The 115,343-nt window shown below is 40.8% G+C and carries 100 protein-coding genes and 2 other RNA genes; 52 read left to right on the top strand and 50 right to left on the bottom strand.

Annotation, left to right across the window (positions count from 1 at the left end):
• Nucleotides 1–202 precede the first annotated feature (202 nt).
• A non-coding RNA gene (ssrS, locus tag M9899_00510) (6S RNA) lies at nt 203–386 on the bottom strand.
• Nucleotides 387–512: 126 nt separating this feature from the next.
• On the opposite strand from ssrS, the gene xseA reads away from it, so the two are divergent.
• The 6 genes from xseA to M9899_00480 are packed head-to-tail and all read left to right on the top strand — an operon-like array spanning nt 513 to nt 6,092.
• Nucleotides 513–1,937, top strand: coding sequence for an exodeoxyribonuclease VII large subunit (xseA, locus tag M9899_00505; protein MCO5112634.1), 1,425 nt, complete (start codon nt 513–515; stop codon nt 1,935–1,937).
• Nucleotides 1,901–2,149 carry an exodeoxyribonuclease VII small subunit gene (gene xseB / locus M9899_00500; protein MCO5112633.1) on the top strand — a complete coding sequence of 83 codons (249 nt, stop codon included), beginning with the start codon at nt 1,901–1,903 and terminating at the stop codon, nt 2,147–2,149. The genes xseA and xseB overlap by 37 nt, the downstream gene beginning before the upstream one ends.
• Nucleotides 2,150–2,158: 9 nt before the next feature.
• On the top strand, nt 2,159–2,998 hold the full coding sequence (locus tag M9899_00495; protein ID MCO5112632.1) for a polyprenyl synthetase family protein: 840 nt from the start codon (nt 2,159–2,161) through the stop codon (nt 2,996–2,998).
• 7 nt (nt 2,999–3,005) lie between these two features.
• Nucleotides 3,006–3,773, top strand: coding sequence for a TlyA family RNA methyltransferase (locus tag M9899_00490; protein ID MCO5112631.1), 768 nt, complete (start codon nt 3,006–3,008; stop codon nt 3,771–3,773).
• The gene (locus M9899_00485; GenBank protein MCO5112630.1) at nt 3,730–4,743 is read left to right on the top strand and encodes a hypothetical protein; all 1,014 of its coding nucleotides are present in this window, start codon (nt 3,730–3,732) and stop codon (nt 4,741–4,743) included. Before M9899_00490 ends, M9899_00485 begins: the two co-directional genes overlap by 44 nt.
• 11 nt (nt 4,744–4,754) lie before the next feature.
• Nucleotides 4,755–6,092, top strand: coding sequence for an aminopeptidase P family protein (locus M9899_00480; GenBank protein MCO5112629.1), 1,338 nt, complete (start codon nt 4,755–4,757; stop codon nt 6,090–6,092).
• Between the two features lie 15 nt (nt 6,093–6,107).
• On the opposite strand, the gene M9899_00475 is transcribed toward M9899_00480, so the two are convergent.
• Complete coding sequence (locus M9899_00475) at nt 6,108–6,866, bottom strand: HAD family hydrolase (GenBank protein MCO5112628.1); 759 nt, start codon at nt 6,864–6,866, stop codon at nt 6,108–6,110.
• Between the two features lie 166 nt (nt 6,867–7,032).
• On the opposite strand from M9899_00475, the gene M9899_00470 reads away from it, so the two are divergent.
• The 5 genes from M9899_00470 to M9899_00450 all read left to right on the top strand — a co-directional run bounded on the left by M9899_00470 (nt 7,033) and on the right by M9899_00450 (nt 11,474).
• Nucleotides 7,033–8,697 carry a glycerol-3-phosphate dehydrogenase/oxidase gene (locus M9899_00470; protein ID MCO5112627.1) on the top strand — a complete coding sequence of 555 codons (1,665 nt, stop codon included), beginning with the start codon at nt 7,033–7,035 and terminating at the stop codon, nt 8,695–8,697.
• Between the two features lie 13 nt (nt 8,698–8,710).
• Nucleotides 8,711–9,751 carry a rod shape-determining protein gene (locus M9899_00465; protein MCO5112626.1) on the top strand — a complete coding sequence of 347 codons (1,041 nt, stop codon included), beginning with the start codon at nt 8,711–8,713 and terminating at the stop codon, nt 9,749–9,751.
• An 8-nt stretch (nt 9,752–9,759) separates the two neighbouring features.
• On the top strand, nt 9,760–10,227 hold the full coding sequence (locus M9899_00460; GenBank protein ID MCO5112625.1) for a sigma-70 region 4 domain-containing protein: 468 nt from the start codon (nt 9,760–9,762) through the stop codon (nt 10,225–10,227).
• Entirely contained in the window at nt 10,224–10,625 is a 402-nt protein-coding gene (locus M9899_00455; GenBank protein MCO5112624.1) for a hypothetical protein, read from the top strand. The genes M9899_00460 and M9899_00455 overlap by 4 nt, the downstream gene beginning before the upstream one ends.
• 321 nt (nt 10,626–10,946) lie before the next feature.
• Nucleotides 10,947–11,474 carry a hypothetical protein gene (locus M9899_00450; GenBank protein MCO5112623.1) on the top strand — a complete coding sequence of 176 codons (528 nt, stop codon included), beginning with the start codon at nt 10,947–10,949 and terminating at the stop codon, nt 11,472–11,474.
• Between the two features lie 189 nt (nt 11,475–11,663).
• Here M9899_00450 and M9899_00445 read toward each other — a convergent pair whose 3' ends face one another.
• Nucleotides 11,664–12,029: a JAB domain-containing protein gene (locus M9899_00445; protein MCO5112622.1), complete on the bottom strand. Its 366-nt coding sequence runs from the start codon at nt 12,027–12,029 to the stop codon at nt 11,664–11,666.
• Between the two features lie 96 nt (nt 12,030–12,125).
• Nucleotides 12,126–12,635: a polyhydroxyalkanoate synthesis regulator DNA-binding domain-containing protein gene (locus M9899_00440; GenBank protein ID MCO5112621.1), complete on the bottom strand. Its 510-nt coding sequence runs from the start codon at nt 12,633–12,635 to the stop codon at nt 12,126–12,128.
• A 513-nt stretch (nt 12,636–13,148) separates the two neighbouring features.
• On the opposite strand from M9899_00440, the gene M9899_00435 reads away from it, so the two are divergent.
• From M9899_00435 to M9899_00375, 13 genes are all read left to right on the top strand, one after another.
• Nucleotides 13,149–14,741 carry a tetratricopeptide repeat protein gene (locus M9899_00435; protein ID MCO5112620.1) on the top strand — a complete coding sequence of 531 codons (1,593 nt, stop codon included), beginning with the start codon at nt 13,149–13,151 and terminating at the stop codon, nt 14,739–14,741.
• A gap of 52 nt (nt 14,742–14,793) precedes the next feature.
• Nucleotides 14,794–15,357, top strand: a complete 564-nt coding sequence (locus M9899_00430; protein MCO5112619.1) for a hypothetical protein — start codon at nt 14,794–14,796, stop codon at nt 15,355–15,357.
• 134 nt (nt 15,358–15,491) lie between these two features.
• Complete coding sequence (locus M9899_00425) at nt 15,492–17,570, top strand: serine protein kinase (GenBank protein ID MCO5112618.1); 2,079 nt, start codon at nt 15,492–15,494, stop codon at nt 17,568–17,570.
• Between the two features lie 35 nt (nt 17,571–17,605).
• Entirely contained in the window at nt 17,606–18,712 is a 1,107-nt protein-coding gene (locus tag M9899_00420) for a DUF444 family protein (protein ID MCO5112617.1), read from the top strand.
• Complete coding sequence (locus M9899_00415) at nt 18,713–20,071, top strand: SpoVR family protein (GenBank protein MCO5112616.1); 1,359 nt, start codon at nt 18,713–18,715, stop codon at nt 20,069–20,071. It begins immediately after the preceding gene.
• A gap of 70 nt (nt 20,072–20,141) precedes the next feature.
• Nucleotides 20,142–21,830, top strand: coding sequence for an acyl-CoA dehydrogenase family protein (locus tag M9899_00410; protein MCO5112615.1), 1,689 nt, complete (start codon nt 20,142–20,144; stop codon nt 21,828–21,830).
• Nucleotides 21,831–21,862: 32 nt separating this feature from the next.
• Nucleotides 21,863–22,870, top strand: coding sequence for a hypothetical protein (locus tag M9899_00405; protein ID MCO5112614.1), 1,008 nt, complete (start codon nt 21,863–21,865; stop codon nt 22,868–22,870).
• Nucleotides 22,842–23,909 carry a hypothetical protein gene (locus M9899_00400; GenBank protein MCO5112613.1) on the top strand — a complete coding sequence of 356 codons (1,068 nt, stop codon included), beginning with the start codon at nt 22,842–22,844 and terminating at the stop codon, nt 23,907–23,909. The genes M9899_00405 and M9899_00400 overlap by 29 nt, the downstream gene beginning before the upstream one ends.
• Nucleotides 23,910–24,004: 95 nt before the next feature.
• On the top strand, nt 24,005–25,138 hold the full coding sequence (locus M9899_00395; protein ID MCO5112612.1) for a hypothetical protein: 1,134 nt from the start codon (nt 24,005–24,007) through the stop codon (nt 25,136–25,138).
• A gap of 40 nt (nt 25,139–25,178) precedes the next feature.
• Nucleotides 25,179–28,631 (top strand): transglycosylase domain-containing protein, encoded by a 3,453-nt coding sequence (locus M9899_00390; protein ID MCO5112611.1) that lies wholly within the window; start codon nt 25,179–25,181, stop codon nt 28,629–28,631.
• Nucleotides 28,616–31,372, top strand: coding sequence for a hypothetical protein (locus M9899_00385; protein ID MCO5112610.1), 2,757 nt, complete (start codon nt 28,616–28,618; stop codon nt 31,370–31,372). The genes M9899_00390 and M9899_00385 overlap by 16 nt, the downstream gene beginning before the upstream one ends.
• 2 nt (nt 31,373–31,374) lie before the next feature.
• Nucleotides 31,375–32,436: a hypothetical protein gene (locus tag M9899_00380; protein ID MCO5112609.1), complete on the top strand. Its 1,062-nt coding sequence runs from the start codon at nt 31,375–31,377 to the stop codon at nt 32,434–32,436.
• Nucleotides 32,437–32,856: 420 nt separating this feature from the next.
• The gene (locus M9899_00375) at nt 32,857–34,374 is read left to right on the top strand and encodes a hypothetical protein (protein ID MCO5112608.1); all 1,518 of its coding nucleotides are present in this window, start codon (nt 32,857–32,859) and stop codon (nt 34,372–34,374) included.
• Here M9899_00375 and M9899_00370 read toward each other — a convergent pair.
• The 9 genes from M9899_00370 to M9899_00330 all read right to left on the bottom strand — a co-directional run bounded on the left by M9899_00370 (nt 34,371) and on the right by M9899_00330 (nt 45,007).
• Nucleotides 34,371–36,572, bottom strand: coding sequence for an ATP-binding protein (locus M9899_00370; GenBank protein MCO5112607.1), 2,202 nt, complete (start codon nt 36,570–36,572; stop codon nt 34,371–34,373). The two genes, M9899_00375 and M9899_00370, sit on opposite strands and share 4 nt — an antisense overlap.
• A gap of 95 nt (nt 36,573–36,667) precedes the next feature.
• Nucleotides 36,668–37,177 (bottom strand): hypothetical protein, encoded by a 510-nt coding sequence (locus M9899_00365; protein MCO5112606.1) that lies wholly within the window; start codon nt 37,175–37,177, stop codon nt 36,668–36,670.
• Between the two features lie 109 nt (nt 37,178–37,286).
• Nucleotides 37,287–37,703, bottom strand: coding sequence for a RidA family protein (locus M9899_00360; GenBank protein ID MCO5112605.1), 417 nt, complete (start codon nt 37,701–37,703; stop codon nt 37,287–37,289).
• Nucleotides 37,704–37,847: 144 nt separating this feature from the next.
• Nucleotides 37,848–38,936 carry an asparaginase gene (locus M9899_00355; GenBank protein ID MCO5112604.1) on the bottom strand — a complete coding sequence of 363 codons (1,089 nt, stop codon included), beginning with the start codon at nt 38,934–38,936 and terminating at the stop codon, nt 37,848–37,850.
• Between the two features lie 12 nt (nt 38,937–38,948).
• Complete coding sequence (locus M9899_00350; GenBank protein MCO5112603.1) at nt 38,949–39,938, bottom strand: hypothetical protein; 990 nt, start codon at nt 39,936–39,938, stop codon at nt 38,949–38,951.
• 1 nt (nt 39,939) lies between these two features.
• Nucleotides 39,940–40,815: a tRNA U-34 5-methylaminomethyl-2-thiouridine biosynthesis protein gene (locus M9899_00345; GenBank protein MCO5112602.1), complete on the bottom strand. Its 876-nt coding sequence runs from the start codon at nt 40,813–40,815 to the stop codon at nt 39,940–39,942.
• Nucleotides 40,816–40,836: 21 nt separating this feature from the next.
• On the bottom strand, nt 40,837–42,291 hold the full coding sequence (locus M9899_00340) for an aldehyde dehydrogenase (GenBank protein MCO5112601.1): 1,455 nt from the start codon (nt 42,289–42,291) through the stop codon (nt 40,837–40,839).
• Between the two features lie 14 nt (nt 42,292–42,305).
• Nucleotides 42,306–43,097, bottom strand: a complete 792-nt coding sequence (locus tag M9899_00335; protein ID MCO5112600.1) for an SDR family oxidoreductase — start codon at nt 43,095–43,097, stop codon at nt 42,306–42,308.
• A 146-nt stretch (nt 43,098–43,243) separates the two neighbouring features.
• On the bottom strand, nt 43,244–45,007 hold the full coding sequence (locus M9899_00330; protein ID MCO5112599.1) for a DUF885 domain-containing protein: 1,764 nt from the start codon (nt 45,005–45,007) through the stop codon (nt 43,244–43,246).
• A 165-nt stretch (nt 45,008–45,172) separates the two neighbouring features.
• On the opposite strand from M9899_00330, the gene M9899_00325 reads away from it, so the two are divergent.
• The 6 genes from M9899_00325 (at nt 45,173) to M9899_00300 (ending at nt 53,989) form a co-directional block, all read left to right on the top strand.
• Nucleotides 45,173–46,456, top strand: a complete 1,284-nt coding sequence (locus M9899_00325) for an acetyl-CoA C-acetyltransferase (GenBank protein ID MCO5112598.1) — start codon at nt 45,173–45,175, stop codon at nt 46,454–46,456.
• 75 nt (nt 46,457–46,531) lie between these two features.
• Complete coding sequence (locus tag M9899_00320) at nt 46,532–46,879, top strand: hypothetical protein (GenBank protein MCO5112597.1); 348 nt, start codon at nt 46,532–46,534, stop codon at nt 46,877–46,879.
• A 110-nt stretch (nt 46,880–46,989) separates the two neighbouring features.
• On the top strand, nt 46,990–47,457 hold the full coding sequence (locus tag M9899_00315) for a DUF3015 domain-containing protein (GenBank protein MCO5112596.1): 468 nt from the start codon (nt 46,990–46,992) through the stop codon (nt 47,455–47,457).
• Nucleotides 47,458–47,545: 88 nt separating this feature from the next.
• Nucleotides 47,546–49,543 carry a DUF4105 domain-containing protein gene (locus M9899_00310; GenBank protein MCO5112595.1) on the top strand — a complete coding sequence of 666 codons (1,998 nt, stop codon included), beginning with the start codon at nt 47,546–47,548 and terminating at the stop codon, nt 49,541–49,543.
• A 513-nt stretch (nt 49,544–50,056) separates the two neighbouring features.
• Nucleotides 50,057–52,180: a prolyl oligopeptidase family serine peptidase gene (locus tag M9899_00305; protein ID MCO5112594.1), complete on the top strand. Its 2,124-nt coding sequence runs from the start codon at nt 50,057–50,059 to the stop codon at nt 52,178–52,180.
• A gap of 3 nt (nt 52,181–52,183) precedes the next feature.
• Complete coding sequence (locus tag M9899_00300) at nt 52,184–53,989, top strand: ABC-F family ATP-binding cassette domain-containing protein (protein MCO5112593.1); 1,806 nt, start codon at nt 52,184–52,186, stop codon at nt 53,987–53,989.
• A gap of 87 nt (nt 53,990–54,076) precedes the next feature.
• Here the strand turns inward: M9899_00300 and greB are convergent, their stop codons facing one another.
• From greB to M9899_00260, 8 genes are all read right to left on the bottom strand, one after another.
• Nucleotides 54,077–54,553 carry a transcription elongation factor GreB gene (gene greB, locus M9899_00295; protein ID MCO5112592.1) on the bottom strand — a complete coding sequence of 159 codons (477 nt, stop codon included), beginning with the start codon at nt 54,551–54,553 and terminating at the stop codon, nt 54,077–54,079.
• 75 nt (nt 54,554–54,628) lie between these two features.
• Nucleotides 54,629–57,679, bottom strand: a complete 3,051-nt coding sequence (locus tag M9899_00290; GenBank protein ID MCO5112591.1) for an efflux RND transporter permease subunit — start codon at nt 57,677–57,679, stop codon at nt 54,629–54,631.
• A 37-nt stretch (nt 57,680–57,716) separates the two neighbouring features.
• Nucleotides 57,717–58,403, bottom strand: coding sequence for a hypothetical protein (locus M9899_00285; protein ID MCO5112590.1), 687 nt, complete (start codon nt 58,401–58,403; stop codon nt 57,717–57,719).
• Nucleotides 58,403–59,701 carry a TolC family protein gene (locus M9899_00280; protein MCO5112589.1) on the bottom strand — a complete coding sequence of 433 codons (1,299 nt, stop codon included), beginning with the start codon at nt 59,699–59,701 and terminating at the stop codon, nt 58,403–58,405. The genes M9899_00285 and M9899_00280 overlap by 1 nt, the downstream gene beginning before the upstream one ends.
• Nucleotides 59,698–60,315, bottom strand: coding sequence for a TetR/AcrR family transcriptional regulator (locus tag M9899_00275; protein MCO5112588.1), 618 nt, complete (start codon nt 60,313–60,315; stop codon nt 59,698–59,700). Before M9899_00275 ends, M9899_00280 begins: the two co-directional genes overlap by 4 nt.
• A gap of 210 nt (nt 60,316–60,525) precedes the next feature.
• Nucleotides 60,526–62,907: an RNA-binding transcriptional accessory protein gene (locus tag M9899_00270; GenBank protein ID MCO5112587.1), complete on the bottom strand. Its 2,382-nt coding sequence runs from the start codon at nt 62,905–62,907 to the stop codon at nt 60,526–60,528.
• A gap of 10 nt (nt 62,908–62,917) precedes the next feature.
• Nucleotides 62,918–64,201 (bottom strand): PIF1 family ATP-dependent DNA helicase, encoded by a 1,284-nt coding sequence (locus M9899_00265; protein MCO5112586.1) that lies wholly within the window; start codon nt 64,199–64,201, stop codon nt 62,918–62,920.
• On the bottom strand, nt 64,194–65,216 hold the full coding sequence (locus tag M9899_00260; protein MCO5112585.1) for a rod shape-determining protein: 1,023 nt from the start codon (nt 65,214–65,216) through the stop codon (nt 64,194–64,196). The genes M9899_00265 and M9899_00260 overlap by 8 nt, the downstream gene beginning before the upstream one ends.
• Nucleotides 65,217–65,337: 121 nt before the next feature.
• On the opposite strand from M9899_00260, the gene M9899_00255 reads away from it, so the two are divergent.
• Nucleotides 65,338–66,285: a serine/threonine protein kinase gene (locus tag M9899_00255; GenBank protein ID MCO5112584.1), complete on the top strand. Its 948-nt coding sequence runs from the start codon at nt 65,338–65,340 to the stop codon at nt 66,283–66,285.
• Between the two features lie 80 nt (nt 66,286–66,365).
• Here M9899_00255 and M9899_00250 read toward each other — a convergent pair whose 3' ends face one another.
• From M9899_00250 to M9899_00235, 4 genes are all read right to left on the bottom strand, one after another.
• Nucleotides 66,366–67,748, bottom strand: a complete 1,383-nt coding sequence (locus tag M9899_00250) for an MATE family efflux transporter (GenBank protein MCO5112583.1) — start codon at nt 67,746–67,748, stop codon at nt 66,366–66,368.
• A gap of 58 nt (nt 67,749–67,806) precedes the next feature.
• Entirely contained in the window at nt 67,807–70,878 is a 3,072-nt protein-coding gene (locus M9899_00245; GenBank protein ID MCO5112582.1) for an efflux RND transporter permease subunit, read from the bottom strand.
• 4 nt (nt 70,879–70,882) lie between these two features.
• Nucleotides 70,883–72,268 carry a TolC family protein gene (locus M9899_00240; protein ID MCO5112581.1) on the bottom strand — a complete coding sequence of 462 codons (1,386 nt, stop codon included), beginning with the start codon at nt 72,266–72,268 and terminating at the stop codon, nt 70,883–70,885.
• Between the two features lie 225 nt (nt 72,269–72,493).
• Nucleotides 72,494–73,045, bottom strand: a complete 552-nt coding sequence (locus M9899_00235) for an NAD(P)H-dependent oxidoreductase (GenBank protein MCO5112580.1) — start codon at nt 73,043–73,045, stop codon at nt 72,494–72,496.
• 21 nt (nt 73,046–73,066) lie between these two features.
• On the opposite strand from M9899_00235, the gene M9899_00230 reads away from it, so the two are divergent.
• Together M9899_00230 and M9899_00225 are read left to right on the top strand one after the other, a co-directional pair.
• Nucleotides 73,067–73,204 (top strand): hypothetical protein, encoded by a 138-nt coding sequence (locus tag M9899_00230; GenBank protein MCO5112579.1) that lies wholly within the window; start codon nt 73,067–73,069, stop codon nt 73,202–73,204.
• 22 nt (nt 73,205–73,226) lie between these two features.
• A complete protein-coding gene (locus M9899_00225; protein ID MCO5112578.1) occupies nt 73,227–73,826 on the top strand; it encodes a YceI family protein in 600 nt (199 codons plus the stop codon).
• Between the two features lie 168 nt (nt 73,827–73,994).
• Here M9899_00225 and M9899_00220 read toward each other — a convergent pair whose 3' ends face one another.
• The gene (locus tag M9899_00220; protein ID MCO5112577.1) at nt 73,995–74,504 is read right to left on the bottom strand and encodes a hypothetical protein; all 510 of its coding nucleotides are present in this window, start codon (nt 74,502–74,504) and stop codon (nt 73,995–73,997) included.
• Between the two features lie 186 nt (nt 74,505–74,690).
• Here M9899_00220 and M9899_00215 point away from each other — a divergent pair, with 186 nt between their 5' ends.
• Nucleotides 74,691–76,055 carry a peptidoglycan DD-metalloendopeptidase family protein gene (locus tag M9899_00215; protein MCO5112576.1) on the top strand — a complete coding sequence of 455 codons (1,365 nt, stop codon included), beginning with the start codon at nt 74,691–74,693 and terminating at the stop codon, nt 76,053–76,055.
• Between the two features lie 110 nt (nt 76,056–76,165).
• Here the strand turns inward: M9899_00215 and M9899_00210 are convergent, their stop codons facing one another.
• Entirely contained in the window at nt 76,166–77,146 is a 981-nt protein-coding gene (locus M9899_00210) for an aspartyl/asparaginyl beta-hydroxylase domain-containing protein (protein MCO5112575.1), read from the bottom strand.
• Nucleotides 77,147–77,607: 461 nt separating this feature from the next.
• On the opposite strand from M9899_00210, the gene M9899_00205 reads away from it, so the two are divergent.
• Complete coding sequence (locus tag M9899_00205; protein ID MCO5112574.1) at nt 77,608–78,756, top strand: hypothetical protein; 1,149 nt, start codon at nt 77,608–77,610, stop codon at nt 78,754–78,756.
• 102 nt (nt 78,757–78,858) lie between these two features.
• The gene (locus M9899_00200) at nt 78,859–79,305 is read left to right on the top strand and encodes a hypothetical protein (GenBank protein ID MCO5112573.1); all 447 of its coding nucleotides are present in this window, start codon (nt 78,859–78,861) and stop codon (nt 79,303–79,305) included.
• 82 nt (nt 79,306–79,387) lie between these two features.
• Here the strand turns inward: M9899_00200 and M9899_00195 are convergent, their stop codons facing one another.
• Together M9899_00195 and M9899_00190 are read right to left on the bottom strand one after the other, a co-directional pair.
• A complete protein-coding gene (locus tag M9899_00195; protein MCO5112572.1) occupies nt 79,388–80,605 on the bottom strand; it encodes an OprO/OprP family phosphate-selective porin in 1,218 nt (405 codons plus the stop codon).
• A gap of 12 nt (nt 80,606–80,617) precedes the next feature.
• Nucleotides 80,618–81,586 (bottom strand): D-glycerate dehydrogenase, encoded by a 969-nt coding sequence (locus tag M9899_00190; protein MCO5112571.1) that lies wholly within the window; start codon nt 81,584–81,586, stop codon nt 80,618–80,620.
• A 229-nt stretch (nt 81,587–81,815) separates the two neighbouring features.
• Here M9899_00190 and M9899_00185 point away from each other — a divergent pair, with 229 nt between their 5' ends.
• Nucleotides 81,816–83,129: a putative Na+/H+ antiporter gene (locus M9899_00185; GenBank protein MCO5112570.1), complete on the top strand. Its 1,314-nt coding sequence runs from the start codon at nt 81,816–81,818 to the stop codon at nt 83,127–83,129.
• Between the two features lie 138 nt (nt 83,130–83,267).
• Here the strand turns inward: M9899_00185 and M9899_00180 are convergent, their stop codons facing one another.
• The 10 genes from M9899_00180 to M9899_00135 all read right to left on the bottom strand — a co-directional run bounded on the left by M9899_00180 (nt 83,268) and on the right by M9899_00135 (nt 92,790).
• The gene (locus tag M9899_00180; protein MCO5112569.1) at nt 83,268–85,286 is read right to left on the bottom strand and encodes an ABC transporter permease; all 2,019 of its coding nucleotides are present in this window, start codon (nt 85,284–85,286) and stop codon (nt 83,268–83,270) included.
• A 1-nt stretch (nt 85,287) separates the two neighbouring features.
• On the bottom strand, nt 85,288–86,250 hold the full coding sequence (locus tag M9899_00175; protein ID MCO5112568.1) for an HlyD family efflux transporter periplasmic adaptor subunit: 963 nt from the start codon (nt 86,248–86,250) through the stop codon (nt 85,288–85,290).
• Nucleotides 86,247–87,446 carry a TolC family protein gene (locus tag M9899_00170; GenBank protein ID MCO5112567.1) on the bottom strand — a complete coding sequence of 400 codons (1,200 nt, stop codon included), beginning with the start codon at nt 87,444–87,446 and terminating at the stop codon, nt 86,247–86,249. The genes M9899_00175 and M9899_00170 overlap by 4 nt, the downstream gene beginning before the upstream one ends.
• Nucleotides 87,447–87,792: 346 nt before the next feature.
• Complete coding sequence (locus tag M9899_00165; GenBank protein ID MCO5112566.1) at nt 87,793–88,527, bottom strand: hypothetical protein; 735 nt, start codon at nt 88,525–88,527, stop codon at nt 87,793–87,795.
• Nucleotides 88,528–88,861: 334 nt separating this feature from the next.
• Nucleotides 88,862–88,999, bottom strand: coding sequence for a hypothetical protein (locus M9899_00160; protein MCO5112565.1), 138 nt, complete (start codon nt 88,997–88,999; stop codon nt 88,862–88,864).
• A gap of 14 nt (nt 89,000–89,013) precedes the next feature.
• On the bottom strand, nt 89,014–89,181 hold the full coding sequence (locus tag M9899_00155; protein ID MCO5112564.1) for a hypothetical protein: 168 nt from the start codon (nt 89,179–89,181) through the stop codon (nt 89,014–89,016).
• Nucleotides 89,182–89,380: 199 nt separating this feature from the next.
• A complete protein-coding gene (locus tag M9899_00150; protein ID MCO5112563.1) occupies nt 89,381–89,761 on the bottom strand; it encodes a hypothetical protein in 381 nt (126 codons plus the stop codon).
• Between the two features lie 159 nt (nt 89,762–89,920).
• The gene (locus tag M9899_00145; GenBank protein MCO5112562.1) at nt 89,921–90,166 is read right to left on the bottom strand and encodes a hypothetical protein; all 246 of its coding nucleotides are present in this window, start codon (nt 90,164–90,166) and stop codon (nt 89,921–89,923) included.
• A gap of 422 nt (nt 90,167–90,588) precedes the next feature.
• A complete protein-coding gene (locus M9899_00140; protein MCO5112561.1) occupies nt 90,589–91,506 on the bottom strand; it encodes a hypothetical protein in 918 nt (305 codons plus the stop codon).
• 198 nt (nt 91,507–91,704) lie between these two features.
• Nucleotides 91,705–92,790 (bottom strand): class A beta-lactamase-related serine hydrolase, encoded by a 1,086-nt coding sequence (locus M9899_00135; protein ID MCO5112560.1) that lies wholly within the window; start codon nt 92,788–92,790, stop codon nt 91,705–91,707.
• A gap of 491 nt (nt 92,791–93,281) precedes the next feature.
• On the opposite strand from M9899_00135, the gene M9899_00130 reads away from it, so the two are divergent.
• The 3 genes from M9899_00130 to M9899_00120 are packed head-to-tail and all read left to right on the top strand — an operon-like array spanning nt 93,282 to nt 98,089.
• On the top strand, nt 93,282–95,093 hold the full coding sequence (locus M9899_00130) for a hypothetical protein (protein MCO5112559.1): 1,812 nt from the start codon (nt 93,282–93,284) through the stop codon (nt 95,091–95,093).
• A 1-nt stretch (nt 95,094) separates the two neighbouring features.
• Nucleotides 95,095–96,495, top strand: coding sequence for a hypothetical protein (locus M9899_00125; protein MCO5112558.1), 1,401 nt, complete (start codon nt 95,095–95,097; stop codon nt 96,493–96,495).
• A 28-nt stretch (nt 96,496–96,523) separates the two neighbouring features.
• Nucleotides 96,524–98,089, top strand: a complete 1,566-nt coding sequence (locus tag M9899_00120) for a PEP/pyruvate-binding domain-containing protein (protein MCO5112557.1) — start codon at nt 96,524–96,526, stop codon at nt 98,087–98,089.
• A gap of 140 nt (nt 98,090–98,229) precedes the next feature.
• Here M9899_00120 and M9899_00115 read toward each other — a convergent pair whose 3' ends face one another.
• Nucleotides 98,230–100,107, bottom strand: a complete 1,878-nt coding sequence (locus tag M9899_00115; protein MCO5112556.1) for a hypothetical protein — start codon at nt 100,105–100,107, stop codon at nt 98,230–98,232.
• A gap of 279 nt (nt 100,108–100,386) precedes the next feature.
• Nucleotides 100,387–100,860 carry a hypothetical protein gene (locus M9899_00110; GenBank protein MCO5112555.1) on the bottom strand — a complete coding sequence of 158 codons (474 nt, stop codon included), beginning with the start codon at nt 100,858–100,860 and terminating at the stop codon, nt 100,387–100,389.
• Nucleotides 100,861–101,050: 190 nt separating this feature from the next.
• Between M9899_00110 and arfB the strand changes: the two genes are divergently transcribed.
• On the top strand, nt 101,051–101,455 hold the full coding sequence (gene arfB / locus M9899_00105; protein MCO5112554.1) for an aminoacyl-tRNA hydrolase: 405 nt from the start codon (nt 101,051–101,053) through the stop codon (nt 101,453–101,455).
• On the opposite strand, the gene M9899_00100 is transcribed toward arfB, so the two are convergent.
• A complete protein-coding gene (locus M9899_00100) occupies nt 101,452–102,882 on the bottom strand; it encodes a DKNYY domain-containing protein (protein MCO5112553.1) in 1,431 nt (476 codons plus the stop codon). The two genes, arfB and M9899_00100, sit on opposite strands and share 4 nt — an antisense overlap.
• A 104-nt stretch (nt 102,883–102,986) precedes the next feature.
• On the opposite strand from M9899_00100, the gene arsC reads away from it, so the two are divergent.
• From arsC to M9899_00075, 5 genes are all read left to right on the top strand, one after another.
• Nucleotides 102,987–103,334, top strand: a complete 348-nt coding sequence (arsC, locus tag M9899_00095; protein ID MCO5112552.1) for an arsenate reductase (glutaredoxin) — start codon at nt 102,987–102,989, stop codon at nt 103,332–103,334.
• A 130-nt stretch (nt 103,335–103,464) separates the two neighbouring features.
• Nucleotides 103,465–104,628 (top strand): DUF2157 domain-containing protein, encoded by a 1,164-nt coding sequence (locus M9899_00090; protein MCO5112551.1) that lies wholly within the window; start codon nt 103,465–103,467, stop codon nt 104,626–104,628.
• Complete coding sequence (locus tag M9899_00085; GenBank protein MCO5112550.1) at nt 104,621–105,157, top strand: GDYXXLXY domain-containing protein; 537 nt, start codon at nt 104,621–104,623, stop codon at nt 105,155–105,157. Before M9899_00090 ends, M9899_00085 begins: the two co-directional genes overlap by 8 nt.
• A gap of 174 nt (nt 105,158–105,331) precedes the next feature.
• On the top strand, nt 105,332–105,622 hold the full coding sequence (locus M9899_00080; protein ID MCO5112549.1) for a hypothetical protein: 291 nt from the start codon (nt 105,332–105,334) through the stop codon (nt 105,620–105,622).
• A gap of 5 nt (nt 105,623–105,627) precedes the next feature.
• On the top strand, nt 105,628–106,599 hold the full coding sequence (locus tag M9899_00075; protein ID MCO5112548.1) for a hypothetical protein: 972 nt from the start codon (nt 105,628–105,630) through the stop codon (nt 106,597–106,599).
• An 18-nt stretch (nt 106,600–106,617) separates the two neighbouring features.
• Here the strand turns inward: M9899_00075 and M9899_00070 are convergent, their stop codons facing one another.
• The 3 genes from M9899_00070 to M9899_00060 all read right to left on the bottom strand — a co-directional run bounded on the left by M9899_00070 (nt 106,618) and on the right by M9899_00060 (nt 108,585).
• Nucleotides 106,618–107,034: a GFA family protein gene (locus M9899_00070; GenBank protein ID MCO5112547.1), complete on the bottom strand. Its 417-nt coding sequence runs from the start codon at nt 107,032–107,034 to the stop codon at nt 106,618–106,620.
• Nucleotides 107,035–107,484: 450 nt separating this feature from the next.
• A complete protein-coding gene (locus M9899_00065) occupies nt 107,485–107,994 on the bottom strand; it encodes a TlpA family protein disulfide reductase (protein ID MCO5112546.1) in 510 nt (169 codons plus the stop codon).
• A 21-nt stretch (nt 107,995–108,015) separates the two neighbouring features.
• A complete protein-coding gene (locus M9899_00060) occupies nt 108,016–108,585 on the bottom strand; it encodes a DUF3365 domain-containing protein (GenBank protein ID MCO5112545.1) in 570 nt (189 codons plus the stop codon).
• Between the two features lie 30 nt (nt 108,586–108,615).
• Here M9899_00060 and M9899_00055 point away from each other — a divergent pair, with 30 nt between their 5' ends.
• Nucleotides 108,616–109,017: a thioredoxin domain-containing protein gene (locus M9899_00055; protein ID MCO5112544.1), complete on the top strand. Its 402-nt coding sequence runs from the start codon at nt 108,616–108,618 to the stop codon at nt 109,015–109,017.
• A 134-nt stretch (nt 109,018–109,151) separates the two neighbouring features.
• Here M9899_00055 and M9899_00050 read toward each other — a convergent pair whose 3' ends face one another.
• From M9899_00050 to M9899_00035, 4 genes are all read right to left on the bottom strand, one after another.
• On the bottom strand, nt 109,152–109,526 hold the full coding sequence (locus M9899_00050) for a cytochrome b/b6 domain-containing protein (protein ID MCO5112543.1): 375 nt from the start codon (nt 109,524–109,526) through the stop codon (nt 109,152–109,154).
• A 47-nt stretch (nt 109,527–109,573) separates the two neighbouring features.
• Entirely contained in the window at nt 109,574–109,852 is a 279-nt protein-coding gene (locus M9899_00045) for a PepSY domain-containing protein (protein MCO5112542.1), read from the bottom strand.
• 15 nt (nt 109,853–109,867) lie between these two features.
• Nucleotides 109,868–110,431, bottom strand: coding sequence for a manganese efflux pump MntP family protein (locus M9899_00040; protein MCO5112541.1), 564 nt, complete (start codon nt 110,429–110,431; stop codon nt 109,868–109,870).
• 342 nt (nt 110,432–110,773) lie between these two features.
• Nucleotides 110,774–111,424 (bottom strand): glutathione binding-like protein, encoded by a 651-nt coding sequence (locus M9899_00035; protein ID MCO5112540.1) that lies wholly within the window; start codon nt 111,422–111,424, stop codon nt 110,774–110,776.
• A gap of 185 nt (nt 111,425–111,609) precedes the next feature.
• On the opposite strand from M9899_00035, the gene ssrA reads away from it, so the two are divergent.
• The 5 genes from ssrA (at nt 111,610) to M9899_00010 (ending at nt 114,069) form a co-directional block, all read left to right on the top strand.
• Nucleotides 111,610–111,958: a transfer-messenger RNA gene (gene ssrA, locus M9899_00030) on the top strand.
• Nucleotides 111,959–112,106: 148 nt separating this feature from the next.
• Nucleotides 112,107–112,685: a hypothetical protein gene (locus M9899_00025; GenBank protein ID MCO5112539.1), complete on the top strand. Its 579-nt coding sequence runs from the start codon at nt 112,107–112,109 to the stop codon at nt 112,683–112,685.
• A gap of 66 nt (nt 112,686–112,751) precedes the next feature.
• Nucleotides 112,752–113,090: a DUF4087 domain-containing protein gene (locus tag M9899_00020; GenBank protein ID MCO5112538.1), complete on the top strand. Its 339-nt coding sequence runs from the start codon at nt 112,752–112,754 to the stop codon at nt 113,088–113,090.
• 363 nt (nt 113,091–113,453) lie between these two features.
• Nucleotides 113,454–113,711 carry a hypothetical protein gene (locus M9899_00015; GenBank protein MCO5112537.1) on the top strand — a complete coding sequence of 86 codons (258 nt, stop codon included), beginning with the start codon at nt 113,454–113,456 and terminating at the stop codon, nt 113,709–113,711.
• A gap of 73 nt (nt 113,712–113,784) precedes the next feature.
• Nucleotides 113,785–114,069, top strand: a complete 285-nt coding sequence (locus tag M9899_00010; GenBank protein ID MCO5112536.1) for a hypothetical protein — start codon at nt 113,785–113,787, stop codon at nt 114,067–114,069.
• Nucleotides 114,070–114,186: 117 nt separating this feature from the next.
• Here the strand turns inward: M9899_00010 and M9899_00005 are convergent, their stop codons facing one another.
• Nucleotides 114,187–115,032, bottom strand: coding sequence for a hypothetical protein (locus M9899_00005; protein MCO5112535.1), 846 nt, complete (start codon nt 115,030–115,032; stop codon nt 114,187–114,189).
• Nucleotides 115,033–115,343: the final 311 nt, after the last annotated feature.

Below are 115,343 nucleotides of genomic sequence, written 5' to 3'. Positions count from 1 at the left end.
ATTGTAGACGCAAATTCTTTTAAGAACGCGGGGCGCAGGTATGGCGGGTGGCCAATGTGAACACAAGACTAGGACGAGAGAGTGGCATCTATGCCCAAGCATAGATATGTGGAACTCAATGTGAACACAAAGCTAAGGCTAGCATTGTAATAGGTTTCGAATATTTCTAATGGAACTATAAAGAGTGAGTAGGCTTTAAATAAAAAAATCTGTGGGACTCTAACAAGAAAGTAAACCCAGAATTTAAAGTGGGCACCATGATAATTGCTTTAGGCTTCTCGTTATCTGGCTTTGGGGCCTCCACAAGCTTGCACACCGCAATCAGGGACAGTTCCCGAATCTATTTCTTGTAGGGTTTACTTATTCTTTGAGTCCTACAGAATATAATCACTATACCAAATTCTACGAAAATCGACTAGGTCTAGAGTTCAAAATGTGTTTAATTGGGACGTAGGGCAAGCTAAAATTACCATTGACAGAGCGCTTACGCGAGCGGTTTAGTACAAAGGATTATGTCTAATATAAGCTCGCAAACTGACCTGTTTTCAAAAGAGACGGGTGAAATCCAAGATGAAGAAATTAAGGTATTAAGTGTCTCTGATCTTAATGGCCTGATTAAACAATCTATGGAAAATCAATTTTCCTTGATTTGGTTGCGTGCAGAAATCTCGAACTTCAAGGCCCACACCTCAGGGCATTTTTATTTCAGCCTTAAAGATTCTCGCAGTCAAATTTCAGCGGTGATGTTTCGTGGTTCTAATATGCGCCTGCAATTCAAACCCAAGGACGGAATGGAAGTGATCGTCAGGGGCCGAATCAGTGTCTATGAACCTAGGGGAAATTATCAAATTTTGGTTGAAAAGATGGACGCTGTGGGAGCGGGTTCGTTGCAAAAGGCCTTTGAGGATTTAAAGGCCAAACTGCAAAACGAAGGGCTCTTTGCGCAAGAGCATAAAAAAACTTTACCTAAGCTTCCTAAAAAAATTGCTTTGATCACAAGCCCCACGGGTGCGGCGGTCAAAGATATGGTTCAGGTTTTAGGTCGTAGATACAGATCGGCAGAAATTTTGATTCTTCCTTCATTAACCCAAGGTGAGGGTGCGGCACAGAGCCTTATCGAGTCTGTGCACCTCTTAAAAAAAATCAAAGTGGATGTGGCGATCATTGGACGAGGTGGCGGTTCTATCGAAGATCTTTGGTGTTTTAACGATGAGAATCTGGCAAGAGCCCTCTACGAGTGTGACACTCCGATCGTGTCTGCTGTGGGACATGAAATTGATTTTACGATCTGTGACTTTGTTTGTGATTTGAGGGCTCCTACTCCTTCGGCTGCTGCCGAACTGGTTTCGCAAAACGTAGAAATAGTGAGAGAAGACATTAAAAACAAAGCTAAAAATCTATTACTCCACTTTAAAGGACATATGGCGCGTAAAAAGGCAGATACTCGTTTATTAAGTCAAAAACTGGTGGACCCCAAACGCAAACTGCAAGACATGTTCATGCGATGTGAAGAGCGTCGTCAGCGTTTAGTGAGCGTGGTGCAAAATCAAATCAGAATGCAAAAGATGAGTGCTAAAAATTTGCAAGATCGGTTGCAGATCCGAAGTGGTTTTAGCCAAGTCAAAAAAGAACATCTATTCAGTCTTTCAAGTAGACTTCTGCCTGGACTTACAAACCCCATGAAGATCAAAAAACAGCAATTTATAAGAAGCGTTCAACTGCTGGACTCTTTAAACCCATTAAGCGTACTGCATAGAGGTTTCTCTGTAGTCAGAAAGGAAACCCAGCTGGGGCAAGTTTTAACAGAAGCAAAGGACGTGCAAGTGGGTGAAGCTCTGTGGGTGGGCCTTGCAAATGGGTCAATGAAAACAAAAGTATTAGAAATTGAGGAGAATAAACAATGGCAAGCTCAAATAAAAAGACCGAACAAACAGTAAACTCTTTTGAATCTAAGATTCAAAGGTTAGACGAAATTGTGAAGTCTATGGAAACAGGAGAACTTCCTCTTGAGGAGTCTTTAAAGCTTTTTGAAGAAGGCGTAAAATTATCTCGAGAGTGCCAAGGAGAACTTGAGGCAGCGGAACAAAAAGTCGAAGTGCTGCTCAATGCAGAGACCATGCAGACTCAAAAATTTGAGAGCAAAGACTAGAGTCCCCCTATGTCAGATCTATTCAGCAAGTGGGATGAGTGTAAACCTATTTTTGAAAGTCGTTTGAAGCACCTCTTTGTTTTGGAAGGTTTAGAGGGCGAGCGTCTTTTGGTGGAAGCGATTAACTATGCTTTATTTACTGGGGGAAAAAGATTCCGCCCTATGCTGACTCTCGCAGCAGGTCTGTCTCTGGATAAGCCTTTTGAGGCGGTCTTAGACTGGGCGCTTTCTGTGGAGATGATTCATACTTATTCTTTAATCCACGATGATCTGCCTTGTATGGATAATGATGATTATCGACGAGGACTGCCCACTGTGCATAAAAAATTTGGAGAAACCTGTGCGCTTTTAGCAGGAGACGCTCTGTTGACCGAAGCGTTCACGCATTTGGCCTCAAATGCAGAGTACACCAAAGCTTTACCTAGATTGATCGCGATGTTGGGCAGCCGCGCAGGGTATAAGGGTATGGTGGGAGGACAAGCTAATGATTGCTTGATGACCAGCATGGGGCAAGAAAGTTTTTTAAAGACGCATAAGCAGAAAACCGCCGCTTTGATTCAGGCCGCGGTGATGGGCCCATATATTATTTTTGAAACTCCTGATGCTGTGTACAATAAGATGTCAGACTTTGCCGAGACTATGGGGATTTTATTTCAAATCAAAGATGACATTTTAGATTTTGAGCAAGAAGAGGATGGTCTTTCACAGATCGCAAGCCTTAAAGAAATCCAAGACCTATTTGAAGTTTATCAGAAGCAAGCAGATGCGACCCTAAGCTCCTTAGAACATTCTATTTCAGTGGGGGCGTTTCGCGAATTACTCCACTACAACGCCACCCGTTCCCATTAAGTGCAAGATGAGATTAGACCAGTGGCTTTATGTAAATAAAATGGCGCGTTCAAGAACTCATGCGGAAGACATGATTTCTAGAGGTGATGTGCAAATATTTATTCCAGCCTCACAAGAGTGGCGTAAGATCAGCAAGCCGTCTTATAAGGTAGATGAAAACCTATTACCAGAGCGTGTGCGGATTGAGTCAGAGTTGACCAAGTATGTGTCACGAGGGGGACTTAAGCTGGAAAAGGCTCTTGGGCATCTGGCTTATAGTGTCCAAAACCTTAGGGTTCTTGATGTGGGTCAGTCTACAGGTGGTTTTACGGACTGCCTGTTGCAAAAAGGAGCATCTGTAGTTGTCGGTGTTGAGGTGGGTCATGGGCAGTTAGACCCTAAGTTAAAAGCAGATTCTCGTAACCTCACCTTTGAAGGATTGGATATACGCGAAGCAGAGGGGTGTTCGGATTTTATGGTCTTAACGCCCTTCCCTTTTGTGGTGATTGATGCTTCGTTCATCTCGCTTCGACATATCCTGCCTGCTGTTTATAGCTTACTGGCTGAGGGAGGTCGGGTTTTAGCTTTGGTCAAACCGCAGTTTGAACTCTCAGCACAGGATTTGGATAAAAAGGGCATTGTGCGTTCCTCTGCCAAGCACCAACTTGTGCAAAGTTTAATAACAGATTATGTTAGAGCCTTGCCTCAGCTGCAAATACGAGATTACTTTCAAAGCGAAGAAAAGGGGAAAGATGGAAATGTCGAATTCTTTATCTTTTTGGAAAAGACAGATTAAAATTTGTATGATGTTGGCCGTCGCTTTCGGGATGGTGGGCTGTCAGACTTTTGATGATATTGGTCTTAAAACCCGTGAACAGGTTGAAAAAGAAAAACGAGTCACACAACCTGAAGAAGGGGAGTCAAAGCCTTCGGAAGTGGTCGGTGAAGTCTCTCAGGACGTAGATAAAAAGCTTTTTAATATTCAAGATGAGAATGTGCGCCCAAAACTAGGTTTAATTTTAGGACCTGGGATGGCGTTAAGCCTAGGACATTTAGGGGTGCTTAAAGCTCTTAACGATCAGAAGTTGCCCATCGAAGTGATTGCGGGGGTGGAGTGGTCGAGTTTGATTGCGGCTAACTATGCTCTTAACGGTGCGGCCAATGATATGGCGTGGAAGGCTTCACAAGGACAATTAAATGTGGGTGTTGAAAAAGGTTTTCTTAGAGGTGAAATCAAAGAAACATCAGAAGACGAAGTGGCCAAGCTGATTCAGACTTACACCCGAGGCCGTGCGATCTCTAATGGAAAAATTAAATTTATTTGTCCTGCTTTGGATGTCTCCAATGCTAAAGCTTTGTATTTTAAAAGTGGTTCCTATGGACGCGCGCTACAAAGTTGCATGAAGGCTCCGCCATTAACCCAGTCTGAGCCTCGCGTTTGGGCCAACTTAACGGACATAGAATCTTTGGCCAAAGAGATGCGTCGCATGGGGGCTGAAAAGGTCATTCTGGTGAACGCCTTGCCTTTAGGTGGTGGTCTTAATTGGGGTGAACGCAGTTCGGCTGTGTCTCCCAGAGACAAATACTTTTGGGCCCAAGTGCAAAGATCTATGGTGCAAAAGCCCAATAGTGTAGATCATATTTTGACTCTAAACACGGGTGGGCAAAGTGTCTTAGATTTCAAAGAGAAACGAAATTTAATTCAACAGTCGTCCACAAGGGCAGATCAGTTTTTTAGAGATTTAGCAAGAAAGTATAGCTTTTAAAAGAAGGTGTTATGAAAAAGATTCCAGGTCCATTATACAACGTTGAGTTTTTTAAAGAGCGTCGTCGCCGTCTTGCACAAGTGATGCCCAAGAACAGTGCCTTGATTCTCTTTTCTGCGCCAGAGTTGATCAGGAACAACGACGTTCATCATTACTACAGACAAGACAGTGATTTGTTTTATCTTACAGGTTATGAAGAGGCCGATTCGGTTTTTATTTTTACTCCTGGTCAAGAGATAGAGTCTACATTGTTTGTTTTAGAAAAGGATCCTATCAAAGAAACTTGGGATGGCTTTATGTATGGCACAGAAGGTGCTCGTGAAGCTTTCCAAATGGATCAAGTTTTTGACATCAAGGATTTTCTTGAAAAGACCCCAGCAATACTGAATCATGCGGATCAAATCTTTTATAGAACTTTTTTAAACGTTGAGAATGACGAAAAAATTTCGCAAATTTTAAATAAAATGAAGCGCAATAAGGGAAGAAGCGGTTTGGGACTTACAACGCTTGCTGATCCTCTGTCTCTCTTGGGCGAGCTTCGAGCTAGAAAAACAGAAGAAGAGATTCAGATGCTCAGAAAATCCTGTCAAATTTCTTCTGAAGCCCATGTGCAGCTCATGCGTGCCACTCGGCCAGGAGTTTCTGAGCGCGAGCTTTATGGTCTGTTCTTGTATGAGACCATGCGTAGAGGGGCGCAGCGAGAAGGCTATGCAGCCATTGTGGCTTCTGGCCATCACGCCACGGCTCTTCACTACAAATCTAATGATGACATTTGTCATGATGGCGAACTGCTACTAGTCGATGCGGGGTCTGAGTACAATTATCTTTCTGCGGACATCACCAGAACTTTCCCTGTGAATGGTACATTTTCATCTGTGCAAAAAGCTGTGTATGAAGAAGTACTAAATATTCAAAAGCAAATGGTGGCTGCCGTAAAGCCAGGTATTGGTTTCAAAGAACTGAATGAAAAGTGCATCAATCTGACTTCTGAAAGCCTGATCAAATTAGGACTGCTTAAAAAATCTAAAGATGAAATCATTGAAAAGCGACTTTTTGTAAAATACTACCCTCATGGTTTGGGACATTATCTGGGAATGGATGTGCATGATGTGGGTGCTTACTATAATTCATCTATGACTGAGTCGGTAAAATTTCAACCAGGTTATGTGCTCACCATTGAGCCAGGAATTTATATCCCCAAAGACGATGAATCCGCTCCACCAGAAATGCGCGGGATTGGCATTCGTATCGAGGACGATGTGTTGGTCACTACAGAAGGTTTTGAGGTTTTAACTCACGATTGCCCCAAAGAGGTTGCCGAACTGGAAGACCTTATAGGTAAAGCTTAGCGCGCCTCACTGGTGCTAAACACTTTCTAAATAATCAAAGTGAAACCACTGGCGTTCAAGGGAGATGCGTTTAAGTTGCTGTTCGCTTTCAAATATGGAATCTTTTTGATCCACAGAGTTTACTGACACTCGAAAATCTGTAGCAGATTCTAAGAGGGGCAGATCGCTGATTGTGTTTCCTCCGCAGAGAAAAGGCGCAACTCCGTCTGTGGCATTGAGAAGAGCTTCGGGTTTGCCTTCTCGCCAAGTGATGGGCAAATATCTCTCTAGGGTCAGTCGCTGTTCAAGATCAAGCAAGGTGGTTACGCCTAGGACATGATCTTCGTTAATCCCCAGTTCACGAGCGGCGGGAACTACGGACCATTTTACCGAAGCCGTCACAATAAACACTTCTACCCCTTTAGCCAGCAAGAATCTGATCAGCTGTTGAACAGAGGGAACAATCTGTAAAGGACCTTTCTGGATAAGAGCTTCTTGGGCTTGTCGGATTAAATTTTGGACTGTGGCGCCGTGGTTGATCTCGGCTAACCACCACAGAGATTCGCCTACATCTTTTTTTTCGCGATCTGTATAGTCGCTCCATTGCCAGACATTTTTAAAAATATTTTCACACTGATACAGATAGAAATCTCTACCCACATCGTTAAACCAACAGGTGCCGTCGGCATCAAAGGCGGCTACTTTTTTCCCGCGAGGATTTTTATTTAAAAAGGTCTCAATGTCTTGGATCAACTGGGAGGTCTGGTTTTGCCAAAAGTGTGTCGTATTCATCATTTAACAATGACTATGAAAGCACTGGAGTGACAACTAAAAAGTGGTTTGCGCTGTGCTAAAGAGAAAGTTGAAAAGTCTGGTGTGAATTGAACGCTTGTAAAAAGCTGTTATGATAAGGGCAAGTTTTGGCATCTGCTAACCCAAGTCCGTAATTAAAGGAGCACTCTTGAGTCTGTCATTTAAGGAACAGGACGCCACCTTAAAGTCTGTTTCAGAAAAAACATACGATCTGCTTATCATTGGTGGTGGAATCAATGGTGTGGGCATTGCTCGTGATGCTTCAATGCGTGGCCTATCTGTGCTGTGTGTAGAACAGTCTGACTTGGCGTCGGGAACGAGTTCTCGTTCTTCAAAATTGGTTCATGGTGGACTTCGATATTTAGAAAATTTTGAATTTGGATTGGTATTTGAAGCTCTGAATGAAAGGGCAAAGCTTCTTAAGATGGCTCCCCACTTGGTGCACCCTTTGCGATTTGTGATTCCTCTTTATGCAGGGGATAGGGTGTCGCCGTTTAAGATGAAAATGGGAATGGTGCTTTATGACATCTTGTCTTTGTATAAAGCTCCCAAAGCTCACGAATATTTAACCGCGCCCCAAACTTTTCAAAGGGTCAAAAATATTAGACAGCAGGATCTTAAGGGGGCCTTTGTCTATTCTGATGCCTATATGGATGATGATCGTTTGGTGATTGAAACGGCTCGAAGTGCAAAATCCTATGGGGCAGAATTTCTAACTTTTGTAAAAGCTCAGAAACTCAATCCAGAATCACTCGGTCGCGGAGTCAAAGAGGTCGAGCTTTTAGACACACAAACGGGTGTGATTCATAATGTGCGCGCTCGTCACGTGGTCAGCACAGTGGGACCATGGACAGATCAGGTGGGTGAAACGCTCTTGCCAGATTGGAAGCCGCGTATGCGTCCCACAAAAGGTGTGCATTTGACTTTAAGTCGTATGGACTTCCCTTTAGAAGATGCGGTGGTCATGGCGGCGGACCAACAAAAGCGTATTATTTTTGCGATTCCGCGCCATGAAATGGTGATCATTGGAACGACAGACACCGACTACTCAAGCGATCCAAGCCAAGTCAGAACCACTCAAGATGATGTAGAATATTTGCTTAAAATTGTTGAAGAGTACTTCCCTGAAGCTAAGGTGACCAAAGAGACTTTGGTGAGCACTTATTCGGGGGTACGTCCCTTGGTCAATGATGGGTCAGGTTCGGCAAGTAAGGTCAGTCGAGAGCACACCATCATTTCCGACCCTCGCGGGGTGACCTTTTTGATGGGGGGAAAGTACACCACATATCGCCTTATGGCCCAGCAGACGGTGGACGTTGTGCTCAAGCAGTTTTCCAAAGAAGAGCGACGTAATCTGCGTCGAGCAAGTACGGCGAAACCTCTAAATCCCAAAGTGGACGAAAAGAGTTTCAAAGAGGCGATGTCGCGCATTCACGAACTGGAAAATAAGACAGAGCTCACGCATTTGCAGTGCAAAATGTTAGTCGAGCGTCATGGCCTAGAAGCGTGGGATATTGTAGAGTATGGGCCGTACAAGTATATATGGGAGTACGAAGCCGCTCATGCCGTTCGACACACCTATTGCGCAAGGCTTGTAGATTTTTACACAAGACGAGTCCCGCTTTTTTTAAGCAAAAAAGACCATGGGTTTAAGTTTTTAAATCGTATCGGGAAAGTTTTTAAGGACTACTACGGGTGGGACCAAGAGCGTTTGGAACAAGAGTATAAACTTCTTTTTGATCATTATAGTGCAGAGTCAGAATGGAAAGGTTTGACTGGTGCAATAAGCATGGACAAAATAGAGTATATTTAAGGAAAGAGTAAAGATGGGTTTTTTTGACAAATTATCAGAGTATTTTTCTAATGATATCGCCATTGATTTAGGGACAGCAAACGTCCTTGTCTATTCTAAAGGCAGAGGGATCATCTTGGATGAGCCTTCAGTTGTGGCTGTAAAAAAGGACTATCGGGGTTCAGCCACTAAGGTGATGGCTGTGGGTAAAGAGGCTAAATTGATGCTGGGCCGTACTCCAGGCTCGATTGTGGCTATTCGCCCCATTAAAGATGGTGTGATTGCGGACTTTCAGGTCACGTCTTCAATGCTAAAGTACTTCATCAACAAGAGCGTAGGACAGCAAAGATCCTTTGTGCGCCCTCGTATCGTCATTTGTGTGCCTTATGGAATCACCGAAGTGGAGAAAAGAGCGGTCAAAGAAGCCGCTCAGTCAGCAGGTGCTAGGTCTGTGCATTTGATTGAAGAGCCTATGGCGGCAGCAATTGGCGCAGGGCTTCCAATTACTGAACCTACAGGGAGCATGGTCGTGGACATTGGTGGGGGAACCACAGGTGTAGCCGTGATCTCTTTAGGTGGAATCGTTTATTGTAAGTCTATTAAAGTCGCAGGTGACAAATTTGATGAAGCCATTGTCAACTATGTGCGTCGTCAATTCAATCTTCTGATTGGTGAGAGAACGGCTGAAAATATCAAAATTAAAATTGGAAGTGCTTACGCTATTGATGAAGACCGCTCCATGGAGATCAAGGGCCGCGATTTAGTTGCGGGTGCACCAAAAACGGTGGAAATCACTGCGGCACAAGTGAACGATGCACTTATGGACCCCTTATCTGAAATCGTAGATGCTGTGCGCACAGCACTTGAAAAGACACCGCCTGAGTTAGCGGCAGACATTGTGGATAACGGAATTGTTCTTACTGGCGGTGGAGGTCTGTTGACCAATTTAGATGTATTGATTCGTGAAAGAACAGGGTTACCTGTGGCCGTCGCAGAAGATCCGTTAACTTGTGTAGTGATGGGTTCTGGTAAAACTTTAGACGAGCCAGAATTTTTAAAACTTACAGTCGACTAAGAGAGACAATGTCTGAGTTTGAAATTAAAAAATCGATTTTCCAAAGATCGGCCAAGTTCTATTTCTTTTGCTTTATGAGCGAATCTAAAGCATTGAAATTGGCCAAGTCAGTGGTGGAAGATGTTTTTCGAACTCCAGTAGATGGACAGGATTGGGGCAAAGAGATGGAAGGTCGCTTGCTCAAAGTCATGCACAAAACATACATTTCTAATGAAAAGAAATCCTCTCAGTCGGTGACAGCACCGATGTTGGGACACTTTGAAATCCCTAAAAGTTTGGATTTAGGCGCATGGAGAGAGTTCAAACGTTCAGCTCATGGTAATGAATTTTATACAACATGTTTATTTTATGTAGGTGGATTTGATTTACAAACGATTGCCGAAATCCAGGGTGTGACTGAAGGTACAGTGAAATTTCGTTTAAGTCATGGGGCCAAAAAGTTGGGTTCGATTTTATTAAAGGAATATTTAAATTGAAAGAAAGACTTACCCCCCCTCCCAAAGAGATTTCTGACTTTATGTTTGAGCAAAGGCTCTTTGACTTTGCCAACAAAGATATGTCTTCTTTCACCTATCGCGACATGAAACATCACATGGACAACAACATTGATGCCCGCGAAAAAGTGGGAGCGGTGCTACTAGCCTTTGAATACTTCAACGCCATCTCCGAAATCCAAATCGAATACGATGACTCCATCTTCACGAAAAAAAACAAACAAAGATGGTACAAACTCAAATCCAAGTTCAAGACTATAGTCGGGACCATTTTTTTTATGGCATTATTCTTCGTCCTTTATCTTTGTTACGAAGATCTCACGGAGTACTTCACCCCAAGACTCCAAGAACTCAAATCTTGGCTCTCAGAATTTTTTTAACCCCTCAAACACTCTCATGATGATACTCCGCGCCCCACTTTAGATTGGGTTTATGCTTTAATTTTTTTTGGATAGAGTTGGTCGAAATGCGAGTTCGGCTTGGCATGTCTTTGCGAACGCAAAGTCATGCCAAACGTCATGTCTGAGCATTTTGAGTAACTCTATCCAAAAAAAATTAAAGCATAAACCCAATCTAAAGTGGGCCCCCCAAGGTGTTTCATTCTGAGAATCGTCGACTAAAAAATTATAAAAAAGCCCTTTATGTTTATAGCTTAGAGGTTTCTGTGCCGATAAAAAATCATGGGCTTAGATAAAGACAAAATGACACAGATATTTTTAGGGTCGACCCTATTTGTGATGATATTTTTTGGATTCCTTTTTGTTTTTAGCGAGCTGGGAAAAGAAAAGCCTGCGGATCCTGAAAATTATGTAGATATACGTAGAATAGAAAAGAAGATTGATGATGCCGTCAATCAGCACATGCGTTCCGTAGATATGGAAAAGCGTATGCGTGACCTGATGATCAGTGAACGCAATGTGAAGATGACAGAAAGCTTTAAAAATAAAGCCAAAAATTGGGAACCCGAAAAGCCTTACACGGGAAGTGGAAGCGTGGGCATCTATGATGAAGACCTAGGCGAAACAGGAACTCAAGATTTCTCTTCACTGTCTATTGAAGAAAAACTCAGAGTCGAAATGGCAGACCGCAAACGCGCCGCCGAAGACGCCGCCCGCTCAAAAAGAGAATACATAGAAGCTTATAAAAAGAATGCACTTAAAGATGGCTGGATAGTAGAAATCAACGACAATCTAGAAATCATCTCCGCCAAACGCGCCCAAGAAAATTAAGCGCCGCCTCTCTGCCTCTGTCCGAGAAATATAAGATTTAAAATTTAAATAGAGTTGGTCGAAATGCGAGTTCGGCTTGGCGTGCTTTTGCGAATGCAAAGGCATGCCAAACGTCACTGTCTGAGCATTTTGAGTAACTCTATTTAAATTTTAAATCTTATATTTCTCGGACAGAGGTAGTGAGGCCAGCTAGAGGAGGCCTTTGTCGAAGAAGGAAAAGTAGTCGTGGTTTTTTGAGATGATCAGATGATCTACGATTTTGATGTCTAGCCATTCGCTTTGCATGCGTAAACGTGCCGTAAGTTCTAAATCTTTTTTTGAAGGGGAAATGTCTGTAGTTGTGTGGGTGTGGGCGATGGCGATCTCGTCGGCGTTTTGAAGGAGGGCGTATCTAAAAATCTCTCGTGGATATACAACGCATTTATTCACTGTGCCGCTAAAGAGTTGGCGTGAACAGAATATCTCTTTGCTGGCGTTAAGACCCACAACCCAAAAGACTTCGCGGTCAAAGTCCAATTGAGGTAAAAGATGTTTAAAGATAATAGAACTGTTCATAAAAAAACCCCTTCTTAAAGAAGAGGTTTCAAAAGTCTAACCAAATTGTTTTAAGCTAAGTTCCAAGACGAGGCTTAAAAGTCCGATTTTATAGATTTAGTTTGTGGGTCCTAAGCTCTTATTAGAGTTGGGAAGATCAGGAAGCTTATCCACAAATTCGTCACTTTCATAATCGCTATCTTGAAAAGCGCTTGCGGCAGTAGCCACTCTTTTTTCAAGAGTTTGCTTTAGGTCATCAAAGCTAGGTTTAGTATCGCGAGATGTTTGTGTTTGAGGAATCGCGATAGTTTGTGGTTTTTGGTTTAAATACTGCTCTTTAGGGAATGCGCCAAGTTTTGCAAGATAAGCAGAGATGCTGCCATTTTCATGTTGGATAACGTCGCGAAGTGTTGAAAGTGGTGCGTAATGAGCAGATTTTTTCTCAGCTTCGAAAATGATTTGAGTGAGTGTGGCTGCGGTGATGTCATTTTTAGTTTTGTTATCGATAACAATCACATCTTCGCTAGCACGAATCATTTTGGCAATGTCATCAAGAGTTACATAACAGCTTTGTTGTGTGTCATATAACTTACGGTTCTGATATCTTTTAACGATTTTTGCTCTCATTTTTGAGCTCTCTTGACCTTGGTTCACATTTCCTCCCTTTTTAATACGCAACCCCTTGCAAAATCAGCGGCAAATCCCTTAGCTGCATATATTATGGGCTGCACAATAGCTTTGAGTGTCAAAGGGTGTCAAGCACTACCCACCCCCAAAAACAGAGAAAAACAGCAGGTTTTGCTTAAAATAAAGGCATATTGGGCCTTATTTTCTGAATCACTTTATATGGATTTTCAAATGGATTTGATTCTCTTTCTGCAACACGGGCTAGGGGCTAAAACCTAGACCTAGGGCCTGTTTCAAGAATATCAGCCAGTTTGCCCCTATCAAAAAGAATTTTAGACTTCGTGTTCATATTTCCACATAAAAAACCGATATCCTTTCATGTACGGTGGTCTGGGCCGAGCGGCCCTCTTTCTTATCAGTCTAGGGATAGTAACGGCAGGGTGTACGACTCTCAGCACTTCTCAAAATGACGGTCTAAATCGTTTGCATCTTACCACTCAAGAAGAAGTGGATATGCATGTGATTAAGGCGGATCTTCATGCTTTAAATTCTAATTGGCTGTTATCTCAAGTTGAGCTTGAGAGGGCTTTAGAGCTGCAAGCCGATGACAGTTTGAAATTAAGACGAGCTCTTGTGATTGCTCAGCGTGGTCAATACGCCTTGGCGGAAGAGGAACTTAAAAAGCTCACCTATGCTTCTAAGAGTAATGATGTGGAAGCTTACTTGGCGCTGGGTGAAATCCAAGCTCTTCAAAATAAAGCCGCAGAATCCATTGCTACATATAAACAGGCACTTTCTATTGATCCGAATAATTATAAGGCCTTGATCTTTTTGGGAGCCATTTATTCTCAGTTGGATAATATCCAAACCTCAAACTACTATTTTGGGCGCTTGAAGCGTTTGCCTGAGTATCGTCATTTGGGTTTTTATTATACAGGTCGTCTGCAACAGCAGATTAAAAATTATGCAAAATCGATCCTTGAATTTAAGAAATGCTCTGAAATCAGAGAAGACTTTTTGGACTGCCTCTACTCGTTGGCAGACAGTTATATTTTAAACGCCGACAAGGCCCAAGCTATCAAACTTTTAGAGGCACATAAAGAGCAAAATCCAGACAATGAAAGAACCTACTCAAAACTTTATGATCTCTATACTGAGGCTCAAGATACAGAGAAAGCCTTTGAACAGTTGGCCGCACTAGAAAGGTTTGAACCCCAAAATACCTATATTAAATTGCAAATGGCCATGTACTTTTTGATGCGACAAGAGTTAGCAGAGGCAGAGGTCAAATTACAGGAGATACTTGATATCAGTCCTAAATTTGATCGTGCACATTTTCTTTTAACATCCATCTTCACTCGCGAAAAAGACTTAGAAAAGGTCACTAGATACTATTCCATGATGAATATCGAAAGTCCGTACTTTATTGAAGCCAGTTTGATGGTGGGACGTTTGACAGAGGAGTTGCAGGGGCCAGTAAAAGCTTTGCAACTGATCCAAACCAAAAACAAAAAGCTCCAAGATTCGCGTTTAAATATCTATGCGGCTCTTTTAAATGGGAAGTTAGACAAACCGCAAGAAAGCATAAAGATCCTTGAAAAGGTGGTCAAGAATGACCCTCAGAACACACAAGCTCTCTATTATTTGGGGCATTTACAAGGTGAAAATGGTCAATTTGATAAAGCGATTGTGCAAATGCGCAGGGCTCTTTTGATCGACCCAAATCATGTGGATGCCTTGAACTATATTGCTTATTACTTTGCTGAAAATAAAATCAACTTGGATGAGGCTCTTAGAATGGCCACAAAAGCCAACGAGCTGCGTCCCAACGATGGGCATATATTAGATACGATGGGATGGATTTATTTTCACAAAGGTGAATTCAATCAGGCGGTTTCTTATTTAGAAAAAGCCTATGTGCTTAATCCTGAAGAAAGTACGATTGCCGAACACCTTGCGCAAGTGTACTCTAGTAAAGGTTTTTCTGATAAAGCCTTACAAGTGTACAACAAACTTTTGCAACAAGGTGTAGTGAATCGTGAAAAAATCTTACGTCAAATCAATTCCATTGGGGTTCCGCCAGGCGCTGCTTCTGATACTAAGTAGTATCACGCTTTTATATATCAGTTCTTGTCAAACCACTCAGAAGGGGAAAGCTATGGATCAACCTTCATATTGGGTTTTTAAAACTAAAGTGACACAAAATGGGAAGACCATATCTGGGTATTCTCATATCACCTATGTGAACCAAGAAAAAATCAGGATTGATGTTTTTGGGCCTCTGGGTCTTATTCATGCTGCAAGTGTGGTGTATGAAAATCAAAACTTTGAAGCTCTATTGCCTTTAGAAAAGCGTTTTGTATTTGGCGAGGCCAGCGAGCAGACCATGGAAATGGTGTTAAAGGTTCCTCTTGATCCTGCGATTTTTTACAACCTAATTTATCAAACAGGTTTTGAGAATAAAGACTGGAGTTGTACTTTAGATGAATCCAATAGAGTGCGTGAGTGCGAAAACAGAAGAGCAGGTCTAAATGTGTCTTGGAACTCTCCAATGTCAAGAAATGGTGGGGAATTTGAAGTGAAGCATGCTAAGGGGACTGCGCGGTTCACCTTTAATAAGTACCGAGAACTAGACCAAGTACCGAATGAAAAGTTTAAATTGAATGTTCCAAACGGATATAAGCGATTTAAAGTGGACAGTGCTGGTATAAGTAAACTTTAGTACTGTTATACAAAAGTTTTGAGTCCAAAAACGAGACAATCATTTGTTATTTAATTTTATTACCGTGATAATATATAGAAGGCTTGCCAGAAGGGCCTTCTGGCAGATCCTTTTATTCTAAAGAAAGGAGAATCATGGGTTCCCAAAGTTTCCTAAAAAATATCATTGAGTCAACAGAAGTCGGTCAGCAGTTTAAAGACTTAAATTGGTCAGGCACTTTTGACGAATACATAGAACTTGTAAAGGGAAACCCCAAAGTCACTCGAAATGCTTTTCAAAGAATGTATGATCTGGTGATTGAAAAAGGCCAAGAGCATTACATTGATGCCAAAAAAGAAATGATTCATTACAAGTTCTTTGATGATCCAGACAATAACGGTGCCGATGCTGTATTTGGTTTGGATATTCCTCTGATGAAGCTAGTCAATATTATTAAAGCCGCAGCATTGGGGTATGGGACAGAAAAACGCGTGATCTTACTGCATGGACCAGTGGGAAGTGCTAAGTCCACGATTTGTAGAATGTTAAAAAAAGGTGTCGAGGATTATTCAAGAACTCCTCAGGGTGCTCTTTATACTTTCGAGTGGATTGATCCAGATGGTCAACACGAAGAAATTTTTGGCGAAGGGGTGAGAGTATTTGAAAGCCCTATGCACGAAGAGCCTTTGCTTTTGATCCCACCAGAAATGCGAATGAGTTTCTTAGCAGAATTAAACAGAGATTTAACGAGTGATTTTAAGGTGAGCATTAAGGGCGAACTGTGTCCGCCAAGCCGATTTATCTTTAAAAAATTATTAGATAAATACGATGGTGATGTTCTTAAAGTCTTTAAACACGTTAAAGTACGAAGAATGGTTTTAAGTGAAGCAGATCGTATAGGTATTGGAACCTTCCAACCTAAAGACGAAAAGAACCAAGACAGTACGGAGCTTACGGGTGATATCAATTACCGCAAGATTGCTCAGTACGGTTCGGATTCAGATCCAAGAGCCTTTAACTTTGATGGGGAGTTCAATATTGCCAACAGAGGTATGATTGAATTTGTCGAGGTGTTAAAGTTAGATGTGGCCTTCTTGTACGACCTCTTAGGAGCCTCACAAGAACACAGAGTTAAACCTAAGAAGTTTGCTCAAACCCATATTGATGAAGTCATCATTGGTCACACCAATGAGCCCGAGTATCGAAAGTTACAAGATAATGAATTCATGGAAGCCTTAAGAGACAGAACAGTGAAGGTGGATATCCCTTATATTACAAAACTCGATTATGAAGTTGAGGTGTATAAAAGAGACTTTAACTCTCGTAAACTTAAAGGCGTATCTATTGCGCCTCATACGATAGAAATGGCAGCTATGTGGGCTATTTTGACAAGATTGGAAAAACCCAAAAAAGCCAATCTGACTCGTATGCAGAAACTTAAGCTTTATAACGGAAGGAATCTACCTAATTATACCGAAGACAATATTAAAGAGTTAAGAAAAGAAGCCAAGCGAGAAGGCTTAAGTGGCATTTCGCCTCGTTATATCCAAGATAAAATCTCGAACTCTATTGTGCTAGCACAGCAGTTTAACAAAGGTTCAGTGAATCCATTTATGGTGATGAACGAGCTAGAGTCAGGGCTTAAGAGTCACTCTTTGATTTCTAACGAAGAGCTCAAGCAAGAGTACAGAGAACTTCTGTCTGTGGTCAGACAAGAATATGAAGAAGTAATTAAAACGGAAGTGCAAAAAGCACTGAGCGCTGACGAAGGCTCTTTGTCTAGACTGTGCGCCAACTACATTGATAATATTAAGGCTTACACACAAAAAGAAAAGGTGAAAAACCCTGTGACAGGCCAAGAAGAAGGGCCAGATGAAAGACTGATGCGTTCCATTGAAGAAAAGATTGAAATTCCAGAATCTCGTAAAGATGATTTTAGAAGAGAGATCATGCACTATATTGGTGCGGCTTCTTTAGACGGAAGAAAATTTGACTATAAAACTAATGAGCGTTTACATACGGCTCTAGAACTTAAACTGTTCGAAGACCAAAAAGACAGCATTAAACTCACATCTTTGGTGAGTCCTGTGACAGACCGTGAAACGCAAGAAAAAATTGATCTGGTTAAAACCAGACTGATCAAAGACTTTGGATATGATGAAATTTCGGCAATAGATGTTTTACAGCACGTAGCCAACATTTATGCTCGAGGAGACATCAAGGACAAGTCCTAAACACTGCCAAAAAGTTTCTATGAGGAGGGAGGACCTTGAGCATTGATGGCGACCATTCAAGATTTAAAAAAATCATTCGTGGGAAGATTAAGGAGGACTTTAAGAAGTACATCACCCACGAAGAGATGATTGGGCGTCAAGAGGATGAGTTCGTTAAAATTCCTATCCCAAAAATTAAGGTTCCTAAATTTATTTATGGCCCCAAACAAAGTGGTGGGGTGGGCCAAGGACAGGGTCAGGCAGGAGAGAGTCTTGATCCTTCTGATCAACAAGGTTCGGGCTCAGAGGGTGAAGCAGGAAATAACGAAGGGGAACATCACCTCGAAGTGGAAATGAGCTTTGAAGAGCTTGCAGAAATCCTAGGGGAAGAATTAGAGCTTCCTGCCATTCAGCCTAAAGGTAAAAAAATTGTTCAAACCCAAAGTCAAAAGTACTCCAGCGTATCCAATGTGGGTCCGCAAGGGCTGAGACATTTTAAAAGAACGTATAAAGAATCTTTAAAAAGATATATCGCCTCTGGGGATTATGATCCCAAAAAAGCGGTCATTGTTCCGATCAAAGAGGACATGAGGTTTAAATCTGCTAAACCTACCGTGTCTCCACAGTCGAATGCCGTGGTGATTTATATGATGGATGTTTCGGGATCAATGGGTGAAGAACAAAAGCGTATAGTGAGACTAGAAAGCTTTTGGATCAACACTTGGTTAAAGAAAAATTATAAAGGACTTGAAACGCGTTTTATCATTCACGATGCCGCCGCTAAAGAAGTGGATGAAGAGACTTTTTTCAGAACCAGTGAGTCGGGTGGGACTCTGATCAGTTCTGCCTACAAAAAATGTCTAGAGATCATCGAGCAGGATTACCCTGTGAGTGATTGGAACATCTACACCTTTCATTTTAGTGATGGTGACAACTGGAGTGGAGAGGACACCAAACTTTGTATTGATCTTATAAGAAATAAATTTTTACCCGTAGTGAACATGTTTGGTTATGGGCAGGTTGAATCTAAATATGGCAGTGGACAATTTATCAAAGACTTGAATCAAAACTTTGAAAACATAGATAATGTGATTCGAAGCCATATTAAAGACAGAAGTAAAATTATTAAATCCATCAAAGAGTTTTTAGGAAAAGGACATTAAGTGGCTAATATCTCAAAAGAGTTATTTGATATTCAAAAAAACATTGAAAAAATAGCAGCGGATTATGGCTTAGATTTTTTTGAAACTGTTTTTGAAATGGTCACATACAAACAGATGAATCAAATTGCGGCTTATGGTGGATTCCCTATCAGATATCCTCATTGGAGATTTGGGATGGAATATGAGAGCCTCTCAAAGGGCTATGAATACGGACTTTCCAAGATTTATGAATTAGTGATCAACAATGACCCTTGTTATGCTTATCTGCTAGAGGGGAACTCTCTAGTGGATCAGAAATTAGTGATGGCTCACGTTTATGGTCACTGTGATTTTTTTAAAAATAATAAATGGTTTGCAAACACAGACAGAAAGATGATGGACACAATGGCTAACCATGCTGTGCGTGTACGTCGATTTATAGACAGATATGGAATCGAGGAAGTCGAAAACTTTATTGATACATGTTTAAGTATAGAAAACCTTATTGATCGACATGCTTTGGATCATTTCAATCTTAAAAGCTATAAGAATGAAGGAGATGAGCCTTCGGCAGAAAAAGACATTTTAAGATTTTTAATTGATCACGCTCCAATAGAAGATTGGAAAAAAGATATCCTGCATATCATTCGCACAGAATCTTATTACTTTGCCCCACAAGGGATGACCAAGATCATGAATGAGGGCTGGGCTTCTTATTGGCACTCCAAGATGATGACTCAAGACATTTGTAATGACAGTGAAATCGTACAGTTTGCCGATGTTCACAGTGGGACCATGGCGATGAACCCTCACGGGTTTAACCCGTATAAGATTGGGATCGAATTATTTAGAGATATTGAAAACCGCTGGAATAAAGGAAGATTTGGGCGTGAATGGTCGCAGTGTGAAAACTTACAGGAAAAGGCCAATTGGGATTTGAACCTAGGCCAAGGTCGAGATAAAATTTTCCAAGTACGAAGAGATTATAACGATGTTGGATTTATAGACGAGTTTTTAACAGAAGAGTTTTGTGTAGAGCATAAAATGTTTGTCTATAAGTTCAATAAAAAGAGCAACCAATTTGAAGTGGATACACGGGATTTTAAGGCGATTAAATCCAAGCTTCTGTTTCAAATCGCAAATTTTGGACAACCCATTATAAGTGTTGTGGATAAAAATTTTGGTCAAAAGGGCGAATTGTTGTTGTCTCATCTTTTTGAAGGTGTGGAACTTCAACCTGACTATATGCGAGAAACCATGAGTAAGGTGTATGAGATTTGGCGCAGTCCCATCAATATCGCTACGGTATTGGATAAAGAAGCCAAGATCGTCAGATACAATGGTGAGGAATTTGAAGTTCTAGACTTTGATAAAGGTTGAATAATAACAAGTGTAATTTAGAATATGAAGAATCCCTAGATATAAACTTATATGTCTTAAGAGGTGTTTCATGTCTAATGAGCTTCCAAAAATAAATATAAAAAATCTATTTGAATTAGATCGTTTTGGTCAGACACTATGGATATATCATTTAGGCTCGGAAAAATTCCAGACATACAAAGAGCAGTATCAGAAGATGGGTGTAAATGGCGCTATAGCTACTGAATTATCACAGACGGCAGATGTAAATGGACCCAAGCATATCCCCTTTGATCGTAGTGGTGAAAGAATAGATAGTATTTCATATCATCCCAGCTACCATAAGCTTAAAGAGTTAAGTTATGGAGTGGGCATCATTGCTCAAAAATACACAGGCCCCTTATTTACCACAGACAAAGCGATCAGACATTTTGTAGGATTCTCAACAGGCTACTATTTTGCGCAAACAGAGACAGGTTTATATTGCCCCATCTGTATGACTGATGCCTTAGGGCGTGTGCTTGAAATGCACGCTCAAGATATTCCAGAAGCGGCAGAAGTTTTAAAGCGTTTTAAGAGCCAAGATGTGAGCGAGTTATGGGAAGGGGCCATGTTTTTAACGGAACGCCAAGGAGGCTCTGATGTTGGGGCTAATGAGGTGCAAGCTCGTTACGAAGATGGAAAGTGGAAGCTTTCAGGTTTAAAATGGTTTTGTTCAAATGCTGATGCAGATGCCATCTTAGCTTTAGCACGAATCAAAGATCCACAAACTGGACAAATAGAATCTGGAACAAAAGGATTAGGTTTATTTTTACTGACACGTCAAAATCCTAAAGACAATAGTAAAAGTTGGGAGATACTGCGCCTTAAAGACAAACTAGGTGTTAGAAGTATGGCTTCAGCAGAAATTGAGCTTAAAGATTCTGTAGGCACTTTGATCGGCGGTGTAGGGCAGGGGTTTAAAATGATGACGGATATGGTGAATATGTCACGCGTCTATAACTCTGTGGCTGCACTTGCTATTGCAAGACGTTCCATTCTGGAGGCCTATTTATTTGCACAGGAACGTAAAGCTTTTGGCCAAACTCTTGATCGGTTGCCTCTATACAAAAGATCACTGGCAGAATTGCAGAGTGAGTTTTTGGGTCTTCATTTCCTAATTTTTGAGTGTATCAAACAAATGGACATGTTTGATCAGGGTTCACAAGTTGCGGGAAAAACATTAAGAACTCTAACACCTCTTTGTAAAGCCACATCTGGAAAGTTCAGTGTATTTGCTGCGGCAGAGGCTATGGAACTGGTAGGCGGTAATGCTTATATCGAAGAACATATTCTGCCACGTCTTTATCGAGATGCTCAAGTGCTGCCTATTTGGGAAGGGACCACGCAAATTCAAAGTTTGGATTTATTAAGGGTACTTGGGAAAGAGGGAATTGAAAGTTTCGTAACAAGAATTACAGAAGCGATTAAAAGCCCCACAGATAAAGCGATCAAAAATATTTTAGAACAAAGACTGAAAGAAATTCTTGTAGAAATACAAAAAACCTCTCAGTCTGCTATAGAGGAGCAACAAAGAGCTTCAAGATGGGCTTTAGAAAAATTGGGCCGCATTGCAGGGCAAGCTTTGATGTATGAGGCTTCGGCTTTACCAGAATTAAAAACAACATTGTTATCGGCCTTAAGGATATCTTTGGGACGGACTTATTTGAGTGACCCTTTGGGGACGTCTATAATGTCACAACAACAAGATGAAGAGGTCGTTTTAACATCTATAATGTAAGGGCAAAGAATATAAGGTCTTTGGGTGAGGGCATGAATATGTGGATTTTTGGTTCGTGGATACTAGACATGTTGTTTTTGATTTTTCCTGTTTTGGGAACCATGGCTCTTATTCTATTTACGGATATCAACTGGGACAATTGGGCTTTTGCAGGAATTGTGGTTTTCACTTGGATTGATTCGGGACATGTTTATACCACAGTTCTAAGAACGTATTTTAACCGAGAAGAAATAGATTCAAATAAAAACATCTATACTTATGCGCCTTTAGTGATTTTTGCTACAATGATGCTTTGGCTTTTGGCGGGGGCATACTATCTTTGGGATTTTATCCTTTACGCAACTATATATCATAACATCAGACAGTATTATGGGGTTACGAGGTGGTATCAAAAAAACGTGGCTTCAAAGTCTAGATGGCAGACTAGGTATCTTTATATTCTAACCGTTATTCCTGTGATTTTATTTCATTTCCGTAAAGATGTTCCCAAGAACATCTACATACAGACTCAACTTCCTATTATGGAAAACGCAACTGCTCTATCGTGGGGGCTGTGGGTTTATTTTGCTGTTTTAGGATCGTGGTTGTTATTCCAATTGATCACTTTAATTAAAAATCCCAGAGAAGCGGCTGTAAGTCTTTCTGCTCTGGTTCCTATTGCAGGTTATGGGGTGGGATTTTTATTAGGTAGAAATCTGTTTGAGGTCGCGGCTCCTATTATTGTTGGGCACGGTATTGGTTATATGGGGTTGATGACGATATCATTAAATCGAACTAAACCTGAAATGTATAAAAGTTTTTTAAAAGCACTTTTGATCACAGTGGTTTTGGCTGTTGTAGTGGGAAGTGTATCTGATGTCATCGAAGAGAACTTTGTAAGTCGGCATCCTTTTGTTACAGGGTGGGCTTGGGTTTTAAGTAGTTTTGCTATTGCATCGATTCTTACGCCATTGCTGTTGCATTATTATATTGATGCTCTAATTTGGAATGGCAAACATAGGGAGTCCCATCTTGTCTTTAACAAACCCAAATCCATCTAATAAGAGTCGATATATTGGTATAGACGTCGTTCGACTTTTGGCAATGATTGCCATTGGTACATTCCATTTTTTGGAAGCGGCCTTTTATCAAGATGAAATTTATTACACCAAAGCGGACTCATTGGTGTTGTACTGGTTGACCTCCTATAGTCGTTATATGTCGTATTCGGGGTTCACCATTGTGGCCTTGGCTGCATTTGTGATGGGTTTCAGTGACAGTTTAAAAAGAGCCACCAGAAAAACCTATGCCTTGTTTTTTCTTTTTTTCTTTGGTGGGTTAGTTGTGTTCCCTCTCTTTTGGGGTATGGGGTTAAGGGCAGAATGGGATATTTACCATTTTGTATTTTTAACTCTTATTGTGCTTTTACTGCTCCGTAGATTTTCTGAGAAGGTTTTATATATTGCGGGCCTAATCGGGTTTGTCTGTCTGTGGATTCCTTTTTGGGACTGGGAATCTGTTCTTCAGGGCTATCCTATTTTACATGAAATTATACTAGGTATATGTGGGCAAACTAAGATGGGGTCCTGGCCTATTTTACCGTGGCTAGGGTTGCCCGTTATGTCTTATGCTTTGGGCTTTTGGTGCAAAAAGAATGAAGCCAAATTGAATCGTTGGCAGAAGTCCGATTGGCTTTTTGTGCCTGCACTTGTGGCCTCTTTACCGAACGCCGTCGTGCATTTCAGGTTTCCTGATATAGGAGCTAACTTTTATTGTTTTGTGAACCGTACGGGGCCCATATCTTTCTGGTCTACTTTTGTATGGATTTATTTTTTGATACGACTATCTTTACTAGATAGAGTAAATAAAATTTTATATCAAATTCCACTTGTTAAACACATATCCAAAATGCAACTTTCACAGAACTTTGCACTCTTTTATATTGTGCAAATTATCTATATAGAAATAGTGGCCTTAAACCCAGTATTCAAAGACAAAAGTTATACATGGCTAGGGGCCATTGCCTGTTACACTGTGGTGCCTGTGACAGAAGTACTGATGTGGCTTATAAAAAAGACATACCACCACTTCAAAAAGTAACAGTTTTTGTCACTATAAGCCCTTCTAGTTCACCCCATAGGATTTAAAAATGGCATATTTTATGCTGACTTAGCCCGAATAAGGAGAGTCAGGTAATGGTACGTCATATTGTCTTTTTATGCGTTTTCGCATTTACAGCCGTTTATTCTCACGCCAGTGAGGTTATATTTAGAGCCCATCCACAGATCAATGAAAAGGTGGAAGTGTTCACTCAAAATTTAATCAGAGCTTTAGCTCCAGAATTTGAAGAAGGCAGGTTTAGATACGATTTTTCTCGTACCGATCTGGGGCGTGGCGAAATCTATGCGCGTTTTGATGGAGTAACATCTAAAACCGAAATCAAAAATCTAAAGACTCCTATGGTAGTCGGTACCGATCTGATTTTAAAAATCACTAACGAAAACGATAAAGAGTATGCTCTGAACTTAGACCTAATTGGTCAGGTCAGTGAGACACGTACAGTGATTGATTTTCTAAATTTGGCCTTAAAACCAAAGTGTTTAGAAAACAGTGCTATGGCAGGAGCCAACAAAGAAGACATTGAGCGTATGTGCGCCGTATTTAGCGAGAGATTCAGTGATCTTGCACGCAGTGCTGTGGATAACTTTGAACTTCTTGTGGAAGAGTGGAAAAAACAAATTCTTTTATTGATAGAAAATAAATCACAGTCCTTAAAAGGGGACACAGAAAGCGTTCTTAAGAATTATGTGAATGAGCAGATTTTGATTCAAAAGTTAGGTGATAAAATATTGATTGATATCAATATCTCTGAGATTGGAAGCAAATTAGCTCAAGAAGATAAAGAGATGGTTAAAGCTCTTAAACTTGATGTGATCCGAGTGAATAAGATGCAGGTTCTGGTTTCAGAAAGAGTCATCGAATATGATATTTCACTTACAAAACTTCATTCCAAAAGCACAATCAATAAAATGATGGATTTTGGCCAAGGATTTCAAAATACAATCGAAGATGCTGAAGCTGGAAAAAAGATCGGTGAAGGCCTAAGAGAAACTCTAAAAGGTAATGATCTTGGCGGTTTATTTTCGATCATGATGGGTGCCAATAAAGTAGATGCCGCATGGGCCGCAGGTCGTGTGATGACAGAAAAAGCAGGAGAAGCTGCCAGTGGTGCTATTAGCGGTCTACTTAATGCTATTGGATTAGGTGGAGAGCAAAGCCCAGATCAAAACTCTGGCAAAACCCAAGACGAAGAAGATTTGGGTTTATAGAATCTGAGTATTGGATTGAAAGGCTTTTGAGGAATAACTTATGCTAAACGCAGTCGCCAAACTTCTTATTTCCGCATTGGTATCTGTGCATCAGTATATCCCTAACGACAGTCCTACTTATGAAAAGTATTTTAATGATGTAAGAGATATAAATGAAGAGAACATACTGCCTGCGGCTCACCAAAGTTGCAGGTATTTGATCTCAGTCTTTGTGACCGCGGGTTTGGACAGCACGCTCGGCGGTGATCATCAAGGTTCTGCCCTCAGTAACACTTTGGCGAACCTATTAGGTGGTGATCAGACATTTAAATGGGCTATGGGTCTTTTTGATGATCCTAAATATAAAAGCCAACTGGAAAGATACGAGATTGACCCCAATGAACTTAAAAAAGTTTTGAGCACCTTATGCCAAGAAGAGTATAAGCCCTTTGCTTTTACGCCTGCGCAGAGAAAAGAAGTGGTTGATTTTATTAAGTCTGAAATCCATGTTTTATCGGACAGTCAAATTCAATCTCTAGGTGCTTATAAATATTTTGGAAGTGTAGATCTATTAGATCGTCATGGAATGCAAATTGGTACAATAGATGCCATTCCTAGAGTTTGGGTGCCATACCATCAAATTCCCAAGAGTGTGATTCTGGCCTTATTGGTGACGGAAGATGACGATTTCTTCACCCATAAAGGTGTAGACACCAAGGCTATTGCAAGGATCGTAAAGCAAATTTTATCCGATAGCCAAGCTACTGGTGGGTCGACAATTACGATGCAGCTTCTTAAAAATTTATATTTTAAAGATGGCCCCCAGTCTGTGAATTATCCTATGTTAAATAGCGGACAACCTTCGACGATTCTTAGAAAGGTGAGGGAGTGGTATTGGGCATGGCCTTATGAGGATGCTCATACTCTTGTGGATGGCGACCTTAAGGCTAAAGAGTATATTCTTGAAATGTATTTTAATCTTATGGATTTTGGACCAAGAATACAAGGTATAGGACAGGCGGCATACACGTATTTTAAAAAAGATGCCAAAGACTTGAGTGTGGCAGAGTCCGCGTTCATTGCCACTTTACTAAAAGCCCCTTCACGTTATTCCAATCCTACTAACTATGTGGAATACACTTACCCACGCAGAAATGATTATGTTTTAACACGAATGAAAACATTAGGTGCTATTACAGAAGAGGAATTTCAACAAGCGGTAAAAACAGAACTTCCTGTGTGGAATTTGCCCACAAGTATTGCTGTAGATAATCCATCTATTTATATTCGTGACCATGCTAAAGAATGGTTAGGCAGTTATGACTTTGAAAAGCATGTCCAAGCCAAAGAGATTGTGGTGGAGTCCACAGTAGATAAGAACCTACAAGAGATTGTGTATTCTGTTGTAAAAGAAAATTTGGATAAACAGGATGAAGTCAGAAATAAACTCAATGCCATTGGCCCAGCCAGAGATGATCGAGGCCGAACAGCCAGATTTAGAGAAGAGGATTTTGGCACCACTGTGACGACACGTCTCAATAGATTGGACCTGCTTTTGAAAAAATCTTCTTCATCTGAATATATGATCACAATGTATTTGGGTAAGGCAGACAAGAGTTCGCTTTTTTATTACCATACTGATGATTTTTTTAATCCAGAAAAAAAATTAGAGAAACAGATCAATGCTCTACTTAAAAATCAAGGGAGTATTCCTGGTGATATTTTGTTGGTCAGAAATACAAACGACAAATTAGATATTGTGAATCACGTGGGGATTTCAGAGTTCGCCGATCAAAGTAAGCTTTTATCTAATGAAACACCAGAATCTGTGGCAGACAGTATCTTATCCCTTTTGCAAGAATTGCAGTCTTTAAAGCCATCTATGTATAGAAATTCTCTAAATAGATTAGAATGGGCAAAGCCGAGAGCTGACATGTTACCTGCCATCTACATTCAACAAAAGGGTGGGCTGTTACATAAAGATGACTTCCAAATCCAGCTTACAGATTCCCACAAGAAACATTTTGATAGCAAAGTAAGAAGTAAAGAGTTTGAAGATGGACAAATCTTTTGGGTGAAAGATAAAGACGGTCCTGTTGTTGTTGAAGAGCCTAATCAAGATATTGAAGATGAAGATTCAGAGGTACCAGCACCAACGGTTGTGGCTAAAGACCCAAAGTCTATAATTTATGAACTCGATACTCCTAAGCTGCAGGCAGCAGTGCTGATTATGAACAGCCAAACAGGTGAAGTGCTAGCCAACTTTGGAGGATACGACCCTAGTACCTCAAGCTTTGATAGGTCCAGATTTGCTCGTCGACAAGCAGGATCAACTTTAAAACCATGGGTTTATTTTTATGCTCTTAATAAGGGTTTTAATCCGCAAAATGTTTTAAATAACAGAAGTGTGACATTTCAAATTGATAAGAATAAATACTATCGTCCTAAAAACTACAGTGGTGGTGTGGGTGCAGACCTATCTATTGCTAAGGCTTTAACACAATCTCAAAATATTGCAGCTCTCAGTTTGATCCAGCATCCTATTTGGGGACCAGATTGGAAACAAAACTTAAATGAACTGCGTGATTTTTTAAAATTAGTAGACTTATATGAAAGCCCCATTGATAGCCCTACTATCATTTTAGGAGCGCAAGAACTATCAGTGGCTAAACTGGTCAGTTCATTTTCGTTTTTCTCAAATGGTAAACATATTGTAAAACCTCAGTATTTTAAATACCTATCAGACAGCAAAGGGAATGTGATTTATCGTGGTGATATTGAAACCGTTGAAGTTCCCACATTTAAGCCAAATTCTATTTTTCAAATTCAAACCATGTTGATCGAGACGGCTAACTCTGGAACGGCTTCATCACTTAGAAGTTTTATTTCAAACTTGAATAAGAAAAAGTATCAATCGACTTGTTTTAATGACTTATTAGGAAGTGGCAAACAGTCATGCTTTGGGGGAAAAACAGGAACAAGTAATGATTCCAGAGATACATGGTTTATTGGTTTTAGCAAAAACTTTGTAGTGGGCGTGTGGGTAGGTTACGATTACCCTCGACCTATTGGCGGTTCGGCAACAGGGGGCAGTATGGCCCTGCCTATCTTCAGAGGCATTATCGAAAAGGGTGAAACTTATTTACCACCGATTGAACCTATTGTCAGTTTAAACGATGTACCTGCGGGTATAGAACGTCGGACTGTTTATGGAAATACGGCTTGCCCATCGGGCGAAGCTAAAGATGCCTATGTTATTTTTTCTGATCGTTCATCGTCACAAAATAGCTGTTCTACTTATCGACCTAGAACTTTAGCTCAGTGTGAATGTCGCCGTGTTTTGTATTCGGGCAATGATTTTGATTACCATTTGGACGTTACATATATGGGCGAGCTGTATCAAAGCTTTATGAAGTTTGAAACCGAAGGTACAGAAAATGACAGGGTGGCCTGTGAACAAGCCTTACTTGCGGTAAAAAATTCGGAGGGACAATTAGTATGTGTTCCTCAATAAAACATTTTTTACTATTCATGTTTTCTTTGTGTTTCGTAGTGCAAGCTAAAGCTGAATTTGTTTTAGATAAGGACTATTGTTTTCTATCAACCACTTTTGAATTTCAAGGTCCAAGCACACCAGTCATGGGGCTGTTTCAGATGGCGTACAGTAACCCTCCTGTGAGCCTTCCCATTATGAACATCAGTTTTTCTGGTGATTTTAAACCTAATAATGTCAGCATAAGTTGGAAGTCCGCAAAATTGACCAATAAAAATAATCAGGCACTTTTCGATCAGACGTTCACAAAAGAATTAAACTCTTCGCAAAGGGACTTTCCATTTTATAGAAATGGCGAAGAAGTGTATTACAGTCCTGCCTATGGATTTTTAAATTCGAGAATTTTTATGGCCATGTTTTTATCACAAAATAACATGGAATTAAATTTTACAGATCAAAGTGGCAAGCCTGTTCAGGTTCTCATACCATTATCAGGTAGTGATCAAACCTTTAGAAGTATGGCTATAGAATGCTATAAGGACAGGTCTTCTGAGTATTTAAATGAGCATACAACAAGAAAAAAAGGTCTCTCAGAATCTTGGTCTACAGCTTATGGCCTACTGGATTATTCAATAGCATCAAATTTACAAGAAACAAATTATGTACTTAAAGAAGAGTATCAAACTGACATAGCGAAGTCTTATGATTTTTACGCAAAATTATATCCCTTATTACAAGAAAAAAGTCAGATTTTAGAAAAGATCACTGAAGCAGAAGCTCAGTCTACAGTGACAGACACATTAAATGTCATAAAAGACACGGTGACCTCTATAGAAAGTAAACAAGCCAGAATGAATGAGCTTAAGTTTTCAGACAGAGAAGGCTTAATTCAATCCACCAAAGAAGAGGCAATCAGACTACAAGAGACTCTTTATGAACTAGAAAGTCAAATCCATGAGCTTAAAGATGGCAGGATAAAACAATCTGAAGGTTCATTAAATGACCTTAGAGAATCCAATGCTGTGTTGGTTTCAGAGCTTGAAGTTTTAGATAAAAATATTACTGATCTAGAGGAAAAGATCAGCTCATCTGCCTTATCTTTACAGAGGCTGTATGAAGCCTATACTTATGTTGGTGCTAAAATTAAAGAGAGCGACCTTAAGCGTGTGCAAGAGATGCAGTACGCAGGTCCGCCATTAAGTATTGAAGCTATACAAGAACAGATGGGTAAAGTTTCTAATTTAGAAATGGATATTTTGTTTTTAGAAATGTCTTTAGAGAAACTCAAAGAACTAGAACCTGTATTAAAATCAAGTTTGACTCAGTATCAAAGCGCCATGTCCTCCTATAGAGAACAGTTGGTAACACAAAAAGACATCACAAGTCTTAAGTTTAAAATACAACAGTTACAGGTTATTAAAAGAAAAAAAGAAGATGAGGTAGGAATTTCTATCAATAGACTCAAAGAAACCAATAAAGTGCTTGAGTCCAATGTTGCAAAAGAAAGAAGTTTAGAAGACGAGAAATCATCTATTATCAATCAACTTAAAGTTGTAAATGGTGATTTTGATAATCTCTTGGACAAGATAGAATCCCAAGGTCTTGTAGTTTTGCCTCAAATCATGTGTCGTTCCAATATCTTTAGAGCAGATGTGAATGACTACTGTCTGACGGCTCAAGATTTAGATTCAGATGCTGAAATCTCTTACTTCTTTGAAAATATGAGTTCATCTAGGATAGACAATATTATTGTCCGATCACAAATGGACTATTCTTATCCTTGGAGAAATGCAGCAGATAAAAATAAGGTGCAAACTCTGACAGAGAGATTAAATCAAGAGCTTAAAGCCGAAGAGTTTAAGAAATTAGGCAAGATTTGGGATCAAATTTTGACTTACAGGTGGAGATACAATCAGGTCAGAAACTTGAAAGTAGATCAAATTACGGCAAAGACTTATGAAGACTTTGTAAAGACACTGCAAGCAGAATTAAGTACTATGGATCGAGATATCGCAACCCAGGCGACAGAGTTAAAGAAGCTTGAAGCACAGTTGCAAAAACAACAAGATGCGTATTTAAAAAATGAAGTTTTATATAACGCTGCTATAGATGGTTTTTCTGATAAATTTCTACAGATTTTTGGATCATCAGACGGCCTATCGGATTTAGATTCCTGTCTCAGAGATCTTTATGACATTACGGGATGTCAAAACCAATTTGGCAGCTATTTGCTTAAAAAAGAACAAGAAAAAAATCAAAAACTTAGTGAGTACCAATCTGATATCGAAGGACTGATGTTAGTGGTGTCTTCTGGTATTCAAGATGTCTCAGGCGTTAAGCAAGAAAGCGAAAGTAAACTTACAGCGCTAAGGGATCAAAAAGACATGTTTTTGCAAAATTCTAAATTAGAGGAGTTATTACAAGAACAAGAAAATTTAAATGCTACGTACTTAAAGCTATTAGAAGATCTGAAGGTATTAGAAGAGAAAAAAGAGGATTTTGAATCAGAAAAAGCCGCAAAAATTTTAGAGGTTGAAAGATTTACAAGAGAACTGGGCGTGTTGCAGTCAGAGACTGAAGCCTTAAAAGCGAAGCTAACGGGTCTCTCCTCGGGTCTAGAGACTTATTGTACAGAGCAGGGACATCTCTATGAGAATATGTCGCAAATCAATCAGCGCATTGTGGATATAGGTGGGGTGATTAAAGAAACTCTAGGATTTGTGTCACCTTGCCAAACGATTAAGAACATGGTTTTAAGATAATTATGAATTATTTAGCTATCTTATTTTATAGTGTTTTTCTTATGTTGGGTCTGTCACCAAGTGGGCAGGCCTTTGCACAGTCTCAGTCTGAAGATGGCGAGCTTGTACAGAGCGCCTTTATCTTTGGAACAGAGGAGACTCTGTCCGCCGATGAAATTCGAGTTAAAGAACAATTTGATCGACTGGACCTCTCCTATGCCTTAACCGCAAGGGATTTACCGCCTGCCACTGTAGATCCAGAGGCCGTGCGTGTGATGTGGTGGAATATAGATTGTGCAACCAGTGCTACAAAGATCAGAGGTCAAAAATCTTATAAATCCAATTTAGAGAAAAATATTTTGGATATAATCAATTCTGATATGCGTCCTAACCTCTTAATTTTAGGTGAGTACTGTCCTTATTATTTGAGCCCTGAATTTGCTAAAACTATTTTTGGAAAGTACAAATACAACCATCATTTGGTAAGAAATATTCCAGAGTTTAAAACTTCAAGTGGTAAAACCAATGAACGTAATGGGATTGTGGTTTTAAGCGATTACTCTTTATCAACCGTCATACAAGAAGTTTTGTACGCAGATGAAAAAAATAAAACAAACGACAAGAAGAATAGAAGCTATCTGTTATTAAAAGTAAAAAATAAATTTCGTGAGTTTTATTTAAACCCTCTTCATCTTTATAACCCTTGGCGAAACTTTTTTTCAGAAAACGGAATGTTTTCCACCTTCTTTGAAATAGATAGCGGCACTCAAAACCCTAATGCTCAACAGGGTAAACAAGTTATAGAAAAAAACATGACCTACACCGCAGAAAGCGATTCATTACTTATCATCGGCGATCTCAACAGTCCTAAAAACTTCTATAAAGTAGATGGCTATGTTTATAAGATGTTTAATGCTAATTATGTAAGTCTTATTGCAGACACATCAGACACCTTCGTCAGCTCAAGCATGTTCCAATCCTCAGCCATAGACCACGCCTTTGCCCAAAATATGAACGCCGTATATGGAAGAGTTTTGCCTCTAGCTGGCTCAGGCCACCTACCCATTTATATCATCATCCAATAGTAGTAACAGCCGTCTTTCTCTGGAACGGACTTGGTCTTGGGCTGGAATATTTCTGTATATATGGTCGAAATGCGAGTTCGGCTTGGCGCTGTTTTGCGAACGCAAAACTGTGCCAAACGTCACTGTCTGAGCATTTTGAGTATATATACAGAAATATTCCAGCCCAAAACCAAGCCCAAACCTCCTCCAAAGATTTGCAAAAACCACCCCTTCCCCCAAAAGATTGGTAAAAAACCCACCTCGCTTCAGAGAGATTGGGGATGTCTAAGTTTGGTACAGGTGTTGGCCCGACAGCCTTAGGTTGAGACATGCGCGCTGCTAAGTCTTCTATATTTCAGATAAGGCGTTAATTTAGCTCAGTTTTTTGGTCCTAACTTTGCTTTATTAGGATTGGATATTCCAGAAATAAGGGGAATGATAATGACCAAATGGCTTGTGCTTTTGAGTGTGTTGTTTAGTGCTTCTGTCACCTATGCGAATCGTTTTGAGTATTTAAAGCATGTCGATGTCAGAGATATTGCTAAGTACGATAAGAGTGCTGTTCATTTTCGAGGGACTTCTAGTAAGATTCTGGAAATGTTTGAGGCCCATCCAGGTTTATTCGTGGGACCTACAGCCGATGACCTTATTATTCCTGAGATGAATACCCGAATTAAATTTTATAGAGATGGGGCTGTGGGGCCTGATGGGCATTATAAGACTAATGAATCAGGACAAGAGGTTTTTGTCGCCACCAAGAAGAACGAGCACACACGCAGAAATGCAATCCTAAGTGTGGATTATGAAAATGTTGTAGATGTCACAGGGGAAGATAAGGTATTTGATGCTGACCTATTGTTGTTTATTCATGATGAAAATATTGGGTATTATTTTAGACGTTTGCAAGTGCGTGTAGATTGGCATCAGAATGCGGGTGGTAAGGGTTCAATATTTGATGTTGTGCAAGTACAAAAATTTTATGAAGACATCCATCTTAATGAAACTAAATTTAGTGTGAATGTGTCTATTCTTGATCGTAAGATGATTTTAGAAGACTCATATTATCTGATCACTAAAGTTTTTCCATTAACGGTCGGAGCTTTAGATATTCGCACTCAGACAGGAATGGACGGGCAAGTCCATTCCATGACTTTTTTAGTTCCTAGTAGAATGCGCAACAGCACAAATAAATATGAGGAATATGAAGATTTTAAGAATGCAGAAATTAAAAAGGCCAGTCAATGGCATGCCATCAATAACACGAGAGCCAGAAATTTTCCTGCCTATTTTAGAGGTCGTCCCTTTATTGCTGTGATTGATAAAAATTTAGGAGAAAATGCAGGTGGTTACAGAGAAGTAGGATTTCATTACCAAATCACCAGAGACAAATTGGTGCGTGGATTCGAGTCCCACGGATGTATGCGTATGGCAGATAAAGATTTATATCAGCTAGATGCTATTTTGAATGAAGGTCCACATAACACCTTATCCACAAAGGCTGTTTATAATTTGCCTCAGTATAAGTGGATTGATAACCCAATGCCTAAGGTCAACTCAAACTATAATGTCGTGGCCTACAGTAAGGCAGACCCGCAAACACGAAATGTGCGTTGTGAAAATGGCACTTCCTATGCGGTGAGACGCTACGGGGTTTACCATACTGTGTCTGATGGTGATTGTTTGACTTTGATTCAACGACGTAACAAAAGCGTTCAACCCGTAATTGATTATATTGCGGGACTAGGAAGAGATTTTCCAGAAACCTATGTGGCGTCAAATTTAACTCATATTCCATTAAAACCTAAAGTGGTTGAAAAACCACCTGTGGTCATTGATCCTTACTATGATCAACGAAATGGCAATTATCAGAACGGGCAGTACTTTCCGCCGCGACCAATTCCTGTTGATCCTGCACCAAAGAAAAAGAAGACACTATTTGATTTTATATTTGGTGGTTAATAGTTCTTATCCAGATATTGAGTCAATTCAGGTAAGATTTTTTTAATAAATTCCACATGCTTCTTGGCCTCTTGTAAATCCCTAGAGGTCTCAATACTTTTAAGAGTCTGCGCTAAAGTATCGGCCCCAATCAGACTTGCTGAAGACTTATATTTATGAGCAACTTTACGCAAATTGGATAAATCCTCAATCTCATTATGAAGCTCATAACTCAGTTTACCTAATGCGGACTTAAAGGAGTCTAATATTTGTAACACCACAGATTCATTTGTTTCTTGGGTCAGTTTTTCTAGGGTCTCTTGGATGCTATCCTGACAGTAGAGGTGTTGCTTTTGGTCGCTTTCAAAGCTTAAGCCCTCACCATTTAAGTTGAGTCCAGAGGTTTGAGCGGTGAGAATCACAGAATCCTCCATGGAGGCGTCCGTGGTCAGTGTCACCTTTTCTGGATCAACGGTTTCTTCTAAGACATGATCCTTGAAATTATCTGTTAAAACTTGAATCACTTCGTTCAACGAAATAGGTTTAGAAATAAATCCATCCATTCCTACTGCGAGACATTGATCCACGTTTTCTTCAGCAGCATTTGCTGTCATAGCGAAGATAGGGATTTTAAGTCCCTTTGTTCGAATCTGCTTTGTGGCTTCGTAACCATCCATGACAGGCATTTGACAGTCCATAAATACACAGTCAAAGGTCTCAGCTTCAACAAGACGTAGAGCTGCTTGGCCATTCTCAGCAATTTTATAATCGATGTTAAGGAGTTCTAACATTTTGGTGATGATCAATTGGTTGGTGGCATTGTCTTCGGCAATGAGTGTTCTGAGTCCAATAAATTTTGGCGGTTTCTTACTCCCTTCAGACTTTGGTGATGTAGTTCCTTGAACTAAAGACACTTCAGACTCCACTAAGGGGAGCTTAACATGAAATTTGGTCCCGACACCCAAGGTGCTAGTGACACTGACTCGGCCATTTAGCATTTCAATCAGACGTTTACAAATGGCAAGTCCTAATCCTGTACCTTGTTTGGCATTGATATTTCTGGCCTGATAGAAAGGTTCAAAGATCTTAGAGAGACTTTCTTTTTCAATTCCAATCCCTGTATCTTCAACCACAATATCAATTTTATTTTTTCCTGCTTTTGAAATCTGGAGGCGCACATGCCCTTCGCTTGTAAACTTAACGGCATTACCAATAAGATTATAAAGAATTTGAGAGAGCAGTTCTTTATCACCTTCAAAATGATGAGTCAGTGAGTCTTCATAATCTAATTGCAAAGCCACACCTTTTTGTCCTGCTTGAAAGTGTAAAGATTCAATAATATTTTGGCATAATCTAAAAAGGTTAAAGTTGGCCTTGTTGGTGACGATTTTACCTGCTTCGGCTTTAGAAAAATTGAGGATGTCATTGATAATGTGTGTAAGGGTCTGTCCTGAAGCCATGATCACTTGAATTTTTTTTCTGACTCTAGGGTCAAGATCACTGCGATGGGAAAGAATGTCACACATCCCAATAATACCATTAAGAGGAGTTCTGATCTCATGGCTGACAGTGGCCAAGATTTGAGACTTTAATCTTGAAGAGGCTTGAGCTTCGTCTTTGGAGACCCGAAGCTCGTCAATAAGTTGGTTGTTCAGTCGTTGCTCTCGACGGAATAAGATCAAAGCTGTACCAATGACAAAGGTTGATAATATCAGCAAGATCGTACTCATGACATAGATCAACTTAAAGTTACTATCAATCAGTGGACCATGAATGCCAATGGCATCCAACTGAGCCTTTTCTAATTGTTTGGTTTCAAAAGAAAAATAATCTAAGACATTATGACTAGGTAAAACGGTGTTGATCTTTTTCCACTCTAGCTCAAGGTTCAAAAGTCGTTCATAAGAATTTTGATCATTGGCCAGACGTTCTTTTAAATCATCAAACAATTCATAAGTAGAGCTTTCTACCATTTCTTTTTTAATGAAAAGCTCAGTGCTGGGAGAATCATTGTAAGCAAGACTTAAAAGCAGCCACTCTTTGACCCGTTGATCTAGAGCGGTGATTTTGCTTTGTACTCGAATGGCCTGCTGTCGAAGTTGCATGGTGTGATTCAGGCGGTGCAGCAGAGTGACAGAAAAGGCAGCGGATATGGCAAGCAGCACTACGCCTAAAATTAAAAACGAAAGTTTATTTTTTAAAGCCGTTAGCAATTTCAAAGTAGGCTCCGATGTAAAGCTTGTCGCAGAGCTTTCTTGCTTTATCAAAGTAAAGTTAAAAAGTAGAGATTCCCTTCTCTGTTTTACTCTTGGGCCTAAAAATAACTCATTAAGAGTGATTTGTTAATAGCTTTTACCGATTCATCTACACTTAGCGGTTTTTTTAAGTACGGAGGGATGTAGACTTCATCTCTTAAATTTTTAATGAGCTGCTCGTAGTCGATATTAGAAACCATTAACATATTGTTGTAGACCAGCCCGTGCTTTCTCCACAAATCCAGCCCCGTTTGGCTGCCTTCAAGGAAAATATCACAAATGATAAGGTCATAAGGTTTATTAGATTTAAATGCACTAGAGATCATTTTTTCGGCTTCATCGACTGAAGCCACCCAATCATAGGTAAAATCCTTATCGACTTTACGGAGAATAAAATCCCACAGAGGCTTATATGTTAAATCATCCTCAACGACTAAAAAACGGGGTTCTTTAAAAAACTTACGTTTGGGCACATACACATTATATGTGTCTTCGTAATAATCCTTAATGAACTCGTCTAAATTGTCATTAACGGCTTCTTCTAATGATAAGACTTTGGCGTGGTTCATTGGAACACCTCCCATGCTCATTGAGAATAGAACATTTGGGGGGGATTTACGTGAAGCATCAACGTAGATTATGTGAAGTTTTTTAAAATAATTACGGGTCTTAAGGACCTTACGCTAGGCGAGCAATAGCTTTGATTTCAACTGCAATAGGTGTGGGAAGAGCGCCCACTTCAATCGTAGTTCTGCAGGGGCCTGTTTCAACATCAAAGTATTGGGCATAAACCTGGTTAAAAATAGGGAAGTCCTGTTTCATATTGATCAAAAACACCTGCACATCGACGAGGTCCTTGAGTGTGGCTCCCGCATCTTGTAATACCAGTTCGATGTTTTTAATCACAGCATGGGTCTGCTCTGCGACATTATAGCTTTGAACCTCGCCAAATTCGTTTAGGATCACCCCAGGTATATCTTTGCTGCCACGTTGTCTGGGGCCTACTCCTGAAAGGAAAAGTAGATCTCCCACTTTACGCGCGTGAGGATAGGCTCCCACTGGCTCAGGTGCTTTTTGGCTGATGATCTCTTTCATATTAAGCTCCAAAAATTAAAATGGATTAAGCGTTTATCATCAAACTTCGATTGCGTTCACGCAACAAAACTTTTTGAGATGATTAAAGAATAAAATAAAATGTGGGACCTCATCAAGCTTCATCCCGTCTGTGGCTGTGTGGAGCTAGAATAAATCCGTGTAGTCGTTGTAATCAAAGTACCACCTGTCATGATCGGGGTCCCAATCATCCCAAGTGGGAATCTGCGTGAGCTTTTCTAGGTATTGAGGCGGAACAATGTTTTCAACCACAAAAGCTTTTTGGCGTCGTAAAGGATAAGGGTTTCTGAGTTCAAATCCTAAAACACCCAAAATAGAACGCGCTACGTACCAAGTTGCTTGAGGATTCCAGCCGTGTGCAATTTTGATCACAATACCAAGACCGTCTTTGTAGTCAGGATGATCTATGGCCAGTCCCAGAAGTCCATCGGCGCCTTCTTTAGCAATGACCTGTCTATTGCAAGATTTAATCACTGTTGTATCCAAACGATTGAACCCTCCGATAAGATCGGGTTCTTCAATAAACGCTCCCCAAATCCAGTCTTCGTTTTTATTTTTAGCAAGGCCAGCATAACACTGAGCCAGGTCATTCACAGTCATGGCGACCGTGGGAAGACCGTCCCCATCTCGAGCGACACGTTTAATTTTGTAGTCCTCACCAAGATACCGTTTGATCACTTTAAGGTACTCTTGAAAAATGGGGTGGCTGGGTAAAGTGTATCCTGCACGATTCCAACCTTTAAGACGAGCCCCCTTTAAGATAGCCGCATGATGACCTGAAGAGTTGTTGAACCATCGGCGCGGACGTCGGACTTGTCTGCCAAATTGCACTAAGGGGAGATCCAAAGGTGTCTGCATCAGACCCCATTCGCCTTCGCTCAAAATAGACTGTGCGGCTTTGACGTGTTGTGCGCTGCCATTATGACTGGCCAAAGCAATGGCCTTTTGTTCTATGTTCAGAACAGAATCCAGTTCGTTAGCAAAGACTTTAATATAAAAAGGCTTCATCATGCTTCGTCCGTAGCACAAGACATTACCACCAAAAGAGTGAATGCACTGATCACCAGAGAACCAAGAGATGGCGCCGTGGATGGTGTTTTCAGAGACATCGTTGCGACGGAAGTCCACTAAAGGAACCCAGTCCACATCGCGCCCCGTAGGTAAACCTTCGATTTTGTTGCCTAAGGGACTTTTGGGAAAACTTTTTAAATCCATTCGTCGTTCTCCTTAGTTTTCTTCGTCGTCGGGTTCGTGGGAGGAAGTAAAGGGATCAGTGATGTTTAATTTTCCTGAATCCATTCCTCCCGTGCTTAAGACATTGCGATTGCCCATATAAAAATCCGTATTGTCTTCATCAAATTCTAAATCGCCGAAACTGGAAGTGCCACGAGTCATACCCACTACGGCAGCTCCTGTGCCGTGCACGGGTTGGTATTCAAAAACTTCCCCAGTATAATTGTTATCCATTCCTGCTACTGCGGACCACCACCAGAAAGGTTTAAAGTTTACCACTTTTTTGGTCACTCGCGCTTCGCGATGGAATTGTCGTGAAAGTTGAGAGGCATCTTCTAAACGTCCTTGGCTTAGAAATTCTAAAAACTTAAGATTCCATTCGTGGTCTTTAGCAGAGCTAATACGGTCCTCTTGAGAATCATAGTTCACAGGTTCGATATTATAGCGATTGGATAAAGAAGAGATCACAATCACAACAGTTCTGCGATTTAAATTTTCAATGGCGTCATGAGCGGCTTTACCAAGAATTTGAGTTTCTGATCGGTCAGAATAAATGTTAGAAGAAGTCACACATACTTTAAATTTATTTTTAGGGTTGACCAGTTGATTTACAGTCACCGTTCCCGTGTCTACGGGAAAACCTTCGTAATCTGTAAGTTTGCTTAAAAGTCCACGAGCTTCAGAAGTTCTTTTGAACTCCCTAGCAAACTCCACATCACAGTTCATGGTGTAGGGGATAGAGCCCAACTCGTGCCATTCATCATCTACAAGAGTCCATTTAATATTTTCTTTTGCTAAAATCTGATGACCAATGATGCTGGACCAATAAGAAGAGTAAATCAAAATTAAATCAGGATTCAGCTCTTCAATTTCTGTACGGACTTTGTCAAAGGCTTGGTGGAGTGCGGTCCACGGTGTCTTCACTTGCGGTTGTAATAAGATATGCGGCAATCCTGGTAAAAGATAACTTTTTAAAATGCTCATTTTACACCCTCCACTCGGCAACGGCATTTCCTGTACCGATCACAGTGCCATAGCCATGTACGATGGCAGGAGTTTGAGGCATACCCAAAGCATTAAGCATCCAAGCCAGTCCCCCTGCATCGGTTTCTCCAATAGTCTGTTCTGTAAAGTCAGGTAAGAAATCCAAAATGGCTTTGGAATTGCCTTTTTTCATCAATTCAATCATCTTCATGTCCCACAAATACTGGGAGTGATTTTGTATATGTTCTTTAGACATATCTTCGGGAATGTCACTTTCATCCACGAAGTGTCTATGAGACAAAGAGTGGCTAGCAATCAGCACGGCTCTTTTTCCAGAGGCTTCAACGGCCTCGCGTGTGGCCTCGCCAAGCGCGCGCATAAGATCATCCATCACATCTACACTGTAATAAGTTGAAGCTCCTACTGATGAGATTCCCACTATAGGCTTAGACCATGTGGGGTCTGTCATGTGACAGGAAACAATGGTTCCATAGTCCACACGAAAATCAGGATTTTTCATCATCTTAGTCAGTAGTCCTTTGTTCCGCGCACGCTCTTCAATCGCTTCTGCAAGGTCTACATCGACTTCCAATTCATAGTTGTAACGAAACAGGTGGGGAAAGATAGGGTCGACAGATTTTGACTTAAAGTTTTTCACACCTAAAAAGTGAGTGCCAATTTGTGTGCGCCAATGCGGTGAGTGCACAATCAGTACGTCATATTCTAAGTTTGATAAGCTGTGGCGCATTCGTTCATACGCCCAACGCAAGTTCTCCCAACCACACTCGGCTTTGGGTTCATTCTGCGGAGGGTTTTCGGCATAAACTAAATGTGGTGGATGTGGGGCGAGCAATCCTGCAACTATTCGTCCTGACATTGTTTTATCCTTTCAAAGTGATTAAATCTGTATGCACACAGTTTTCATTTCAGTAAAAAAATCAAAAGAGTAATGACCACCTTCGCGACCAAGACCCGAGTCTTTCATTCCACCAAAAGGCATTCTTAAGTCTCGCTTCATCCAGCAATTGATCCATACAGTGCCTACATCAAGGTGGCTGGCCACTTTGGCGGCCTTATCTGTGTCCTGCGTCCAAATGCTAGCGCACAGCCCGTAAGGTGTGGTGTTGGCCCATTTCACGGCTTCGCTTAAATTTTTATAAGACCTAAAGCTTGCAACTGGTCCAAAGATCTCTTCTTGTTGCATTTCCGAACAATCAGAAAGATCTTCTACAATTGTGGGATTAAAAAAGTAACCATTCTTATTTTTCTCAGTGACAGACACTTCGGCTGTGCCTCCAAAAAGAATTTTGGCCTTATCTTGTTTCATTCGCTCAATGGCTAATGTGACTTTATCAAGATGAGCTTTGGACACCAAAGGTCCCATAAAGGTGTCGTCTTCAAAAGGGTCACCCACTTTAAGTTTTTCAGTAGCCTTAATGAACTCTGATAGAAATTCTGCATAAATTTTTTCATGTACAAAAAATCGTTCGATACATAAACAGATTTCGCCTTGATTTAAAAAAGCGGCACGGATCAAAGCGGGTACAGCTTTGGTAAGGTCTGCGTCCTCTAAGATGATGGCGGCATTTTTCCCACCCATTTCAAGGCTTAGTCTTTTAAACTTATCTGCGCTGCTTTGTGCAATTTTTCGCCCAGTTTCAGTCCCACCTGTAAATGAAATTAAAGATACACCAGGATGTGAAGTCAGAGTGGACCCCACGTTGTTTCCTGTGCCAAACACCATATTACAAACTCCAGCAGGTAGTCCCACTTCTTGTAAAACTTGTGCAAGCAGATAGGCCGTCATGGGTGTCACCTCAGAAGGTTTACAGACGGCAGTGTTGCCTGTGGCCAGACAAGGAGCGATCTTCCAAGTCAGTAAATATAAAGGCAAGTTCCAAGGCGAGATCAAGCTTGCCACACCTATGGGTTGCTTTTCGATAACGTGACTGAGAGTAGAACCCTCTTGTGCAGGTACAATCTGTTTGTGTTCAAACTTTAAGATTTCTTCTGCAAAGAAACGAAAATTTAAAATGGCTCTGGGGATATCCATCTCTTTAGAAAGCCACAAGGGTTTTCCTTGATCTACGGACTCGGCGTGTGCAAATTCATCAAATCGCTTCTCAATGCCATCCGCAATTTTATGTAGCCACGTTGAGCGATCTTGAGGACTGAGAGCCGACCACTTGGGAAAAGCTTTTTTAGCAGACTGAATGGCAAAGACCACATCCACCGCATCCGAATCGGGTAAGGTAGAATATGCTTCACCTGTTGTTGGATTATAGTTGTCTAGGGTTTGGTTGTTTTGAGCAGGAACAAATTCGCCATGAATGTAATTTAAAATCTGTGTCACCGCAAAGTCTCCCTTTATAAACAACCCGTTCTGCCACCATCAACAGGAAGATTGATTCCAGAGATGTAACCCGCTTGGTCTGAACATAAAAATTGCACCGCCCATGCGACCTCTTGAGCTGTGGCAAATCTACGCATAGGCGTCATCATACGCCAGTTATTTAAAATCTGTTCTTGGGATAAGTTTTGTTTTTCTGCGGCAGCCTGAGAGAGTTTCTCTAGTCGTTCTGTTTCTGTGTATCCAGGTAAGACATTGTTGACGGTGATATTGTGAGGGCCGAGTTCAAGGCTTAAAGTTTTCGCCCATTGAGCCACGGCTCCTCGAATGGTATTGGAGACACCTAAATTAGGAATAGGAACTTTAACAGATGTCGAGATGATGTTTACAATGCGTCCCCAACCACCGCTTTTCATCGCAGGTAGGACGGCTTGCACAAGTTTTTGATTGGTCAGCACGTGTGCCTGAAAGCCATGCAGGAACTCTTCTGTGTTGGCATCTATGAGTGGTCCCGATTTCGGTCCTCCTGCATTACAGATCAAAATTTGAAAGTTCTGCTGAGGGATGGCTTCACAGAAACGTTGAAGTTGATCAGGGCTTAAAAAATCAACGCAGTGGTATTGATGGTTTAAAGAGTTGATGTCTTTAAGCTCATCCATAAGGTCTTTCAGTTTATCTGCTGACCTGGATACCGCGTGAACGGTCACACCTGCGCGCGCAAGTTCTATGGCCACAGCTCGGCCAATTCCTTGCGAAGCTCCACATACTAAGGCTTTGGAATTCTCTCTCAATTTCATGTCTATTGACATAAGCGAATCCCTAGTTTTTGTCTTTGACGCGCCGTATGTTAGGCTGCACACCTCTTTGCCTCGGCAAAAGGATAATCTGTAACTTATTGCGGGCTAATGAAACCCCTCAGTTTGGAGAGTTTCAAAACGTCGAGGAAAGACGTGGTCTACATGTGCTTACAGTCTACAAAGTTGTTTTTAAGGCTTTCTAGGCGGTTGTGGGGCATTAGTCCTAAGGACAACAGGGTATCGTGAAAGCATTTCGTTTCCATTTTGCCGATTTGGGCCTCCAGCCTTTCCTTAAAAGCCACTAGGTTATGGTAGCCTTGGTAGTAAGATGGAGCTTGTCCAGGCATTCGGAAAGAATAACGGTCGTACTCGGTTTGGGATAAGGCTTCAGAAAGGCCCAGCTGCTTATGAAGCACCTGAATGACAAACTTTTCGTTGGCTTGTCCAAGATGAATCATCGGGTCTAAGAAGTATCTTGCTACCCGCCACATTTTACTTTGCAAGAAGCTAAACTGCTCTTCAAGGTTAAGATGGGGCACCATGATCTGTTCTGCATAAAGAGCCCAGCCTTCCACATTGACGGAATTAAAGGCGTAAGCGGCTCGGATAATGCTGATAGGTTTTTCTAAAATATGTTGGAATTGCAAATCGTGTCCAGGGCGTCCTTCATGTGCGGTTAAAGCTAGGGCCATTCCAAAATGACTGAAGTCATCGTAAGGAAGTTCATTTTGGCTTTCTCCAGTGGGTACTACAAATTCAGGGGTTTCCCCTTTGTTGTTGAGTAGAGGTGGGATATTTAAGTGAGGCACAGGTGAGGCTTTGCTTTCGGCCTTACTGCCTAAACGAATGAGTAAAGGTTTTTGTGGTAAGGTCACTAGGTCGTGCTTTTTAATTAAACTTTCCAGACGTTGATTGGCCTTTTGATAAAGCGCTTTAGCTTCGTGGGCGTCTTTGACGGCGGAGTTTTTAAGAAACTGTGTGACGTACGCAGGACTGTTGTTTTTAAGGCTGTGTTTTTTTGCAATCTCTTGAGCTAAACCTTTCAGTTCAAGATAGTCTTTTTGAAAGACCTTTTTGCCTTCACTGATCATATTTTCAGGAGAAGTCGAGTTACCAAATCTTTTTAGACGCAACTCATATCTCTTTCTAGAAAGTTGCGTGCGCTTGGGCACTAAGGGCAGAATTTCCTGTTTTAACAGAAGGTCATATTCGTGAACCTCTGTTTTGAAGGTTTCAAACTCTTCCTTCCAATCGGTGCGCCCTGTTTTTATAAGAAGCTCTTCAATGCCTGCAACAAAAGAGTCAGTGTTCTTCAAATAGTTATTGATAAATTCTGCTGAGGGATAAGAGAAGGCCGTTAGCTTACCTTCATATTTTTTCTTGTCGTAAAGTAGACGTTGTTTCAGGTCTGTCACGTAGGTGTTTTTATTTTCAGTGCTCATGTAGTGTTTGAATCTGTCCACGGCACGGCGTTGTCGTTCTGACGAAAATTGTTCATTTACTAGTTGTGACAGGCTATTAAAAATAGATTGCGAGGGACGCCCAATGGCAATAAGGCGTTCTTGTTCGTCTAAAGCAAAATGCTCCAGATCCAGTTGTGTTTGTGCAAGTAAAATTTCCAGATCAATGCGCAGGTCTGCGGAATGGGTGTCCTCTAGCAAAGTCTGAAGTTTGCGTTCCCACTGTTTTAATTTTTCAAAACAGAGCAATCGGGTTTGATGCGAAGGCTGTTCACCTAGCTTATCAAACTGTTGATACCCCAGTTCAGAAGCGTCCTCGGGAAAGATTTCGGCAAAATCTAAAACATGCTCTTGTGCGATTCGATCAGATTGCACTTGCCAAGCAGGTTTTTTTGGAGCGGTTGAGCAAGAGGTGATGCTTAAGATAATAAGACCAGTGAGGAGAAGTTTAAGTGTGTTCATAAAACCTCCTTTGCATGATTTTAATGGGGACCTGGGTTCGACTTCTGTCTGTATGCAAAGACTTTCTGTGGTTGAGTGTATTTTACGTTAGTTGTAATATAATATGTGCTTGAGAATTATACAATAGAACATATTTAAAGATGCTCTACGCTAAAGTGAGGTATTATGAGTTCAAATCAGCAAAAGGTAGTGTTAGTAGGTTCAAGCCGTACTCCCTTTGTCAGATCTTTTGGTAAGTATGCAAAGCTAAAAAATAAAGATTTATTAACGGCAACACTTGTAGATTTAATCAAAAAATTAAAATTAGAAGGAAAGCTTTTAGACGATGTCATCGGTGGTTCTGTCATCAAGTCCACACTAGATTTTAATTTGGTGCGTGAATGTGTGCTGTCCACAGAACTCGATCCCACTACGCCAGGTTTAGATGTGCAGAGAGCATGTGGCACAAGTTTGGAAGCAGCCATTATTCTAGCCAATAAAATTAAGCTGGGACAAGCGGATGCGGGTATTGCTTGTGGCACGGACACAAATAGTGGTTCCCCTCTGGAAATATCAGAAGCTTATAGACAGTGGTTGTTTAAATTGCGTGGGGCGAAGTCCACTATGGCGAAGCTGCAAAGCCTATTGTCATTTAAACCTAAATTTATCGTTCCTACTTTTCCCACAGTGAATGAACCTCGCACAGGTTTAAGCATGGGCGATCATTGCGAACTTATGGCTAAAGAATGGAAGATCAAACGTGAGGACCAAGATGCCTTTGCATTAACCAGTCATCGTAATGCGGGCGCGGCTTATACAGAAGGATTTTATTCTGACTTAGTATTTGAGTTTCAGGGACAAAAGCAGGATCAATTTGTAAGACCCGACTCCACCTTAGAAAAGATGGCCTCACTTAAGCCCGCTTTTGATAAAGTGAATGGCACATTGACGGCAGCCAATAGTACGCCACTGACAGATGGAGCCGCTGCTGTCATGCTGGCTTCAGAAGACTATGCTAAAAAACATAACCTTCCTATTTTAGCCTATATTGAGGATGCTCAATCAGCAGCCGTTGATTTTGTGGGTGGTGAAGGTTTATTGATGGCTCCCACAAAAGCCGTCAGCATCTTGTTACAAAGAAATCGTATGCGCCTGCAAGATTTTGACATTTATGAAATTCATGAAGCTTTTGCCGCTCAAGTTTTGTGCACACTCAAAGCCTGGACTGATCCTCAATATTGCAAAGACAAGTTGGGCTTAGAGGGTGTGCTTGGAGAAATTGATCGTAGTAAGTTGAATTTAAAAGGAAGTAGCTTAGCTTTGGGACATCCATTTGCGGCCACGGGAGCTAGAATGATTGGAGCTGTGGGTAAGCAATTAAGTTCACGCGCCAATGCGAAGGCTTTGCTCACGGCGTGCACCGCGGGGGGTATGGGTGTGGCCTTGATCATGCGTTCGGCAGAGAGCTAGACTAAAGTTGGGTACTGGACTCCATTATTGCTCTTAAGATGTTAGATTAAGTTATGGAAAAAGGATTTTTGCATTATGAGTATTAAATTTCCAAGACAGGTCCTGATTAGTTTTTTTCTGATGTCATTTTTGATAGCTCCCTTACATGCTAAAAAAGATGCGCGTGACACTTTATATAAGCAAATTGAAAGTGCATGTAATAAGAACAGCACTTTGAAGTTACCTAAAAAAAAGGTCGCTCAAGTTTGTAAATGTTTAGTTGAAGAGCATAAAGCTAAAGATCTTAGCCTTGAAACTGTCGAGGCCATTCATAAGCGTTACACAATGTCTAAAGCAAAGATCAATACGGCAGACGATGATTTGAGTGTCATCAAGGCTTACGATGATGACACTGCGTTGGATTGCATTAAAAAATACGAATAGCTTGGTATAATTGTGTAAAAAACTAAGAACAATTTTGATGTTCAATCACGTCGGCATTGTATAAAATATGAAGTGAGTTTTAAACAACATGTATTTCAAAAGGAGATGAAATGAAAAGATTGATGTTGGTTCTATTGGTTTTTGGTTTTTCTGCAAAAGCTTTCGGATATGGAGCTGCAGGATGTGGTGTGGGTTCTTTAATTTTTGAAGGTAAAAACGAATGGTATGAGCAAGTTCTTGCTGCAACTACTAACGCGACTTTAGGTAACCAAACTTTTGGTATTACTTTTGGTACATTAAATTGTGATGCCAATGCAATCAACGCCAAAGTAGAAAAAGCCAATGTGTTCGTGGCAGCTAATAAAATTTCTGTAATGAACGAACTGGCTAAAGGCGAAGGAGAGACAGTGACAGTATTAGCTCAAATGTTCTCTTGCCAAACACCAGCTGTATTTGCAGACACTATCAAATCAAACTATGAATTGATCATCACTGATACAAACATGTCAGCAGCAGAGATTGTTGAGAACATGGACTTGGTGATCAAATCCAATCATGCTTGTCCTGGTTTGGGTTAATACGAGAACATCATATTAAAGTGTCGCTTTTAAAGCTGAGACTTGAATAAGTACAAAAAGCCTGTTTAGCTTAAACAGGCTTTTTTTTATGGTTATACGTTTTATTATTATTTATATATTCCTGAGTCTTGGATGCTTTGTCTTCGCACAGACAGAGATCCCTCCGCGCGCGCAATCTGATGCTGGGCAAAGCAGAAATATCACACAAGTCAATTCAATGAACCATAGTGAGCAGAATGCGGCGGCAGCAGTCCATAAAGCCAAACTCCAAGCATGGAGTGCCAGCCCTAGATGGCGTAGGTTGTTGTATTATAATGCTAAAGGGAAAAGTGAAATTGCTAGCCCAGATTTTTTTCTCAGTCCTGAAGGGAGTGTAAACCCTTACAAAGAGTTATTGGCCACGTATGAACAGATGTTCTTTCAAGACGCAAGTGACATTGATGATGACCATGCCATTTGTAAATTTCCTGCTAGGTTTTATGTTTTAGATAAAGAACTTAAGGCTAACGAATTTCATAAGATCAAGTATTGTCCTAAGTTTCTATCTTTTATAAATAGAGCTGCGGGGCAATCTATCTCTATGGTGTTTTCGGCCTATAATCTTAACTCACCATCTTCGGCATTTGGACACACATTTCTAAAAATCAACAAACAAGGCCAAGAAGGAATGGATTTGCTCAATTATGGCATTAACTATGCGGCCAGCACCGAAGGTACAAATCCATTTTTTTATGCCATCAATGGTCTGTTTGGTTTTTTTAGAGGGGATTTCACGGCGGTCCCTTTTTATTACAAGATTCGCGAGTACAATGATTTTGAATCCAGAGACCTTTGGGAATACGAATTAGGTTTGGATTATGAGGACGTCCAACTGCTGACCATGCACTTTTGGGAATTAGGCAGGGGTTGGACGTGGTACTACTTCTTAGGCAAAAACTGTTCCTATTGGGCACTCAAAAGCATAGGCGCTGTGTCGCCCAAGTACAATTTTGATAAAGATTTAAATCAAGTGCTTGTTATTCCTGTAGAGACTATCAAAAGTTTATATAAGTATGAAGGATTGGTTAAAAGAGTAAAATTTAGACCCTCCATTAACAAACAGCTTTTGCAAAGCTTAAACCCCTTAGTTCGCAAAGAGAAACTCAGGGTAAAACAAATTGCCAATGATCTTTTTGATGAAAAATTGCAAGACAAAGAGTCGCTCAAAGGGGATAGCGTACAGATTTTAGAAACAGCGATGTTATATTATGACTACCAGTATGCTAAGTCCTATATTACAGATGAAGATAAAACTTTAGAAAAAAAACAACCGCTTCTGCTTGCAAGAAGCCATAAACAAAAAACACCTGCATTGACGGTCAATATACCTTCAGCACCAGAAACCATCCACCCTCCACAAAGAGTTGGAACATCCTATAGACAGGGTGAAAACTTTAAATCTTTGAATCTGGGTTATAAGATGGGCTTTCATGAGTTGTATGATGCAAAAGATGGGATGGATGTTCCCATTGCAATGAACTATTTTGATCTTAATCTACAAGTGTATCAGCTTAAAAATTCCTCTAACTGGCGGGTGAGTTTAGATAGATTAGATGTTTTAAGGATAGAGGCTTTGTCCCCCACAAGCACAATGGATAAAAAGCTCAGCTGGAGATTAAGATTAGGCTTGGGTAAGAATCTCTATACCTATTCATTAAATGAGATCGTGGGTGTGGCGTCATTTGATACGGGTCTTACTTTTTCGCTTACTCAAGATCAAAGCATTTTATTGTATTTGATGTTTTCCAATGCTCTAGAAAGCAGTGCGAGGTTTAATCACAAGATTCGTTTAAGTTCAGCTCCTCTTTTGGGTTTTAAAGTGCACTGGACTTCTAATCTGGCCACACTTTTAGAAGTCCGACATCGTTGGTATTGGGACTTAGGTCAGCAGTGGCAAAGACAGTGGCAAGTTGAGGGAACGACTCAATACTATGTGCCAAAATTTAAGCTCGCTGCGTACGCACAAGGACTGTTTTTGCATGGTCATACAGAGGGTCTAAGACTTGAAGACTCTCATTGGGAAGTAGGTTTGCGTAAATTTTATTAGTGGATACAAAGAAAGTTTTACAGACCTAAAGATAAGCGGAACTTATCGTGTGCCCATTATTTAAGCTATTTGTCTAAACCAAAAACTGACAGAAAAGACGTGAAATCCATGCTGGGCGAATCTTGGGTCAAAACCAGGCTCAGCAAAGAAATTTTAAATAAATACTCTTTTTTTATTCTATAATAGAAAATTATATCTCGGAAAAAACCTGTAAAAATTGCGCTACCTCTTTAGCTAAAAACGACTATATATGATCAGCAGAGAGACGGGGCCAAAGAGGGAGACAAGGCTGAAATCCAAGGGACACAGTCTTTAAAATTTGCTAGGGGCAAAAAAGTAGGACAGCAGCTGGGGAGCTGCTTCCAAAGAGGGAAGAGATCACAAATAAATATAGGGACTTAAGATCTCCAAAAACACCACTCTGAATAGGGTGGTGTTTTTGTGTGAGGTGTGTTGTCACCGCAGTCTAAGAGACTATATAATTTCACAAATCCTTTTTTCATGGAGGGACATGTGAAACGTGGCCTGATCTTAATTTGTATTCAACTGTCATTTATTTCTGCTTATGCCAAATCCAATGATCACTTTCAATGGCTTGAGGAGATCAGCACAGACCAATCTATGGGATGGGTGACTCAAAACAACAAAGTCACTACAAATAAATTCACTCAGACCAAAGAGTTTCAAAAGACATATAATGATATTCTTACGATGTTGGAGTCAGAAGACAAACTTCTTTACCCACAAATTATAGGGGATCATGTCTATAACTTCTGGCGTGATAAAAAACATGTCAAAGGAGTGTGGCGTCGCCAACCTATTCAGAGCTTTGAAAAAGGAAAACGCAAATGGGAGATCGTCATTGATTTTGATGCTCTTGCAAAAGCAGAAAATAAAAACTGGGTGTTTAAGGGAGAGACCTGCTTAAAACCTCAAGAGAGATACTGCCTCATTTCATTATCAGATGGTGGGAAGGATGCGGTTGAGCTTCGTGAATTTGACTTGGCTACAAAATCTTTTGTAGCAGGGGGTTTTGTGATTCCCGAAGCCAAAACTAGAGTAGAGTGGAGGGACAAAGACGCACTTTATATTGCAACAGACTTGGGTCCTAATACTCACACTCAATCAGGATACCCACGAATTCTTAAAATTCTTAAGCGTGGAGAAACTTTACAGCAGGCAAAGACTCTGCTTGAAACTCAGCCTCAAAACATGTTGATCACAGCCTATAGACTTCAACACAAGAATGACATTCGTGATATTGCCATAGAGGCTTTAAATTTTTATGACTCTAACTACTATCTTGTTGAGAATCTAGAAAATAAAATTAAGACCCAAAAGATTCAATTTCCAAAATCTATCAGAGTGTATGGATATTATGAAGGGTACTTCCTTACTTATCTTTTAAAAGACAGTAAATTAAAGCAGAAACAGTTTGTACAAGGTACAGTTGTAGCAGTAAAGGTTTTACCCAATGGCCAATTGGAGGATGTACAAGAGATATTCGCGCCAGAGATGTTTGGTCAGAGTTACTCTAAAAAATCTTTTGGCAGAATGTTGGTGGCCAAAGATAAGATTATTTTTCTATATACGGATGATTTAGATGAAAAGTTATCCGAAGTAGAACTTGTTAAAAAAGAACAGAAGTCGACTTTTAAGATTACAGATATAAATCTGCAAGGGTTTTCAAGTGCAGTCTCCTTGAGACTTATAGATGCGAGAAAAGACACGGATAAATTTTACTTTACTGCCGAGAATATGAATCTCCCCACTGGGTTATATGTGTATGATTTTGGTGTGCATAAAAAATCTCAAGTTCAAGCCTCTAAACGTTTTTATAAAGATAAAAACATTAAAATTGAAAAGAGATTTGCAACCAGTAAAGATGGAACGAAGGTTCCCTATTTTCTGGTGTATGATGGGAAATTAAAACTCAATTCGCAAAATAAAGTGCTTATATCTGGGTATGGAGGTTTTAATATTCCTCGTAAACTGACCTATTCACCTATTTTGGGAAAACATTGGCTGAATAAAAACAATGTTTACGTATTAGCAAACATCAGAGGTGGCGGCGAGTATGGTCCTGGGTGGCATCAGGCCGCTATTTTACAAAATAAACAAAAGTCCTATGAAGACTTCACGGCGGTCACCGAAGATGTTGTTCATCAAAAAATAAGCTCTCCATCTAAAATCGCAATTATGGGCGGAAGCAATGGCGGGCTTCTTGTGGGAGCGGTATCTATGCAAAGACCTGATCTATATGGTGCAGTAGTGAGTCTGGTTCCCCTGTTAGATATGAGCCGTTACCACAAGCTTTTAGCGGGTGCGAGTTGGATGTCTGAGTATGGCAATCCTGATAAGGCCCAAGACTGGCAATTTATTAAAAAATACTCGCCTTACCATAATGTTTCAAAAGACACGAAGTATCCGCATTTTTTATTTTATACCTCAACTAAAGATGACCGTGTCCACCCTGCTCATGCTCGTAAAATGGTGGCAAAAATGAAAGAGCTTGATATTGCGGATGTCTACCTTTATGAAAATACAGAAGGTGGTCATGGGGGTAGCTCGGATTTAAAAGAGGCCGCTCACCAATGGGCGTTGATCTTTGCATTTCTTCAAGAGGGTTTAAACTAGGCTGTGTCATTATTGTTATCTATCAACAAAATTCAAAAGACTCTGGGTTCAAAGCTTTTATTTGAAAATTTGAGCCTAGGGATTTTTGCTCACGAAAAGATCGGTCTTATTGGGCCTAATGGATCGGGCAAGAGTACGCTATTAAAAATCATGGCAGGTTACGACACACCAGATATGGGTGAGGTCAGTCCAAGAAAAAGTTTAGAAATTGCTCTGGTCGCACAGGACACACATTTTCAAGAAGACATTTCTGCCAAAGATTTCATCATTAAAACTTTGATGCAAAAACAACAAGATTCTTTGTATGCAGAAGTGCAAGCCACCACCTTCTTAAGTATGACTGGTTTTTCAGACCCCAATGTGAGTGTTTCATCACTTTCTGGTGGATGGAAAAAACGCTTAGCTATTGCCAGAGCTTTAGCTCATGAGCCTGAGCTTCTTATCTTGGATGAACCCACGAACCACATGGATTGGGATGGGTTGCTGTGGTTAGAGTCGTGGTTAAAGTCTTATAAGGGCAGTTTTATTTTAGTCAGCCATGATAGAGAGTTTTTAAATCAAGTCACTAATCGAACCATTGAAATCAACCCACTTTATGCCAATGGCTATTTGTCTTATAATTGCAGTTACAGTAAGTTTTTAGAAGAGAAAGACAAGTACATTCAAGCCCAGATGACTTTACAAGAGTCGCTGTCAAACAAAGCGCGCCGAGAAGTGGAATGGCTGCGCGCAGGAGTAAAGGCCAGAACTACAAAAAGCCAAAGTCGTATCCAAGAGGCTCATCAACTCTTAGAGCAACTTGAAACAGTCAAGGATCGCAACAGATCTACACAAGCAAAGACCCGCTTAGAGATTGATGCTACAGAAAGAAAGACTAAAAAATTGATAGAATTAAAATCAGTGAGTGTGGGTTATGATGTGCATTTGCCTCTTGTACAAAACATCAATTTGATATTAGGACCTAAACAGTGTTTAGGGCTATTGGGTGACAACGGAAGCGGTAAGACCACACTGCTTAAGGCCATCGCTCAAGATCAGCATATTTTAGCAGGAAATCTATTTAGGGCTGAAGATATTCGAATTGTGTACTTTGATCAGAAAAGAGAAAAGCTTCCTCAAGACATCAACTTGATGCAGTTTCTCGGAGATGGATCAGACTATGTGATCTTTAAGGGACAATCCGTGCATGTCGCTGCCTACGCCAGTCGATTTTTATTCACTTCCGAAAAGATGCAACTTAAGATTTCCCAACTATCAGGTGGAGAGCAGGCTAGGCTTTTAATTGCTCAGCTCTTATTAAGCCCTGCGGATGTTCTTATTTTAGATGAACCGACAAATGATTTAGATATTGAAACCATAGAAGTTTTAGAAGATACCTTATCCCAATTTGAAGGGCTAGTTTTGCTTGTGTCCCATGACAGGGCGTTTATGTCTAAGCTCTGTCAGAAGTTTTTAGGTTTAAGAGGAGCGGGTGAGTGGGCCACGTATGCGTCTATAGATCAATGGCTTAAAAATAAAAAGCCTCAGCAAATATCCTACAAGGAAAAACAACAACTTCAAAATACGGAAGTGAAAGTCAAAATGTCCTATAAAGAAAAGCAGCAGCTTCAAACTATAGAACAGGATATTGCACTTGCTGAGGAAGAGTTATTAAAAGCCACAACCCAGTTAGAAGACCCGCAAGTCTTCCAAGACAAAGACCGCCTTTTTGAGGCCACAGCACTAGTTACTGAAAAGCAAAATAAAGTGGATGAGCTTTACGAACTTTGGCAAGTTCTTGAGGAAAAGGCCAGGTTATTAAAGCTTTGAGTCATTTTAATGCAAAGCAGGTTTTAGAAAAAATTTAAAAAGCTCAGAACGAAAAAACTTTATAATTTAAAATATCTAACTTTTTATTCAAATATATTTAATATCTGTGATCACAACCCAATGATCGCCTTTGGGGCGTTTGATCAAGACCTCTTGATCTAGAGTTTTGCCAAGTAAGGCTTTAGCGATGGGACTCTTCCAGCTGATCTTATTGCCTACGGTGTCCACTTCGTCTTCGCCTACAATTTGATAGGTTTTTTGCACACCCTCTTCATCTTCGATAGAGACAGTGGCTCCGAAAACAATGGTGGAAGATGTGATTGTGGCAGGGTCCACGATTTCCGCAATATCCATTCTTTTAGCTAAAAATTCTAAGCGTCGATCAATCTCTCTGAGTCGTCGTTTTCCGTATTGGTAATCGGCATTTTCACTGCGGTCCCCATTGGAAGCGGCCCAGGCGACGGTTTCTACAATTTTTGGTCGCTCTTCATGGAAAAGCAGGCGCGCTTCTTCTTTGAGCTTTTCAAACCCTTTTCTGGTGATGTAGTTCTTTGTTTTGCTCATAGAAGAAAGCCCTATAAAAGTTCAGGGCTCTATCTAGAGCCCTGAAAAAATAATAAGATAAATATATTTATTAGTCTATATTTCAGCAGGACGCAATTTGCGTTTCACAAAAGAAACTGATTTTTCAATAATATAGTACGCTTGTGGCGTTAAAATGAAGGTGAACAGGATAGAGGCCAAAATACCTCCCACGATCACTGCACCCATGGATACTTTAGCCAAGTCAATAGACCAAAGCTGAGGTAAAGCACCAAATACAATGGTCAATGAACTCATCAAAATTGCGCGAAACCTGTTGTCAATACCTTCCCAGATGGTGTCTCGCAAATGTTGATCAGGTTTTCGCACCTTGATCAACTCCACTTCTTCCAGCATCAAGATGGCGTTGTTCACAGCAAGTCCTACTAGCATCACCATGCCTAACATAGAGGCGATATTCATTGTTGAGCTCATAAAGAACAAGAATAAAAATACCCCTGCAAAACTGGTAACAATAGATGTAGAGATCGTAAATGGGTGGGCAAAAGAGTTCATGATTGCAGCCATCACCATGTAAGTGAAGATGACAGCCAGTAAGAAGGCCTTACCTAATTCACGTCCAGATTCGGCTTGGTACTCTGCAGATCCCACAAAGGCGTAACTGTAACCATCATCAATATTAAGGGCATTAAATTTTGCAGTGAGGTCGGCCATAATATCCGAGGCATTTGATTTGGAAATATAGGCGTTAAGTTGAATCACTCTTGAGCGGTCTCTTCTAAAAATTGTAGGCGTTGAAGGTTTGACTTCCACTGCTCCTAACTCAGTTAATGGCGTGAGACCGAAGTTAGATACAATAAACAGATCATTTAACGAAGTTAGCGAATCTTTATAAGGTTTAGCAGACTCAATAAAAATTTTATATTGCTCGCCTTTCTCACGATAAATATTAGAATCATCACCGTAAATGGAAGATCTAATAACCTCACCGAGTCTGGCATTATTTAAACCGAAACGTTCGATCTTTTGAGCGTCGGGAGTAAATGAAATCTGAGTTTTAGGCGTTCTATGGCTTGAGGTTAAAGATCGAAAGTAACCTGAGTCCATCATGATTTTTAACATTTGATTGGAGAGCTCAACGGTCTTGTCATAATCTACGCCTGACACGTTAATTGAGATATCACCCGTTCCGTCGCCTCCACTTCCATCACCTCGGACAATTTCAATCTCAGCGTCTGGAACGTCGGCTAATAAAGGTGTCATCATTTCAATTAGTTTAACGTCACTGTGCTTACGTTGAGCAGAAGGTTCAAGAAGAAGAATAATATTGGCGTTTTCTTGCCCGTTATTCCCTGCCACAATCAGTGAAGATTTGATTCCAGGAAGCTCGCGAAGTTTGGACTCGGCAGCTTTTACCGCATCCATAGTTTTATCCACACGTGTTCCTAGAGGGTATTTAAACATCACTTGAACTTTATCTTCGTCAGATGTGGGAATAAATTCTCCACCAACGTAAGGGGCAACCGAGACACCAAAAATAAACAGGCCTATGGCAAGAATGCCTGATAAAATAGGAGCTTTGAACATAAGGTCAAAAATTACCTTGTACTCATACTTTATAAAATTAGTAAATGAGTTAGAAGTTCTGACTAAAAAGTTTTCTTTTTGATTTGCTTTAGTGGGTTTTAGCATCACTGCACAAAGCATGGGAGTTAAAGTAAAGGAAGCCATAAGAGAGAAGATTGTGGCATAAATTACAGTCATCCCAAACTGCACCATAAACTGCCCCACGATACCATCCATAAAAGATAGGGGTGCAAACACCACAATGTTGGTTCCACAAGCTGCCAATACGGGTATGGTCACAGCCTTCGTTCCAGTGATTGCGGCTTCAACGACAGGGACGCCTTTTTTAAGTAGGGCATCAATACTTTCAATTACCACAATCGCGTTGGCCACCAAGGTTCCGAGTGCCGTTGCAAAAGCTAGTAGAGTCATAAAGTTAATCGAAAAGCCACTGGCTTCAACTAAAAATAAGGACGAAATAATAGAACTTGGAATGACAATGGCTGAGATCAGCGTAATGCGCCAGTCACCAGTAAAGAATAAAAGAACTAGAACGGTCAGCAAGATACCAATGATGATTCCTTCTATAGTTCGATTGGTTTCATCAACAATAAATGTAGAGGTATCGTTAACCACCTTAAGATTCATCCCATCTTCAAGAAGATGATCAATCTTTTTAAGAGTTTGTTTTACGCCCTCACTTACTTTAACATCATTACCGTCTGAAATTTTAACAATACCGAGTACAACAGTATCTTGCCCATTAAAAGCAGCAGCATATTCTGGGTCGGCAGCTCCATCGTAGACGTTGGCGACTTCTTTTAAAGTAAATTGGTTTCCATCAGGGCTGGTAAGCCTTAGATTGGCGATACTCTCGATACTATTAAATTTCCCTTCAAATCTAACTGCGATAGTGTTGTCTGGTTTCTTAATGTCTCCAGCTGGGACATCTAAATTCCGTGCACGCAGCTGACCAATAACACCGTCAACAGAGATATATTTTTTTCTCATTAAATCAGGTGACAGTTCAACTCTTACCTGTCTTTCTTGTCCGCCAAAAATATTTACCTCTCCTACACCTGTAATTTTTGTAAATTGGTCAGAGAGTTTTTTGTCGGCAAATTCATAAAGCTCAACCATGCTGTGATTGTCGCTAGATAAAGATAGCCAAACAACAGGTGTAGCAAAGGGGTCGACTTTTGCTACAACGGGTTTTTCTATATTAGTAGGAAGATTGATAAGAATTCCATCAATCTTTTCTTTAATTTCAGCAGATTTGTCATTAACGTCTACACCAAGATTAAACTCAACAATGATGTATCCCATGCTGTCTAAAGCACGACTTTCCATTTTTTTAATTTCAGAAATGGTTGCGACGACGTCTTCGATTTCTTTTAGAACTTGCCCTTCAATTTCTTCGGGGTCAGCGCCTGGGTAAACCACGCTGATACTGACTAAAGGAAAATCAATTCTCGGCTGCCTTTCAACGTTAATATTAAACATGGCCACAAAGCCAAGCAGCGCAAAAAAGAGGACAAACATTACGGTAGTTGCGGGTCGTGTTACAAAACTATTGATCATAAAAAATCCTATGTGTGTTCTTTAATTTTAAAGCAATTTAGTTCAGTTTATTGGGTTCAAATGTAGACAAGGAGCGTGCTTTTTCATAATGCGAAAGAAGTCCTGCGCCTTCCGCAACAACGACATCGCCGCTTTTTAATCCAGATTTAATCTCAGTAAAAATATTATTCTGTGTTCCGATTTTGACAGGTTGTTTTTTGGGCGCCCCATTATTAAAAAGCCAGACAAAACTGGATTCATTATCATAAGAGACACTAGATGTGGGGACTGACAATACATTTTTAAGAAGCTCTGTTCTTACACTCACAATATTAAATTTACTTTTTTTAAATTCACTATCACTGATTGTAAGCGCAACATTGACTCTGCTGAGTCCACTTAATGGATCAAGCCCAGAGATCGAATTAACTTTTCCTACAACTTGCTTAAAATTAGCGTCATAGATAGGAGCATTGGACTTGAGGGCGCGACTATTTGCAGCCGTAGTAAAAAAACAGTAGTTGTTGTTGCCACATTTTTCTAGAGAAACGCGGATGCTATTTTGAATGTCATTGTGCTTGACCTCATAAGTCACCACTGGGGCACCTTTTTCTATTAGAGTCCCTAATATAGAAGGGGGTATAGCTTCTTTGCTGGCGATGATGCTCTTCTTATGAATGGATACAGCAATAAGCAAGATTACAAATGTCGATATATAAATTACAAGTCTGATTATTTTAGTCATTACTTTAGATCCTTTCCGATAAGGCTTTCAATCAAAGCGTGAGTGATATTAAGTTGAAATAAATTAGTGGCTTGCTGCATTTGAGCCATCAGAAGGGCAGATTGCGTGCCGTTAAGTTCAGTGATTGAAGTTTGTCCTGAGCGTAATTTTTTTTGGCTCAATTGAAAGCTTCGTTGTGCTAAATCAGATGCGTTTTCTAATGTGCTGATGTTTTTCTTATAAGTGTTGAACTGCTCCAGTGATGCAAAAATCTGCTGACTCATTTGATCTTGGGTCTTTTGTAAAGTCAGTTGTGATTGCTCAGCACTGGCTTTGGCCTTTTGGTATGCAGTGTGGCTGATTCCCCCGTCCCAAATGTTCCAGTTGAGTCCAATTCCTAAAGCAGAAGTTGTAAGAGTTTGGTCTCTGTCAAAACGATCATTGTAACTTTGGTCTAAGCGGTTAAAGTTATAAAACAGACCAAGTTTGGGCATGAATAAAGATTTCCTAACGTTAGCCACTTCAAGTTGGTATTCAGAAGATTGTTCTAAATATTTAAGAGTAGGAGATTCTTTAACTAAAACGGTTTGAAGGTGTGGGGCAGAGTAAGTGGGATAATTAGAGCGCAGTTTACCGACAACGCTAAACTCTTTATTGGGATCTTCGCCCATAAGGATATTCAAAGCAATCTTTGCCGCTTTAAGTTCTGCTTTCGCATTTTCAACCGCAGGTTTTTTACTTTCAGCATCGGTTTGCAACATGAGAAGATCTTGTTGAGGTGGGCGTCCACCACGGAAATTATTTCTTAAGATGGACAGATTGTCTTGTGCATTTTTCAGCATAGCCTGGTTAATCTCTAAGAGTCTTTGTGCTAAGAGCACTTGATAGAAAGCCATCTTGGCTTGATAATCGACATTGTTTCTGGCTGCCTCCACATCGACTTCCACCATGGTGAACAGTTTGTCTGCAGCACGGACTGCGGCTGAAACGGCACCAAAAGTATAAATAGCTTGGGTGACCGTGGCTCCATATTCCATGGCATAGTCCCCTTGCATTTGAAAGGTTCCCATACCAGGGATATCAAACTTAGGCACGTTGAAGTTCTGCATGTGTGTGACCTTTGCAGAAATCTGAGGAAGAGCCTGTCCAAGAGCTTCTCGCTTTGTATATTTGGCAATTTTTTTCTCAATCATTTTGGATTTAAGATCGGGATTGTAGGCTCTGACCTTTTCAATCACGTCTTCAAGTCTTAATGAATCTTGCGCTTGAGCAGGAAGTGCACACAGCGTGAGGGTTAATACAACTATAAATCTTTTCATGAGTTCTCCTTGGCACCGTCAATAAAGCCATTGATCACTTGGTTAATATATTGATTTTTAAATTCATCGTCGAAGGGTTGGTGTGTCCAAAAAGTACAATGGACTTTTCCATCTCTGAAGAGGTATCCCAGTCCTGAGAATAGCACCGTAGCAAAAATTTCTGGATCAATCTCTTTTTTGAGTAACTTTCTTTTTTTTGCTTTTTTTAATAGACTAGTCAGAGACTCTACAACTACCCAAATGTCTCTCTTAAAGGTTTCTGGACTGAGTTCAATAAACAGATCAATGTTCCTATGTAAGAAATCATGAGTACCTAATTCTTTGTGCCGAAGTTGTAAAAAAAGTTTAAAGAAGTTTCTTAAGATCATCTTTAAGCCTTCTATACTTTCAGGCTCTTCTTTAAGAACGCTAATGATTTTATGTGTGCTTTTTAAGCATGTGTCGCAAATGGTTTTGAAAAGTTCTTCTTTGGAACCAAAGTAATAATTGATGGAGGCCACATTGCTTTCAGCCAGCTCCGCGACGTCTCTGACAGAAGTGGCCTCGTAGCCCTTCTCGCCAAAAAGAGTTTTGGCTGCATCTAAAATCTGTTGTTGTTTGGAATCAAATGTCACGTTTTCTCCATTCAAACGGTCATTTCGCATATTTAAACAATTGTTTTAATATAATCAACAGTTGTTTGACGCGCAACTTCTTTTTGTTTTGCCTGTTTCAAAACTGTACTGATCTAACATAAGTCGAGGTCGATGAAAAACCTAAAGCCTTAAAAGGACTCAAAAATAACCAAAAGCTTTCATTACAATTTCATTGAATTTTTATTAAGCTTAACGTTTCGTTTTGAGATCCTTTAAAATGGCAAAGGGGTTATTGGCCAAGGAGTCATTGGTTTTGCCGCCAGGGCTTCCGTGGTTCTTTGAACTCCCAGTTTGGTTAGGGCGTGAGGGCTGAGAAGGATGGCCACCTCGTGCAGAAGAACTACTCCAAGTGCCACTCGCACTGGACACCGCTGTTTGCTGTTCAGATTTTAAAGACAGGGCAATGCGTTTGCGATCTAAATCCACTTCAAGCACGCGGGCGTTGACCTCTTGGCCTACTTTAAGAACATCCAAAGCGTTTTCTACAAAACGGTCTGACATCTGGCTGACATGAATCAAACCGTTTTCTTTGATGCCAATATCTACGAATGCGCCAAATTGGGTGATGTTGGTCACAACTCCTGGGTAATACTGTCCCACCTTCAGATCAGAGATGGCGGAAATGTCATTTCTAAACTCAAAAGATACAAACTCAGTTCTGGGGTCTTGACTGGGAGCTTCTAGAGATTTGACGATGTCAGCGTGGGTGAATTCACCTAGTTGCGTTTTGAGGTCTTTGTCGCTTTTAAGCGCTTGGATGAGGTCTTTGTTTTTTACAAGGTCATGGGTAGAAACTTTTTTAGCTTTACACCATGCAAGCAAGATGGGGTATTTTTCAGGGTGAATGAAAGTGGCATCAAGTGGATTTGCACCGTCATAAATTCTTAAAAATCCTGCGGACTGTTCAAAAATCTTTTCAGAAAAACGAGAGACTTTCAGTAGTTCAGAGCGTTCTTTAAAGCCTCCAGTTTTTTCTCTTAACTTCACGATATTTTCTGCAAGCGTAGGCCCTATGCCAGAGATATAAGACAATAAAGGTGCGCTAGCAGTGTTGATGTCTACGCCCACAAAGTTCACACAGTTTTCCACAACTTGAGTGAGAGATTTTTTGAGTTTGGTCTGGCTGACATCATGTTGATACTGTCCTACGCCAATAGACTTAGGATCAATCTTTACTAATTCGGCTAAGGGGTCTTGAAACCGTCGAGCAATACTGATGGCCCCTCGAACTGTGACGTCTTTGTCAGGAAATTCCTTTCTGGCAATTTCACTGGCAGAATAAATGCTGGCACCGTCCTCGTTGACTAGCATGGTTTGTACAGTGCCTTTTTTAACTTGTGATACGTGGTCCTTAAGAAATTGCAAAGTCTCTCTGCCAAAAGTTCCGTTACCCACAGCAATGTGTTTGATATTGAGTTTATCTAAACACATCTCGATCGCGTTTTTGGCACCCGCAACGTCATTATGAGGGGCATGCGGATAAATCACAGTGTCTACAAGAAAGTTACCGTTTTTATCAATCACAGCCACTTTACAACCCGTTCTTACGCCAGGGTCAATTCCAAGAACGGACTTTTGACCTAGGTAAGGTTGGAGCAGAAGATTTTTTAAATTTACACTGAACACATCAATAGCGGAATCATCAGAGAGGGCTTTGAGTTCACTTTTGATTTCTAAGTCTAAGCTTGTATGTATACCATACTTATAGGCCTTCTTAATGCACGTTTCAAGTTCGTTACCACAGCCTGCTTGTGGATCTATAAAGCTGTTTTCAATCAACTTGCTTTTAATAGTGGCAAGAGCTTGATCTTCATTATAATTCACGTCGACTTTAAGAATGTTAAGAAGAAGCCCACGGCGCACGGCCAAGAAACGATGACTATTTTTAGGATTTTTTAAATCACTAATTTTTTGTTCAAACTCAAAGTAATCTTTGAATTTATCAAAGTCTTTTTCTTTTTCGGCATCTTTTCTTTTGGCGGAAAGAATAGTGGCGTCATTCCAGTAATCTAAACGTAAACGCTCTTTAATTTCAACATTATGAGTGATCTCTTCGATGATGATGTTCATCGCCCCTTCAATAGCCTGTGCGAACGTGTCGATCTTGTGCTTAGGGTTTAAAAATTTATCCGCAAAAGCCTTTTCAATTTGTAACAAGGATTCTCTGCTGGTTTTTAGTAAAGTCGCAAGAGGTTCAAGCCCTGCATCTTTGGCTTTTTGTCCTTTGGTTTTAACTTTGGTTTTAAATGGAGCATAGATGTCTTCAAGTTGATTCAAGGTAGTCGAAGCCGCAATCTTTTTCTCAAGGGCAGGAGTAAGTGCTTCTTGTTTTTTAATGGCTTCTAAAATAAAAGCACGTCGTTTTTCAACATCTAAATAGTTATTGTACTCGTCTTGAATGGTTGCGATCTGCACTTCATCAAGTCCACCCGTGACCTCTTTGCGGTATCTGGAAATGAAAGGGATAGTACATTTTTCATCAAGTAAAAGTTTAAGTACGGTTTCCACTCGTGGGGGTGTCAGTGAGAGTTGTTTTGCGATTTTCTGTGTGGCCAGCAGATCAAGACTCATAAGGTGCTCCTTAAATATGGTCTGATACTACCTCACTTGTATTTTTACGATCAAGAGTTTCGTAATATTGTGAAACGCGTGAATCGGCGCGAATATACTTAGGGTCCCAGTTGTTCACAAAAAGCCCCTCAGATGATTTAGCGCGCGATAAAGCCACATAGGCTTGACCTTTTTCCCAAAATCCCGACAGGTCCACGCAGACACGGTCTATAGAGGCTCCTTGGGCTTTATGTATAGTGCTAGCCCATGCCAGTGTCAGTGGTAAATTGGTGATGGTCGCGCTGACTTCGTTGTCCGCATTTAAAATCTCAAACTCATCTTTTGAAAAAATAAAAACTTGGTCTTCTAAGGTTTTCACTGTGACGTCTTCAGAAGTTAAATCTTTCACATGTCCTAGGGTGCCGTTGACGTAAAGTCCGTCGGGATGATTTTTGCGTATCATAACCAAGGCGCCCTTTTTAAGCTGGATGCTTGGAGGCAAGGGGCTCATTTGCATGACCCGTTCTTCGGTCAGAGTAGACTTCTTTTTTATGCTCACTTCTGTATTATAAGTGAAAATCGAACCAGGTATTTGAGCTAATTTGTGTTGATTGAACTCATCAACTTTATATCTATGGCCAAATAAAACGGTGCCTTCAAAGTCTTTGGTATTTGTAAGCCCTTTAGACGAAAAAAAATCGTGCACATATTCATTACATATTCCAAAGCGGATATAGTTGAGAGCCTGAATAAAATCTGTGTCCTGTGTACGCATGATCTCTTGAAGATGGATCACTTTAAAATCCATTTGTTTCCATACAGTAGTTTGAAATAACCAAAAGCGGTGTCCTGCTTTTTGAACAGGGGGCAACTGAAAGAAATCCCCAACAGCAATGATTTTTAATCCCCCAAAGGGTAAGTCAGGATCAAGCGCATAACGACAAATCTGTTCGGCAGCATAAAAAGCCTCGGGGTCAATCATAGAAATTTCATCAATGATAATGGCAGAAGTTTTTTTAAGTCGTTTAAGAAGTCTTTTGTCTTTAAGGGCTCTTTCAATGGTCTTTTCAAGACCTCCTTTCATAATCCCTAACGAGAAAAAACTATGAAAGGTACAGCCTCCAACGATGACAGCCGCGGCCCCTGTGCTTGCGACAATAGGAAGTGGTTTTGTCAGTTGTTTTTGAAAGTATTTAATCAAAAAAGATTTACCAGAACCCGCAGCTCCTGTGACAAATACATTTTGATGTGAGCTTAAGTGATATAAAGCATCAGACTGTTCGGCATTAAGGCTTAAAGATTGAGCTTTATCCACTGTGCGCTTGTAATTGGATAGAGCTTAAAAGTTCTTGGTCCTCTAAAGTTCGCGCGCCACCAAGTGCCACAGCCAGTAGAGGTTCTTTGCAAACATAAGTCCGAATACCAAGTTGTTGGGTAAGATGGCGATCTAGTCCAGAGATCAGAGCCCCACCACCAGCAAGCACAATGCCTCTTTCGATAAGGTCTACAACTACTTCGGGCTCAAGCTCAGCAAGAGTTTCTTTGACGGTAAATACAATACGCTCTACAACGGATTCGACGGCCTTTTGAATCATTAAATTACTGACGTCAAATCTTTTTGGTAGACCTCGTTCTAAATCAAAGCCACCAATTTGCACCACTTTAACCAGTGAAGCTGTCGGAGAGATCAGTCCTACATTGTGTTTGATATGTTCAGCAGTTTGATGACCCACAACAAAATTAAAGTCTTGTCTCAGGTCATGGATGATACGTTCAGTGATGTCATCACCACCAAGACGGACTGCTTTAGCTGAAACAATTCCACCACTGGCGATAACAGCGATTTCAGTTGTGCCTCCACCGATATCAATCACCATGTGAGCTTGATGTGATAAAATATCAAGTCCACAACCAATAGCGGCAGCCATAGGTTCATCAATCAGTTGGACTTGTCTTGCACCCATGCGCATTCCCACATCTATCACAGCTTGTCGTTCGTGCTCTGTCACACGACAGGGTAAAGAGATGATCATGCGCGGGCGTGACCAACTGCTGCTAAACTTAATTTGTGCTAAAAAACTTTTTAACATCTGAAGTGTAGTGTCAAAATCTGCGATTACACCTTCACGTAGAGGACGATGAACAGACACATTATGTGGCGTGCGACCAATCATGGATTTGGCAAGATGCCCATATCCATACACAGAGTTTTCAAACCGACCATTTTTAATGGCAAAAACAGAAGGTTCGTTTAAAAGAAACCCTTTGCCTTTGCCATAAATCAGCGTATTTGCTGTTCCTAGGTCAATATAAAGATCTGAAAAGCCCATGATTTGACTTACCCCCACAGGTGTAGTTTACGCTTTAAGTTCTAAACTAACAACAAAGGACAACGCAATCAGTTCTTTTTATAATCTCCATCCAGGCCTTATTTTAGATGCCATCGAGTCGATGGGTTTTAACCCCACAGGACGTTATGTGCAGCTCAACTCCTATGAGAATCGGGTCTTTGAACTTGAGTGTGAGGGAACGCCACCCGCATTTGAATCCCCCATGCCTGTTATGCCCACCTCTGAAAGCACCTATCGGTTAGTGACTAAGGTTTACAGGCCGCATCGTTGGAGCCGTGCCGCCATCCAAGAGGAGCACCAGTTCTTATATGCGTTGACCGAAGAAGGAATCCCAGCGGTGGCTCCACTTAAGATTGCGGGTGCAACTTTATTTCCTTTGGGGGAGATGTCTTACTGTTTATTCCCAAAGGCTTTGGGTCGAATGCCCCAAGAGCTGCTTTTGCCAGAATTAGAAGATGTGGGAAAGCAACTAGCACGCCTGCATAATGTGGGAGCAAGATTTAAACCCCAGCACCGACCCACTTTAGACACTCAACACTATGGGGAACAAAGCTTAGAGCAAATTCAAAACTACATCTACCCCGAGCTTGCAAAAGACTACTATCAAGCCGCCGAACAGCTCTTGGACCATTTGGATTTGAAGTTGGGGCGAGCACAAAATCTTACTATTCATGGGGATTGTCATAAGGGCAACATCTTACAGACCGACCCCGTTGGCGGCATGAAGGAGTATTTCTTTGTAGATTTCGATGACATTTGTCATGGGCCCGTGGTTCAGGACTTCTGGATGCTTTTGACCGATACAAATTTAGGGAACAACCCAGAACTAGATCACCTCTTAAAAGGGTATGAAACCTTAAGAACTTTTAACGAAGAGGAGCTGAGCTTGATCCCTGCGCTACAGGGTTTAAGAATCATATACTATGCGGGATGGATTGCCAAAAGATGGGAGGATCCAAGTTTTAAAAATCTGTTTCCTCAGTATTTGGATTATAATTATTGGGTAGAAGAGCTCAGGGCCTTAGAGGAATGTTTACGCAAAATTTAAAATTTTTATGCTTCCCCATTTTTCCTGAGGGGGGGGGATATGTGTTAAGGGATACCATGATCTGGATTATTATGGTCAGATTATATGACCTTCATCTTTTTCCATTTCCCGCCTTGGAACCGTAATAAAAAACATAGACCTTGCACAATAATAAAAAACGAAGCAAATCCCCATGCCCAATATACGGCGTGTGAGTGATTTAAAATAAAATACGTAGGAATCACCATTGTAGGCCAGGGAAGGATAAGGGCCGCAAGTCCCACAAATTTAGTGTCACCAGCACCCTTTAAGGCAAAGGCATAAACAATGTTCATGCAGTCAAAAGGGATAAAGGCAGCGGTGAAAATTAAAAGTAAGGGCGTGATGCGTACCACTTCGTCCCATGTCTCAGAGGCATCAGAACTGGAAAACCAACTTAAATAAAAATCAGGAAGTAATACAAAACTGGCTCCAATGATTACAGTGTAAAGCAAACCAATTTGATAAGAGCTGTGAGTTAAAGATGCCGCTCGTTCGGGTAGATCTCTACCAATATATTGTCCAACTAAAACCGATGCGGCTTGAGCCACACCCACTACAGGCATTACGGCTAACATAAAAATAGTGAGAGTCACTCCGCTACTGGCTAGAGCCACGTTTCCATTATGTAGACGTCCAATAAGAATCAGAAAGATAGAAAACGCAAAACCTTCCAGCGCATATTGCAAAGCACTTGGAATACCAAAACGTACATAACGTTTAAGTAAATCCCAATGGGGCTTCCATGTGGAGATGATTCGGTAAAGGGCTTCGTTTTTACGATTAAACAACAGTCCAAAGCCTAATAAGCAAGAGGCTAGGGTTGAGAGGGCTGTGGCATAACCAGCCCCAGCGATACCGTATTCTGGGGCTCCCCAATTCCCAAAAATAAGAAGATAATTGAACAGGGCATTGGCGATCACACCTATCACATTTAGTGGAATGATATATTTACTTTTCCCGATACCTGCAAAAAAGCCGCTCATGGACCCTAAAATGGAAAATGGGGCTGCGGATAAACACAGAGCCATAAAGTAACTTTTTTCAAGTACAAGAAGTTCTTCAGAATGTCCCATCAGTCCAAAGATAAAAGGAGCTGCTGGAATAAGAAGTAAGAACAGTGTTCCGCCAACAAGACTGATATAAAAGGCTTGCCAAATAGAAGATCCAATCTTTTCAAACTGTCGTGCACCAAAATATTGGGCAGTGAAAGTCATAGAGTAGGCCGCAGTATGTTGAACCAAGGCCATAGGTGCCCAAAAAATACCATTCACCGCAGTCGCAGCAGCAAGGGAATTTGTGGAGTATTGCGCAAGAAAGACACGATCTACAGTGGTTTGAATGATCCAAAACCCATTGGCAATGATCAGGGGCCAAGCCAGTGTGAGCACTTCTTTCCAATTGTGAGTCTGATTTTTAAAAAACAATTTTAAAGTATGTGTCATATATCAAATGAGGCCCCAGTGGGGCCTTTACAAGTTTACTCCAAAGTGAAGTGCAGGTCTAAGTGTTGATGGTCACCTTTTTGTGTGAACGCTCAAGTTTACTTAACAGTAAATACAGACAAGGTACAACTACTAAAGTAAAGACAGTTGAAACCACTGTTCCGCCAATAATCACAAGCCCCATCGGAGTCCGTGTTTCTTGTCCCATGGTATTCCCGAAGACTAATGGTAGAGCGGCAAATACAGTGGCAAAGGACGTCATCAAGATCGGTCGAAGCCGTGTGGCCCCTGCGTCCATAAGAGCTTGGCGAATTTCCATTCCTTGCTCTCGTAATTGGTTAGTAAACTCGACCAGAAGAATGGAGTTCTTTTTGGCGATACCCATTAAGACGATGATTCCAATAAAGCTAAACAGATTTAAAGATGTGTTGAACATCCATAGGGCAATAAAGGCACCAGTTAAACTGAAAGGTAAAGCGACCAAGACACTGATAGGATGTAGGAAGCTGTTAAACTGAATAGCTAAAATCATATAGGCCACAAGAATACCAATGATTAAAGCAGAGGTTAAACTTTTAAAAGCCTCAGCAAGTCCAGCAGAAGCCCCTTCAAGGGCAATGCCGTAGCCATCAGGTAAAAGCTCTTTGGCTACAGTCTCTGTCGTGGAAAGAGCATCGGCCTGTGACACGTCAGAAGCGAGTCCACCAAAAACCCCAATGGCTCTTTGGCGGTTCACACGAATAATACTTTGATAAGAAGGTTCGTCAATCAGTTCAACAAAACTCTTAATGGGTACAAGGTTACCAAATACGTTTCGAACTTGAATGTTTTCGATGTTCTCTTTGCTGACCATTTCATTTTCTGGAATTTTAATTCGGATATCAATTCGTCTTCCATCAGCTGTGAAACGATTTTGCCTGACACCAGCAAGGGCAATACTTAAAGTTTGAGCCACGTTTTGCACGCTCACACCCATCGAGATCATCTTGACACGATCAGGAAGAATCTTAACTTCAGGTAATCCCATTTTAAAATCTGTGTTTAAGCTTTGGGCTACACCTCTTTTTTCCAGCTCAGCGATGATTTCTGCGGCCTTTTCATTGAGTACATTTAAATCAGGACCTGACAGGTTAAAGGACACAGGGAATTGTCTTCCTGTGGTCATGTTTCTAGAAGAATTATCTCTGAGCGTGAATCGAATGCCTTCGATTTTACTAAACTCTTTTCTCAGATCGTTCATGATCTGCAAGTGCCCCACGCTTCGTTCTTTTCTGGAAATCAAGAATAGAGGAACGGTCATGGTGTTGACATTACTGCTGCTCCAGTTAGCACCAACCATAAACACGTAAGATTCCACAAAAGGATTGTTCTTAATAACTTCTTCGACTTCAAAACTTTTTTTCTCAGTCAGATCCAGTGATGACCCTGGTGGGGTTTCAATATTGATCATAATAAAATCTTGGTCTTGGGCAGGTACGAATTCTTTATGGATGAGCCCACTTAAACTTAATGAGGCCACAAAAAGAATTGTGGACGCAAGAACCGTGAGGAAAGGGAACTTGATGGCATAGTGAATGATTTTTTTATAAAAGTTCCCAAGAGCATGGAATTTATCATCTAAAAATTGCTCGAATCGACTTGTTTTTTGGGAAAGATCTAAAAGAGCAGCAGATCGCATGGGAGTAATGGTTACGGCCTCAATCAGCGACAGCAGTACGGCACCTGAAAGCGCAATCCCAAATTGAAAGAAAAATTTTCCTGTGATTCCAGTCATAAAAATAACAGGCAAAAATACAGCCACCACCGCAAAAGTGGCAGCACTGGCCGCAGGTAGAATCTCCATAGCTCCATCATAGGCAGCTTGAGCCCCAGTTTTTCCCATGCGATGATGGCGAACAATGTTCTCTAGTAGCATGATGGCATCGTCGACCACAATAGAGATCGCAAGGATGAGTGCTAAGAGTGTGAAGAGGTTAAGAGTGAAACCACATAGATAAATGATGATAAAAGATCCAAAGATAGATGTAGGGATAGAAAATAAAATGTTCACAGAAGACTGAATGCTTCCTAAAAATAAGAAACAGATCAAGATGGTAACAAGGGCTGCGGTGAAGAGCTTTTCAAAAGTGGTTTTAACTACAGCTTCCGTGGGACGAGTAAAGTCAATATTAGTACGGATTTGATATCCTTCAGGAAGTGTTGGACGAAGCTCATCAATCTTTTTTTTGACGGCATCGGATAAAGCGACTTCGTTTCCTCCACGTTGCTTTCGAATCATAATAGAAATGGCCTCTTGGCCTTCGATGCGTGATTTTCTTCTGATATCAGAAAGACTGTCTTCCACGCGTGCGACGTCACCAATAGTGAACACGCGATCTTGAATCACTTGTGATCCACGACTTAAGACTTTAATCTTTTTAACCTCTTCAACGGTTGAGGCTTCCCCCATCCATCGCAAGCGGTATTCTGTTTTAGGATTTTCAAATCTTCCAGCTGAGGTTTCAACGTGTTGAGTGTTAAGGGCTTGAGCTAGATCAAGCAAGGACAGGTCACGGGCTTTTAGTTTTTTCATGTCGGGCCAAACACGAATGTTTCTCTCACTAAACCCACCGATGGAAACTTCACCGATACCAGGAATCTGTCTGAGCTTATCTAAGAAGATGAGGTCTGCGTATTTAATGGTGTCATAAATGGATCCGTTAGACCACATACCCAAAAACATAATAGGCTGTTCTTCGGGGTTCACTTTACGGATGACAGGAAAGTCTACTCCAGGAGGAAGACGCAGTTGGCTTAATGCGGACTGCACTTCTTGTAGGGCAATATCTACGTTCTTGTTAATATCAAAGTCAATGGTGACACGACCATTACCCTCTTGGGCATTAGAATTTACAGAAACAATATTTTCAATATTTAACAGACGTTGTTCAATAGGGTCTAACAGTTCGGCTTCAATCACCTCGGGTGAGGCTCCATCAAAGGTCACCGATACGTTGACGACAGGGAAGTCCACATCTGGAAGTTGACTGATCCCGAGCTGTGACAGTGAGATTGAACCAAAAATAATAAAGGCTGACATCAATATCCAAGCAAAAACGGGTCTGCGAATTGAAAGGGCAATGAAGTTCATGCTGTTAATCTCCTGTATGGATCATTTCAAATAAACGATATTGGGCGATGAGTTTTTTTAATGCCGCTTGGGTGTTTCTAAGAGTCAACTCGGCATCCAGTGTTTCTTGTTCTGCAGTGACCACTTGCAAGCTGGTGGAACGACCATTTAAAAAACGTTTACGTTCAGCTTCGTTACGATCCTGTTGTTCTTTGGTGAGAGTTCTTAAGAGTTTAATACGGCGGAAGTGCTCTTGGATTTGTCCTTGAAGGTTAGTCCATTCTAATCTTGCGGAACGTAGAGATTGGGTCTTTCTAATATTTGCCGCTTCATACATAAGCTTGGCACTGTCAGAAGATTTTTTCAGTAATGAAAAATCTAAGGGAGTAGAGAATGTAAGCGCAGCTTGTGTAAAAAAATGATCGCTATCATAAGCGTCAATCCAGGCAGAAGTAGCAGAGTTATCAATTCCTCGTCTTCCTACTGCAAAAGAAAGTTTAAGATCGGGTTTAATGTTCTCTGCGGTTCGTAACATATCTTGCTCGGCGACTTCGGCTGTTTTATCAAGGATTTGAGTTTCGATTGAAAAAGCATCACTGGCTTTTGAAATTTCATTTTGTGAAACTTGTAACAAGTCCTCAGTCATCACGATTTTATTAGAAAATCCATCACCTCCGAGTTGATCCAGTTCGTTTTTTAAATTCTCTAATCTTTGTTTGATAGTTTGAACTTGAATGTCTCTTAAAATTTTAGTGGCCGAAATTTGTTTCACGTCGACAAGTTCAGCCACAAGACGTTTGTATCGACCTCGCATCCAAGTTTCGATCTCGGTCCAGCGTCGTAGACTCTCTTGGCGCAAGCGCAGTTCCACGTTGGCTGCGATATAATCCCAAAGGATCTGTTCAAAGCGTAATAACAATTGAGCTTGATTCATTTTGACTTGTAAAAGTTTAAGCTCGTAGTCCTTAAGGTTTCTTTTGCGGCGGATGTCATCGCCTTGACCAAAGAAGTCTCTCCAAAGGTTTTGACTCAGTGACAATTGGAAGCTGCCTAAGTGGTTTGTGCCTGGCAAAGTTCTGTATTCAGTGCTTGTAGTGTTGGTTAAGAACTCTAAGCGTGTTCCTGTAGAGAAGTATTTGGAAATATTCGCAGACAAGAAGAGTTCTTCCTGCTTGACGGGCAAAACTAACAGGGCCTTTCGATCATCGGTAAAATGTATAAGCTCCAAATTAAACTGTGTGGCCACTTCCAGATCCATAGCTTGGTATTGTTTTTCTAAAGCTTGCTTTTCTACTTCGAGAGCTTGCCAAAAAGGGGAGTGGGTCTTGAACTGCTCAACGTTATTTTGCGTCTGGGCTACAGTTTGAATAGAAAAAAACAATGGCAGAAGTAAAAATTGAATTTTAAACATACGTTACTCAACCCCTGATGATACATTCCACTAAAAATGGTTTTTTTGAGCTTATAACACAAAGAATAATCTTAACTTATTTTTGTATAAAGGACGATTTAAAAAAGTGTCATTTAAAGATTTAACATTCAGTCTAGTGTCCTAAAAAAATTAAAAATATAACTGGTGCCATAATGGGTTTTAAAACAAACCTAGGATATTAAATGAGAAAAGCGTTCTAAAAAGTTAAGTCAGTCTTTGCGCGTAAGACACAAACTCATTGATCAGATTTTGCAAACGGCTCTCAGTGTTTTCATCTATAAGTTGGTCTTGGCTGTCAAAGGCCTTGTCGGCTTGACCTAATCCAAACACATTGGGGTAAAGATAAGCTCCTAAATTTAAAATAGGTGTGCGCGAATGAGTGAGGCCGCGCATCGCGCTGAACACTCCAGTTGATGCGCCCAGTAACAAAACGGGCTTCTTTCCCCAGGGGTGAGTCGGGCGAATTCGAGATGTCCAATCTAAAATATTTTTTAAAGGTGAAGAGATACTGCCGTTATATTCAGGAGTGGCAATGATCACAGCATGGGCCTCAGAAAGTGCTTCAGCCACACGTAAAACACCTTGGGGAATTCCATGTTCAGTTTCAATGTCCCCATCATAAACGGGTATATTTAAGACTTGCAGATCAAGAACTTTGGTTTGATGTTGAGAATGAAGCGAGCGCGCAACACAAGCGAGTAGTTTTTTATTCAATGAGTCTTTTCTTAGGCTGCCAGCAAATAAAAGTATCTTCATATTTTCATTATATATTCTTTTGTGAAAAAAAACACACAAGACATGAGTTGGGCCATCATGTTAAAGTTTTTTAACACTTATGCTTTAGATGAAGTGATGTTAGATTTATGCAGAACAGAAACTCAAAACATGGTTACGGTTGTTTTGAGATTTTTTTAATACTCAAAGTAAGGAGATATATATGAAGTTAATGTGTGTAGTGATGACGTCCCTATTGTTGTCTTTTTCTGCGTTTGCAAAAGATTATAAACCTGGAAAATATCAAGTAGATACCGCTCACTCTAAAGTCGGATTTGAAATTCCTCATCTTGTGATCTCTACTGTGGAAGGGAAATTTACAGACTTTAGCGGTACTGTCCAATTAGATAAAAAATTTAATAAATCTAAAATTGATGTGGTTATCAGCGCAAAGTCTATTGATACAGCCAATTCAAAACGAGATGATCATTTAAGATCGGCAGATTTTTTTGATGTAGAAAAAAATTCTGATATCAAATTCGTCAGTACAGGTATTACAGGCACGCCTGATAAATTCACGGTACAAGGAAAATTGACCATGAAAGGTGTGACTAAGCCCGTTACTCTTGATGCTCAATATTTGGGTACAGTGAAAGACGGTTTTGGAAACGAGAAAGCGGCGTTCTCTGCAAAAACAAAATTGAATCGTAAAGACTTTGGTTTAACTTGGAATAATGTGGTTGAAGCAGGTCCAGTTGTCGGAGATCAAGTGAGCATTGATTTAAGAATTCAAGCGGCCCTTGAGCAACCTAAGAAAAAATAGCTTTCACAAAATAATGACTGAATTCAAAGGATCAATATTAGAGTTCAAGGTTTAATATTTAGAAGATATAAAAGCCAAAGCTCAGGTCTAAGCCCTAAAAATAAAAAGCCAACAACTGACGTTGTTGGCTTTTGTTTAAACCAGTAGATGTGTAATCAGGTCACAAACTTAGAACAGAGAGATCAATCCAAGAACACCAAGTCCTAATAAGGCAGCTGTTCCATCTAACTGTACGCCTGCTTGCATATAACCGCCGTAACTATAGCCGCCACCGTAGTAGCTTCCATATCCAGGATAGTATCCTACTTGTTGTTGGCCACCACAGTACCAGTAATCTACAACTTGGTTATTATAGATACATCTGCCATAGCTATCATAGTAAGCCGCAGATACAGTGGTTGTTCCACCAGTTGTGATTCCACAATATGTTGAGGCAACAACTGTGTTTGAAGAGTTATAACATTGGCCATTTGAACCAATATAGTAGCCTCCAGAAGTTCCGTTTTGACAGCGAGAGTTTTCAACAATCCATTTATCTTTTCTGGACTTACAAACGCCGTTTTCCCAAACATAATCGTTTTTGTTTGAGCTAGAATCGCTTCCACTGCTACATGCTGTAATGGCAACAGCAGTAAAGCTTAGCACCAGTATTTTAATAAGTGTTTTTTTAATTTTCATAACATCTACCTTCCTTCTCCGCCTTGATATAGGGCAAAATAAATACCAACCCTGAACCTAAAAATAAGGCAGGAAAAGGGGCTCAAAAGGCATACATTTAAGTTGAGTCCGTGGGGCAAAATTTGCGGACAACTCTTGGCGAGCGATAGTGACAATAAAGGGCACCCTGTGTACTCTTTCTAGGGTATGAAGATAAGACTGAAGAATGTGATTGTGCCCCTTGTTTTGGCAGTAGCAAGCTTTGCTATTGTGACAGGGCTTAAAATCAACGAAGACACGCAAAAAAAGAAGACCAATTCTAAAGCCAAATCTCAAATCTCCGCCCAAGAAGAGGTGAAAAGGAAACCTGCACCCCCTCTGCCCATAGAAAAGCAGTTCCCTCACATGATTGGTCGCAAAAATACTCTGTATGAATACCTGCGCCAGCAAGAGGTTTCATCTATTGATATTATAGAGATGGTGAATGCTGCAAAACCGATCCGAAACCTCTCTCGCATGCACCCTAGAACGCGATTTCGTATTGAACAAGATGAGGCTAAAAACCTATTGGCTATTGAGTTTTGGTTTTCTGCGCTAGAAAGGCTACAAGTTCGCAAAAACTTAGAAACCAGCACCTGGGAAGCTCAGCACATTGAAGAAAAAGTAGATATCGAACTGGTCTCTTTTGTGGGTGAAGTGCAAAGCACATTGTGGGAGTCCGCTCTCAACGCCAAAATGGACCCGACACTCATTGCGGAATTAGCAGAAATTTTTGGTTGGGAGGTCGACTTTGCTCGTGAAGTGCAAGTGGGTGACCGTTGGCGTTTAGTAGTTGAAAAGAAATTAGTAAAGGGAACTCCTGTGGGCTGGGGTTCAATTCTTGTGGCTGAGTATGAAAATGTGGGTAAGCCCTATCAGGCTTTTTTATTAAGAGTCGAGGGCAAAGATAAAGGGTATTACAATGCAGAGGGGGAGAGCTTAAGAAAGATGTTCTTAAAGAGCCCACTGAAGTTTGCTCGAGTCACCTCTCGGTTCAATCGCCGAAGATTTCATCCTAAATTAAAAGTAGTGCGTCCTCATAATGGTGTAGATTATGGTGCCCCCATCGGTACCCCTGTAAGAAGTGTCGCGAATGGCCCGGTAGTAATGTCTCAGTACAGTGGTGGCGGAGGGAACGTTTTAAAAATCCGTCACAACTCCACTTATCAAACAGCCTATAAACATCTAAGTGGTTTTGCTAAAGGTGTTCGTCGAGGAGCCAAAGTGCGACAAGGACAGATTGTGGCTTATACAGGAAATACAGGTTTATCGACAGGCCCTCATCTGCATTACGAATTCTATGTCAATGGTAGGTACGTAGATCCGCTCAGACAAAAGTTTCCTTCAGCTGATCCCGTGGCTTCTGAAGATATGGAAGAGTTTAAGCTACAACAAAAAATATTGATGGCCTCTTTGCCTGGTTGGGACGGAGAAATTCAAGTTGCAGAACCCGTAAGAGGTTGGGCTCATGACTGGATGCCACCCCACCTAAGAACCACTTCTTTTTATCGTGGTCCTACGTTAGAAGAATAATGGTTTAGTAAAACTAAAAGGATGAAGAATAAATATTTACAAAAGCGCAAAGGTTTTAACTGGGTAAACAGACGATCGGTGCTTTGCCCAGTGATGCTCAAAATCTGTGTTTAAAGTACGTAGTCAATCAAGTCGTCTACAAGATCAATAAAACCTGCGACTAACAATAAAAGTAGGGCGATCAGTGCCGTATTCACCGAGTACTTTAAGGCCAAGTAAGCTTTTCTGTTGGTTTGTTTTAGGGATTTACTTTTTGCCAAGATAGGAGCAAGGCTAGAGAAAACCACATTTACTAGACCTCTCTTGTCTTCATTTGTGTTGGGAACAACAGTGATCTTCATTAGAATTTTATAAGTTCCATTGATGATTTTACCGATAAAATTTGTGGGTCTGTTTACGTCACACATTAAGATCAATCGAGTTTTATCTGTATTGTTAAAAACATAGTGCAGGTAAGTTTCGTCAAATAGAAATGCGTCACCATCGCGCCAAGAGTAAGAAGTTTGATCCACATTGATATAGCAATTGTCATCTTCAGGAGTAGCTAGACCCAGATGATATCGTAAGGAGCAGGCCACAGGATCAAGATGTCGCGTCAATTTAGATTGGGGCGGAAGCACAGAAATCATAGCACCATTGACTGAAGGCACGCGGCTTAATAGCTCTACTGTTTTTGGACAACTTTTTTGGGCTGAGGTGTGAGTGTAACCATACCAGTTGAGATAAAACTTTCTCCAGCCATATTTATAGAAGGTCCTAAATCCAATATCGTAGTAGGATGTGTTGGCAGAGTCTCCAGTGGCATCTAGCGCTTTTGATTTATAAAGCTCTAGCACTTCGTCGCGAATGACTTGCCAATTGTCTTGAAGGATTTGCAGTTCAGGAAAGTCTTTGACGTCCATGATGGGTTTGCTGGCACGCTTTTGAGTGACCATATATAGCGTACAGTTTAAGGGAGCAAAAATAGGCCAGCCTTTACGTAAGTATTCCGTGAGACTTTCAAAGCGTGCTTGACCTCTAAAGGCGTAGACATAGGTCATGGCTCCGACGGCAAACATGAAAAGAACAAACATGAGTATCAAAATATCCATAAATTTTCATCCTTACTAAACTGAGATGGGCCACGACTCACAGATGCTAAAGGGGCACTTTGGCAGTCTATTTTATGGGCAAAAATCCATCTTGCACTCTGTATGTTATAGGTAAAAGCTTGTCAAAGTAAACTTAAAATTGCGCTATGAATAGGAGTTGAGAAGGCTTTTATGAGATATGGATCAAGGCTTCTTCTGGCCCTTGAGGAAGGAAGAGAAATACCCAGAGTGGGATTCAGAAAACTAGGGTATGGGTAAGGGGTTTTCATGCGCTTGGGTGAGGGGCATGGACATTTGTAAAAATCTTGGAGTTTAGATAAAGGTCGTGCTTTTTATCCTGAGATCACTTTTAGAGAAGTAGGGCTTTTTCCGATAGTAAATTCATGTACAGCATGATGAAACCACTCAGATATTTTAAAGTTAAAATATTTATAGTATATTCGATGCTTATGGGTGTTTCTATGGGGATGCTGTGTTCTGCTGGCTGTTTTGAACCCACAAAAGCTTTACTTTTTGGGATTCCTTTTGGTTGTTTTATGGCCATCTTTTTTTCCAAAGAGACCACAGACAAAAAATCTTCTACGGAACAGCTTTCTTCAGACCAAGACTTGGTTTTAAACCAGTCGTTCTTGCCGTTGTATTTGAATACTTTTGGGCTTTTTATGTTTATGTCTCTGATGTACATCTTAAAGCTTAATTATAAAGGTTTTGATTTTAACTTGGCTGTAGTTACATGTGGTGTGATGTTGTTCATCCATCTAGTACGTATAGCCTCTTATCCTGCGCAGATCATTATCGGACAGCGGTTAATTGTAGTGCGAAAAAACTTTTTAGGTTTGGGATGGGATAAGGTCTATGATTTAAGCGAAGCCAAAGCGCTCAAGTTAGGATGGACTGGAGCTGTAAAAATCAAATTCAAATTGGGGAAGAGATTTGTCATTCCAAAATCTCAACACCAATGGTTTTCTAACCTGCCGCAATTTGAATCCGCAGATCAAACCAAAAGACACACCTCTGGAATCAAAATCATAAATTGGCTAGAGCATAAAAGAAAAATCGCTCATGATGTCAGTGCCAAGGCTGAGTTGCAGAGATTAAAATCTATTCCCAGACGTCGACTCTCGGTGGCCTTTGTTGTGTTTTCGGCTTTATTGGGTTTATTTATTCTTGCAGCTCCCATATTTGTTTCAAGTCAGATTTCTGTGTTAAAGATTGAGCGTACAAATGACAAGCATCATATTTTTTATAAAGATGTGCAGAACGCCTTTTGGTTATTTGATAATCCTTCTAAAAAAATGTTTGAGACGGAATGGAAGACAGAATGTGACCAAAATCTAAATTATGCCTGTCGCCTTTTATCTTATTTGCGAGTGCTTGAAGGTGACCAAGTGGATGCACTGTCTTTGGCCAAAAAATCGTGTTCGCATCGAGATCCGTATAGTTGCTTTAATATCATTTTAAATGAAGAGGCCACAGAGATGGACATAAAGCTGGCGGAATTCCAAATCAGTGAAATCTGTAATATGCCAGAGCATAGTGATAAAAAGTACTGTCGTTGTTTGGGTCAAAAAGAGATCGCAAGCGATAAGACTTGCCAAAAATTAAGATGATTTTCTGTGGGACCAAAGGCGAGAATGGCTTGAGTTCGTCACGAATCAACCGAACAGTATAAGGTGAAGAAAGAACAGCAAGAACTTTAGTCGAGGTGTAAAATGATCAAAAAACTTCTTTTAAGTGCAATGACAGTGGTGTTTGTCTCTGGTTGCCTAGGTGATGTTGAAAACTCTACTGAAGATCAATCTAGTGTCGATGAAACGGCTTATGAATTTGTGATCAGTTCTGACTTTGCTTTAGAGTTAGATAATTCAAACACTCCGACAACGTGGAAATTATTATGGAATGAGTCTGAAGATTCAGATATTGAAGGTGTCTTAGTGGGCAAGTGGGGAGTAATCAATATGATTGGAAGAGTGGACTCTGAACGAGTGATCTCTTTTGCAAGCAGCTCCAAAAGTTATGGCCCGAATGGGATCAATCTTGTGTACTTTGTACTTCCTGCGGGAGAACTTTCGGGAGACCTTCTTATCACCGCTGATGCTTTTGTAAACGACACCCACTTTTACAACGCTCAACTCACAGCAACGGTAAATTCAAAATAATTATACTAAAAAAGACACTGCCATAAGTGGCACCCACATACTGAACTCCGAGCCCAGCGCTCCGAACTCGTGGGCTCTGAATTTATATCCCAAGCTCCATTTGCAAACGCCCAAGTGCGCCTACGTCTTCGGTGTATCCCGCGTTAGCTTGCAATTTAACTTTATGACCACTTAGAAAGTAGTTCACACCCAAGGTCCATTCTTTAATCTCGTCATGGTATGCTGAGACACCAGATTCAGGAAAAATAGCAGAGTATCTTGCGGCAACTTCTAGTTTTGGATGGAGCATCTTGCCGACTTGAACGTTAAAGGCATGACCCACTAAGACAGCTTGTGCGGGGTTGATGATGGGGTCTTTAGCTGTTTTATTCACAAATTCTAAGTATAAAGAGTGCCCAAGATATTTAAAAAGAGCATCCGCATAGTGAACAGTATGAGTACGACGTTCCACAGGGTCACCAGCATCACCTGTTGTGGTGAAGATTTCCCCGACTCCACCATTGGCTCGAGCGGCTCCATCTAGGTATGCAAACGTATAACCGAAGCTGGCCTTTAAACTGTCTTCATAAGCTAAATCACTTTCAAAGTAATCGCCATTTTGTTTAAAGCGTCCAAAGGGTAAAAATTCAACGCGTGTGGTGTAAAACAGTTTGTCATCAGAGGGAACGGATTGGTTACGCCCTTCTCCAGAACTGATGGCACCTTTCAGGCGTACAAGGGCGGTGCTGATGGGAATTTCATATTGGGTCTGAAACCCAAAATCGCGATCCAAGTTAAAGGCCCCGTTGACAATAGAGCGATCCCCAAACTGTTGATCGCTAGAACTGACAACGCGTTGTCGGTTTCCAGGTAGCTTTCCTTGTCCAAAGGCCACTTGCCAGCGTTGTGTGATTTCGTAAGTAAAAATGGCATCACGAACCACGTTTGAAAATTTGGAATTGTTCCAATCTTGATCGCCTTTGCTAAATGACAATTGCAGTAAGTAACGTAGCTTTGGTGAAAAGACCGTACCATTCATTCTTAAACGAGCACGTCTTACAGCCCAGCTGTAATTCATGTCTTCGCTTGAGTTTTCTGAATAGATAAAATCAGCGCGATTTTGCACTCGAAATCTTAAGTTCATTCTGAATTCGCTATCGGGTTCGTAAAACTCAATGCCATTGCCAAAAGTAATAGGCGTAAAGGGCGAGCCATCCCCCAGTTCTGCCGAAGAGATTGGTTTTTTGGGCTTGCTGGTATTTGCATGAGTCACACCAGTACAGACAAGCAGAATAGATATAAAAAAGCACACCAACTTCATAGTGAGCGCACCTTAGCATAAGTTAGGATTAACGCAATTTTTTATTGTGTTGGGTTTTGTTAAGATATTTACAAGGTTTTGGGCGGCGTCTTCGTCCATGGCGAAACGGGTTTCTACCGTGGCTGACGAGGCGTGAGGAAATAAAACCACATTATCAAGGCTGAGCAGGGGAGAGTCTAAGGGCAAAGGCTCCACTTCAAAGACATCAAGGCCCGCGGCATAGATGGTTTTATGGACAAGGGCATGGGCGAGATCATTTTCTTTGACCACTTGGCCGCGTCCTACATTTATAAATATGGCTGTGGACTTCATCATTTCAAAGTGCTCTTGTTTAAAATAATGTAAAGTTTGTGGGGTTTTGGGTAAAACGCAGCACACAAAATCAGAGGACTGTAAAAGCTCATCTAGTCCTATAAATTGGGCGTGGGTTTCTTGTTCGGCATCATGATGAGCGGTTCGTGAATGGTAAAGTATATTCATGTCGAATCCAAAGTGGGCGCGTCTAGCGATGGCTTTTCCAATGCGCCCCATTCCCACGATCCCTAAAGTTTTTTTATACATATTCTGTCCATACCATTCAGGAGAAACGGACTTCACCCACTGACCTTGGCGAATATGACGATCTAACTCAACCACTCTTCTGGTCGTAGCTAGCATCAGCGCAAGGGCGCTATCGGCAACGGCTTCAGTCAGAACGTCGGGAGTGTGCATCAGTCGGATGCCAAGTTCATTCATGGCCGCTAGGTCACAATGATCATATCCCACAGATATTGTGGAAAAGGCTTTCAATTTGGGGGCTTGTTCTAAAAACTGGCGATCAATGCGCCCGCCCCAGCCGATAATGCCTACCGTATCTTTAAGGTGCTCTTTGAATTCGGGGGTTCCGATCCCAAGCACAAAGACATCAAAATGGGGAGCTAACACTTTATCAATCACCTCTTGGGGAAAGCTCTTTTTATAAATAAGTACTTTAGGTTTCATAGGTTAGTCCTTTTGCGGGTCTTGTAAGCGTAGGGTGGGGCAATGTCTTGGTGTCTTCATCATAATGTTATCTTAAATTCATGAGGGCAGGCTTTATATAATATGATAGTGCTGACAAAAGCGGCAGACACAGTCTGTCTATGGTCAAAAAACCTCATTGTGCAAAAGAGACCCTTGGTATAATCTGCCTTAAAATTAAAACAATAATTCAACTATAAAGGAATACGGTATGAGTAGCACTCCATCTTTAATTGAGATCATTGGAACGGTATGCTTCGCGCTGGCTGTGCTGCATACATTCTCTGTCGGTTTTTTTCAAAAAATGGCCCATAAATACAAAGAGGGCAGTATCGGCGAAAACCTATGTCACTTTCTGGGTGAAGTAGAAGTGGTTTTTGGTTTATGGGCAGGGATATTTGTAGGGCTTTATTCATTAACCATGGGATTTGCGGTTTACGATGACGCTCACCATGTGATTGCGGGTGGGTTACACTACCTTGAGTCTCAAAACTTTACAGAGCCTGGCTTTGTATTTGTGATCATGTGTATGGCTGCGACAAGACCCATCATCTTGCTTGCGGGCAATATCATCCGCACGGCTTCAAGAGTTTTACCTTTCTCGTCAAAGATGTCGTTTTACATTTCAGCATTAGTTGTAGGACCTATTCTGGGTTCCTTTATTACTGAGCCTGCGGCCATGACAGTGACGTCGTTGATTTTAGTGGAATATTTTTATTCTCATAAAATGAGTACGCGCTTTAAGTATGCCACCATTGGTTTACTTTTTGTGAACATTTCTATTGGTGGAACTCTGACTCACTTTGCGGCTCCTCCTGTTTTGATGGTGGCCTCTAAGTATGGTTGGGGTATGGAGTATATGTTCTTGCACTTTGGTTGGAAGGCGGTAATAGCTATTGTCACGAGTACAGCCATTTACACTTATATCTTCCGTAAAGAATTAACGGGTAATCTTGAGTCAGGCGATGAGCATGAGGCTCGCATGAATCCGACTTGGTGGATGTATCTGGCGCACATTCTATTTATTGGGCTTACTGTGTACACGTCTCACCATTTGGTATTTTTTGCGGGACTATTTTTATTCTTTATCGGCTTTGTAAAGGTGACAGAAGAGTATCAAGACAAATTAAAACTCAGAGAATCACTGCTTGTGGGATTCTTCTTGGGTGGTCTTGTGGTCTTGGGTTCCATTCAAAAGTGGTGGTTGCAAGATGTGCTAGTGATGTTGGGCGATCTCCCACTTTATTTTGGAGCTACAGCTTTAACGGCGATTACTGATAACGCCGCTTTAACCTATCTGGGTTCTTTAGTGGATCTATCTGAAGCCGCTAAATATTATTTGGTTGCGGGTGCGGTCACTGGGGGTGGTCTTACTGTGATTGCTAACGCTCCTAACCCTGCGGGTTATGGAATGCTTAAGGATAGATTTGAAGGGGGTTTGATCAGTCCTTTAAAGTTACTTTTAGCAGCATTACTTCCCACAATAGTGAGTATCTGTTGCTTCTTGCTGCTGCCTAGCTTTTAGAAGGTAGGCATATATATAGAGGCGGGTAGAGACTCTGACAAAGTTGTTGATTCCGCCGTATACGGGTTGTTCCTGTTAAGTTGCTTATGTTCTAAGTGAAGAAAATGAAATGCCTCAATCGTTATGATTGGGGCTTTTTTATTCGTATCTCAAGGCATCTATAGGATGAAGGGCTGAAGCTTTTTTGGCTGGATAGATTCCAAAAATAATTCCGATCAATGCTGAAAAACCAAAAGAGATCAAAATCGAATGCAGTGAAATGCTTGTGGTCCATTCTGTCGCACTGGCAATGGCCACACACACGCCCCAGCCAATAAAGATGCCTGCCACACCTCCTAGCACACTCACCGCCACGGATTCTACTAAGAACTGCATAAGGATGTCAGACTTCTTGGCTCCAATGGCTTTTCTTAAGCCGATCTCTTTGGTTCGTTCTGTGACAGAGACCAGCATAATGTTCATAATTCCAATTCCACCAACAAGTAATGAGATGGCGGCAATCGAGGCAAGGAGTGTAGTCATCGTTTTGTTGGTCTGTGACAGAGCTTTTTGAATGTCAGCCATATTATGAATGGTAAACGCATCATCTCTTTGTGATAAAGCCACGCGTTTGCGTGTATAAAGAAACTGTAAGGTTTGGCTCTGCACCTGATCCATCATACTGGCTTCAGTGACTTGAATGTCCATGGAATCCACGTAGTTTTTGCCCAACAGGCGATACATGGCCGTGGCCAGAGGAACGACAATCAGATCATCTTGGTCTCGCCATCCACCAGCTCCCTTTTCGGGTAAAACTCCAATCACTTGGAAACTTATTTTGTTGATCTTAAGAATAGAGCCTACAGGATTTTGACCGTTGAAAAGTTCTCTGACAATAGTGGTTCCCACCACGGCCACTCGTGCGCGCTGCATGTTCTCTTCTTCTGTAAAGAAGCGCCCAATGTTGGGTATGGCGGCACGAATCTCTGTATAATTGGGTGTGGCTCCCAAAAGTTCTGTATTCCAGTTTTTATTCAGATAACCCACTTGCCCACGACCGTTCACATAGGGACCCACGTTATGAATAAAAGGAACCTGATTTTTTATGGCATTGGCATCATCACGAGTCAGACGGGTGCCTTCGCCTGCTTGTTGTGCCACACCACCTCGTCTCATTCCTCCTGTACGTAAGACTAATAAATTTGATCCTAAAGAAGAGAGTTGTTTCTCAATAGCCCTTTGTGCGCCAGTTCCTAAGGCTAACATAGCGATGACGGCGGCAACCCCAATTAGGATTCCCAACATGGAGAGTGCGGTTCGGATTTTATTTCCCGCTAAACTTTTAAACCCTTGTTGAAAATGCCCCCCTAATTCTTTAAGGCCAAAACTAGAAGAGGGAGCGTCTGGTGAAGTGCTCTTAAGTGGAGACAAGGCTAGAGGAGAAGGTGTATTTTTTTGTGAATCTGTAGGTGCATCCCCTTGGGCACTTAAATTCTTTGCACCAATAGGTCTTAAACGTTCATCGGACTGTACGGCGCCGTCACGCATACGAATCAGGCGCTTGGCCTGTGCCCCGATCTCATCTTCGTGTGTGACCATGACGACAGTGATGCCTTGATCGTTAAGTTCTTTAAGGGCTCTCATGATCTCTTTTTCGCTTACGGAATCTAAGTTTCCTGTGGGTTCGTCTGCTAAGATCATACGAGGTCGATTGACAAGTGAACGGGCAATAGCCACGCGCTGCTGTTGTCCTCCAGAGAGCTCATTAGGGCGGTGATCTTCGCGTTGATCAAGACCAACAAGTTTTAATAATTCGTGGGCGTTCTGTGAGCCTGAAGGTTTCTTAGAATAGAAGATAGGAAGAAGAACATTCTCATAGGCATTGAGACGAGGCAGAAGATTGAACTGTTGAAATATAAACCCAATTTCATTACGACGAAGAATAGCTAAGGAGTCTTCTGACATTTTGGCCACTTCTTGCCCATTCAGTTTATAAGACCCAGAACTAGGTACATCAAGTAAACCAAGAATATGCGCCAGTGTAGATTTACCACTTCCAGAGGGCCCCATGATGGCCACAAAGTCACCATCTTCAATGGTGAGATTCACGCCTCGTAATGCGTGAACCTGGGTGCTCCCCATGGTATAGGTTTTTTTGATATCTTTAACTTCGATCATCTTATTTGTTTCTTCGTCTAAAGTTAGGTTGGAAGGGGTTGGAGCTTTCTTCGCGGTCACCGATGATGATTTTAGTGCTTAGAATAATGTCGCCATCACTAAGGCCTTCAAGCACCTCGCTGTTTTTACCGTCACTCAGACCAAGCTTGATGTTCTTTTTGGTAAAAGACAGACGACGAGATTCGTGAGCGTCTTTGACTAAAACAGTAGGACGACCATTTTCGTAGATGATCACTTCTGTGGGAAGCAAAAGCGCATTCTCTTTGGTGTTCACATAAAAGGTCACGTTGGCCGTCATCCCTGAGCGCATGAACTTGGGTGTGTCCTCAGGTAGAATATCAATGTCATAAGTGGTCACATTATTTGTGGTGGTGGATTCAAAAGCGATGTGATCCACTTTGGCGGTGATCTTTTCTTTAGAGTAAGCATCCAAAATGATCTCTGCTTTTTGTCCCAGCTCAATCAGTCCCATATCTGTTTCATCCACTTGTGCTTTGACGATCAAACGATCTGACATCACAAGAACAGCATCGGCATTGGTGACGGTTTGCCCAGCCTCAATACTTCGTAGAATGATAGTGCCATCTAAGGGAGCTAAAATAGGAGTAGGGCGGTAAAGTGTTTCCCATTTTTTGACTTCAGATTTGTCTTGAGACCTAGCGGCATCTAATAAGGCTGCGCGTTCTGTTGAGCTCATCATGGCAAGGATTTGGCCTTTGCTGACCTCTTGTCCTTCTTTGATCAACACCTGATCAATGCGTCCTGCTATGGGAGGTTTAATTTCAAGACGGTTTTCTGGTTTCACAGTTCCTGTGGCCATAGCGGTGATCTGTAAATTGCCTCTAAAGACAGGATATTCTTCGTAGGTGGTGGGTGTACTAGATTTGGATTTAAAGATCCAGACTCCCATCACAAGTAGGAGGATCAACCCAGCAACAATCCATAATTTTTTTCCGCCTCTCATTGAATGGCTCCTTGTCCTAACGTCTGCTCATAGGTGGCTTCAGCGACCACGCGTTCTCTTACGCTTTGTAAATAAGATTTTTGTCTTAAAATTAAATCATCCTCAATGATGTTCCAGTCATCAAAGGTGATGAGACCATTGTTGTATCTTTTTTTAGAAATTTCAGAACGAATGGTTGTGGCGTCTCGAAAGGATTTGTCGACTCGCAGTTTAGCAATGGACTCCACGTATGCTGCATAGGCGCGTTCGATTTGGGCTAAGACAGATCGGCGCATATTTTCTAAGGTGCTAGATGCGGCAGAAAGCTGAGCCGAAGAGGCTTTGATCCCATAGTAATCTTGCCCGCCATTAAAGAGCGGAAAACTGAGATTGAGTCCAATAGACCATGTTGTGCGATCGTTAGGGTCATCCACTACACGCATACGGCCTGTGCTTCCTGTCAGATTTAACGAAGGCATAAATGTAGAACGTGATACACGCAAAGACTGTTTGGCCAAAACCTCTTGAGCCTCAGCCAGAAGCACTTCAGGGTTGAGCAAAACTGCTTTCTGAAAATCAGGTTTGGCATTCAGGTTTTGATCGTGAATCGGCACGGGATCGTAGATTTCAAGTTTATGTGCTTCATCCACACCAAGAACTCTGGCTAATTGAGAGGAGGACACTCTGACTGCATTTTCAGCCACGATATTGTCGTACTTTGCCTGTTCGTAATTGGCTTGTGATAGTAACACGGACCCTCGGTTTTCAAGACCGCTTTCATAGCGAAGCTCGACAAGACGTAAGTTTTCTTGTCGGCGTTTTACAATTTCATTGGTGAGAGTCACAAAAGATTGGGCATATAGCAAACCTTGGTAAGCGATTTTTAAATCAGCACTGATGCGCGCTTTTGTGTTTTGCAGTTGGGCGAGCTGGGCTCTGGTGTTGGCCTTAGCCTGTTCATAACGTCCCATATCTTGAAACCCAGAAAAGAGATTCCACGTGCCGTTCAGTTGGGCCATGGTGACTTCGCGGGTGTCAGAGGCTCCGCCAAGCGGGATACCACCGCCCCCACCCACAAAGGAAGAGTTGGTTTTACTATGGCTTAAGCTGGCACTGATCTGTGGGAGGAAGCCACTAAGGGCCGCGTTCTCCTGTAGCTCTACAGCGCGTAGGGTTTCTTTAGCGGCTAAAAGTTCAGGGTTGTTCTCTGTAGCCATCTTTAAAGATTCAGACCAAGATAATCTCAGTGCATCCTGCCCCCAGGCTATCCGTGCGACATTCACGCTGAGGACAGAGACGACCAACAAAAGCTTGTAATGAAAACGAGGCATCATACCTATTACAATAGCTATAAATGCACTTCATATTCAAATTATTTCAGATATTTACGCACGAGCCCTTATGGAATTCTTAAATCTTCTGCGAGAGGTAGCAGCTCACTCTGCGCTTAAATTCTTAAATCTCCTTGCAAGACCGTTGTCACCCAGAGTTCTCAAATGAATTTGTATAGCCCTGTCGAGTCACTGCGACTTGGATTTGTAGAGTCTTATTCGGATTTTGTTCTTATATCTCTTTAATGATCTCGCTTTGGAATACACCAGAGTTAATTTTTATGGTTAAAGTACCTGAGCTTACAATGGTGATTTTAATACTTTTTAAAAATTCTTTGATGCGTGCGACAAGAGATTTGAGTTCGGCTTTCTTTTCAAGAAGAGAAGTGAATTTTTGCAACCAAGACAGGTCTAATTTTTTTGCTAAGATTTCTGTAAGAGTCTGTGTGAGCAGAGCCTTTCCATCTTTAATCGAAAGTCCCTCGATCTGGTCTTTTAAGGTTTCAAGATGTGCGATGTAAGAGGACTGATCTGAGAAATACGAAATGATATACTCTTCTGCATCGCCCTTTAAGCTATCAATGTGCGGCTTACTGTCCAGTTGCAGCTGCTGAGTCGCCTCTTTAATCTTTGCGACATCGGCATCACTGAGTGAAAGGGTCTTTTTGATTTCAGAAATATTATCTTTGAGCTTAAGGGTCAGATTGACCTTTTTATTTGTAAGATCAAACAAGGCATCAAAGTACTGGGCTTGGGCAGCCTCTTTATTTTTACTTAAGCCAAAATAATAATAAAGTTGATCTATGTCGGTGCGTTTTTCCATATCTCTGACATCATTGCCGTCTGTATCTTCTGAAGATAAACCTGCGTATAAATTTGCGTTCTGAGCAGAAAAATTACCGCAGTTTTGGAACCCAAATAAAACACATGCCAAAATAAAAAACGAGTTTAAGATCTTGATATTCATACCAAGAAAATATCAAAAAGCATGCCTGATCAGGCTTAATAGAGACGAGAAGGTTGTATAGGCCTAATAGGGGTGTTTAAAGACTAGACATCAAATGGAAGGGCGGCTTCCATTGTAACTTTTCAGCGAAAATGTCTGCCTATAACTTTTCAGGAAGGGGGGGGCGCCCAATTTTTCTTAGTTTGAAGCTATCCTTTCGAGTATAAAAAAGGCCCCCTTGCGACCTCTTCTTTTGGACCTAAGGGAGGGGTGCGACAAGGGGGATGAGTAGCTTGATGCCTGTGTATTTATATTCTCAACGAGGATTGAGATTTTATCTTTTTAGAAAACAAAACTAGCGTTGTTGTTTTCTGTTCTGAGAGGGCTCACCGCTTTCGCGGCCAGCGCGCCGTGTTTCTTCTTCTTGTTGTGGCATGTTGCGCTCTTCAACGGGTTGTTTCTTTTGGTTGGGTTGCTTCTTTGTGTTTGTCATAATAGTGCTCCTTTCTATATTGACAATGGTTTGTAAAATCTAGGCTTAGAAAAATACTTTTTAATGACGGGGTTAAAAGAGCAGATGGACTCATTAGATGTAGTGCCTTCAGCTTTTTTAAAGGCCGATGAAAGCTCTTCGTCTTCTAATTTGAATTTAGCAATCACGTCTTGGTAGTTCATAAAACCTCCTCTTTTAGATCGGCTTATGTTTTTATTATAGAGGAACGTGGTGGTGAAATAACCTAGAGTGTTTGAAGTTTTCTTTTAGTTTTTTACAAAGAATCATTCTGAACTGTGTTAAAATTAAAAAAGGCCTCTTATCCAAGAGGCCCTTTAGTCTGTAGGTTCGTTTTGAGAAAAGACACAGAGCCTCTCGGTATCAAGAGGCATCAGATGCAGGTGTGTCGTTTTGAGTGTTTAAAAAATCTTGCGCTACTTTAGGGAAGTTGTTGCAAAAAGTTTTTAAATAAGTTTGACGCTGCAAATCCCAAGCATGCAATTTTTCATTTGCATCTTGCTCCATCATTTTGATGCAGGTTAAAGGGTTGGGATGTTCAGCGCGAGATACAAAAATCCCAGCCATAGAACCGACACGGCAGTGTCCAGAGTAAAGATTTTGATTCTTCTCTAGAGTAATTCTGATTCTAGAGTTACTAGGTGCTTTAAATTTTAATCTGCCCGCCATTTCTCTAAGTGCGGCTCGAACCTTGTCATCGGGGGAGCAGTTAATGAAAGTAATGTTATAACCATAGAGTTTCATAGATGCCTCCTTTCAATAGTATTGATGTTATACCCTTTTGAATTTTTATAGGGTGTTTAAATTTGTATCCTAATTTCACCACGTCAAGTCTGAGTGGATGGAGCTTGTGAGCGGAATACGCGCTCTTGATATTATTATGCTGAACAAAGAGTGTATTCGTCATGACGCAGACTTCAGGCATCGAAGAGCATCAGAAATGTCTTCTACGCTTGCTCCACATTCATACAGACTATGGTCGCACTCTGTCATACCTTCGTCACTAGAGGAAAGCTCTAGAAGCCAAGTGGCTTTCCAATTTTCAAGAGCAACGATTTTTTCTTCTGTATTGAGTTTATCACAAAGCAGTAGTTCCTCCACACAGTTAAAGTTGACTGATGGGGATGTGATTAAATTTTGTTTTTCCATAACTCCTCCAATGCTAGAGTTTTTTTATGCACGTCTACTGCGAGGAAAAATCAGTTCTGCAAGAAGTAGAGGGGGAGAGCAGGAAGCGCAGTATACGTGCACGCATATATGATTATACCAAGAAAAAAAGTCGAAAGGTGGGCTGTGAATAAAACTACAACAATATGTTGAAGCCTTCATAAAACTGAAAAAATCATATTTGACAAAATTATTGTGGATATAAAAAAATCTTTTGCAGTCTCAATTTGAAACTACAAGATGCAGTGTGAATCACCAAGTGGTGAGACCTAATAAAGAAGAGAAGCTTTACAGATGTTTTAGCTTAGCCGTTGCAAAAGCCGTTTTGACATTCCCGACCTAATAAAGAGGAAAAACTTTAAAGCTATTTTAGCCCTATTGTGGCAATGATCAATGCTTACTGACTAGAAGGAGTAGCGTACCCCTGCTTTCGCACCTAAGCCATAACCTCCATCGAAATCTGAGGAGTCTTGCTTGAGGATATAGTTGTAATGAACCTCACCTAAGAGGTGTAACTCAGGGAGGATGGGGATGCGAGCGTAGGTTTTCACTCTAGCGAACTGCACATATTCGCTATCCTTATTAAAGAAGAGTCCTGAAGCCAAAGAGTCTCCTTCGTGCCCACCAAAAGAAGAGCGGATATATTGTAGAGAACCACCCCAGATGGAATCTCCAAGAATTTTCTCATAGAAAATAGTAGCAATGGATGAAGGAGATTTTTTAAATTCACTACCACCAGCAAGGTCTGTTTTTCCTTTTGTAGAAAAAATCCCTGATTCGATAGAAAAACCAAGATAGGCCTCTTCAAATTGAAACATGTACCCAGCAAGTAAACTGAGATTGATGCTCTGATCGATACGATTACATTTTACAGGTGTAGTCGGACCTCCTGCGGAACAGTCTAACTTATCCCAGATTCCTAATCCCAAATTCATTCTTGAAAAGAACGAACTGGATTGAAATTTAAATCTATATTTGGCTCCCAGGTTCAGAGAACTTAATCCGTTGAATTGAAAGAGGTCATCTATCTTTTCTTTTCCAAGGTTTAAGCTTCCGTACACGGAAATCATATCTAGCAATCCATATTCATAGGCTAACTTTAAAGAGATGTCGGAGTAATTAAAATCAGGCAAGGAGCTGCTACGGCTAGCATCATGTTTGTATTGATTGTAATTGACGATCGCATCTATAAACTGCTCACCTTGATAGGTTTGATAAAAAAGTTCTGAACGAGTGTCTTGGGCTAAGGCCATAGATAAATGGTTTATGCTTGTGTAAGAAAAAAACAAAATAAAAAGCATGAATCTTTTGGTAGTTATCACAGAGCGCTCCTTCAAGAGTTTAAACAGAATAGAAATCTGCGCTCAGATATAACTTAAGATGGTTCCGAGAGGCACAAAAAAATGGGCTCAGCAAACAGCGTTAAGAGACACTGAACGTGTTAAGGTGTGTATGTCGTGCAACAGATTTTAGTTCTGTGCACATATAATAATCCAAGGACTTTAACAGTTCATCTGGGATCACCACATGTGTGAGGCCATGGTTTTTGAACTTAGCAAAGTGTCTTGTACTAAACCGCCAGCTAAAAGGGCGACAGACTCATCAGATCCATTATTAGCAAAGATCACAAGACCATATTGGGTGCCGTGAATATTAAAGGTCAGAACATGATTTTTCATGTTTACGTTGTGACTGCGACCTGTTTCAGGGTTTTCGGTCGGTCCACTGTAAGTTCCTGTTTTTCCGCCTACATAAATATTTTTTGGAATATATTTAAGTCCACGATTTGCACCAGTACGGCACGTGTACATCATCTTCCATAAAGTCTCGGCCCCTGGGTATTGATTGTGGTAGGTATCAAAAAGCATTTCGGCTGTTTCGTCTGGCACAAGCTCATTGCCATGTACACTTCCCCAATAACCTTGAAAGCCACGGGTCAATGTGTAACCCATTCTTTGGGTGAACTGATGAATGCGCTCACGACCTTTATTGGCATCTCCATCACCGATGTCTTTTTGCATATTAGTCCAAGCCGTATTAGAAGACACCACAATCATGTCCGCCATTTGTTGTAACTGCTTTGCAGTAATGGAACCTTTATGTTTATCCAGTTGCGCGGCACCCACAAAAATCTTAGAACTTGAAGCCCCAAAGTATTTTTTATGAGCTGAAGCGCTGCGAGCTAAAATTTGACCTGTCTCTAAATTCGCAAAAGTCCATTGCACTAAATGGTTAGCTTGTGTTTCTGAAGCGGATCTGAGTTTCTGATACTCTTGATATTTTGCACTTGTGAGTGTGTTTCCTGTACCTGTGATTAACTTTAAAGCGACGCCACTGACTTTGATGGAGGTCAATTTGGTGCCATTCGGTAAAGTACCAAAGTTGGGATCAGATTCTGGGCTGCCCAGAGTTACAGTCGGGGTTGTGGGCTCTTCACGATCAGAGCCAGTGTTGTCGCCATCAGAATCTTCAGGGATGTCTGAACCAGTCTCTTGTTCTATTTGACTGCCTTGAGGTGTGAGATTGTCACCGCAGCCTACAAATATTAAAGGTGTAGTTAAAAATAGAGCCATACATAGTGAAGAGAAAAGCTTTGAGCGCAACATAGTAAATCCCCTAGATGTGATAGGGACTTATCGTAAGAGTCTGGGTGGTCGCTTAAGCGTAAACGGCTAGACTATGGTGTGGTGTTTAGAGAAAAACACAAATTAGGATGTGTATTTTAAAGAAGATAAAACTTTAGATACCACTGGCGTACTGACCTGCTAGGACGCAACCCTCTAAAGGTCATTTGAGGTGATCATGGCAAAGAAATAAGGCCACTTTAGTGTAATTTTGTACGGAGACAATTTCGGACCTTTGTATGGGAATTAAAGGGGCCGAGACATCATGCCAAGTTTTTTCTGCAAGAGTTAAGCCGTTTTGTTTTTACTTCTTTTCAAAAACTTATGGCTATATACCCGTTTATTTGCTTTTAAGAAAATCCTGTAAAACTCCTTTTATAATATTTTTACGCCCCCTGATTATTGCTGATTTTTTACGCACATTTGGATAACAATGGCCCATTCAAAAGACCAAATTAACAGGAGATCAAAGTATGAAGAGCTATGCCAAGAAGGTGTATGTGTTTATGTGTGCGAGCGCAATACTCGTAGGCGGAGTCAATGTGGCTCAGGCTATGAGTGTAGAAGAATACAACGAGCAGTTACCCGTGTGGGGTGTGAGTTGGACGGGTGGAAACGGAGCCCTGAATGGGTATTATCCTAGTTTTTACACGGGTTTTATCCCCAGAGTGCAAGAGCCCAACCGCATACACATTCGTGTTTCAAGAGGAAACCAAACACGTGTGAGTCTGATTTTAGATGAGCAGACCGTTTATGATTATCTTTATGATCTTAAAACTCGTAAAGACTTTTACAATAAACTTGTCGCTGACAAGTATATTGATGTTAGCCCCAGTAAAGCGGTGGTCTTTCCTCACTTAGAAAATTTTAATGCCGTGTTAAACTCTGGTGTTTTAAATGCAGTCGAAGACTTTGATGCCAGAAAAATCACAAAAGAACAGTTATATGCTGAGAGTTTAAAAGCTTTAAAGCAACTTAACTCCGCACGTACGTTTGATGTACGTATCGATCTTGCTCGTGAGTTCTTAAAATGGAGAGACGAAAACGTTTCTACTGTGAACTCTGGTATTGCTAAATCTAGCACTCAAGAAGCAATGGTTTTAGTGAATAAGATGTTAATGGGAAGAATCAATCTTACTAGAAAATTAAACAATGCCGAATTGTCTCAACTTTCTAATCTTATTGATCAGGCTACTGTGCTTAGCGATGAAGGTTTTGTAAAAGCCACCTACGCACTTTTTGAATCTGTAACAGATGGTAAATATGACATCCGTACTCTTGCTGACAATGGTCAACTTGTCGATGCTAAGAGTTGTAACAGTTTAAATGACTGTTCATTATCGTATGTTGAGGTGACTACCATTTACCCTACAGGTTCTCTTGAGGGGACAACTTCTGATAAGTACAAGCATAAAATCAATCAATTTGCGACGGCAGGTTTGGCCAACTTCACAGATGGTGGTTCTAGAAGTGCAGTAGATAACATTCGTAGCGAACCCTATTATGGTTTTGCACCTAAAATGGATTACGAAGGAGTTGGTAACGGTTTCCATAACCCAGCAGTGCGTTTATGGCCTAACTCATCACAAAAGAAAGCTTTAAATATACCTGGTTCACATGCTGCTTTCTGGTCTGTTAAAAGAGGTGGAGTATCCCATGGTTGCTTAAGACTTCCTATTGGACATGTTTGGGAACTTCGTCAAAGTATGCCTGTTGAAAACGATAAGATGAAAAAAGTCTTTTGGTTTGGTAACAGTTCTGCGGATTTCGACATTTATGATCTTACGGGTGAAGGAAACCCAGTGGCTGTGGGTGTAACTTATTACATCACTTACTCTCTTAAAGGCTCTTCAGGATTAGACAAAAGAGAAGGACAAGGTTTAGAGGCCAGTGTGGATCTTATTGATTATTACTCCAAACTATTTGGTAAAAATGTTTTTGATAAGAGTGGTTTGCGTATCATCAATCCTTCCATTTCAATTCAAACTGTAGAGGATTATTTTACAGAAAGATCTCGTGGACGCGTGAAAACAAGCTACACTGTTGAAGGCAGTTTTCCACTGTACGAACAGAACTACGAAAAAGATAAGATTCAGATGTTTACATCTAACAAAATCAAAGGGTTCAACTCTGGCTTAAATGGTGGAGGCTCTAGATCCTTAAGCAAAAGATTTGTAAGACTGATTGGCAGAACAAAAGGTTGTGCTCCATTTTCAAATCAAGAAGCCTGCGGTGGAAAAGCTTTTGAAAGCGAAAAGCAACAAATTTTAGCGGAGATCAGATAAGATGAGAGCATTAAATAGTTTATTTATGGTCTTATGTTTGTCGGCGTTCAGTGTTCCCACGTACGCCGCCGATATCGCCTCTTACTTTCAAGCTCTTGAAAAAGAATCTAAAGGTCCTTTTGGCCCAAACATGATGCAAATGAGATCAAAAAGAATCTCATATAACCAATGGGCCAGTTCAGGTGGTGGATTTATTTTTCAATCGGCTTTCAGAAATAAAGTGGCGCAAGACTTACTTCGTGAGCATGGGATTTATACTGGAAACCTGTTTGCAACAAATTACTATGAGTTAAGAGCAGAAGCCTTGCTTGGTGATGCGAACGCTGCCAACTTAAGTTCAGATCAAGGGGTAGAGGCGTTGGTTTCTGTCGCCCAAGGGAATCCACAGGTTTTTGCCAGAGCCAAACAAATGGTTCAGAACTGGAACCTAGAAAAGCTTTATATTGCTAAAAACCCATCTTCAAAACTTGCAAGAAGTTTTGCTTTAAGAGGTGTTGCGGGTGCAGAATTTGAAATTCAATATGCCCAAGAGTTTGTAGACTTTTTTATTTCAGTAGCACCATCAGAAATAGATTTTTTGCTTTTAGCAAGACTGGTAAACTCCAGCTCATTAGTAGAGTCTAACAACTTCACAAGAATTCGCGACAAGGCCACTTCTCTATATGAGACTTATGGTCCTGGTGGTTCAAAGAGTCACACCGTGAGTTCACAACAAGTCAAACAAATCAAATTCATCAGAGACAGTATTCATAATCAATTGACTCCTGAAATCGTAGGTTTGATTGATAACTACTTAAAACAAAAATCCAATCCAGAACTTGTAGAGATCAAAAATTTGATTCTAAGTTACTTCTCGCGTGGAGTTGCGGACATCAACTATGTGGCTAAAAAAGCCAAGATCACACCTGTGGCCCTAGCACGTATTGATAAGAAGAGCCCTGCTTTAGAGGATTTGGTGGCGTATTCACAAGAACTACTTACTGTAAGAAATGCTTTACCTACGGATGCTGTGAAATTGGGTGAGAAGTATTTAGGCTACGCATATACACTGACCGCCTCTGCATTCTTATTTCAAAAAGTAAGAGCCTATATTGATCAAAACGCGATTAACAGCACAAACATTGGTGACCTTACGGTTCTTATTCAAAATATTCTTTATATGGAAGGAATGTTAGCAAGCTCATCCATTGTATCCGCTTCAGAGGTTCCTTCTGACTTTGATGACTATGAAGTTTTATATGACGACATGTTATCTGAAATCATGGGCAACATTAAAGCAGCCTATGACCCTTACGTAGAGAAATGGAAACAAGTCGATTCACACATGGATGGCATGTTAGACGACACACTCAGATCTTCAGCCATCAGTTTGTTCAATCATATTTTAGATAAAATGGATTAAAATTATATTTTCTAAGGAGAGAAAAAAAATGAAAAAATTGTTTGTAGCACTATTAGTTTTAAGCTTTACGGGCTCTGCCTATGCAGAAGTCATAAGCGGTGGAAAGCGCGACATCTTTAATGAAGGCGAGCGTTGTGGTTATTTGACTCTTGTCACTTCAGAATCTTCTAATGAGTTTAAGGCTCTTAACCTTAGCTCTGTGCCTGTGTTCACCTTCTTCCCAGCAGAACTTTCTACAGTTTCTGGTGTGATCACATTGGTGAAACAGCCTAGAAGTTCTCATATTGCTATTAAAGCCAAGGATTGGGGCATTCCTAATGCCGATATTTCTGGCGCAGACTGTGTTGCAAACAGTGGTGGTGATCTTGAAGCCGCTTTAGAAGTGTGTTTCCCCACTATTCAAAACGGAGATTTTGTTTTTATTAAAGTGTTAAGAGAGAGCCGTGAGCTTGTTCTTGAGAAAACTACTCCTAGCGATGCAAGATGTTCTGCTGAAGTGGCCGCTTTAGAAAAAGTAGAGATCGTGGCAGACTTGTCATTTAACAAGATTGTTGATCATGCTGACATTGGCTGGAAAGATCACGATAAAGTAGGATCAAAAGCCGCCAACTATGCTGAACTTTTAAAAGCTATGGGTAGCGATGTGGTTCGTCCTGGTTTTGCTATTCCTTTTTATTACTACAATCAATTTTTAGATCAAAATCCTAAAATCAAAGATGCTATCAGTGCGATCTTAACAGACAAGAGATTAAACACGGCAGAAGAAGCTCTTTATAGAAATGAAAAATTAGAAGAGCTACAAGCTATGATCATGTCACCTGAGTTTCCAATGGATGTTAAATCTTTAGAATTGATTTTGGCTAAAGCTGAAACCTTTCGTAATACAAAAGGGAATTTAAGAAACTTAAAGTTTAGAAGCTCTACCAACGCCGAAGATCTTCCAAATTTCAGTGGTGCAGGTCTTTACACTTCAAAAAGTTACAAGCCTTACAATAAAAAAGGCAAAGAAAGAAGCAAAGAAGATAAGTTAGTTGAACTTGAAGAAGCGATCAAAACCGTCTGGGCTTCTATCTGGAACAGAAGAGCTTATGATGAAAGACAGCTTTATGGTATTGATCATTCCGAAGTGTATATGGGCATTCAGGTCAACCCTTCTTTTAATGATGAGTTAGCAAGTGGTGTTGTGGTTACAAAAAACATTGCTGATGAAAAAGGGGACTTAGCAGGTGTGTATATCGAAGCCCAAAGAGGCGACGAACACAGTGTTGAAAACCCAGCAGAAGGTGTGCTTCCAGAAAGAAGAGCCGTAGTTCCAAATAAAGCAGGTCAACCTGAAATCGTGAGAATGGGGAACTCTACAGTAGATGTAGATACAATCACCATCCTTTCACAAGAAAGCGATATTCCTGTTCTTACAGACGCTCACATCATGGACATCTACAACTTAAGCTTAAAAGCAGAAACCTACTTTAAACCTTTGTTGGGTAAAGATAATGACTTATTTGCTTTAGATATCGAGTTTAAAGTAGATAAGAATGATAATGATGAGTACGTGGTTTTATTTAAACAAGCTCGTCCTTACATCATTAAATAAGAAATTGTATTTAACAAACCAGCATGATTTTTAGACTCATGTTGGTTTTAAAAACAAAAGGCACTCCTAAAAGGGTGCCTTTATTTTTTTGCGTTATTGAATAAAAAGGTATTGCGGTTTCCATGAGCGGAAACCCGTGTTTAATCTAAAAGAACTTCAGATAGAGGAACGGCTTGGAAGTGTGAAGGCCAAGAGCCGTTTTCGACAAACGCTTGTTTTTGAGTGTCGTAGTAACGGATCACCCCATTGGCTTCTTTGACCTCAATGATATACTGTTCAACAATGGGTTGCTGTTGTGGTGGCGGTGGTGCCTTCTCGACAGCAAAAGGAGAGTACCAAATCACAGCGGCACCAATAGCAGCTCCCATAGTGATTCTGTGTATTCTTGACCAAGTGTAGGCTAGAAAATTTTGGAGCTTCATTTTTTTGATATACCAGCTGAGCTGTTTAGATGTGTGAATGCGTTGAAGTATTTCTGGATCACGTGGGTTTTTAGGTGACTTTGAAAAGTTCACGAAAAAGTCATTAAAGAAGTCAATATATGCCTTAAGTTCATCGGCTGTGATTTTAGGTTTGATAGTGATAGGAACACCCTCAATCATAAGGCCAGCAAGCTCTTTATCTGAAAAGTCTCTGAAGGATCGTAAGACATCTTTAATATCACTGTCCTTAAGATCGACTTTGCGACCTGCGTGGTCGACGATTTGAATTTTGTCAGCATAGGCTTCGCGTTTGGCATTAGTAGTGACTACAGTCTTATATTCCACCACCATACGATAAGTTTGAGTTTGATATTCAAAGGGGATGGCGATCTTAACTTGCCCGTGCTCCACAATGCCTTTTCTGTTCTGAGGTTCAGGGAAAAAACTGGCTCCACGAATCAACCATAGAAGCGCACCACGTTCTTCGATGATGCTGTTTGAGTTCTCTTCAAAAATAGTAGAGATTTTTTTGGCACTCAAAGAGTATTTTCCTTGGTTTAATGTGCCAAAGTGTTCGCGAATAAGTGTGGAGTAAAGTGCCGTGTAAGTTTTGCTATATTGGAGTTTCTCAGAAATCGGAGATTTAAGTTCTGCAAACACATAGTCTCTAGGTAAGATTTCCAAAGGCTTTTCGCTGAGATACTTCTCTAAATTACAACATAAAATTTTAGGATTGCCTGCAAAGACGCGAACCTTTTCATCTAAAGTGAATTGGTATTCGTTGCCTTCTTTATCCAGTGCCGAATAGGACTTTCTGTTGTAAGCAATGACTTTATCTGTCTCTAATAATCTGGGAGCTTGTGATTGCAAAAGTTCTAAGGCTTCAAGCATATATTTGACATGCTCAGGTTTATTAAAGTTTTGTTGTGTGGCTGGATTTTTAAGTTCCCCAATGTCTGAGATCAGCTTTTGCAAGGCTTCGGGGCTTTCAAATTTACCTCTGGCAAGTTGTAGTAATTGAACAAGTTGGGAGTCTGAAATATAAATCCGTGGTTTAAACACGCCGTTTTCAACAACAATAGCTTTTCCTGTATTATCAAATCGACCAATGTTGGATAGCTTAAGTTCTAGAGCAGAAATATTGGGAAATACGGACTGTAGATTTTGTCCATTTGGATCATGTGAGTAGTATTTGCGGATACGAAGTTTACCTACAATAGGTTGTAAACCTTCGTTGGCAAATTGAAAGGTCTTACCATACGCAGTCACTGTTAAAAACTGTTTTCCTGGAGGAGGTACATCACGCAGTTGCCAAGTCAGTGATAAGTCTTTACCTGTTTCATTTAAAAAAGTAGCTGCATTCTTATTTGTAATGATGGCTTTTTCTTCTACACGGAACTCTGTTAAATTATCGCGAGACCCACGTTCGTTTAAAAGGCTCAATTGACTTAGAAGTCTCTGGCTGAGATCAGGTTTAATATGAAACTTATCTACGAAACCCGTAAAAGAGGCCTCTTCAGATCGAGACTCTGTTCTAGAGATAGAGATGTTACCTGTGATGTTAATGCCGCTCTTATTATCAACAAGGTATTTCAAGCATTGTCGAGAAGCGTAGCTTGGCCCTATAGCTACAAACTGTGTAGCCCAGATAAGGACAAATAATTTATATATATTTAGAATACGCTTACTTACCATAATTTTGCTCTGAAGAGATTAAAAGCAAGAAGGGTGCCCACCTGTAGCTGTGGTCAGTGGGCAGCATATTCGAAAAGAGAGGAATAATCAGGGGTTTACAGAGGTTCTCAAGGCCACCTTTGAGCGTTTTGCGGCCTTTGGTTTAAGCTAGGAATGACAAAATTTGTCTGTGAGTTTGAGTTATTTACCCGCTCCGCCGCCTTGGGGAATGAATTCTTCATGGCACTCATCCCATTTGGTTTCGGCAGTAGTGACTACGATTTGTGAGAGGACCTTTCCATCTGATCCATGACGATGACAGACGTGGGCGGGGATGTAAACACGTCCTGATTTGCCAATTTTTTTAGATAGCAATTGTCCACCTGAGTTGTACCACTCAATCTCTCCAGTACCGTCAGTTGTGATTAAGTATTTAGGTCCTTTATTGCGGTGCCATTTGGTTTTAGCTTTCTTTGTAAATTTAACTTCAGTCACTCGCAGTTCATTGTCATCAATAGGCCAGTCAATAGATTCTGTGGCCTTTTGGGCGGGAGCATCGAATTCTTCACCTTCTCTGGGCGTACCAAATTTAAAACCATCTTCTACAACCACTTGGGCGAAACTGTGTTGAGAGAATAATGTCGCAAGCATCAAAACAGGAATCAAAAATTTCATATGTCCCTCCCTGACTCGATAAGTGTGGGTTTACATTCAATACCCTTTATCGGAAGTCTTTAACGTATTGTAAACCCTCGACTTTTGTTTGGTCAACGTGACGATGACTGAGCTTTAGTAGAGTCTAGTTCGGGTGCGTATGTGTTCAGATACAAAAAAGAGATAGAATGTAGACTTAGAGGGAACAGAGATGGTGTCACAACTGCCACAACTTAAAGAGATCAAATTTGTCGCAACCAGAAGTCGAGGCCCTGGTGGTCAAAATGTGAACAAGGTCAGCTCTGCGGCGCAACTGACATGGCATGTGGAAAGCTCCGAGTCTTTCACTGAAGAACAAAAGATAAGAATTCTTGAAAAGCTAGACTCTTATATCAATCAAAAAGGAGAGTTGTACTTAAGGAGCGATGAATTTCGAGACCTTGAGAGAAACAAATCACGCTGTTTAGAGAAGTTGCAATTTTTGATTGCAAAAGCTTTGCATAAACCCAAGGCCCGCAAAAAAACAAAACCGACTAAATCGAGTCAGATCAAACGGGTAGAGAGTAAAAAACAAAGAGGTGAAATTAAGAAGGCAAGGCAGAAGGTCAAACTTTAAGACTGTTCTGAAGGTGGGGTTTTCTTGCTCACAATCTTGCCATCTTGATTAAAGTAGTACCGTTTGTCTTCCCAGATCTTTTGTTTGGTTGAAGTGGAGCGGTCACTGAACTTTCCAAAACGTCTTTTGAAAGAAAAAGCGTCAGCACTGATGATCTTACGTCCATGTAAGTACACGCTGAATTGATCTTTAGCATAACCATGATCTAAAACCGTAAGACTTTTAATGTCGGCTCCTTGTACGGGAACATTATTGTAATACAAAGAGTTTGCGTCGACTCCATAACGTGAAGAATCTAAAGAGCGATAAGTATCAGGGTCCACCTTATCTAAGAGCAGTCCATATAAGTACACCGCTTTTCTATGATTGGGGTACTTTTGCATGACATAGGTGATATTGGCATCATCAGAGTCGATCAGGCTTTGGCCGCTTCTATAAAAATAGTGTCGTGAATCTTGTGCCAAGTGGATACAGCCTATGCCCTCTTTGCAGTAGTTTCTTAAAATTTCAAAAGTCTTAAAATCTACATTCTTATACTCTTGAAACTGTCCCTCAAAAATATAGTACAGTGAATCTTGATATTTTCCCCATACTTTTTCAATCACGAGAAACTCTTTCACATTGGGTTTGATAGCTTGTCCTTTGTAAGTGAACTCAAGGGGTTCTCCGTATTTAAGAAAACGTTTCCCATCGGTGGCGATCAGTGGAGTAAGAATCTTAAAGTTTTGAGGCGTGGCATCTTTGACCAAAGTCAGTTTGCAACCATGCACATAATACACCTGCTTGTTGGCACTAAAATAAGTTCCAATTTCTTTTTCTGAGCTTAGAATTTGAACGGGGCCCAGAGATTTTTTTAATGGATGAGAGTGTTCACAGACCATAAAGTGTGAATCTGTAGTGGCAATCACATTAAAGACATCAGAAATGTCTTGCCCTGTTTTTTTATAAACCAGAAGAAAATTTTCAGGAGTGACTTTTGGTACGGCTACAAGCTCGGCCCGCTTTAAAGAACCATTATAAGGCTCTCTGACCTTTAAAAAATACATTTGACCATCACCGACGTAGTAATGATCTGAGAGTATTTTAAAGTCTTGAAATGTTTGAACGGAATATCCCAATGGGTTGGTGTGATCTAACAGGATGACAGTTTTTCCATCAGTTCCGACTAGATCATAGGTGGCCTTAAAGTTTTCAGCAGAAACATCGGGAATGCTTTTTCCTTTGAAATAAATATGCTCTTGATCTTTTGCAAAGTATTCGCTGGGATGCAAAACACTAAAGCTTGCAAGGTGAGCAGTGGTTTCTGTATTTTCAAAAAAGACTTTGCCATTCTTGGCGTAGTAAAAGTCGGCTGGAGCTGGACTAAAGGCGTAGGATCCATTTGGTATTATAGAAAAAATAAAAAGGGCAAAAAATAGATACTTCATAACTACTCAATGCTAAATCTTAGAGTAGACTGCTCTTAAAGTCTAACCTAAATTTTTAAGATACGGGAAGTTTTGTGACAGCAGGAGCTAAAGAGGAGAAAACCATGAGCAATTATAAAATTTTACATAATCCTAAATGTAGTAAAAGCCGTGAAGCTTTAAAAATGCTAGAAGAGGCTCAAGTGAAGTTTGAAGTCGTAGAGTATTTAAAGACGCCTTTAACCGAAAAAGAATTGCTGACCCTAATGGATCAACTTCAGCAAGACGAACCCAAAGACCTAGTTCGTCTAAAAGAGGACAAATACAAAGAACTCAAGTTTGATCTTTCAAACGCCTCAGTTATCGCCAAAAACTTAGCCAAGCATCCAAACCTTCTAGAGCGTCCCATAGTCATCCACCACAACAAAGCCATCATCGGCCGCCCCCTCGAAAAGATCAAAGAACTGTTGTAAGAAAACTAACGGTCCGTTTTTCGTGGTTGCGATGAGTTAAGATGATGGAATAGTGGAATCTGTAGATTTACTTGGATATGCTTTTTGTATAGTAAAGAGATCCAATAGATTAGCAAATTAAGGAACATCCATGTCCAAACTATTCAAACAACTTCAAGAGTGGAAGGAAAAGGGTCTGATCAGTGAGGATCAGCTCTTAGGTATTAAGAACTATGAAGACGGGAAACCGAAAGCGTCGTGGGTTCTCACTTCTGTGCTTGTCTTAGGTGCTCTTTGTATCGGACTTGGGATCATTTCTGTTATTGCGGCCAATTGGGCAGAGATCCCTGATACAGTAAAGTTGGTATTTAACTTCTTGCTTTTAAGTGCTTTTGGGTATGGCGTGTACTTCTTCTACACCAAAGATAAACCTGCTTATTTTGAATCGGCCTTGTTTATCTTTGCCATTCACTGTTTAGCGACCATTGGTCTGACGTCTCAAATTTATCATTTAAAAGGAGAGATATTTCAAGGACTAGGCTTATGGACTCTGATCACCATCCCGACGGTGAGATATGCAAGAACCATTTTTTTGCCAGTGGTTTGGTCCCTTGGACTTTTGGTTACACTTATAGATCTTTTCACAAACGCCAAAGGTTGGGGGTTAGACTATACATTTACGTTTGTGACCATCACTTTAATTTTTGTTTCACTGGTCGAAGGGGCAAAGTATCTCAAGCTTCCCGTGTGGGCAAAAGCTCATACTGCGGGTTTGATGTTTTCATCTCTTCTTAGTGTGTTTTCGCTTGAGTCTTATGGCTCTTACCGTCTACATAGTAATGATCATTGGCCACTATTATTAGTCGCGGCTTTGGCGTTGTATGGTCTCATTTATAAGTCGACTTATAACGGCTTGATTCAAAAGCGACTCAAATATTTTCTTTTACTCACTTACCTTTTAATGTTTTTGTTTCATATGTCTAATTCAGTAGTTCTTGCCAAAGATGTCACAGCGTACACGTTGGAGCCCGTAGCTACTTGGGTGTCTATGGTGACGGCCCTTTTTACCTTGTTGATGCTTGTTCTGCTTGGCTTATATTTTATTTCTTTGAAATACACCAGAGCGTTTAATTGTGTGGTCGCCTTGATAGGCATCAGAATCTTTATCCTTTACGTTCAGGCATTAGGGGGTTTGGCAACTACGGGCTTGGGATTGATCTCATCAGGGATTGTGGTTCTCTTACTGGCTTATTTATGGACCAAACAAAGTTCAAAATTTACAACACGCGTTCAAGGATGGCTTTTAAATGAATAATTCAAAATATTTAATTGTGGGAATCCTTTTTCCAATTCTAGTTTTATTAGGGATGGTGATTAAACATCATTTGAATATTGAAAGCGGTGGTAAGGTCACGTTGAAAATTTTGGGATATGATCCTCGGGATCTTCTATCGGGACATTATATTACTTATCGTGTGGACTATGAAATTGATCCTGCTCATATTTGTCGTATGTGGAATACGAATGAGAGTGCATTTATATGTCTTTCTGGAAACAGAAAATTCACAACTAACTCCAAGGAACTCAAGGGCTGTGATCTGTATCTTAAAGGGATTTGTAAACATGGAAGATTTGAAGCGGGTATAGAAAGGTTTTATATTCCAGAAAATTTAGCCAAAGACCTAGATATGGCTGTCCGCGATGGCCAGGGAAAGATCAATGTCACCATACAAAAAAATGGAACAGGCATGGTGACAGACCTGCTTATTGAAGACCTTCCTTTTAAAGAATGGGTTCGCAAGAAACGAGACCATAAAGAGTCCGCTCCTCAAGATCAAGAGTAAGTGCAAAGTCAGTATTTTTTTGGAAACATCAAAAATAACCACGATTTTTGAAAGGTGGTTATTTTTAACGTCACTGAATGAGGTGTAGCCTTGGTTTGGCGGGGTAAACCCTTTCCTTTCGCTCTTTAAACACCGTGCTTTGATAGTGTATCTCATCAGGAGTAGGATACTTGGATGGTACAAAAACTTTGGATTTGTGTCTTTTTAATATTTTCCTCTGTGCCATCTTTGGCAAAAAACAGTGCCGCTACGACAGATGAGATCTGTGAAGTTTTGTCTACATATTACGTAGAGACTTTTAAAAAACACCAAGAATTGGCTCAAGAAATTCAAAGCGGTCCTCATTGGTCGTTGGAAGATTTAAATCGTAAAGTCGAACTTCTAGACTTATTGGGTAAATATCTATTTGATACCGCTAGGCAGTTAGAAAAGTATAGCTGCGATATTGATCTGGAATTAGAATAAAATCCATGCACCACAAAGTTTATCAGAATGCTTTTGAGTTTTGGGACGAGGCCAGTTCTTTTCTAAAGCGGTGCGAAGCGGAGAACAGTCTGAGCGTAGGGCTTTCATATCATTTTAAAGATGACCCTACAAACTGTGTATATCAAAGTGCAATGATTGTGGGACAAGAGTGTGTGGGAACGTTGGTCGTAAGCCAATATCTTACAAATTATAATTTCCTCCCTTCGTCCGTATCTGATTTGAAGGTAGCACAGACTTTATTTGATGAATTTTGCAAAAGCGGAATTCGCATCAGCGGAATTGTAGCAGAGCGAAAAACGGCAGATGTTTATCGCCTTATGTTTGAAACCCAAGGCGTAAAATTTAAGTGCAGTATGAAACAGGGAATTTATTCTTGCAGTAAAGTCGAAGTGCCTGTAGGTTTCACACCGTCACCGTCACCGTCACCGTCACCGTCACCGTCACCGTCACCGTCACCGTCACCGTCACCGTCACCGTCACCGTCACCGTCACCGTCACCGTCACCGTCACCGCATACGCTAGGTGTTTGGCAGCAGACTCAATTTCGTGTGGCTACAGAAAAAGACATCCCTATTCTTGCGACATGGATTGAGGACTTCCATCAGGAGGTAGTTCCTCATGATCCGCCTATTGATGGACATGAAGTGGCTCAAGCTAGAATTTCTAAAGGCATGATTTATGTTTTAGAAAAGGGTCAAGAGCTTGTTTCAATGGCATCTAAAGGCCGAGACATTGAAACCTCATGCAGTGTAAATTTGGTTTTTACTCCCAAGGCCTTCAGAGGCCAAGGGTATGGTTCTATAGTGACAGCTCGGTTGACGGAACTTGTGCTTGCTGAAGGGAAAAAGCAAGTCTGTCTTTACACTGATCTTTCTAACCCCACCTCCAATAAGATTTACCAAAATATAGGTTACAAGTTTGTATGTGAGTCTTGCCACTACACGGTTGAAGCGTAGGGATAGATTAAAGGGCTGTTAGCTTTTAGGTGCAAAAGCCGCAAACACCTCTTCGCCTGTCATATTCTTAGTAGGGTTTGCAAATTCATAATAGTCAGGTTTGCTATCAATAAAGATTTGTGTTTCAAACTTGAGTTCGGGTTCGTTAAACAGTTCAGCAGAAACAGAATAAAAGCTGTGGTCTTTCAATCTAAAAAACAAAATTGTTCCACAGCTTTTGCAAAAAGCGCGTTCACCCCAGTCTGAGGAATTGTAAACACTTAAGAACTCTTCACCTTGCACATTGACGCTAGAACCGCAGTCCACGGCTAAAAAAGGACCACCAGTCCATTTTCTGCATGTAGCACAATGGCACGCTCCCAGAGAGGTGTTCATTTGTTTGGCTTTAAGAGTGATCTTTCCACATAGGCATGTGCCTGTAGCTTCTTTTGTCATAACGTCTCCTTTAAATTTTTTTTTTAAACAATAGATTTAATTATAGTAGACAAAAGGTTTGATGAATAGAGAGTTCTTGGTGATGCTCTGCTGCGGACTGAAATAAAAGGACCTATCTAAAAATTAGATTATTTTTTGATATATTATTTACAGCCTCTATTTCACGAACCAGAGTTAAATTTAAATCTATAAGGGATATTAGTATTTTATCTGTGAGATATAGGGACAGAATTTGTCTATAAGAAAATCTTAATCCTAGAACAAAAAAATACGATTTTTAAAAAATAACGATATCTCCTATACTGTGTTTGACTTTCTCAAGTCAGAGAGGAGGTGGTGCCCATGTTAATATATGATAAACGTGGCACCCTTCTAGGAACGGAAGGGTGCAATTAACACACTGGCGGCTTTAAAGGGGCCGCCTTTTTTTATTTTGTAAGGGTAAGGTTTTTAATTCAGATAACTTTGCAGTCTTAATTTTAAAAGTGGACTCAGTCCCGTTGTAGCCCACTTTATGGTGTTGTCCTTTTGAATGACTAAAATGGTGGGTGTGCCTTGGACTTGGTACATTGAGCTTAAGCTCTGATCTTCATCCCATACTATGGGGAAACTGTAATTTCTTTTTGCTTGGGCCTCTAAAATGGGTTTGAGGTGGTCATCCACAGCCACCGCGATAACTTTATTTTGTGGAATTTTATTTTCTTCAATCATAGATTGAATGCGCCCCAGTTCGATATCACAGGGTTTACACCACGTGGCCCAAAATACGAGTGCGTAGGGAGGAGTTATCTCTAAGGGTTCGTTGTGAATGCTTACGAGATTTACAATCTTTGCAGCCTCTTGACCTTGCAGTAAGAAATTCTTCCATGCACGAGGAATGATGATAAAAACGATCACCAGAAGGGCGATAACAAAAAGTAGGTTGTCAATACTGAAGATTTTTTTGTTTTTAAAGTTCATAATGTTTAAAACTATTGTGGGTTAATTTTGTGTTTTGGGTAAGACTTTAGGGATAAAAACAGAGTATATGCCACGAAAATCCCCTTCCTTATAATCATAGGCTTTGTCTTTTGGGTACTTGGTTTTAATAAAATCAGGTCGCATGTCTTTAGAGCCATGACAGTGCAGGCAAGCAGAGGTGACGTTGATTCTATGATAAACAAAAGTTCCCTCGGTAGTGGTCACAACCTTGTGTTTAAGTGTGTTCTGATTTTGAAATTCGGCGATGATCTTTTCTTCAGTGGCATTGGGGGAATGTAAAGGATTGCGGTTTTTGTCGGAGACCTGTTTAGACGTAAACCCCTGGGAGTCTGACCACCTTTTGTATTCCATTCCAACGGGCATACATGTGGTTTTAAAAGTGTCTGGAGTAATGGGCGCATTAGCGTCAATAGATGCCGCCAGCCCTTCTCTTAAGGCATTTAAAGAGCTTAATTTTTCGATCACAGGTGCTGTGAGGTTGTGAGTGCTTGCGCTGTCTTTGCTACAGCCTAGAGAAGTGACAAAAATTAAAAAGCTAGAAACAAAAAAGATGTAAAATTTAAATCTCATAGCTTTCAGATTAACCGAAAGTCATTTATAATGAAACACCTAAATGAGTGGAGTAACCAAGGAGTGGACGTGGAAGTTTTGCATGTGACTACATTTAAAGAAAAAATTTTTGATTATGAAACAAATAAAGAATGGAACTACACAGGCGAGCGTCCAGTGATTATTGATTTTTATGCCGACTGGTGTGGTCCATGCAGAATGCAAATGCCCATCCTTGAGGACATGGCAGAAAAATATAAAGGACTTGTGGATGTGTACAAAGTAGATACAGAAGCTAGCCCAGAGCTTGCCGCCATTTTCGAGATTCGCAGTATCCCTAGTATTTTATTCATTCCCCTAAAGGGTGAGCCCGCCATGAACACAGGCTTAATCCAAGAGGAAGGCTTTGAACAGGCCATAGCAGACTTGTTTGAGATTCCTGCTCCTCAGTAAAAGAGGTCTGTGATTGGGTGGTGTGTTGCTTTAGGTAATAGTAGTTACCCTCGTGCCACATTTAGACGTAGGTGGTAGGGTTTTTGCGTTAAATCGGATTCTACAATAGAAAGTTTATCGGTTGCCAGTGATAGCTACTCTTTGTCCCCCGTGATCATCACCATCCAAGTGCGGCGTTTATGTTTGTAGGCATCAAAAAACACACCTATTAAATGGATCAGCACAAGAACTAAGATGACATTGGCGATGGTGCCATGGATCTGCTCTAGAGTGGTGTTTCCCCAAAACCGATCAAGGCCCATCATAAAACCTGTAAGGCCTAACCCAAAAATTGCAAGCCAAATCAAACCATAGATGTAAATGGCGTTGGGGTTGTAGTGGGTTGCGGTTCTTTTTTTAGAAAGCGCAAGCCTAAGAACGACAAGTGCCACGCACAGGTATCCTATATACTTATGAGGCGGATCGCCCGCCTCAAGCACATAAGCATTAAGCAAAATGGTCAGAGCCACGCCCCAATGTAGAGCTCGAAAAAGGGGAGCTAATCTTGCCGCTGACATCACTGAGATTTTTGTTTTACGATAGAGCCATCAATGGGGTTAAAATAGATTTCCACTTTGTTTTGCTCTTTATCCCAACCATAAATCTCGTAGCAGTTGCCTTTAGTCACTTTGAATTCATTGATTCTGTAACCTTGCTCTACGAGGTTTTGCTGAAAAGCCTCTTGATCTTGCCAAGTGCTTTGGTCTTCGTCTGTGCAGTGAGTGTGCCCATGTTTTTTGGTGCACGATGTGGCTGCGAATAAAACCATAGCTAAGATGGCCAGTTGTGTTTTCATTTTTGACTCCTTTGTTTACAAACCTTCAATTAAAAATTTAAATGCTAAGAGTAATAAAATTCCCGAACCAATAAGACTAAAAATGGGACCTAAACTATCGGATGTGGTCTTTGAGATTTTCATTCCCACGAGGGTCAGGACAAAGACACAGATTCCCACACACAGTATAAAAGGCGTTAGGGATTTTTCTTGCACCCCTAAAGTGACCCCCACCACAAACGAGTCCAAGCTGGTTGCAAAAGACACGATAAGAATTTTAAAAAAGTTATGAAACTTTTTGGGTTTGCTCGCGCTATTGTCCTGGCGTAATTCTTTGATCGCCTCAAAAGCCATGTGAACTGCAACAACTGCAAGTAAGGCAAAGGACAGCCAGTGATCAATAAAATCAAATTGCGTGACAATGCTGGCTCCAGCAAGGGCGCCTAAAAGTAGAACTAAAACTTCAGCTCCACTAGAAGCAAAAGCGAATTTTAAAGTGTCACTGAGTTTATGGGGACGAGTTCCCATAGCTAAGGCCGCAGAAAAGGAGTCTGTGCTTAGGACCAAGCTAAATGTGACAACTTCAATAAAATCTATCATGTGCTCTCACTGCATGTTTTATGTGCCGTGAGGTCTGTGGTGGTACGAGACTACACGGCAATGTAAAATTACCTGTGCTAGTCTCGTCAACAAGAAGGGTTCTTGTGGAGGTACCGGGGATTATTGTCCCATTATGTCGATACACCCTTTGCGCGGAGGCAACTGACTACTCCCTAACTGTCTCTAACAGTAATGAGATGGGGCGTACTTTGTCAACAAGGTTTAAAATACAGACTAAAATCCTCTGATGAAAGTGGCTCACTCGTTTTTGGAACAACCCTACGTCGTGTGAACCACTAAGTTTTAGAAGAATATGGATTTACTGTTGCAGACAGAAATCCATTAAGCGCAAACTTCCGCTCCTTTTTTAAATCCAGGGCGACTCCACAGGGTTTCCATCCATGCGTTGATGTGTTCAAACTTACTCAGTTCTAAAATTTCATCCGCGTTATAAAACTTGGAAAGACAAGCAATCCAAGGTGCCAGAGCCATGTCAGCAATCGTGAGTTCGTCGCCAGCAATGAATTTGTTTTTTTCTAATTGGGTGTCAATGACTTGCAAAAGTCTTTGGCTTTCATTTTTGTATCGCTCTAAAGGGTAGGGGTGATCGCACTTGTCTTTGGCGTACTTAAAGAAGTGTCCAAATTGGCCAAACATAGGGCCTGCTCCGCCCATTTGAAAGAACAGCCATTGTAAAGTCTTTGAGCGCTCTGCGGGGTCTTTAGGTAAAAACTTTCCTGACTTTTCGGCGAGGTAAACAAGAATCGCCCCTGACTCAAAAATATTAAGAGGTTTGCCATTGTCGCCTTCTGGATCCACAAGGGCGGGGATTTTAGAGTTCGGGTTGATGGCAATAAAATCGGGTTTAAATTGGTCGCCCTTTAGGATGTCAATGCGATGGGCTTCGTAGTCAAGGCCCATTTCTTCCAGGGCGATAGAGACTTTTTGGCCGTTGGGTGTGGCCAGGGAATAAAGTTGGAGTTTTGCAGACATGAGTCCTCCTGGGTTTAGGGTCTTAACGCGAATTCATGTTTATAGGGGTGGATTTAACAGCCTGAAACTGAGCTTCGCAGTGCTTGGGTGAGATTAGCACAAGTTGAGGATGATGGCTTGTGGTAGCTTTTGGGGGAGGGGTGTGTTATTTTGCGATTTGGTGAATGTCCTTAGTTTTTTAAATTGGGGGCGTAATGGCTTCGACGTGGGTGCTGAAGCTTAAGGAGCATACCGGGGCGCATGAGGACCTCGTAAAAACGTGCATTTTGTAATTGGCAACGATTACGCATTAGCAGCTTAATATAAGCCGCTCGTCAACTTACACTTTGGTTTCGTGTGTAAACTTGGCGCAACTTTAGAGACCTCGACCTTTGCGGCTTCTCTGGACGTACAGGTTTAAACTTTTCAGAGAAGGGCTAAATAAAGGGTGTTTGTGCCCGTTATCTAGCCGTCATAAACCACAAACTAAGTATGTAGCTTTGCCTTAATGTGGACCGCTTGCGGACGGGGGTTCGACTCCCCCCGCCTCCACCAATCCGACCAATAAGCAACTTCTGAACGAGGGATGCCAGCCAGAAAAGGGTTGGCGATTTGAATGAACTCTTGCCAAAAGTAACTTAGATTTTTATTGCCAAGTCCAAAATCAGGTCTATGATGCCCCTGTAATTTAATAGGGGGACCTATGAATAAAAACACCGACACACTCGAAGCGCTAGCCGAAAAAAGAAAGATCCAACTTTACGACCCCTTTGCAGAATTTTTAGCTGCTGATGAAACTCTTTACAGGTACGAAAGATCACTGCTGGACTGCTACAGGCTCGCGGGACACGCCTGTCATGCCAGTACAGGAGCGTTCTTAACCGTAGAGGCTGCGATCCTAGAATTGTTCCCAGAAGATCATATATGTCACAGAGGGGATGTTGTGGTTGAATTTGGCTCTGAACTAGAAAGAGCAGCAGGCCCTAAATCACAAATCATAAGCTATATTACGGGGGCATGGGGTGACCTTGGGTTTCCTGGGCTAGGAGGAAATTTTGTAAGAAGGGACCTACTAAGCTTTGGACACAAAGATTTGGCCCCAAGTCTGATTCGTTTTAAAAGACAAAGCACAGGCCAAGAGGTCGTTATTGATTACAATCCCAAAGAAATCCTAGAAAACTTAAACCATGGCTTAGACTTTCCTCTAAGCTGGCGAGCTGAAATCTGTGCGATTTTAAACAATTCTGCAAAAGCTCTTAGGGTTTGCGTATCTGGTTCTTGACCTCAGCAACTACAAGCAATAAACAAACCCTAACGTAAATAGAAAGCTTATAACTAGGAGGCTTTTATGAGATTACTCATTGCATTTTTAACCATAACTTTAGCAAGCCCCGTTTTCGCAAAAAACGTAACTCGTTGTGGGTGGATTTGGAACCCAACGCCTGCAAACTACTGGATTGATGATGCTGATGGACAATGGATTATCAGCGTGCAAGGTGGATATCAAGCCAAGGGCGATATTGAAGCGTACCCGACAGATGAGCAAATGGTACGAACAAACGGTAATTATGGGTACTGGTGTGGATGTATTACGGGATCATTTGATGTAAAGAGGCAACTAGTAAAAGAGATTGTTTCAAGTTCAGTAAAAAACTTAAAAGTTTGTCTGGAAGACCCCAATCTTTAAAACTAAGTAAATAAATACTTTAAGTGTTCTTATAAGCCCAATGCATCTACATTGGGTTTTTTTATAGCAAGAGAGAGTATAACAACAATAAAAGCCCATCTCCAGAACATGAAAACTTAGAATCACGAGCGCTTTTGGGATTCACCCCTCTTTTTCACCAAAAAAAAGGAAGAATCAGTTTTTGTTTGTTATTAGGACTCTGGTGACAAAATATGTCTCTTTCCTGAGGCGGGTGCGTATGTTTTTCCAACCTTATGGCACAGGCGTTGCTTTAAAGAGGACCTATAAGTCGTATTTTATTTCTTAATTCGTCGGCCTAGATTTTGGGGGATTAAGAGAGATAAATTTAAATAAGGAGTCTTTATGAAGGCCATGGTTTTAACATTCATCACTGTGTTTTCAGCTTTAAACTGTTTTGCACAAAGCCCAGAGGATTTGGTACTAGTTGCTGCAGAAAGGTTTGAAAAAGTGGATTCACATCCAGCAGAAGTCATCATTAAAGGTGGCCAGGTGACAAAGAGTAACTGTGATGAATACACAGCAAATAATCAAGATGGGATTACGTATACTTTAAAGCAAGAGAAAAACGGTTACGTGTGTCAACTGCAGTACAGCGGCTAGATCCATGAGGAGAGCTCTTAATCTTACTGGAATAAACATGGTTCCACCACCAGAGATAAGTTTTGGTGCATGTATGGTCGAAAGATTTGAGTTTAAGGTTGTGCCTCATGTATTTGCTTATAAGCTACATAACTTTGCTTATTTTAAAACAACAATCAAAAAGACCCTTGAAGCTCATAAAATGAAAGCGGATGATGTTAAGCTTGTAGTTTCTGCTCAAGAAGTTGAAGACTATAGAAATTGGCTTCAAAGTTATTCTTCCCCTGAGTTTTCTGAAAACAATATAAAAGAAATGATAAGAAACACCAATTCTTTAAAATACACTCTTGAAGACATGGTGATCGTTGTTGAAGAATAAAGTAAAATATTATGCATAAATAAAAAAACCCAGAATAGACATTCTGGGTTTTTTATTAAAAGCTAGACTTTATTGTTGTGTTATAAAATCTTAAGTCCATCAATGGACTAGAACTACTTATGGAACCTCAGGCAATTTTGTAGAACATGTGATGTTGACTGAGTAATCGTCATTAAAATAATTTAAATTCACATAAAATCCACCTGTTTCAAAGTTTCCAAGCATATTAAGCCAAAACTCGTCGTGTTGTGATGTGTGTTTAAAACAAGTCTCAAGAGGGGAGCAGTGGTCATGTGCAACAAAAGGTATTGAATTTAGTGTAAAGCTGCTGGGCCTATCATCACTGTAAATCAAGCTTCCTGAAAAACCAAACTCAGTATCATCAGGTGTAATTTCAACTCGAATATTGGCGGAATAAGTACTTGGCCCACCGCCAGTACCAGCGTTAGTGCAATTATGGATACTTTGATATACTATTGTACCGCTAGGGTCCCCGTCGTCGCCACCATCTCCGCCATCACCACCGTCGTCTTCTATACCATCGGTCTCAGCAATAACATCCACTGTATCAGAATCAACGAGTTGATCTGAAGAATCGTAAGTTTCAACGCTGATACTGATTTCACCACTTAAGTCGCCAGCTGGAAGAGTAAATACAAAGTAGAGTACACCGCTGATCTCTTCGGTGCGCCCCACAGTGATTGCGCGACCAGAAGGACCTGATGTTCCAGTAATATTAAGTGTTTCTTCTGTATCTTCATTGATATAAACGCCAGAAATCGTTCCGTCTTCAGCCTCATTCCACTGGAGTCTGAAGTTACTTGTGATAGTGGCTATCCCATGAGCGTCAGGAGAACTTATACGGTATTTATAACTGATGCCATCCTTGCTTCTGCCATTGCTGCTACCAAAGCATCCCCCTAAAAGCAATAATGAGGATAACGCTATCAAAAACTTCTTCATATTATATCTCCCTGTTTCATAAATGGTAAATTGCTCAGATTCATAGATTCATAAATAATATAGAGCTTATGTTATAAAACAAAACTAAAATATCAAAGTAACTTGGGCACGAGATAAGACTAGTTTTGAGAAAAGATTTTTGAATTTTGTATAAGTAAAAAAATTAACTTCGCTTCCCAAGAAGTCATATGGAGGACTAAAGTCGCGTTTACACTAAAATCAAAAGCTTTTGCGTGAGTAAAGACCTCTTATTGACAGACACTCATACCCTCTGATGAGATTAAGATATACAAGCAGGGGGGGGGGAATAT

Source organism: Pseudobdellovibrionaceae bacterium (assembly GCA_023954155.1).
In the GTDB taxonomy this organism is placed as follows: domain Bacteria; phylum Bdellovibrionota; class Bdellovibrionia; order Bdellovibrionales; family UBA1609; genus JAMLIO01.
The sequence above is the reverse complement of the archived record's forward strand: the minus strand, read 5'-3'. Positions and strand labels throughout refer to the sequence as shown.

What these genes read in the sequence shown, in the direction of transcription:
- M9899_00200 (MCO5112573.1), top strand. Translation starts at nt 78,859, where the DNA reads ATGATCAAAAAACTTCTTTTAAGTGCAATGACAGTGGTGTTTGTCTCT.
- M9899_00435 (MCO5112620.1), top strand. Translation starts at nt 13,149, where the DNA reads ATGCATGTGATTAAGGCGGATCTTCATGCTTTAAATTCTAATTGGCTG.
- M9899_00355 (MCO5112604.1), bottom strand. Translation starts at nt 38,936, where the DNA reads ATGGATTTAAAAAGTTTTCCCAAAAGTCCCTTAGGCAACAAAATCGAA.
- M9899_00425 (MCO5112618.1), top strand. Translation starts at nt 15,492, where the DNA reads ATGGGTTCCCAAAGTTTCCTAAAAAATATCATTGAGTCAACAGAAGTC.
- M9899_00040 (MCO5112541.1), bottom strand. Translation starts at nt 110,431, where the DNA reads ATGATAGATTTTATTGAAGTTGTCACATTTAGCTTGGTCCTAAGCACA.
- M9899_00160 (MCO5112565.1), bottom strand. Translation starts at nt 88,999, where the DNA reads ATGACAAACACAAAGAAGCAACCCAACCAAAAGAAACAACCCGTTGAA.
- M9899_00225 (MCO5112578.1), top strand. Translation starts at nt 73,227, where the DNA reads ATGAAGTTAATGTGTGTAGTGATGACGTCCCTATTGTTGTCTTTTTCT.
- M9899_00005 (MCO5112535.1), bottom strand. Translation starts at nt 115,032, where the DNA reads ATGAAGAAGTTTTTGATAGCGTTATCCTCATTATTGCTTTTAGGGGGA.
- M9899_00015 (MCO5112537.1), top strand. Translation starts at nt 113,454, where the DNA reads ATGAAGGCCATGGTTTTAACATTCATCACTGTGTTTTCAGCTTTAAAC.
- M9899_00110 (MCO5112555.1), bottom strand. Translation starts at nt 100,860, where the DNA reads ATGAAATTTTTGATTCCTGTTTTGATGCTTGCGACATTATTCTCTCAA.
- M9899_00325 (MCO5112598.1), top strand. Translation starts at nt 45,173, where the DNA reads ATGAGTTCAAATCAGCAAAAGGTAGTGTTAGTAGGTTCAAGCCGTACT.
- M9899_00490 (MCO5112631.1), top strand. Translation starts at nt 3,006, where the DNA reads ATGAGATTAGACCAGTGGCTTTATGTAAATAAAATGGCGCGTTCAAGA.
- M9899_00075 (MCO5112548.1), top strand. Translation starts at nt 105,628, where the DNA reads ATGCACCACAAAGTTTATCAGAATGCTTTTGAGTTTTGGGACGAGGCC.
- M9899_00365 (MCO5112606.1), bottom strand. Translation starts at nt 37,177, where the DNA reads ATGAACCACGCCAAAGTCTTATCATTAGAAGAAGCCGTTAATGACAAT.
- M9899_00465 (MCO5112626.1), top strand. Translation starts at nt 8,711, where the DNA reads ATGGGTTTTTTTGACAAATTATCAGAGTATTTTTCTAATGATATCGCC.
- M9899_00175 (MCO5112568.1), bottom strand. Translation starts at nt 86,250, where the DNA reads ATGAGAGGCGGAAAAAAATTATGGATTGTTGCTGGGTTGATCCTCCTA.
- M9899_00405 (MCO5112614.1), top strand. Translation starts at nt 21,863, where the DNA reads ATGAATATGTGGATTTTTGGTTCGTGGATACTAGACATGTTGTTTTTG.
- M9899_00335 (MCO5112600.1), bottom strand. Translation starts at nt 43,097, where the DNA reads ATGTCAATAGACATGAAATTGAGAGAGAATTCCAAAGCCTTAGTATGT.
- M9899_00450 (MCO5112623.1), top strand. Translation starts at nt 10,947, where the DNA reads ATGACACAGATATTTTTAGGGTCGACCCTATTTGTGATGATATTTTTT.
- M9899_00310 (MCO5112595.1), top strand. Translation starts at nt 47,546, where the DNA reads ATGGTTATACGTTTTATTATTATTTATATATTCCTGAGTCTTGGATGC.
- M9899_00330 (MCO5112599.1), bottom strand. Translation starts at nt 45,007, where the DNA reads ATGAACACACTTAAACTTCTCCTCACTGGTCTTATTATCTTAAGCATC.
- M9899_00250 (MCO5112583.1), bottom strand. Translation starts at nt 67,748, where the DNA reads ATGACACATACTTTAAAATTGTTTTTTAAAAATCAGACTCACAATTGG.
- M9899_00080 (MCO5112549.1), top strand. Translation starts at nt 105,332, where the DNA reads ATGGTACAAAAACTTTGGATTTGTGTCTTTTTAATATTTTCCTCTGTG.
- M9899_00180 (MCO5112569.1), bottom strand. Translation starts at nt 85,286, where the DNA reads ATGATCGAAGTTAAAGATATCAAAAAAACCTATACCATGGGGAGCACC.
- arsC (MCO5112552.1), top strand. Translation starts at nt 102,987, where the DNA reads ATGAGCAATTATAAAATTTTACATAATCCTAAATGTAGTAAAAGCCGT.
- M9899_00170 (MCO5112567.1), bottom strand. Translation starts at nt 87,446, where the DNA reads ATGGCTACAGAGAACAACCCTGAACTTTTAGCCGCTAAAGAAACCCTA.
- M9899_00270 (MCO5112587.1), bottom strand. Translation starts at nt 62,907, where the DNA reads ATGAGTCTTGATCTGCTGGCCACACAGAAAATCGCAAAACAACTCTCA.
- arfB (MCO5112554.1), top strand. Translation starts at nt 101,051, where the DNA reads ATGGTGTCACAACTGCCACAACTTAAAGAGATCAAATTTGTCGCAACC.
- M9899_00480 (MCO5112629.1), top strand. Translation starts at nt 4,755, where the DNA reads ATGAAAAAGATTCCAGGTCCATTATACAACGTTGAGTTTTTTAAAGAG.
- M9899_00285 (MCO5112590.1), bottom strand. Translation starts at nt 58,403, where the DNA reads ATGACTAAAATAATCAGACTTGTAATTTATATATCGACATTTGTAATC.
- M9899_00485 (MCO5112630.1), top strand. Translation starts at nt 3,730, where the DNA reads ATGGAAATGTCGAATTCTTTATCTTTTTGGAAAAGACAGATTAAAATT.
- M9899_00025 (MCO5112539.1), top strand. Translation starts at nt 112,107, where the DNA reads ATGAATAAAAACACCGACACACTCGAAGCGCTAGCCGAAAAAAGAAAG.
- M9899_00390 (MCO5112611.1), top strand. Translation starts at nt 25,179, where the DNA reads ATGCTAAACGCAGTCGCCAAACTTCTTATTTCCGCATTGGTATCTGTG.
- M9899_00035 (MCO5112540.1), bottom strand. Translation starts at nt 111,424, where the DNA reads ATGTCTGCAAAACTCCAACTTTATTCCCTGGCCACACCCAACGGCCAA.
- M9899_00380 (MCO5112609.1), top strand. Translation starts at nt 31,375, where the DNA reads ATGAATTATTTAGCTATCTTATTTTATAGTGTTTTTCTTATGTTGGGT.
- greB (MCO5112592.1), bottom strand. Translation starts at nt 54,553, where the DNA reads ATGAGCAAAACAAAGAACTACATCACCAGAAAAGGGTTTGAAAAGCTC.
- xseA (MCO5112634.1), top strand. Translation starts at nt 513, where the DNA reads ATGTCTAATATAAGCTCGCAAACTGACCTGTTTTCAAAAGAGACGGGT.
- M9899_00120 (MCO5112557.1), top strand. Translation starts at nt 96,524, where the DNA reads ATGAAAAAATTGTTTGTAGCACTATTAGTTTTAAGCTTTACGGGCTCT.
- M9899_00240 (MCO5112581.1), bottom strand. Translation starts at nt 72,268, where the DNA reads ATGTTTAAAATTCAATTTTTACTTCTGCCATTGTTTTTTTCTATTCAA.
- xseB (MCO5112633.1), top strand. Translation starts at nt 1,901, where the DNA reads ATGGCAAGCTCAAATAAAAAGACCGAACAAACAGTAAACTCTTTTGAA.
- M9899_00375 (MCO5112608.1), top strand. Translation starts at nt 32,857, where the DNA reads ATGACCAAATGGCTTGTGCTTTTGAGTGTGTTGTTTAGTGCTTCTGTC.
- M9899_00065 (MCO5112546.1), bottom strand. Translation starts at nt 107,994, where the DNA reads ATGAACTTTAAAAACAAAAAAATCTTCAGTATTGACAACCTACTTTTT.
- M9899_00165 (MCO5112566.1), bottom strand. Translation starts at nt 88,527, where the DNA reads ATGAATATCAAGATCTTAAACTCGTTTTTTATTTTGGCATGTGTTTTA.
- M9899_00090 (MCO5112551.1), top strand. Translation starts at nt 103,465, where the DNA reads ATGTCCAAACTATTCAAACAACTTCAAGAGTGGAAGGAAAAGGGTCTG.
- M9899_00495 (MCO5112632.1), top strand. Translation starts at nt 2,159, where the DNA reads ATGTCAGATCTATTCAGCAAGTGGGATGAGTGTAAACCTATTTTTGAA.
- M9899_00070 (MCO5112547.1), bottom strand. Translation starts at nt 107,034, where the DNA reads ATGACAAAAGAAGCTACAGGCACATGCCTATGTGGAAAGATCACTCTT.
- M9899_00290 (MCO5112591.1), bottom strand. Translation starts at nt 57,679, where the DNA reads ATGATCAATAGTTTTGTAACACGACCCGCAACTACCGTAATGTTTGTC.
- M9899_00255 (MCO5112584.1), top strand. Translation starts at nt 65,338, where the DNA reads ATGGGTTTTAACCCCACAGGACGTTATGTGCAGCTCAACTCCTATGAG.
- M9899_00185 (MCO5112570.1), top strand. Translation starts at nt 81,816, where the DNA reads ATGAGTAGCACTCCATCTTTAATTGAGATCATTGGAACGGTATGCTTC.
- M9899_00220 (MCO5112577.1), bottom strand. Translation starts at nt 74,504, where the DNA reads ATGAAAATTAAAAAAACACTTATTAAAATACTGGTGCTAAGCTTTACT.
- M9899_00280 (MCO5112589.1), bottom strand. Translation starts at nt 59,701, where the DNA reads ATGAAAAGATTTATAGTTGTATTAACCCTCACGCTGTGTGCACTTCCT.
- M9899_00440 (MCO5112621.1), bottom strand. Translation starts at nt 12,635, where the DNA reads ATGAGAGCAAAAATCGTTAAAAGATATCAGAACCGTAAGTTATATGAC.
- M9899_00315 (MCO5112596.1), top strand. Translation starts at nt 46,990, where the DNA reads ATGAAAAGATTGATGTTGGTTCTATTGGTTTTTGGTTTTTCTGCAAAA.
- M9899_00360 (MCO5112605.1), bottom strand. Translation starts at nt 37,703, where the DNA reads ATGAAAGAGATCATCAGCCAAAAAGCACCTGAGCCAGTGGGAGCCTAT.
- M9899_00410 (MCO5112615.1), top strand. Translation starts at nt 20,142, where the DNA reads ATGTCTAATGAGCTTCCAAAAATAAATATAAAAAATCTATTTGAATTA.
- M9899_00055 (MCO5112544.1), top strand. Translation starts at nt 108,616, where the DNA reads ATGAAACACCTAAATGAGTGGAGTAACCAAGGAGTGGACGTGGAAGTT.
- M9899_00385 (MCO5112610.1), top strand. Translation starts at nt 28,616, where the DNA reads ATGTGTTCCTCAATAAAACATTTTTTACTATTCATGTTTTCTTTGTGT.
- M9899_00150 (MCO5112563.1), bottom strand. Translation starts at nt 89,761, where the DNA reads ATGAAACTCTATGGTTATAACATTACTTTCATTAACTGCTCCCCCGAT.
- M9899_00045 (MCO5112542.1), bottom strand. Translation starts at nt 109,852, where the DNA reads ATGAAAACACAACTGGCCATCTTAGCTATGGTTTTATTCGCAGCCACA.
- M9899_00395 (MCO5112612.1), top strand. Translation starts at nt 24,005, where the DNA reads ATGGTACGTCATATTGTCTTTTTATGCGTTTTCGCATTTACAGCCGTT.
- M9899_00475 (MCO5112628.1), bottom strand. Translation starts at nt 6,866, where the DNA reads ATGATGAATACGACACACTTTTGGCAAAACCAGACCTCCCAGTTGATC.
- M9899_00215 (MCO5112576.1), top strand. Translation starts at nt 74,691, where the DNA reads ATGAAGATAAGACTGAAGAATGTGATTGTGCCCCTTGTTTTGGCAGTA.
- M9899_00020 (MCO5112538.1), top strand. Translation starts at nt 112,752, where the DNA reads ATGAGATTACTCATTGCATTTTTAACCATAACTTTAGCAAGCCCCGTT.
- M9899_00235 (MCO5112580.1), bottom strand. Translation starts at nt 73,045, where the DNA reads ATGAAGATACTTTTATTTGCTGGCAGCCTAAGAAAAGACTCATTGAAT.
- M9899_00445 (MCO5112622.1), bottom strand. Translation starts at nt 12,029, where the DNA reads ATGAACAGTTCTATTATCTTTAAACATCTTTTACCTCAATTGGACTTT.
- M9899_00085 (MCO5112550.1), top strand. Translation starts at nt 104,621, where the DNA reads ATGAATAATTCAAAATATTTAATTGTGGGAATCCTTTTTCCAATTCTA.
- M9899_00125 (MCO5112558.1), top strand. Translation starts at nt 95,095, where the DNA reads ATGAGAGCATTAAATAGTTTATTTATGGTCTTATGTTTGTCGGCGTTC.
- M9899_00190 (MCO5112571.1), bottom strand. Translation starts at nt 81,586, where the DNA reads ATGAAACCTAAAGTACTTATTTATAAAAAGAGCTTTCCCCAAGAGGTG.
- M9899_00245 (MCO5112582.1), bottom strand. Translation starts at nt 70,878, where the DNA reads ATGAACTTCATTGCCCTTTCAATTCGCAGACCCGTTTTTGCTTGGATA.
- M9899_00260 (MCO5112585.1), bottom strand. Translation starts at nt 65,216, where the DNA reads ATGGGCTTTTCAGATCTTTATATTGACCTAGGAACAGCAAATACGCTG.
- M9899_00060 (MCO5112545.1), bottom strand. Translation starts at nt 108,585, where the DNA reads ATGAGATTTAAATTTTACATCTTTTTTGTTTCTAGCTTTTTAATTTTT.
- M9899_00145 (MCO5112562.1), bottom strand. Translation starts at nt 90,166, where the DNA reads ATGGAAAAACAAAATTTAATCACATCCCCATCAGTCAACTTTAACTGT.
- M9899_00460 (MCO5112625.1), top strand. Translation starts at nt 9,760, where the DNA reads ATGTCTGAGTTTGAAATTAAAAAATCGATTTTCCAAAGATCGGCCAAG.
- M9899_00195 (MCO5112572.1), bottom strand. Translation starts at nt 80,605, where the DNA reads ATGAAGTTGGTGTGCTTTTTTATATCTATTCTGCTTGTCTGTACTGGT.
- M9899_00135 (MCO5112560.1), bottom strand. Translation starts at nt 92,790, where the DNA reads ATGTTGCGCTCAAAGCTTTTCTCTTCACTATGTATGGCTCTATTTTTA.
- M9899_00345 (MCO5112602.1), bottom strand. Translation starts at nt 40,815, where the DNA reads ATGTCAGGACGAATAGTTGCAGGATTGCTCGCCCCACATCCACCACAT.
- M9899_00100 (MCO5112553.1), bottom strand. Translation starts at nt 102,882, where the DNA reads ATGAAGTATCTATTTTTTGCCCTTTTTATTTTTTCTATAATACCAAAT.
- M9899_00130 (MCO5112559.1), top strand. Translation starts at nt 93,282, where the DNA reads ATGAAGAGCTATGCCAAGAAGGTGTATGTGTTTATGTGTGCGAGCGCA.
- M9899_00210 (MCO5112575.1), bottom strand. Translation starts at nt 77,146, where the DNA reads ATGGATATTTTGATACTCATGTTTGTTCTTTTCATGTTTGCCGTCGGA.
- M9899_00010 (MCO5112536.1), top strand. Translation starts at nt 113,785, where the DNA reads ATGGTCGAAAGATTTGAGTTTAAGGTTGTGCCTCATGTATTTGCTTAT.
- M9899_00155 (MCO5112564.1), bottom strand. Translation starts at nt 89,181, where the DNA reads ATGAACTACCAAGACGTGATTGCTAAATTCAAATTAGAAGACGAAGAG.
- M9899_00320 (MCO5112597.1), top strand. Translation starts at nt 46,532, where the DNA reads ATGAGTATTAAATTTCCAAGACAGGTCCTGATTAGTTTTTTTCTGATG.
- M9899_00205 (MCO5112574.1), top strand. Translation starts at nt 77,608, where the DNA reads ATGGGGATGCTGTGTTCTGCTGGCTGTTTTGAACCCACAAAAGCTTTA.
- M9899_00350 (MCO5112603.1), bottom strand. Translation starts at nt 39,938, where the DNA reads ATGAGCATTTTAAAAAGTTATCTTTTACCAGGATTGCCGCATATCTTA.
- M9899_00430 (MCO5112619.1), top strand. Translation starts at nt 14,794, where the DNA reads ATGGATCAACCTTCATATTGGGTTTTTAAAACTAAAGTGACACAAAAT.